Here is a 112,002-nt window from a genome sequence, read left to right on the forward strand (position 1 = left end):
CGAGGCTAGGTTCAGGTGGTGCCGCGTGCGACGAGTTCGACGGGGAGCCGCTGCGACCCGACCTCGCGCCCCGCGATGAGGTCCAGCAGCCCTCGGACCGCGGCCTCGCCGATCTCCCTGGCGGGGGAGTGGACGGTGGACAGCGGGACCGGCAATTGTGCGGCGATCGGGATGTCGTTGTAGCCGATGAGCGCCACGTCCTCGGGCACGCGCAGGCCGAGGTCCCGGGCCACACCCAGGACGCCGACGGCGATGGTGTCGGACACGGCGAAGATCGCCCGCGGGCGGTCGGGTGAATCGAGCAGCGTACGTCCGGCCTCCGTGCCGCCGCGCACCTCGAAACTCGACGCGACGATCCGGTCGTCGGGCAGGGCGAGGCCCGCCTTCTCGGTCTCGGCGCGGAAGCCGGCGAGGCGATCGGTTGCCGTCGTCGCATGAGACGGACCCGCGATGACCGCCAGGTCGGTGTATCCGCGGTCGATGAGGTGCCGTGCGGCGAGCGCCCCGCCGCGCACGTCGTCGCCGCCGACGAACGGCAGACCGGCATCGGCGTGCCTGGTCAGTGTCAGCATCGGCACGTCGCCGACCCGCAGCGACGCGATGAAGTCCTTCCCGGGGCGGTGCAGCCCGCTGAGCAGCAGTCCGTCGACCTGGCGTCCCACCAGGAGTTCGATGGCCGCACGTTGCGCCTCGGGCTCGTCGGGCGGACTGGACAGGAGCACCGAATAGCCGGCGCGGGTCGCCTCCTGCTCGATGCCCTGATAGGTCGTGGCGACCACGCCGTCGGTGAGGCGGGTCATCACCACTCCCAGGGTGGTGGTCTTGCGCGTCCGCAGGCTCGCGGCCCACTGGTTGCGCTGGTAACCGAGCTCCTCGGCGACCTGTCGTACCCGCAGCGCGGATTCCGACCACCCGTCGGTCGGTTCGGACTGTCGCAGCACGCGTGACGCCGTCGAGACGTGAACACCTGCGCGCCGGGCGATCTCCTTGAGAGTCGGTGTCGGTCGACCACCGCCCACGTGAGTCCTCCGTCTGCTGTCCGGCTCGCCTGTTGACCTGGGGTCAGGGACCACCTACGTTAGTCGATGCAAACGTTCTCGCAAACGTTCTCATGATGCTCGTCACCGACCGCTCGTGAAGTCTCCGGAGGTTCCGATGTCCAGTCCCAGCACCCTGTCGCAGCTGTTCGCGCTCGACTCGCTGCTCGAACCCGAGGAGATCGCGATCCGCGACACCGTGCGCGACTTCGCGAACGCGAGACTGCGCCCGCACATCGCGGACTGGTTCGAGGACGCGAAGCTCCCGGTCCGTGAGATCGCCCGCGAGCTCGGCGGGATCGGCGCTCTCGGAATGCACCTCGAGGGCTACGGCTGCCCCGGGACCAGTGCGACCGCCTACGGCCTGGCCTGCCTGGAGCTCGAGGCCGTCGACTCCGGCATCCGCAGTCTCGTCTCGGTGCAGGGCTCGCTGGCGATGTTCTCGATCCACCACTGGGGCAGCGAGGAGCAGAAGAACGAGTGGCTGCCGCGCATGGCGGCCGGCGAGGCCATCGGCTGCTTCGGCCTGACCGAGCCCGACTTCGGTTCGAATCCGAGCGGCATGCGCACCAACGCCCGGCGCGACGGTGAGGACTGGATTCTCAACGGCACCAAGATGTGGATCACGAACGGCTCCGTCGCCGACGTCGCAGTGGTGTGGGCGAAGACCGACCTCGAGGAGGGCGCCCGCGGCATCCGCGGGTTCGTGGTGCCCACCGACACCCCGGGCTTCTCCGCCCCGGAGATCGGCAAGAAGATGTCGCTGCGCGCCTCGGTGACCGCCGAACTGGTCCTCGACGACGTGCGCCTGCCGGCCTCGGCGATGTTGCCGAAGGCACAGGGCCTGCGCGGGCCGCTGAGCGCTCTCAACGAGGCGCGCTACGGCATCGTGTTCGGTGCGATCGGCGCGGCCCGCGACTGCCTGGAGGCGGCCATCGCCTACTCGCAGTCCCGCGAGGTCTTCGACAAGCCGCTCGCCGGTTACCAGCTCACCCAGGCGAAGCTCGCCGACATGGCCCTCGAGGTCGGCAAGGGACATCTGCTGGCCTACCACCTGGGCCGGCTGAAGGATCGCGGCGAGGTCCGTCCCGAGCAGATCAGCACCGGCAAGCTGAACAACACGCGTGAGGCCATCAAGATCGCCCGGGAATGCCGAACGATCTTGGGCGCCAACGGCATCACGCTCGAGTACCCGGTCATCCGGCATGCGAACAACCTCGAGTCCGTCCTCACCTACGAGGGCACGTCGGAGGTCCACCAGCTGACCATCGGGCGTGCCCTCACCGGCCAGGACGCGTTCCGCTGACAGACGAGACCCACCCTCGACCTGTGAGTCGAACTCCACGAAGGAGTTCACCGCATTGAACGGGGTCGGGATCGACACCAGGAAGCGGGATTCGGGAAGCAGGACGCCGGTCCGCCGGGCCTCGACGAACCGCTGGTAGGACGCGGCGGCGACGGAATGGTAGTCCACGTCGCCGAACTCGACGGCCACGCCGGGCCTGACCCGGGCCCGGTCGCCGACGACGTCGAGTGTCGGATTGTCCAGGAAGAGATCCCGTTGTGTCAGAACCCAGTTCGCGCGATCTCCGGGTTCGCCGTCCGGAACGCGGAGCACGTTCGGCTGCAGGTTCTCGCCGACGAGGGCGAAGGCCGCGTCGACGTCGGGCACGTTGATGCTGCCGGTCAGATAGAAATTCGTCATGGGTGATCCTCGGGGTGACGGTGGAGACAGAGGTGATGTCGGGCGAGCGAACGGTTCACAGGAGCACGCCGAGCCGCGGAGGCCGGGTGCCGTGCAGGGTGTGGTTGCCGATGTGGACGTACTTCCATCGGGCGGGATCGTGCAGCGAGTGCACGCGCACGTTCCGCCAGTGCCGGTCCAGTCCGTACTTGCCGTCGGTTGACGACGTGCCGGCGAGTTCCAGAACGCCCGAGGCGATCTCGATCGCGAATTCCTGGGCGAGGGCCTTCGCCGACGCGATGGTCAGTGACGCCGCGGCAGCCGAGTCCCGGGTCAGCTCGGGCTCGGCCCGCGCCGCGTCGATGAGCCGGGAACCCTTCTCCAGCAACGCCTCGAGTGCCCACAGTCGGGCGGTGAGTTCGCCGAAGCGGCGGATCACGTGGGGCTCGTCGGCCGCCCGGTCGACGTTCGCCTCGAACCACGGTCGCGACTTCGTCCGGACGAACTCGGCGCCGTCCTCCAGCGCCGCCCGGGCGATCCCCACGTCGATGGCGGTGTGCAGGGCCTGGTCGAAGGCGCCGAGCACCGACGGTGCCGCGGTGACCGGATCGGGGTCGGGCCCCTCGTCGATCACGAGGCGGTCGTCGACGATCACGTGATCGAGGATCACCGTCCCGCTCGCGGTTCCCCGCTGGCCGAAGGCCGACCAGTTCTGGAGGTCGAGGGTCACCCCCGAGTCGGTCGGACGGACGAAGACGGTCGCACCGTGGTCGGTGCCCTCGACGCGCGCGCCCACACCGATCCAGCTCGCGCCGAGTGAACCGGTCGCGTAGTACTTGGTGCCGTGCAGTTCCCAGCGGCCGTCGTCGAGACGGCGCACCGTGGTCTTGCGCTCGGCGGCGGTGCGTGTGCCGCGCTCGGCGGAGGCGTTGCCCAGCTGCGCGCCCGCCAGGATGTCGCCGTAGATCGTCGGTGCGGGCTCGGTGCGTCCGAGTCCGCGGATGCCTGCGCTGAGGACATAGTGCGACAGCAGCAGCTGGCCGACCGCGGAATCGGCCCGTGCCAGACGCCGGATCACCTCGACCGCCACCGACTGCGGCAGGTCGGGTCCGCCGTGTTCGGCGGGTACGAGGATGCCGAGGAGACCGGAGGCGGCCACGGTCTGCAATGCCTCGGTGGGGAGTTCGCCGTCGAGTTCGCGCCGCAGCGACCCTGCGGCGACGACTGCGGCGACGGAATCGGCAGCGGCGAGTGCGGCGTGCTCGTCGGACAGCACCGGTACGGCCGGGGCGTCGGTGGTGGTCGTCGGTGTCAACGTCGAAATCCTTTCGTGGACGTCACTGTTCGCGCTCACGCTAGGGTTTCGGCATCGCCTGTGGGTGGTGGTTCAAGCAACACTTACAGGTCGTGCAGGAACGGTGTAGGCCCGACGCCCGCCGGCCCGTTCGCGGTGTGTCCCGACCGCGCGGGCCACGGCCACCAGCGCGGCGACAGCCCCATTGGCCTCGGGTTCTTCGGTGGTGGCCAGCGAGATCCGGCGGGACGGCGGACGACCGGCAACCGGTCGGACCGCCACGTCGTGCCGGGCACTGCGGAGGGCGAGCGAGGGAACCAGTGAGACACCGAGTTCTGCGGCGACGAGACCCTGGACGGTCGGGTAATCCTCGGCCCGGAACGACACCGACGGGGTGAAACCGGCCCGTCGGCAGGAGTTCAGGAAGACCCGCGCATCCGGGCAGGTCCCGGTCGCCGAACTCACGACCCATTTCTCGCCGGAGAGCGCATCGAGCGGCACCGCACGGACGTTTGCCAACCGGTGGCCGGGCGGCAGGACGACATGGAAATCGTCGTCGAACAGCGGTGTGAGACAGAGGTCCCCGTAGTCTCCGCGGGACTCGCCGGGCACCTCGGTGACGACGGAGACCTCGACGTCGCCGGCGCGCAGCAGTTCGACGGCCTCGTCGGGGTCGGCGGCGACCAGTCGGACCTCGGTGCGCGGGAACGCTTCTCGAAATCGTGTTATCACTCGCGGGAGGATCTCCGACGCTGCGCTGGAGAAGGAGGCCACCCGTACGAGCCCGGGTTCGGGCGCCGAGGACCGGGACAGGTCGCGCTCGGCGTCCTCGACCGCAGCCAGGATCACCTCGGCGTGGCCGACGAGCCGTTGCCCCGCAGGGGTCGGATGCACCCCAGACGGCGTGCGTACGAGCAACTGGTGCCCCAGGTCGCGTTCCAGTGCGGTGATCTGTTGGGAGACCGCCGACGTCGTGTACTGCAGCGCGGCGGCGGCAGCGCTCATCGAGCCCCGACGGACCACCTCGGAGAACACCACCAGCTTGCGCACGTCGAACACGTCGAAACCATAGAGCGCGCGCGGTGCTTCGCAGACACTTCTGCTCAGGCGTACCGAAAAGCCCTGGCTCCGGCGCCGGCCGGCGAGCGGCCGGTCAGTAGGCGGAGGCGGGCTGGGTCGGGACGATCCCGTGGTGCAGGTGGGCCACGTCCGGGTGGGCGCGGGTCCGCGACTTCCACGCGTTCTCGCCGTAGGTGTTGAAGATCGGGTTGTTCGGATCGACCTCGACGCCCCGTGACAACGCGGCCAGCTCCGGCGGCAGCTCGATGATCGGGATGACGGCATCGAGCGCGGGGTTCAAGAAGAACGGGATGGACACGCGGTCGGTGCCCGGTCGCGGCGCGCGGACACGGTGCTGGGTCGCCCGCAGGTAGCCGCCCGTGGCGACCTCCAGCAGCTCACCGATGTTGACGACGAAGGCGCCGTCCACCGGGGGGACCTCGAGCCACTCGCCGGCGGACGTCTCGACCTCCAGTCCCTCGGAGCCGGGTTCGACCAGCAGCAGGGTGAGGACGCCGGAGTCCTTGTGCGCGCCGACCCCCTGCGTGCGATCGGGGCTCCCGGGATAGCGCACCACCTTGATCAGGGTGGCGGGCAGGTGCTCGAAGGCGGTGTCGAAGAACGATTCCGGAGCCCCGAGCGACACCGACCAGTGGCGCAGGAGCCGCAATCCGACCTGTGAGAGGGTCTCGCCCCAGGCCTCGAACGCCTCTCGGAAACCCTCGGGCCTCGACGGCCACAGGTTGGGCCCCTGGAGATGCCAGTAGCCCTCGGCATCCGGCACGACCTCGCGCCCGGGACCGATGTCGATCTGTTCGCGCCAGTCCACCTTGCCGTTGGTCAGCTCCCCGCCGAGACGTGAGTAGCCACGGAACTGAGGGCTCTGGAGCTGGCTGATCTCGTTCTTCACCTCGTCGGGCAGGGCGAAGAACTCCCGGGCCAGTCGCAGGACCTCGTCGAATGCCTCTTGGGGCACACCGTGGCCGGTCAGGTAGAAGAAGCCGTGGTCGTGCGCCGCTTCGCGGAGCGCCGCGCGGAAGGTCGCCGGATCGGTGTCGGCGTCGCGGAGATCGAGGATCGGGAGCATGCCGTCAGAGTGCCAGAATCCCGCGCTTCGACGGAAGGTCGTTCACAGACCGTGAAAGCGCCTTCACCACGCCTGCAGGCAGTACGTTGGAGTCTCGAGGGCCGAAGTGTCTGAGAACGTCTGAGAAGGCTACGCCCTGGGAAGGAATCCGTCGTGACCCATGAAGCCGACGACGTCGTACATCTGCGGATCGCGGAACTGGCGCGGGAACTGCACGCCGACACCGCCGACGACGAGCTGATCGCCAAGACCATCGTCGAGGGTGCGCTGGCCGAGATCCCGGGGGCGCAATATGCCGGACTCACGGTGGCCACGGATCGTCGCTCCATCGAGTCGCTCGGGTCCACCCACGAGTACGTGGAGATCCACGACCGGATTCAGGCCGAGACCGGCGAGGGCCCGTGCCTGTCCGCGGCGCTGCACGAGCGGATCGTGCGCGCCGACGACCTGGACGCCGACAACCGGTGGCCGAAGTACCGGCGTCGCGCGGTGGCGGAGATCCCGATCCGGTCCGTCCTGTCGTTCCAGCTCTTCGCCAACCACAACCGGATCGGGGCGCTCAACGTGTTCGCGGACGAACCGGGGATCTTCGACCTGCACGCCGAGGACATCGGCGTGGTGTACGCGACCCACGCGGCCCTGGCGTGGAACGCGATCCAGAAGGACCAGCAGTTCCACAGCGCTCTGGCGAACCGGGACGTCATCGGTCAGGCGAAGGGAATGCTGATGGAACGGTTCGGGGTAGACGCCCTGGCGGCCTTCGACCTGCTGAAGAGACTGTCGCAGGAGTCGAACACCAAGCTCTCGGAAGTGGCGCGCCAGGTCGTCGAGAAGCGGTGACTTCCCGCCCGGGGAAGGCGAATTACTCAGGCACGGCGAACTCGACCGTGCTCGGTCCGGTGCCGCCGTCGGCGAGCACTCGGCCGGCCTCCTCGAGGGTCTCGTAGATCCGGACCTTCGCGGTCAATCCGCTCACCTCGAGCGGTCGCGAGACGGTCCGCTCGCCGGCCACGACGACCGGGATCGACGCTCTGGTCGCGTCGTCGATGAAGGTGCCGAGCAGGACGAGGCCGACGGTGCCGAAGAAGTTGACGGCGGTGAGATCCAAGACGATTCCGTCGCACCTGCTGCGGACGACACGATCGAGGGCGATGGCGAAGTCGGCGCCGGTCTCGGCGTCGATGCTCCCGGAAAAGCCTTGTACACAATACGATTTCGAGGAATCGAAGCGGCGGGTAGAGGTTCTCGACGCGGATTCCGTTGCGGCATCGAATGCCGACCGGAATGTCGTCGATGTACTGAGGGGCATGAGGTTGCTCATCTCGGTTGGGTGTTGTGCTCGGTAGCGTCGCGTCATGAGACGAAAACCGTTGTCTTCCGGCCTCTTTGGCCGCATCCCAAGTTCACGATCATCCTTTTGCGAGGAGATAAGCCGTGATGCGTCGTGAGTGGCGGGCCCTGGTCGCCCGATCGCTCTTTGTCCCGGCTCTGCCCTGAACCGTATGTCTCACCCTACGGACGCTTAGCGGCCCGAACAAGACCTTTACCCTCTTGTTGCCGCGACCAGGGGGTCGTTATCGTTCCGTGACCTACCGGGCGGTCACTTCCGACTGGACGTGACGCGCGGAACATGGTTGTCTTGTAGTTGATGTGTGTCGAGTCGCGTGCGCACATCCGCTCCATGCTGGATTTCGGGCATTCAGCCCATCGATCTCTCATGATCAGAAATGTCTGGGTGGTGACTCCTATGGCGACACAAGCCGGGCACGACGATTATCGCGACGTCCTCCCCATGCTGCGGGACATCCGCAACGAGGCCGACGCTGTTCTCCGTGCCAAGAAACGCGACGAGGTGATCGAGCGGTGTCTTCCGCTCGCGGATCACGTCGCACGCCGGTTCTCCGATCGCGGTGAGCCGGTCGACGATCTCCGCCAGGTGGCGCGGATCGGTCTGATGCACGCGGTCGATCGTTTCGACATCGAACGCGGCAACAATTTCCTCGCCTTCGCGGTTCCGACCGTAATGGGTGAGGTCAAGCGGTATTTCCGGGACAGCACGTGGTCGATCAGGGTGCCACGTCGCGCGCAGGAAGCCTCGTTGAACATCGCGAAGGCCAGTGAGGAGCTGTTGCAGACCCTCGGCCGGTCGCCGCGCCCCAGCGAGATCGCCGAACATCTCGGATTACCCGTCGGTGAGGTCATCGAGGGGATGGTGGCTCGCTCGGCGTATACGGCGAGTTCCATCGACGCCGAGGCCGGCTCGTCCACGGACGGCTGGACCCTGGCCGACACTCTCGGCGACGACGACGATCGCCTCGGCATGGTCGAGGAGTTCGTGACTCTCCAACCCGCACTGGCCATGCTCACCGAGCGTGAGCGCAAGATCCTCACTCTGCGGTTCTTCAAATCGATGTCGCAGAGCGAGATCGCGCGCGAGGTCGGCATCTCGCAGATGCATGTGTCGAGGCTGCTCACCCGCATCCTCGAGACTTTGCGTGAGGCGGTTGCCGACGATGAGTATTACGAGGAGCCGTTGCGGGCTCACGCCTGATCGGGTGCTGGGGGTCCACGCCTCGTGCGCGGGCCCCCAGCTTCCGAACCAGTGCCCTGAGATCGATCAGGGCTTCAAGATCACCTTGACCATCCCGTCTGCCTTTTTCTGAAAGGTCTCGTAGGCCTGCGGGGCTTCCTCGAGCGGGATCTCGTGTGTCGCGAAGGTGTCCACTCCCAGCGGATCCTCGTCGGTCAGCAGGGGAAGGATGTCGTCGACCCAGCGCTTGACGTTCGCCTGGCCCATGTGCAGGCGGATCTGCTTGTCGAACATCGTCAGCATCGGCAGCGGATCGGCGGTCCCTCCGTAGACCCCCGACAACGAGATCGTTCCGCCACGCCGGACGACGTCGATCGCCGAGTAGAAGGCTCCCAGCCGGTCGACGCCGGCCTCCGACATCGCCTTGCGCGCAACGAAGTCCGGCAGCAAGCCAACGGCGTCCTGGACCAGCTTGTTGACCAGGGAGCCGTGCGCCTCCATGCCGACGGCGTCGATCACCGAGTCCGTGCCCAGACCGCCGGTGACGTCGCGGACCGCGTCACCGAGGTTGTCGACCGCATCGAGATCGATGGTCTCGATGCCGCGTTCCTGCGCCCGCGCCAGCCGTTCCGGGACCCGGTCGACGCCGATCACGCGCGCCCCCTGATGTGACGCGATGCGTGCGGCCATGTCGCCGATCGGACCGAGGCCCAGCACGGTGACCGTTCCGCCACGCGGGATCTCGGCGTAGGCCACGGCCTGCCAAGCGGTGGGCAAGACGTCCGACAGGTACACGTATCGTGAATCCGGTTTGTCGGCAGGGACTTTGATATGGGTGAACTGCGCCTGGGGAACCCGGAGGTACTCGGCCTGGCCGCCGGGGACCGAGCCGTACAGCTCGGAGTACCCGAACAGGGCGGCTCCCATGCCCTGGTCGCGGACCTGGGTGGTCTCGCACTGCGTCATCAGTCCCTGGTTGCAGAAAAGGCATGACCCGCACGAGATCTGGAACGGGATGACCACCCGGTCGCCCACCTTCAGATCGCCGGCCTCCGGACCCACCTCCTCGACGATCCCCATGGGTTCGTGACCCAGGACGTCGCCGGGGCGCATGAACGGTCCGAGAACCTCGTAGAGGTGCAGGTCGGAGCCGCAGATGTTCGTCGACGTCACCTTGATGACGGCGTCGGTGGGCTCCTCGATCTTCGGGTCCGGCACGCTCTCGACCGATACGTTCCGCTTGCCCTGCCAGGTGACTGCTCTCATGATCAGGCCTCTCGGTGATGTTCGGTTGCTCCGCGGGTTGTTTCGGCGTCCTCGCGGATGGTGTCGTCCGCGACCCGCTCACGGCGTCCGACCGCGCGCTTGCCCGCGTGATCTGTGGGGAAGTCGTGGAAACGCTCCTCGTACCGTTCGGCCTCCTCGGCGGTGGTCTCCGGCTGGATCGGGTCCTGGTGGGCCCGTTCGCCGTCCAGCCCGGCACGACGCCGAAGCCGGGTGCGGGCGCCGACGAGGAGGACGACTGCGAGGATCCCGGCGAGAACAGCGCCGAGCGCGAGCCAGGGTGTGAGGTCGTTGTCGCTCGCGCCAGCGGCGATCGCGGCGCCTCCGAGCACCAACATCAGTCCCAGGCAGAAGAATCCGAGAAGTCCCACCGCCTTGAGGTCACGGGATCTACGTTCTGGCCGTCGTGAGATCGCCTCCCGCGAGGCGATCTCACGCTCCGGTGTGGGATCGGGCATGTCGGTCCTTTCGTTGAGGTCGTCGACCCGAGTCGGTCGAGAGCTGTCGGCTGATCGGACGACGCCGAGTGGTGAACCGCGGCCGCGCCGGCGGTGATCGTGAAGCCTCGGGTACCGCAGCGGCCCCATGCTGAAACGCCACGACGTGTGATCGACTCCATCTCTGCGTGTCTGCGCAGGTCAGGCTCTGATAACGTTTCCTTACGGTGTAACGGGGAACACGACGACACGTGGATGTCCGTCGCCGCGTTTGGAGTAGAGCAGCGTGGGGCACTCATGAACCGACCGGTGAAGATTCACACCACTCGACGTGAGAAGAAGACTCATTTGATGACCGATCCTGATGCCACTTCCCAGCTGTCAGTAGACGGGGGGACGCCGACGGTCCTACGGGTCCCGGCGGCCACCGATCGCCTGGCGCTGGTGCGCGCGGTCGTCGAAACAGCCCTCTACATCGAGGACTGGGTACTCGACGACGTGATCGACGCCAAGGTCGCGGTCGATGAGATCTGCTCACAGATCATCGCCGCAGCCGTCGAGGGATCGTCGATCCAGATCACCCTCCAGATGACGGACAACGGTGTCGCCGGCGAGGTCCGCGGAGACCTCGTCGACGGCGTGACCCTCGACGAGTCGAGCTTCGGCTGGCGCATCGTGCAGACCGTGACCGACAGCCACACCATCACCTACGACGACGCGACCGGCACCGATTCGGGTCGTACGGTCACGATCCGGTTCTCGAAGGTCAGGGGCTGACCCGCCCGGTCGCTTTCCAGGCGTCGTCGGCCGCGTCGTAGGCGATGAGCCCCAGGTCGGCGAAGCCGTTCAACCAGCCCTCCATCGGCCGGAAACCCCAACGGCGGTAGAAAACCCGCGCGTTGCGCAGGATGTCCCGGAGATGTTCGACCGGGGGATCGGACACCGGGTGATGCTGATGGTAGGCGTGGGCGCCACCCACCCAGGCGATCCGACATCCCTTGCTTTGGGCGCACAGGGCGAAGTCGGTGTCCTCACCGCCGTAGCCCTCGTACCCGGTGTGGAAGCCGCCGATGTCCTCCCAGTCCGGGGCGACGACCGCGAACGAGAGCGACCAGAACAACGTCATCGCCGACGAGAACTCGACGCTGTCGTCGCGGGGTGCCGGACGGGCCGGATGCGGTGCCGCGAACCGGCGGAGTTCGCGGGCGTCGAATGTCGGCTGGCCCTCGGGTAGGTAGGTGACCGGCCCGCAGAACAGGAGTCGTGGTCCTGCGTCGGTGGCCGCACGGAGGTACCGCGCGAGAAGTGCCGAGTCGGGGATGCAATCGACATCCAGGAACACCAGCAATCCAGCTCCGCGTGAGATCGCCTCGGCTGCACCGGTATTGCGGGCCTCGGCGAGTGGCAGGGTGTCACCGCCGCCGCGCACGTGCACCAGGGAGACCGGATGACCGTGCGGGGCGCAGTCGTCCACCAGGCCGCCGATATGGGGATCGTCCATGGCCACCACGACGTGGACGAGCGGCGCGAGGGTGGAGTGCGCGAAGGCATCCAGTTGCCTCCGCAGATGAGCATGCCGGCCGGAGACGATCGTGATGACCGCCACGGCCGGGTCGGGTCCCTCGGTCATCGGTGGGCCACGGACTCGACGGCCCACGCCGCCCGCTCGGCCGCGCCGTGGGTGTGCCAGCGATCCCATTCGGGCGCACGATCGCCGATCGAGTCGACGATCGCCCTCCATCGTTCGGGCGTCGGCCATGTGGAGGCGACGAGCGCCAGTTCGGCACGGGCGAGGGTTGCCGCCGTGGTCCGCTGCTCGGCGAACGGGCGGTCCTCGGGGATGACCACGGCGGGCCGACCGGCGGTCGCGGCGTCGGCGACACTTCCCTGACCGGCACTGATGACGGTCAGCCGAGAGCTGCAGAGGAAGGGCCACGGGTCGTCGACCCACGTCCCGAAGGCCGGCCCGAGCGTCACGACGTTCAGATCCGGCAGGTCCTCGGCGAGCCGTGATGCGGGGTGCGGCGACCGCTGATCGCCTCCGGCGCCGGTGAGGACCAGGAGGTCGGCGGCGAAGCTCGGATGAGAGACCGGCGGACGTCCGTCGAACCTCGAGATGCCACCGGTGAAGGTGGTCTTGTGACGGTGCTCCTCGAGCCATGCCGGACGGTACAGATCCTCCGGCCACGGGGCGAGGATGGCGTCGGCCGCGCGATACGCGAGCTGGTGGGGCGGGTCGTCGCGGTCGCCGGGCATCGCCGTCACCACGACGGGCACGCCGAGGAGGCGCAGGAACAGGGTGACCTCCACCGATACGTCGACGACCACCGCCTTCGGCCTGCGCTCGGCGACGAAGGCCGCGAGTCGGGCCATCCGGTTGCGGAGTCCCGCATCGTGACGGGGCGCCCAGTGCAGCAGCCCGTGCACGTCGACATCGACCGGATGCGCGTCGGCGTCGTCGCGATCGAGACGGACGACCTCGGCGAACGCGGGGTCGTCCAGAGAGGCGCTGGTCAACGCCACGACGTCGGACCCGATGTGCGCGGCGACGGCCGCGGCCCGCGAGCAATGCCCCTGTCCCTGGTGGTGGACGTAGTAGCCGATCATGCCGGGACCTTCACGCTGGGCCGGTGCGCACGCCGCCTGCCGGCGACCATCTGTTCGTAGATCGCCCGGTACCGGCCGATCATCGCGGCGTCGGAGCAGTGCTGCTCCGCGCGGCGGCGCACGAGGCGTCGATCGAGGACGATCGCCTCCTCGGCCGCGGCGGCGAGAGCATGGACGTCGTCAGGCGCCACGAGGACCCCCGAGCCGGCGTCGACGACCTCGGGGATGCCGCCGCGGGCGAAGCCGGTCACCGGCGTTCCGCAGGCCAGCGATTCCGCGACCACCAGGCCGTACGGCTCGTCCCACACCGGGGTGACGAGCGTGGCGCCGCAGGACCCGACCAGTCGGGCCAGGTCGCGCTGACGAAGATGTCCTTCATAGGTGACGTGGTCGCCCAGGGCCGGGGCCACCCGATCTCGGAAGTATTGCTCGTCGCTGATCGGACCGGCCAGCCGAAGCCGGCGGCCGGTCAGGCGGGCGGCCTCGATCGCCAGGTGCGTGCCCTTCTCCGGGACGATCCGCCCGAACCACACCAGGTCGTCGCCGCCGGGTCCGCTCGTCCATCGGTCCAGTCGGACCCCGTTGTGCACGACCGGGACCGTTCCCAGCACGTGCGCCCAGGCCTGTGCGGTGTGTCGGCTGACCGCGACGCATCGCGTGCCCGGCGCGAGGGTCAGTGCGGACTCGAGCCAGGGGGTGGGCGGCGTGTGCAGGGTGGTCAGCATCGGGGTCTGCACCGACGGTCCCATCGCGACGGGCAGGTAGTGGAGGCTGTGGTTGTGGATGACGTCGAACTCGTCTGGGTTGCGCGCCAGCTCGAGCATCAGGGACAGGTAGGAATGGTGCTCGTGCAGGACCTCGGCCGGCGGCATGGACACATCCGCCCGGGCCGCGGCCGACGGCTCGAAGAGGCGGCCCCGCAACCGGTCCGAGTCGACGGGTAGATCGCTGCCGGCCCCGGCGAAGAGGGTGACCTCGTGTCCGGCAGTCGTGAGTGCGCGCGTCAGATGCCAGACATGAGACTCCAGGCCACCGGCGAAGGGTTGGGCGATCGGGTACCGGCTCGACGCGATGATCGCGATCCGCAGTGACTCACGCATGCAGCACCCTTGTGTAGAGGGCGGCATGCTGTTCGGCGATGGAGATCCGCTCGGTGCGCCGGTCCGGCCACAGCGCCGGCACCGGCCTGTTCTCGTAGGCGTCCGCGAGTGCTGCGACGAGGGAGTCGGGATCGAACCGGTCCTCGGTGAGCTCATAGGTGAAGCAGTCCCGTTGTTCGTGGTAGAAGCCACAGGACGGGGCGATCACCGCGGTGCCGAGATCGTGGCAGGCCTCGAGCCAGCCGGAATGGGTGCCGAAGCGGTAGGGCAGGACCGAGACCGACAATCCCTGGAGGTAGTCCCACAGCTGGTCGTCGTCGAAGTATTCGTGGACCCGCACGCTCGCGTACGGGTGCCTGGACAGCGCGAGTGCCGCAGTTCCGAAATCGGGGTTGTACCAGTGGTTTCCGGGAACGAATATCTCGTCGTGCAGATTGATCTGGATCGTCACGTCCGGATAGTCCGACGCGGCGTCGAGCAGCGTCAGGATGACCGGTAGCGGATCCATGTTCGCGCGGACGCTCTTCGCGTGGACGCCGACCACGAAGTCGTCGGTCGCAGGTTCGCGTGGGCCGAAACGGGCGGGAGGGATCACGTGGGGGTGCGGGATGACCGTGGCCGCGCGGTTCCAGCGCCTGGATATTGCGTCCGCGGCGCCGTGGGTCGGCGTGATCAGTTCGTCTGCCGCGGGCACGAGGATGTCGAGGACCTCTTCGTGGGCTCCGGGGTCCGGATGATGCGGGTTGCGCAGATCGTGCAGGGTGTAGACGAGCGGCTTGCCGTGCTTGCGGAGTTCGGCCACCACCGCCGACATCACCGAGGGTTCCACCGCGTCGAAGCCGAAGTGGATATGGAACACGTCGAAGTCGTTGTGGTGCTGTGCGATCCAACTGGGGTCGAGCATGAGCGGTGGCCACCATCCACCCGGGACCTTCGCCCCGTCCGCCGGTACGGGGTCGGCCAGGCGGGTCACCGAGACCTTGCCCGTGTCGAGCTCGCTCACCGTGCCGTTGACCGGCGAGAGGTGTCGGACATACACGTGCGACGCGGGGACGGAGGCGACGCGGATCGTAGTCGCGGCCGTTGCCGAGCCGGTCTCGTTCGCGGTGGGAATCTCACCGCCGGCGGGATCGATCGTCGCCGAACCGCTGGACCCGATGATCTGCCGTCCGTCCACAACTGCTCCTATGGGCATCCATCGCAAGGCCGTGAACGGCTGACTGCTCAACCGGGGAGGACCGCGTGATCACGGCGACTCGGCGCCGGGCGCCGACGACGCCGGCGCGCGAACAGCGTCTACCCGATGGATGAAGCGGTGAAACCCGTTGCGGGTGCAGGTGTGACGGAGTCCGGCTCAGTTCTCGGGTTCGTGGGCGTTGAGCAGGAGATGGTCGAACGAGCGGCGCGCGGGGTCGGGGAGCACCACGTACTTGTGCACGCGGGAGACGATGTTCTTCGCGAGTTCGTTGACCTTCACGTTCGCGGTCTGGGAGCGCCAGCGCATGACCTCGAAAGCGCGCTCGGGACTGACGCCGTAGGCCATGGAGATCATGCCCTTGGCCTGCTCGATCACGCCCTGGTTCTCCCGGAAGCGCGCCACATGCTCGTCGACCTGGTCCTTGACCGCCTCCTCGTCGTAGCCGGTGAGGTCGAGGTAGAAGCCCTCCGCGCCGACGGGCGAGCCCGACTCGTCGAGCATCTGCTGGGAGACGACGGCGACGTGGTGGACCTGACCGGAGGTGTCCAGGATCCGGTGCTTGCTGGAGAAGGGCGTGCGGCGCCGGATCATCTCCACCACCATCTCGTCGAAGGCGTGCCGGTCGTCGGGATGCTTGTGGCTGGCCAGCAGCTCGGTCGTCGGGGTGACCTCGCCGGGTTCGTACCCGTGCATCACCGCCACCTCGTCGGACCACTCCCACTTCTCGCTGTCGAACCAGAAGCGGAAGCTTCCCACGTGACGGATGCGGGAGATGTCTGCGGTGCGGTCGTTGGTCTCTGGCACGGTTACCCCTTGGACTCGAGGAAGCACGCCTATCGGGCAGGATCGGCACACGGATAGCACTAATTCAGCCGCGGTCTCGGGCGGAGACTGCATAGTACCGAACAACCGTTAGCAGAGAGAACCGGCCGATCGGACCCAATCCCGGTATGGGTCTTCGTGCAGCGGCCCTTCGCCAGCATGGATGCCTGCGCCGGTGTTTCGAGCTGTGACCTGCGGGTACACCTGTCGGCATGAGCGCAGACGACCAGGCGTCAGAGGCAGCGGCGGCCACCGAATGGGTGAACCCCGACCTGACGGTGACGGTGGGCGCCGAAGACGTCGACGCCGATCACCTGGACCGCGATCCCGTCGAGGACGGCGTGGACCCGCCCGAGGACTGGACCGCCGCCGACCGCACCGGTACCACCGCCCGCGAGCAGCGCGAGGGGGAGACCGTGTTCACGCGCTCCCGCTCGTCTTCGGGGCGATCGCGGCGTTCGGTGCCGCGAGGGACGTCACGATGACTCCGGCGGGTCCAGAAGAGTGAGACCGATTTCTCGAACCGTCTCATTCGAGCGTGATCGGCCGCTACTCTGAGGCGCATGCACTGCGTGGTCGTGGGTGGGGGACTCGCCGGATTGGCGTCAGCGGTTTGGCTTTCCGAGGCGGGGCAACGCGTCACCCTGCTCGAACGTCGCGGCTCGCTGGGCGGTCGCACCATCTCGATGCCGCTCGCCGCGGTCGACGACATCCCCGACAACGGCCAACACGTCTTCGCCAGCGGTTACACCGATCTCATGCGCTACCTGGAGAGCGTCGGCACGCGTGAGCACGTCGAGTTCCCCGGGCACATGACGTTCCGCATGCCGGGTGGGGGCACCCGCAGATCGGCGTTCGGCGGACTGACCGGCCTCCGTGCCGCACTCGGTGACCTTCCCGGCGTCACGGGTCTGGACAGGCTGCGGACCGCCCGGGCCCAGGCGACGTTGATCCGGCAGGCGTTCCGTCAGCCGGAGTGGCTGGACAAGGTCACCGCCGACGAGTGGTTCCGCCGTATCGGGATGCCACAATCGGCGCGAAAAGCGTTGTGGGACGGCATCGTCATCGGACTCACCGGCGACAAGACCGAGATCTCGTCGGCGAAGGTCCCGGCCGATCTCCTGGTCACCGGGGCGCGCCGGGCGCTCGCCTCGCGCACGCCGGTGTCCATCGGGTTCCCGACGGTCGACCTCGACACGCTGTTCATCGCGGGGGCGGAGAAGAGGTTCGCCGACGCGGGCGTCGACGTCCGGCATCGCGCCGTCGTGTCGTCGATCGACGTCGCCGACGGCAAGGTCACCGGTGTCACGCTGTCCGACGGGGCCAAGGTCGAGGCCGACGCGGTGATCTGCGCCGTCCCGGTCTGGAACGTCAAGGGCATGCTCGATCAGGTCCCCGGACACGAGAGGATCTACGAGGCCGCCGACACCCTCACCCCGGTGCCGATCGTGAGCGTGAACCTGTACCTCGACCGCTCGATCGGGATGGAGGACTGGGGCGAGATCCTCTACGGCGGGGAGGGCGTCCTCGAGCAGGTGTGGGATCGCCAGCGAATGCACGGTCGCGATCCGAAGGACAACTGGTTCTACTCGACGACCGTCTCGGCCGCCTACGATCTCATCGGCAAGACCAATGCCGAGATCACCGACATCCAGATGGACATGCTGCGCAGGTACTACCCGCAGGCCGCCGGCGCGCAGGTCGTCCACAGCCACGTGGTCCGGATGCCGAGATCGACCTTCGCGCAGCGGCCGGGGACGGCCGGCATCCGCCCCGACCAGCGGACCGCGGTCGAGGGCCTGGCTCTCGCCGGCGACTGGACCCGGACCGACTGGACCACCACGATGGAGGGCGCGTGCCAGAGCGCCGCTCGTGCGGTCGAGGTGATCCTGGAATACGCACGATCGCGCCACCACGCCTAGACGCGACACGCTAGGTTCGCCTCATGCCCACGACTTCTGCGTTCTACATCGGCGGCCCGGAGGTCATGCTGCGGATACGCGGCATGGAGATCACCGCCGAGCGGGGCACGGGCCGGATGCGGACCGGTCCGTGGCTCGCCGATCCCGACGCCGGCATCGCCCGCGGGGCGCTCGGCGTCGCCCTCGACGACGTGACCGGCTACCTCGTCGACTCCGGGAGCCCGGACGGGCAGTGGCCGGTGTCGCTCGGCATCCGGATGGATTTCATCGCCGATCCGCCGCTGGACGGATCTCCCCTCGATCTCTCGGGAGAGCTGGTAGCCCGCTACGACGGCGGCGCCATGAGCAGGGGCGTCGCCACCGATGCGTCGGGCGCCACGATCGCGACGATGATCCAGCGGTCACACCTCGTCTCGGCGCCCGGCACGCCGGGTGACCACGCCACACCAGAACTGCTGTCCGCCCCCGAGAGCCCGGTGCGTGAGCAACTGGGTCTGCGCACCTCGACGCCCGATCGGCTGACGATGGACCCGACGCCGTTGTCCGCCAACGGGATGGGCAGCGTTCACGGCGGAATCCTCGTCTGCTCCTCCGAACTCGCCGCGATGACGGCGATCGAGGCGGGTGGCAGGTTCCGGACGGCGAGTGTCGACATCGTGTACGTCAGACCCTGCATCGCTTCCGAAACAACGACTTTCACGTCCGAGATCGTCCATCGTGGTCGCTCGCTGTCAGTGGTCCGGGTGGTCTCGTCGAACTCTCCGGGACGGGCGTCGTCGATCGCGACGTCGTGCTGCAGCGGATCTGACGCCCCCAAAGAGCGGCTCTCACCTGCATGGTTGCGCGGGACCGTCCGCGGCTGGCAGGGTGCACTCAGGCGGACCTCCTCGGCGCGTCACCCGACGCGCCGAGCGTGGCCGCATCTCGCGCGTCGGCGTGACAGAGGGTTGTGCCGACGCTTGTGCACAACACAATCATTTGCCTGCCGCTTCGTAATCACCTTTTCGCACAAGCGGCCTGCCGGATGAGGGAAAGGATCGCAAGATCGTGGTAACTCAAACAGCAAGCCAGAACACCGAGATCATCGACACCCGTTCCGATGTCCGCGAGACCGGAGTCGCCGCGGGCGTCGACGTCTACCGAACACGACTGCCGCATCGCGGTCAGATCGAGCCGCGGCCGCACAACACCGTGTGGGGCAGCATGAAGAATCCGGGGCCGCTGTCGCCGCCCGAGCTCCGCCGGTACGCCGAACGCGGATACCACACCGAGCCGAAGGTGCTGTCCCCCGAGGACATCGAGACCTGCCTCGGAGAGGTCACGGCGATCACCGAACGCCTGGGAGACGACGACAGGGTGATCCGCGAGCCCTCCAGTGGTGACGTGCGCTCGCTCTTCGCGGTGCACCGGCTCAGTGAAGCGATCGCCGAGATCGTGAACCGCGAGTCCATACGCGGTGTCGCAGAACAGATCCTGGACGACGAGGTCACGATCCACCAGAGCCGGGTCAACCTGAAGCCGGGGTTCGCGGGCGGACCCTTCTACTGGCACTCCGACTTCGAGACCTGGCATGCCGAGGACGGCATGCCGGCGCCGCGTGCGCTCAGCGTGTCACTGGCGCTCACGCCGAACCTCTCGACCAACGGTCCGTTGATGATCATCCCGGGTTCGCACCGGCGCTTCGTGAGCTGCGTCGGCGAGACGCCGGACGACTACCATCGCGAGTCGCTGACGTCCTACCGGCCGCCGTTCGGGACTCCCGAGGAGGAGGACGTGCGGGCGCTCGCCGACGAGCTCGGGATCGACACCATCACCGGTCCGGCCGGGTCGGCGCTGTACTTCGACTCCAATTGCCTGCACGCCTCGGGCGGCAACATCACGCCGTACCCGCGGAGCAACCTCTTCGTCGTGTTCAACGCGAAATCCAATGCGCTGCAAGCGCCGTTCGGAGGGACGCCGCCGCGACCGGATCACCTGGCCCACAGGTGAGCAGAAGCTAGAACCCCGTCGACGATCCCAGTTCCGGGGCGGGTCCGGTGAAGTAGTGCTCGCCGTCGAACGCCGCCGGCAGTCCGGCGACGAGGTACCGGCCGATGCCGGGCTGGTCGAGCTCGGTGAACAGCGGATTGCGTTCCAGCGCTCCGGATTCGACGACCTCGTCGAAGGTCCGGTACCGCGCGGACAGCACCGATCGCGCGGACAGCGCCTCCTCGACCTCGGCGGTGGTGTGCCGGGCGAACCATGCCGCGAACAGCGGGGTGACGACGCCGCGGTGCGTGTACCGGTCGGCTTCCCTCGTGAAGTCGGCGCCGAGTGCCTTCTCCACGGCCGCCACCGCATCGCCTGTCCCGGTCATGGCGACCAGGTCGCGCCAGTGCCGAGGGGTCAGGGCCACGATCATGAACCGTCCGCCGTCCGCGGTGACGAAATCGGTTCCGTAGGTTCCGTACACGTCGTTTCCGGTGGCGGGACGGGCGCCGTTGCCCAGTTGCGGTTCGGTGAGGTAGCCGAGGGTCCCGGCGATGGCCAGCGCGGTGTCCTCGAGCGGCAGCGTGATCTGGGCGCCCTGGCCGGTCCGGTCGCGTCGGCGGACCGCGGCGGTGACGGCCAACGCCGCGTACAGGCCGCAGGCCACGTCCCACGCCGGCAGGACGTGGTTCACCACGCCCGCGTAGTCGGTGGGTCCGGTGATCGCCGGGAAACCGAGTGCGGCGTTGACCGTGTAGTCGACGCCCGGGGTTCCGTCGGCACGCCCGAGCAGTTCCAGTGTGATGACGTCGGGACGTTTCGCCGAGAGGGTCGCGTGGCTCATCCACTCACGCCCGCCGGCGTTGGTGACGAGGATGCCGCCGCCGGGACCGCTCTCGGTGACGAGGTCCTGGATCAGCTTCTGGCCCTCGGGCGCACGGAAGTCCGCGGTCACCGATTTCTTGCCGCGATTGAGCCCGGTCCAGTAGATCGACCTCCCGTCGGCGGTCACCGGCCAGCGGTTGGTGTCGGCGGCGCCGCCGATCGGATCGACCCTGATCACCTCGGCCCCGAGCTGGGACAGGGTGAGGCCGCACAGGGGCGATGCCACGAAGCTCGACACCTCGACGATGCGGAGTCCGTCGAGCGGACGCGGGTTGGTGCTCATGGAAGACCTCTCGGGAGTCGCGGTTCTCGGTGTCAGGCCATCAGGACGTCGTAGCGCCAGTCGAGGACATCGCGATCCTCGCCGTCGCCGTGTGCGACGACCTTCGACCGGAGTTTCAGGACCCCGCCGCCGGAGGACAGCGGGGTGGCGGACTCCACCGTGATCTCCGAGCTGAGGGTGTCGCCCTCGCGGACCGGCCCGGTGTGGTCACAGGAGTCCCAGCCGAGCACGGTCACGAGGTTCGGCAGCGCCCGGTTCGCCTGTGACAGCGCGAGTCCGATCGTGTGCCCGCCGTAGACGAGGCGTCCGCCGGCGGCCTTGCCGGCCACGCGCTCGTCGTGATGGGTCGCGGCGATATTCAGCGTCAACCGTGCGAGTTCCGGGGCGCCCGACACGACATCCGCACTGGAGCGGAACACCGTGCCCTCCAGGTCGGTCGAGAAGTGCCGTCCGCGTACCGATTCGCGGAAGGCCGCGAGATCCCAGTCGGGCAGCGCGGGTGCGGTGTCGTCGGCGGTACCGATCGTGCTCAGGTCGTCGGCGTGAATCGTGCGGCCCGGATCGGCGCCGGGGCTCAAGGGGAGCATCGCGCACCGGTAGAAGTCGAGGACGGTGTCGCCGTCCTGATCGGTGGTGACCATGTGCAGTGCGGCGAGCCCGGTGGGCGCGCGTCCCGGCCTGGGCTTGTTCTCCCGCAGGCCGACGACCTCGGTCACCGTGGTCAAGGTGTCGCCGATCCTGGGGTGGCCGATGAACCGCAGGCCGCGGTAGAAGAGGTTCGCCTTCACGTGGTGGGTCGCCAGTGTCGACTGGCCGATGGCGACATCGGTGACCAGGCCGGGGTGGGCGAGCACGCCGTCGCCCAGTACGCGTCCGGACAGGTGGGCGTCGAGCGACAGTCGCAGCCGGTTGCCGAGGATCGCCTGGTGGGTTGCGGCCAGGCCTGCCGTCAGCGTGAGCGACGGCGCGTCGTCGAAGACCTGGCCGTGCGTCAGCTCGTCGAAGTACGGCCCGCCGACCTCGATCGCCTCACCCATCGAGTCCTGCCTTCGCGAGGGTCTTCCTGGCCGCGACGGCAAGCGCCTCGTCGAGCATCCGCCCGTCGAGCTCGGCGGCGCCGGCGCCTGCCGAGGCCGCCGCGTGGAGGGTCTCGAGCACACGTCGGGCGTCCTCGATGGCGGCCGCGTCCGGGGTGAATATCTCGATGGCCGTGGCCAATTGGGCCGGGTGGATGACCCATGTCCCGTCGAAGCCCAGGTCGCGCACCCAGCGCTTGGCGGCGCGGAAGGCCTCGTCGTCGGCGATGGTCAGGTGCGGCCCGTCGATCACGTCGACGCCGGCGGCCCGGGCTGCGAGCAGCACCTGATCCTGGATCACGTGCCAGGTCTGCATCGGCAGTCCCGGCGTGCGGCCGAGGGCTGCGCCGAGGTCGGCATAGCCGATCAGGACGGCGTCGAGCCGGTCTGTCGCAGCGCAGATCTCGGCGGCGTCGCGAATCCCGCGGGGCGTCTCGAGCAGTGCCTGCAGCCGCACCGCGGACCCGCCGAGGCGCCGGTCGGCCTCCTGGAGGTCGGTCGGGCTGTCGGCCTTGGGGAGCACCACCGACGTCAGCCCGGGCATCTGTGCGCAGGCCGCGAGATCGGCTGCCGCCCAGGGGGTGCCGATCGCGTTGATGCGCAGGGAGACCGCGCGGCCGGCACCGTGCTCGGCGACGAGCTCGCCCGCTGCCGCACGGGCGGAATCCTTGTTCTCCGGCGTCACCGCGTCCTCGAGGTCGAGGACCACCTCGTCGGCGTCGGATGCCAGTGCCTTGCGGGCCTTGCGGTCGTCGGAGGCAGGCGCCACCAGTACGCCTCGTCGTCTCTGCACCATTGCTCCCAGTGTCGTGGCGACCCGGTTCCCGAGTCGGACAAATGTGCGGCCAAAGTGAGGCCGTTCCGGTTCTATCAGAACCCGATAAGGCTTGTGAAGGGTTGACATCGATGCGGGCCGTCCGAAAAATGGCCGTACAAATCCTCCGTCTCCGACACCTTGGGACCAGTCCATGAGCACGCTGTCAGCCGAAGAAGCCTTCCTCGTCGAGACCGTCCGGTCGTTCATCGATCGAGAGGTCAAGCCGACGGTGCAAGAGGTGGAACACGCCAACACCTATCCCGAGAAGTGGATCGAGCAGATGAAGCAGATCGGGATCTACGGGCTGGCGGTGCCGGAGGAGTATGGCGGCTCGCCGGTCTCGATGCCCTGTTATGCGCAGGTCACGCAGGAGCTCGCACGTGGCTGGATGAGCCTGGCCGGTGCGATGGGCGGCCACACCGTCGTCGCCAAGTTGCTCACCCTGTTCGGCACCGAGGAGCAGAAGCAGGCCTACCTGCCACGGATGGCCACGGGCGAGCTGCGCGCGACGATGGCCCTCACCGAACCCGGCGGGGGCTCGGACCTGCAGGCGATGACGACGATCGCCAGGGAGGACGGCGACGACCTGGTCGTCAACGGCGCCAAGATGTGGATCAGCAACGCCCGGCGCTCCGGGCTGATCGCGTTGCTGTGCAAGACCGACCCGAACGCGCAGCCCCGCCACAAGGGCATCTCGATCGTTCTGGCCGAACACGGACCGGGCCTGACGGTGTCGCGCGACCTGCCGAAACTCGGGTACAAGGGCGTCGAGAGCTGCGAGCTGTCCTTCGACGGCTACCGGGTGCCCAAGACCGCGATCCTCGGTGGCGTCCCGGGCAAGGGATTCGGGCAGATGATGAAGGGCCTGGAGACCGGCCGTATCCAGGTCGCCTGCCGTGCACTCGGTGTCGCGACTGCGGCACTCGAGGATTCGCTGGCCTACGCCCAGCAACGCGAGTCCTTCGGGCAGCCGATCTGGAAGCATCAGTCGATCGGCAACTATCTGGCGGACATGGCCACCAAGCTCACCGCGGCCCGGCAGCTCACCTGGTATGCGGCCGAGCAGTACGACCGCGGCGAGCGGTGCGACATGGAGGCGGGCATGGCCAAGCTGTACGCCTCCGAGGTCGCCATGGAGATCGCTCTGAACGCGGTGCGAATCCACGGCGGCTACGGGTATTCCACCGAGTTCGACGTCGAGCGGTACTTCCGCGACGCCCCGTTGATGATCGTCGGCGAGGGCACCAACGAGATCCAGCGCAACGTCATCGCGTCGCAACTGGTTGCGCGCGGCGGCATCTGAGGACGCGGCGCGAAACGATGCGGGAGCACCGGTGATGAGTGAGGGTGGGCAGTCCGAGCCGGCGTACAAGGTGCTGGCCGCCGAACTGCGCTCGCACATCGCCGCCGGCCGCTACCGCGGCGGGGTCCGGCTGCCGACCGAGTCCGAGCTCTCCCGCGCCTACGGGCTGAGCCGGCAGACGGTCCGGCGCGCGTTCCTCGAACTCGTCACCGAGGGGTCGGTGTACCGCGTCCCCGGGCGGGGGACCTTCGCCACCGAGAACGTCGGACAGTACCTTCGTCAGCTCGGCTCGATCGAGGACCTGATGAACCTCTCGGCCGACACCGAGATGAAAGTCCTCGAAGCACCTTCGCGCCGTGTCGATCTCGCGGCCGCGGGCCGCCTGCGCCTCGACACCGACGTCGTCTACCGGATCGTCTTCCAGCGTTTCCACGACCAGGTGCCGTTCGTGGTGACCACGGTCTTCTGGCCGGAGTCCGTGGCGCGCCTGGTGCTCGACTCGCCCCAGGTGCGGCAGGGGGCCACGAGCGACCTCACGATGATCGGCCTCATCGAACCACATCTGCAACATCCGATCGACGAGTGCGCGCAGTCCATCACCGCCACGACCGCCGACGCCGAGACCGCCGGCCGGCTCGGCTGCGAGGTCGGGCATGCGGTGCTGCGCGTCGACCGGCTCTACTCGGACTCGCAGGGGCGCGCCGTCGAGCTCGCGGTCAGCCACTTCCTGCCCGAGCACTACACATATCGGGTGACGCTGCGGCGCAACAACCAGTGAGGGTCGCGCGCGAAACGTCGGCAGGGACAAGGCAAATGGCCCGGCAGTCGGGAGACCGCCGGGCCATTGCGCATCGGTAGGGGTCAGTGCCGGCGCGCCTCGACCGGCTCGTCGACGAGGTCGGACACCGCGCCCTTGGTGGGGATCAGCAGCGTGATCGCCACACCGACGAAGGCGGCGGCCGCCGCGACAACGAAGCACCAGGTGAACGTCGACTCGTCGGGGATCTGCGCGCCGCCCAGCGAGATGGTGGAGCTGGCCAGGATCGCGGCCATCACCGCCGAGGCGATCGTGGTGCCGAGCGAACGCATCAGGCCGTTGAGGCCGACGGCCGCTCCGGCCTCGGTGACCGGCACCGAACCCATGATGAGGGTGGGCATGGCGGCGTATCCGATGCCGACGCCGATCGCGCAGATGATGGAGGCCAGCATCAACTTCCAGGCCGCGTCCATGAGGAAGAAGGCGAACAGGTAGCCCAGGCCGAGGATCGTCGCGCCGATGGCGAGGGTGAACTTGGCGCCGATCTTGTTGATCAGCAGACCCGAGAGCGGGGCGAAGAACATCATCATGAGGCCGCCGGGCGCCAGCCACAGGCCGGCCGCCAGGATCGTCTGGCCGAGACCGTAACCCGTGGCCTCGGGCATGCGCAGGAGCATCGGCAGGATGATCGACTGCGCCATCATGCCGAAGCCGATGGCCGCGGCGGCGATGTTGGTCAGCAGGACGGCGGGGCGTGCGGTGGTGCGCAGGTCCACGAGCGGATCGTTCTGGCGCAGCTCGAAGAATCCGAAGACGACCAGCACCGCCAGGCCGGCGGCGCCGAGGCCGAGTGTGGTGCCGGAGGTCCAGCCCCAGTCGTTGGCCTTGGACACCGCGATGAGGAAGGCCGAGAGGCCGATGGCCAACAGGATGGCGCCGGGGACGTCGAGACGGCCGCCGGCAGCGGTGTTGATCCGCGGGAGGACCAGGCCCACGGCGGCGACGATGAAGATGCCGAGACCGGTGGCCACCCAGAACAGCGCGTGCCAGTCCCAGGTCTGGACGATCCACGCCGACAGCGGCAGGCCGATCGCGCCACCCACGCCGAGGGTCGCCGACATCGCGGCCACCGCCATCGAGGTGATGTTGGGCGGCGTGATCTCGCGGATGAGGCTCATGCCGACGGGGATGAAGCCCATCGCGAGGCCCTGGACGGCACGACCGATGATCAGCGGGACGAGCGTGTCGCCCAGCGCGCACAGCAGCGAGCCGAGGGTCAGCATGACCGCGCTGCCCAGCAGGACGCGCTGCTTGCCGAACATGTCGCCGAGGCGGCCGGCGATCGGCATGGCGACGGCGGCGGCGAGCAGGGTGGCAGTGATGATCCACGAGGCGTTGCCGATCGACGTGCCGAGAAGGCGGGGGAGATCGGGCTGGATCGGGATGATCAGCGTCTGCATCAGCGCTGCGACGAGACCGCCGAAGCACAGTGTCACGACGCTGAGAACGGCTCCGGCGGGGACCTTCGGGGCGGCGTCGGGCTGGTCGAGTGACGCTTCCGGCGTCGAACCGTGTCCATGGCTCATACGAATCTGAGACCTCCTTCGAGGTATGCAGCATACATATGTAACGTACACAGACAAACCTGACAGTAAATTGTCCTGGTCGAATGTGATGGAGGAGACAATGTCCGAGGACCACGCACCGTGGCAGTCGCCGGTGCACCGAGACCTGGCGGCCGAGTTGCTGCGCATGTCCCGGCGCAAGGGGCTGGTCCATCCGTCGGTGGGGCTGGAGAAGTCCGCGTTCGCGATCCTGTGGGTCCTGTCGGACGGACGGCCGCGCACCCTGCGCGAACTCACCGCGGAGCTCGAGCTCGAGCAGTCCACCGTCAACCGGCAGGTCAACGCGGCGATCAAACACGGCTACCTGGAACGGTTCGAGGTCGAGGGATCGCTGTCCAAGCTGATCCGTCCCACCGAGAAGGGGATCGAGGCCTTCCGGCACGACGGCCTGCTGCGGGCCGAGCGGCTCGAGCAGGTGTTCGCCGACCTCGCACCCGGCAGCCCCGAGGCGCTGCTGCACGAATTGCGGGCGTTCAACGACGCCTATGAACGGACGCAGACCCGGCACGGCGCCGGAGAGCGTGACGAGAACACCGAAGAGAGATTCAAGAGAGGACTGGGATGACCACTGGGGGCGGCACATACGCGGTGACCGGATCGGCGTCGGGAATGGGGGCGGCGGTGGCCGCATCCCTGCGGGACGCGGGGCACACGGTCATCGGCGTCGACCTGAGGGACGCCGACGTGGTCGCCGATCTCTCCACGGGCGACGGACGCAAGAAGGCCGCGGCCGAGGTGCTGGCGAAGACGGGCGGCAGGCTCGACGGCGCGGTCCTCGCCGCCGGCATGGGGCCGAGCAAGGGTCGCGAGCGGATGATCACCGAGGTCAACGTCCTCGGGGTCACCGAACTCCTCACCGCCTGGCGTCCGGCCCTCGCCGCCGCGGACAAGGCGAAAGTCGTCGTGTTCGGCTCCAATTCGACGACCGTCACGCCGATGGTCCCGCGCGGTGCGGTGCGACGCCTGATCAACGGCGACACCGCGCGCGCCACCAAGCAGATCCTGCGTCGTCGTGGCGTCACCGCGCCCGTCGCCTACGCGGCGTCGAAGATCGCGGTCACCCAGTGGTGCCGCTGGCAGGGCACCAAGCCCGAATGGGCGGGGCAGGGCATTCGGATCAACGTCATCGCGCCCGGCCCGGTGATGACGCCTCTGCTCGAGGCGCAGCTGAACAGCCCGCAGGCCAAGGCGGTCACGTCGTTCCCGGTTCCGGTGCGCGAGTTCGGGACCCCCGAACAACTCGCCGCATGGGTGATGACCATGCTGTCGCCGGCCGCCGACTTCATGGCCGGCAGCATCGTCACCGTCGACGGCGGGACCGAGGCCCTCATGCGGACCCGGGACTGGCCGGCCCCGCTGCCGCTGCGCGGCATCCCCAAGCTCGTCTGGAAGATGTACCGCGCGCCCAAGGAGGGGCAGGTCGCGAAGTACTGACGCCGTCAGGGTCCCCGGGGTGGACGGGGCACCCGGGCCGCGTGGGGCTCGGGAAACTCAGTCGTCCGCGCGAACGTTCAACGCCGCCAAGGCGACACCGATGACGACGCCGATGAGCGTGTCCCCGACGCGGGCGGCCGCGACATCGGCCCCGACCGGATTGCCGATCGCGGTCAGCAGCAGCGCGGTCCCGGTGACGAAGGTCGTCGCGGCGGCGTAGTTGCGGGTCACGGTGAGTTCGGCGCCGGTCTGGCAGGCGACGGCGGCGATCGCCAGCGGCCAGTAGCCGGGATCGACGGCCAGGAACGCCGCGGCGAGCACCGCGCCCGCCGCGTTGCCCAGTAGTCGCTGGATGCCGCGCTGCACGGTGTGGGAGTAGTTCACGCCCTGCAGCGTCGCGACCGCGCCGAGGATCGCCCACAGCGGATGGGACAGGCCGCACGCCGACGCCAGGCCGCACGCCGACGCCAGGCCGCCCGCGACGAGCGAGGCGACGCCCACGCGGGCCGCACCGGACCACAGGCGGCGATCTGTTGTGCGTCTGCGTGTTTCGCGGGCGCGTGACGCGGGGAGTCCGGCTGCCGCCGCGTCGACCCGTGGTGTGCGGATGTCGCTGCGCACCCTGCGGAGCTCTGCCTCCAGGCGGGCGAAGTCGTCGAGGGCCGCGGTGTCGGCTCGGCGGCCGTCGAGCGTGGCCTCCGCGGCGTCGACGAGCGCGAGGAGTTCGAGCACGTGACGGTCGACCCGCCGCGAGGGGGTGTCGGCCAACGCATCTCGCGCGCGATCGATGGCCGCCCGTGCGGCCGGAACCGCGTCGGCGCCCAGCTGCTCGACCTCGGCCACCGCGGCCAGCGCGCGGGCGACCGCGATCCGGGACGGGCTGTGCGGATGCGTGAGCATCGGCGCCATCGCGACGAGCCAGCCGACGAGTCCGCCCGCCGCGGCCGCTGCGACGGCGTGGCCGGCGGCGACCGCGGTGTCGGCATACCCGGCGGCGCCCGTCGCCGCGAAGATCATCACCACCGGTCCCGGTCCCGTGATGCCGGCGACCTGCACCAGCCAGTACACGAGGGCGGCGGCCGCCGACACGGCGACGACCTGCACCCAGATGCCGGCGCCCGTGACGCCGAGCATCGCCCCGAATGCCGTCGAGGCGACGATGAGCCCGGCCACCCCGGCGAGTCTGCGGGCCAGCCGCGGGTACGGCTCGTAGCGCAGGAACGCCGACGCCAGCGCGCCGAGGGCCGCGAAACCGGCGACCTCGGTCTGCCCGGACAGTCCGCCCGCGACCAGGACGATCAGGACCGCGAGCCCCACCCGCAGCGCGACGGCGGTGGTGGGATCCGCTCGTCGTACCTCCAGCGCTCCCCGCCAGGCGGCCGCCGACACCGAATGCGCCAGCGCGCCACGTGAGACGCGCAGTCGGGTGCGGAGGCGGTCGGGCGAGGGGACGATCATGCATCCCATATTAGTTTATTGGTAAATTATCTATAAAACAGTTGTCCGAGGAGGGGATCGCCGCATGTCAGAGCGCCACGAGGAGGCCGACGTCGTGGAGAAGGTCCGTGACGGGTGGGCGGTGCGCTACCCCGACCTCGACCTCAGGCCCGTCGACGTCATCGGGCGGACGGTCCGGATCGCCGCACTGGCACTGGCCCGCCTGGACCGCGACCTCGCGTCGAGCGGGATCACCCGCACCGAGTTCGACGTCCTCGGCGCCCTGGCGCGCAGCGACACCCCGCTGCGCGCCAGCGAGGTGACATCGGTGACCGGGATATCGGGGGCCTCGACGACCAAGAACGTCGAACGGCTGGTGGCGATGGGACTCGTCGAGCGCCATCGCCTCGAACGCGACGGTCGCGTCGTGCTCCTGTCGCTGACGGACGAGGGGAGGGCCCTCGTGGACGAACAGTTCCCGCGTCGCATCGAGGCCGAGCGACGGATGCTCGACGGACTCGACGACGCCGAGATCGCGACGCTGACCGAACTGCTCCGGCGGGTGACGCGCAACGTCGAGGGCCGTGGCTAGAGGCCGGCGCGCTCGAGCGCCTCGTCGAACTCCTCCGCCGCCTCCTTCTCGCTCTTGCCTGCGGCGAGCGCCTGCTGATAGACGGCGAACAGCTCGGCACTGTGCTCCGCATACGCCTGCGACCACCGCTCGCCGTCGCGCCGCCAGTAGCCGATGACGTCGTAACGGTCTCGGCCCCAACCCAACTCGTTACGCAGGTGCTTGCGGACGGCGCGGGACTCGGCGGCCTCGCCGGCGAACCAGCAATAGCCGCCGGCGGTCGGTAGGTCGAGTGCGCGGATCGCCTCCGCGAGCCCGCTCGGTGATCGTCCGTTGCCGCCGACGAGGGTGATCGTCTCGACCTCGCGCGTCACGTCGCGCGCGAGGTAGCCCAGGTCCGTCGGGGTCGGGACCTCGACGATCGTCGTGACACGAACGTCCGGGGTGCATTCCTCGACGATGCGGGCGAGTGCGGGCAGCCCGGCGAGGTCCGCGGCCAGCACCAGGCGGCGGGCATCCGGCGGCGGGGCGAACCAGCCACGTGCGTGGGTCATGACGACCTCGTGACCGGGCTCGGCGCGCTGCGCCCAGCTCGTCGCGGGACCGGCGTCGTGGACGACGAAGTCCACGGTGACCGTGCGCGCCGTGGCGTCGACGGCGCGGATCGAATAGTTGCGGCCCTCGGGAACCGGGTCGACGTCGTGGTAGGCCCAGATCCCGTCCCGGCACTCCATGTCCGGTGCGGAGGTATGCGGGGGCGCCGGGAAGTAGATGCCCACCGCCTCGTCGGCCACACCCGGCAGGCCGAGTCCGGGCAGGTCGGCGACGGCGAAGACGAGTCGTCGCAGGTTGGGCGTCAGGTCGGCGACGTGGGTGACGCGTGCTCTCGAGTAGCCCATCCGGCCACCGTAACGTCGGAGGCTGCGGACAAGGGCACTGGCTTCTATTACTAGGATATGCAACCATCTGTGGAGGCCTGTCGGTGTGGAGAGGAGTTCGCGCGTGTCGGAACAAACAGGGTCGGTTCTGGCGGAGGAGAACGGATCGGCGAGGTCGCTGATCCTCAACCGCCCGAAGTCGATCAACGCCATCGACCACGAGATGGTCACCGAGATGGCGAAGCTGCTCGACGGCTGGGCCACCGATGACGCGGTGGCGGCCGTGGTCCTCTACGGCGCCGGGGAGCGCGGCCTGTGCGCGGGCGGCGACATCGTCGCCATCCACCGCGACGCCGCGGCGTTGAGCGGCAACCCGGACGCCACCGACCTCGACGCGGAGAACTCGCCGTCGGCGAAGTTCTGGTTCGACGAGTACCGGCTCAACGCCGCGATCTCGCGGTTCCCCAAGAAGTACGTCGCGATCATGGACGGCATCGTCATGGGCGGCGGCGTCGGCGTGTCCGCGCACGGCAACACCCGTGTGGTCACCGACCGCACCCGCCTGGCCATGCCCGAGGTCGGCATCGGCTTCGTGCCCGATGTCGGCGGCACGCACCTGCTCTCGCGCGTCCCGGACGGCCTCGGCCTCTACGCCGGCCTGACCGCGGCGCACCTGAGCGGCGCCGACGCCATCGCGATGGGCCTCGCCGACCACTATGTCCCGTCGGAGTCGCTGCCCGAGTTCATCGAGGCCATCGGCTCCTCGGGCCTCGACGCCGCACTCGGGCGGTTCGCGACCGAGGCGCCCGAGTCCAAGCTCGCCGCGCAGCGCGGGTGGATCTCGGAAGCCTTTGCCGCCGAGACCGTCTCGGAGATCATCGAGCGTTGCCGAGCCGTCGGGACCGAGGAGGCGACCAAGACCGCCGACACCATCGCCGCGAAGTCGCCGACCGCGCTGGCGGTGACCCTGCGCTCGCTGCGCGAGGCCGCCGGTGACGCAACTCTCGAGGACACCCTGGTCCGCGAATACCGGGTCTCCCTGCGTTGCCTGCTGCACCCCGACATGGCCGAGGGAATCCGCGCGCAGGTCATCGACAAGGATCGGAACCCGAGTTGGGCAGAATTCTCCGAGGCGAGTGTCGAGAAGTTCTTCGCGCCGCTGCCGCACGACCTGACATTCGACGCCTGACCGGGCACTGCCCACCACCGCAGCTCACGAAACGGAAAGAAGGAAGACCGTGACCGAATACCAGACCATCGTCGTCGAACGCCGCGGCCGCGTCGGCATCATCACGCTGAACCGCCCGAAGGCGCTCAACGCGCTGAACTCGGAGCTGATGAACGAGGTCGTGGGCGTCGTCAAGGAGTTCGACGTCGACGAGGGCATCGGCGCCATCGTCATCACCGGTTCGGAGAAGGCCTTCGCCGCCGGCGCCGACATCAAGGAGATGTCCACCAAGACCTACGCCGAGGTCGCCAACCAGCAGTTCTTCGGAGCCTGGGACGAGCTGTCGCGCACCCGCACCCCGATCATCGCCGCGGTCACCGGCTACGCCCTCGGTGGCGGCTGTGAGCTCGCGATGCTCTGCGACACCATCATCGCCGGCGACAACGCCGTCTTCGGTCAGCCGGAGATCAACCTCGGCGTCATCCCGGGCATCGGCGGATCGCAGCGCCTGACCCGCGCCGTCGGCAAGGCCAAGGCGATGGACATGATCCTCACCGGTCGTCAGATGAAGGTGGACGAGGCCGAGCGCCTCGGTCTCGTGTCGCGCGTCGTTCCCAAGGAAGAGGCCCTCGCCAAGGCCATCGAGGTCGCCGAGGTCATCGCCTCGAAGTCGCTCATCGCGTCGGCGCTTGCCAAGGAGGCCGTCAACCGCGCGTTCGAGTCCGGCCTCACCGAGGGCGTCCGCGCCGAGCGTGCCCTGTTCTACTCGACCTTCGCCACCGACGACCAGACCGAGGGCATGGCCGCGTTCGTCGAGAAGCGGGATCCCGACTTCAAGCACCGCTGATCTGACTTCGTCACGAACCCACCCTTCTTCGGTATTTCTCCCGGTTCTCGGCCGGAGGATCTGGCAGAAGAAGGGTGGGTTCTTTTTGTCAGGGACTCGCCTGCAGCGTGAACATCGTGATCTCCGGCGGCGCGAGGACCCGGACCGGCGGGCCCCAGGCCCCTGCGCCGCGCGTCGTGTAGAGGGTCGTGTCCCTGAAGCGTTCCAGGCCGGTGACCGAGGGTTGTTGCAGCGGAACGAGATAGCGGATGGGCCATAGTTGCCCGCCGTGCGTGTGTCCGGAGAACTGCAGCCCGACGCCCAGCTCAGACGCCTCGACGACCTGTTTGGGCTGATGGGCGAGCAGGAGGACGAAATCGTCGGGGCCGGAGCCCTCGAGCGCTGCCGGGAGATCGGGTTCGTACGGTTCGGGCGCGGTGGCGTCGTGCACGCCGGCGAGCTGGATGGTGGCCCCGTCGACCGTCAGTGGGACCCGGTCGTTCCGCAGGGTGCGAACCCCGAGTTCCTCCCACACGTCGAGCCAGCGGCCGCCGTCGTCGGAGTAGTACTCGTGGTTGCCGCTCACCCCGAAGACGCCGAGCGGCGCGCTGAGGTCCGCGATGGGTTCGAGGGTGTCGCGGACGAGCGGGATCCTGCCGTCGGTCAGGTCGCCGACCAGCAGGATCAGGTCGGGCCGCCGGGCGTTCACCCGATCGACGACGCGCCGGGTGAACGACGCGCCGCGGGTCGGCCCCACGTGCAGGTCGGAGACCACGGCGATCCGTAGTCCGTCGAATTGCTCTGGCAGTCCGGGCAATTCGGCGCCGACCTCGGTCACCTGCGGCCTGGAGGCCTCGACGATGCCGTATGCGGTGGTGCCCAGCGCCACGACGACCACCGCGGCGGTCGCGATGCGCAGACGACGCAGACGGGCGGCTGCCGAGCTGTCCGGGGTCTCGCTGTCCGGGGTCTCGGTGTCTGGGGTCTCGGCGTCTGGGGTCTCGGAATCCGGGGGCTCGCCATCGGCTTCGGGGCCCTCGGTCCGGGACCGTCGTCGGAGCCGGCGAACCGTGCTCGCACCGAACGAGACCAGGCCCACCGCCGCGAGCCCCAGGAACAGGTAGAAGAAGGCGGCCAGCCAGACGAACCCCGCGAAGGCGAGCGGCCGCGCCCACCCCGGGTCGAACCACCGCCCGGTTGCGAAGCCGACCAGTGCGAGGGCCCAGAGCACGACCAGTGCTGCGTCGACGACGACCGACCAGGGCCGGGGGAGCGCGGTGGCCCGTACGAGGCGTCGGTGCAGCCAGAAGGTGAGCAGGCCGAACACGACCGCGGGGATGAGAGCCACCGGACCATTCTGCCCATCGGTAGGCTCGCGACATGCCCGACGTACTCATCACCCCGCTCGACCTGGCCGAACAGCTTCTCGGGACCCCGCCGGTGGTTCTCGACGTGCGCTGGCGGCTCGGCGATTTCGACGGACGCGCGCACTACCGCGAGGCGCACATCCCGGGCGCGGTGTACGTCGATCTCGACACCGAACTCGCGGCACCGCCGTCGGGCGCCGACGGCGGGCGGCACCCGCTGCCGGCGATCGGGGACCTGCAGGCCGCGGCCCGGCGCTGGGGTGTCAACGACGGCGTGCCCGTCGTCGTCTACGACGACTCCGGCAACCTCGCCGCGGCACGGGCATGGTGGCTGCTGCGCTGGGCGGGGATCGTCGACGTGAGACTCCTCGACGGCGGCCTGGCCGCCTGGACGGCCGAGGGCCTGCGGACCACGAGCGGTGACGGCGGACGGCCCAAACCCGGAAACGTGGCGCTCACGGCCGGGAACCTTCCGGTCGCCACGATCGACGAGGTCGCCGCGGGTGACTCCGTCCTGCTCGATGCGCGGGCCGGCGAGCGCTACCGCGGGGACGTCGAACCGGTGGACCCGCGCGCCGGCCACATCCCGGGTGCGATCAGCGCCCCCACCGTCGAGAACATCGACGACTCCGGCCGTTTCCTGCCCGCCGAGGACCTGCGCCGCCGGTTCTCCGGTCTCGGCGTCGGACCGGACGCCGAGCGCGTGGTGGTCTACTGCGGCTCCGGGATCAACGCCGCGCACGAGATCGCGGCGCTGGCGGTCGCGGGCGTCGACGCGACGTTGTTCCCCGGCTCGTTCTCGCAGTGGTCGTCGGACCCCGACCGCCCCGTCGTCACCGGAGACGAGCCCGAGCGCTGAGCCGGCACGCGATCCGCGGCCGCACCGGCTACTCGATGTGCGGACAGGGCGGGTTCTCGGCCAGACCGCACATGTTCTGGTGCAGATAGCTCGGCACATCCGCGGGTGCGACGTCGGCGTGCATGTTGACGAGGTTGAAGCCCAGGAAGAACACGGCGAGGATCACGTTCATCACCGCGCTGAAGGCGAGGACGCGCACGAATCCCACACCGCGGGTGATCTTCAGCCGCTCGATGCCGGCGTCGGTGATGAGTTGGTCGCCGTCGCGACGGAACAGGTAGAACGACATGGACACGACCATGATCACCGAGCCGAAGAAGATGCCCTCGTACAGCGGGAACTGGTTGACACTGCCGGTGAATATCGACCATGTCCCGTCGACCCGCAGGTACGACCACAGGCCCTGACGCTGCAGGACCTGTTCGGTGAAGGTGTCCAGGACGAAGAAGATCACGAGCAGCGCGACGATGATCCCGGCCTTGTTCAGCCGCGGCCAACGTGTGCGCGCGGCCCGCACCGCCTTGTCGATGCCCACCACCGCCAGCGGCAGGAACAGCATGTAGTCGGCCAGTTCGTAGAGGATCGGCGCCGGTGTCTCGGGGCCCTTGCTGACCCAGCCCGGCACGAACTCGCCCCAGGTGCCCATGTTGAGGAACGCCGAGTTGTAGGAGAACACCGGCCGCACCGCGTTGACCCCGACGTCCTGCCAGCAGGTGAGCAACCACCCGAACATGAAGACGCCGATGGTCGGGAACCGCCCGTCCTTGCGGGTGCGGTGCACGAGCCAGACAATCGACGCGATCACGCCGACGACGCAGATGACCTCCGACGTCCGGATGATGACCAGCGTGTGGGTGGGCACCGCGTCCGGTCCGGTCGGGATCGGGGTGAAGGAGTCGGGGAAGATCCAGCGGATGCGACCGACGAGTTCGTCGTGCAGGGATTCGTGGACGAGGACGCGGGTCATGAGCGCACATCCCTGGCCGGCGTGGGTGATGAAGCCCCCGAGCACGCTCTGCATCACCTTGTTGAGATCAGTGTCGTCGAGCAGGATGTTCGCCGACTTGCCGCCGAGTTCGAGGACCACCTTCTTCAGCGACTGCGCGCCCTGGCCGTAGACCTTGGCGCCCACGGTGTCGCTGCCGGTGAAGCTGACGATATCGACCCCCGGATGGGTGGTGAGCGCCTCGCCGGCGTCGGCGTCGCCGGTGATGACGTTGAGCACGCCCGGCGGCAGCCCCGCCGCCTCGGCGACCTCGGCGACGACGAGGGCCTCGAACGGCGTGTACGGCGAGCACTTGAGCACCACCGTGCAACCGGCGGCGAGGGCCGGTCCGACCTTGCAGAGGTTGAGGACAGCGGGAAGTTGAACGGCGTGATCAGGGCCGCGACGCCGTAGGGTTCGCGGACCACGACGCCCTGGCCGATGCCGTTGCCCACCATCTCACGTGGATTGGCTGGAATCATGGGCGTCGGGCTCTTGCTGGACATGGTCGAATCCGGGCTCGGTGATCGAATCGCTCTCGGTGGCCGCGAGTCCGGGCTCACCCATGCCGACGTCGTCGCCGCCGCTCGCGGCGGGGCGGCGGTCATCTCCGAGCGTGACCCGTCCGAGGTGATCTACCTGGGCCGGAACGGCCCGGGCTACCCGCAGGTGTTCTTCGCCTCGGTCTGTGCGGGCGTCCCGTTCGCGCCGGTCAACTACCGGCTCGGCGACGAGGTGCTCGCGGAGTTGATCGCCGACTTCCGACGCCCGCTGGTCGTCGTGGAGGAGCGCTACCGCGACAAGGTCGCCGGCCGTGATCAGGTCCTCGGTCTCGACGACTTCCTGGCCATGGCGCGGTCGTCGGAGCCGTTGCCTCCCCTCGATGTCCCGGACGACGCGCCCGCGGTCCTCCTCCACACCAGCGGGACCACGTCGAAGCCGAAGATCGTCCCGCTGCGGCATGAGAACCTGCAGGCCTATGTCTTCGCCACCGTGGACTTCGCGGGCGCGGCCCCCGACGAGGCGGCGTTGATCACCGTGCCGCCGTACCACGTGGCCGCCGTGGGTGCGACACTCACCAACTTCTACGGAGGCCGCCGCGTCGTGCACCTGCCCGACTTCGACGCCGAGGAGTGGCTGGAACTGGTTGCCCGGGAATCGATCTCATCGGCGACCGTCGTTCCCACCATGCTCGCGCGCATCGTCGACGCGCTCGACGGGCGGGTCGCGAAGGCCGGCAACCCCGTCGGGCCGGGCGAGATCGGGTTGCTCTTCGTGCGCGGCGCACAGGTCTCGGGCACCTACCTGGGCAAGGGCTCGGTCCTCGACGAGGACGGCTGGTTCCCCACCAACGACCGGGCGTGGGTCGACGCCGACGGCTATCTGTTCATCGCGGGCCGCGCCGACGACACGATCATCCGGGGCGGGGAGAACATCGCGCCTGCGGAGATCGAGGACGTGCTGCTCACTCACCCGGGCGTGCGCGAGACCGCGGTCATCGGGCTTCCCGACGAGGAATGGGGCCAGCGGCTCGTCGCGGTGGTCGTGCGCGATCCGAGGGCCGACATCACCGAGGACGAGGTGCGTTCCCACGTGCGTGCCCGGTTGCGCGGGTCTCGCACGCCCGACGAGGTGGTCTGGGGGGACGAGCTGCCGCAGACCGCCACCGGCAAGGTCCTGCGCCGCCGGTTGGTGGCGCAATTCGAACGAGCACAGGAGAGGTCATGACCCTGAAGCCAGGTACCAGACTCTGCAGCCAGACCTGCGACACGGAGGTCGTGGTGGTGACCGCACCCGACTCCGATGTCGAACTCACCTGCGGCGGTGCGCCTCTCGTGCCGAAGGGCGAGCCGGTCGCGAGGGTGGACATCTCGGCCGGACTCGATACCGGCACCCAGTTGGGCAAACGCTACACCTCCGAGGACGCACCGGGACTCGAGGTGCTGGTCACCAAGGCGGGAGCGGGCACACTGGCGATCGGGACAACACCCCTGGAGATCAAGGCCGCCAAGCCCCTTCCGGCCAGCGACTAGGAGAGCGCGTCGGCATCATGGGCCGCGGCGAGAACCCCGGTATGCGCGACGCGGTGCGCGTCGAGGTGGTCCGCACACCACACCTCGACGGGTGGGAGAGTGCCGCCCGACCGGGCGCGCGGTGTGGAGGTCCGCCGGCACCCTGGGCATCCTCGGTGGCAGTCGGGAGACGGCCTCAGCCGAGCGCTCCACGCTCTTTCAATTCGGCGATCCGCTGCGCGTCGAGTCCCGCCTCGCGCAGGATCTCCTCGGTGTGTTCACCGAGCGCGGGGGGGTGTCCCTATGGTTTGGTCAAGCGGGGGCAGCAGCGGGGGTGCGGTAGAAGGTCTTGTTCTTGAGCATGGCGTAGAGGACGTCGCAGCGACGGCGTGCTAGACAGATCAACGCGGCATTGTGCTTCTTGCCCTCAGCGCGTTTGCGGTCGTAGTAGGCGCGACTGGTCGGGTCGTGTAACGCGGCGAAAGCGGACAGGAACAACACCCGTTTGAGTTTGCGGTTACCCGACCGGGCGGGGTGCTCACCACGGATCGACGAGCCGGAACGGTGGGTCACCGGGGCGATACCGGCGTAGGCCGCCAGATGCGCCGCAGAGGCGAACGCCGAGCCGTCACCGACCTCGAGCAGGATCCGCTCGGCCGACAGATGGCCCCGCCGGTACTCGGCACGGCGGTTGACGACCCACTGACCGATCGCGAACCCGTCGATCGTCGCGCCGCGGGGAGGCGAGCTGGAACCATGCATGGTGGCGTAGCGGTGCAGGTGGGCGATCCCGGTGTCGAAGAGACGGTCGTAGGCATTACCACGGCTGGTCGAGCCAGCCTCATCCTCGTTCGACGATGCGGCACAGCCTGTTTCAGGCCGCTCTATGCGGGGGTCCACTCGAGTCCGAGGAGTGTCAGGGCGCGGGCCAGGTGTGGATCCGCGGCGTCGATGGGGGAGTGGTCGACCACGTTGATGTGGGGGCTGATGTCGGGGTCGGCGGCGCGTTCGTAGAGCGCCCACATGCGTAGCTGGTCGCCGTGGCGGGAGTCGAACTCGATGCCATCGACCGCGGCGTGTCCGTGGTCGGTGCGGGCGTAGAGCCAGCGGGAGATGGCCTGGGTGAGCCCGCGGGGCCGCCCGTCCCGCAGAGCGGCGGTGTCGAGGTCATCGAGACCGTAACGGATCGCGAGCGGCCGAAACACCGTCCGCAGGGTGGCGAGGCTGTCCGGGTCGGCGGGCACCGCGAACCGTCCGGTCAGGGTGGCATGGCCGAGCATCCGTGCCCCACACCACGATCGCGGGACGCGCCCGGGCGGCAGCGTGGGATAGTCCTGCTCGTCTTCGTCGTCGACGACGATGTCGTCGAGCTCGGCGATCAGTTGCGGGCTGGGTCGGGCGAACGCGAGAACTTCGAGGTAGCAGGCCAGGGGAGTGTCGGCGCAGTACAGGGTGCGCCACACCCCGTCGGGGTCATCCCAGCGCCCGGCGAAACGGCCGTCGGTGGCGTACTCCCACGGCGTCCACTCCCACGGACTCGGCGCGTACCCGACCCGATAGATCGGTGTGGCGGTCCGGATGCTGGTGGTGATCGGGCCGTGCAGGGTGCCGATCGTCGACGTACTCGGTTGGTTCATCCCACCGCGGCGAACTGGCGGGCAGCGTTGAGCACCTGGGGGCCGACGTCAGCGAGCTCGCCATCGCGCAACAGCAACGCCGGCGCCCGGTCGTCGAGGACCGGGTTGAGGCCCTGGAACCACGCTTGGGCGACGGCGGGGGTGTCACGTTCGGTGATCAGCCGGGCGGCGCGGTAGGCGATCCGAAGCCGTTCGACGTCCTCGGGGTTGGCGATGGTGCGGGTGCCCTCCGCCCACTGCCGCACCGCCCGGGTCTCGCTCACCCGACCCAGGTAGGCCACAAGCTTCGCGCCGAGCAGATCACGCAACGCAGCCACGAGTTCGGGCTGCGACATACGTGCCGCTTCGGCATAGGCGGCCAAATCCGGCCGCGGATGTGCTGCTGTCATCATGATCACCTCCCGATCCCAGTATAGATCCCGTAAGGTGTGACAGCTAGATACCAGCGCGGATGTCAGCGCCGACACGCGGGATCGGCGCGAGCGAGCTGAATCGGATCAGGAGCGGTGGACTGTCCAGTGTCAGTCCGGGAACTCGGTCGTGATGCGGCCGGATGATCCGCTCGGCCGACTGTCGGACTTTGCGGTAGTCGACCCGGGCCGCTGGCGACCCAGTGGCCGAGGTCGACACGGAATCCTTCGATCGCTCCGTCCGGGTGGGGCGAGCTGCACAACTATGCACGGCCAGTAACGGGGGTGAAGTCGGCGTCCCCGGGCAGGGTCGAGGTGATGCTGTTCGTGGATCAGTCGATCACCAACACCGCGAGTCCGGAACCCCGCGTCGACCGCAGCCGCGTCGTGATGACCATGGAGAAGGTCGACGGACGGTGGTTGGCGAGCAAGGTCGACCTGCCCTGACCCGCTGCCGGAGTCGCCGGCAACCGCGGCGACCGTCGGCGGTCAGCCGCCGTGCCGGTGTCGATCGGGTCGTGGCGGCCGGTCCGGGTTCTGTCCCGGGACCTGGCCGTCGGACTGCGGCCTCCGGGAGATCGGCGGGTCTCCTGCCGGTCGGAGAGCCCATCCGGGGACCCAATGGGTGACCTTCTCCTGGCGGTCCTTCGCGGTGATCGTGTAGGTGACCTTGCCGTACCAGGCACCCCACTCGTCCCGGCCCCACTCGGTGAGGACGCCGAGGTGGACCGACCGGATCTGCAGGCCGTCGGGGTGGTACTCGCCCACGAAGTGGGGCGCGTTCGGGAAGAGGGCACCCAGGTCGATGAGCACGGCCTTGTGCCCGACGCGCACGAACGACGGCCGGTGAGGCCTGCCGGTGTCGCCGCCGATCCACTTCATGCCCACCACCACAGTTTCGCACGTATGTTCGAGTCGCGGCAGGCTGGTGCCCGACGCCTGCGGACCGGCTCCACGATTCCGCCCGGTTGAGGCATATCCCTCAATCTGTTCCGTGGCGTGCGAGGGTCGCCGACGCATGTGAAACTGATGGCATCACTGAAGAAAGTGCAGGTGAAGGCGATGAAAGATCGTTTTGTTGGTTGCCTTCTGGGTGGTGCGGCCGGCGACGCCCTCGGGGGATCGGTCGAGTTCATGTCGCGCGACGCCATTCTCGAGCGGTTCGGCCCGGCGGGGATCTCCTCGTATGCCCCCGCCTACGGCGGGATCGGCACGATCACCGACGACACGCAGATGACGCTGTTCACCGCGGAGGGGGTCCTGCGGGCGTGGCTGCGGGACTGCGACGGCGGGATCTCGTGCTTCGCGGCGTCCACCGCGAGGGCGTATCTGCGCTGGTTGATCACGCAGGGGGAGCAACCGCGCCACGGCGTTCTCGCGATGTCGGAGCGATCGAGCTGGCTCTCGTCACACCGTGAACTTCACAGCCGGCGAGCTCCCGGCAACACCTGCGTCAGCGCCTTGCGCACGACCACCAGGCCCGGTACCGCCGCGACGAACAACAGCAAGGGCTGTGGGGGCGTGATGCGCGCCGCCCCGATCGGGTTGTTCGCCGCGCGAGCCGAATGGTCGGCCCCGGGCACGTTCGAGCTGGGCACCGCGATCGCCGCGCTCACCCACGGGCACCCGTCGGGATCGCTGCCCGGAGGTGTCCTCGCGGTGATGGTGCGCGAATGCGTCGAGGGTGCGACGCTCGACGCGGCGGTCGCCGCCGCCAAGGACCTGCTGCGCACCAAGCGCGAGCACGAAGAGACCCTCGCCGCGATCGAACTGGCCGAGAAACTCGCCTCCGACGGCATCGCCGCGGACGAGGCCATCTCGCGGATCGGCGGAGGCTGGGTCGGTGAGGAGGCGCTCGCGATCTCGATCTACTGCGCGCTCGTCGCCGACGACTTCGAACACGGCGTCGTGCTCGCGGTGAACCATGGCGGCGACTCCGACTCCACCGGCTCGATCACGGGCAACCTTCTCGGGGCGCGGGACGGGTCGGGTGTCATACCCGAACGGTGGCTCGAGCCGCTCGAACTGCGAGATGTCATCACCGAGGTCGCATCCGACCTCTACGACTTCGTCGACTGGGAACTCGACGCGCCGGTGGCGGCCCGCTACGCGGGATTCAAGTCGGCGGTCTGAGGCAGGTGACGGGCGGCGGCGGTCAGCCCGCCGCCGGCACCCTCACGCCCGCGTGGGCGAGGAACCGCTCGACGAGGCGGTCGCACCTGGCCTCGGCGTCGGCGGACGAGTTCTCGATGTCGGCGACAATGCCCTTCGTGTCGACCTTGCCGTCGTCGATGCCCGACCTCGGGCTCGTGAAACCCTCACGCCAGGCGCGGAAGACGTCGGGGGTGATCTCCGGGTGGAACTGGACCCCGAGGTGAGGGCCCGAGACATACGCCTGGACCCCGGCGTCGTTGCGCGCGACCACTTCTGCGACGCCTGACACAGAGACCGTGTCGTGGTGGTACTCCATCCACGGGCCGGCCTCGACCAGATCGGGTCGAGTGGTGTCGACCGTCGTGAATCCGTGCTCGGGCCGGGCGCTCGGCGCGACCGAACCGCCGAGCGCGCGCGCCAGGATCTGCGACCCGAAACACACGCCGAGGATCGGGACGCCCCTCGCGATCGCGTCCTCGAGGTAGGTCAGTTCCGGCCGGAGCCAGGGGAGCGATTCGTCGTATGCGGAGTCCGGCGAGCCGGTCACGCACACGACGTCGAAACCGGCGGGATCGGCGAGCGGTCCGTCCTCGACATCGCGGATCTCGACCGAGAACGCCCGGTTCCGGAACGCCGGGAGCAATGTGCCGAGTACGGCTTCGCGCCATTCCGGCCGGACACCGTGAACCAGAGCGAGAACCCTGCCGATCACCCGAACTCCTCTCTGTCAGTTGCGACCACAGGGTAGTCGTCTACGGTGGCCCGGCACCGGTTCGGAGACGACCGTCACCGGCGCGCTTCGTCCGGAGCTTTGAATCACGGCAGGTCAGCGCCATCCGCCGACGCGGACGAGTTGCGCAATCCACACGCCACGGTCAGGTTGCCGATCGGTCACAGACATCGGATTGGGTCCTTGCTGTGCGTCGATGGCGGCAACACCCTCCCGCCCGGGAGGCGTCGGCGGCACGGAAGGCAGGATTCATGACACCGACGGTCATGGCGGCCCCACCGCGAGGCGGGCGTCGCACATCCAACCCGACCGGGACCGGCCGTTCGGCGTTCCGCGAGGACGTTCATGTCCTCTGACTCCGGAACCCGTTTGCTCGCAGGGGCTTCGGGGGTCGGCTTCATCCTCGCGATCTGCGGATCGAATGCGATGACGCCGCTGCTGCCCGGGTACATGGACCGTCACGGATTCGGACCCGCCGCCGCCGCGGTGCTGTTCGCGATGTACTTCGTCGCGATCATCGTCATCCTGATCATCTCCGCCCGCGGGCCCCTGATCCGCCACTCCCGCAAGGTTCTGCCGATCGCGTTCCTGACCGCGATCGCCGGTGATCTCGTCGAGATCGCGGGCGCGTGGATCCCGTTGGTGCTCTTCCCCGGACGCCTGATGACCGGAGCCTCGGTGGCGCTGAGCACCGGGGCCGCGGCGGCGATGATGGTCGCCGCGAAGGGGGAGCAGGGACGCGCGTTCATCGCGAGAGGCTCGCTCATCGGCGCCGGCGCCGGACTGATGGCCGCGATCCTCATCGCCGTCTACCTGCCCTGGCGCCTGGTCACGGTGTACGCCATCCACGCCATCGTGATGGCGGTGTGCCTCGGGGTCCTGTTCGCCGGCCTGCGCGCCGCGCCCGACCTGCTGGCGCCGGGCAGCGACCCGATGCCGGTCGGCGACGAGGAACCCGCCGAGGTGCCGTCGGACCGGACCTGCGACATCGAGATCGCCGCCGATCGCTCGCGTTCGCGAGATCCGGGCGCATTCCTGATCGGGGCGCTCGCCTGGGCGATCGGCGCCCTCGCGGTCGGGGCGATGCCCAATGCGATCCTGGCCACCGGTGCCAGCGACTCGCTCCTCGTCGCACAATGCGTCGGGGGTGCGTGCCTGCTCGTGTCGATGATCGCGAACCTGGCCGGGATCGGGTTGCGGGTCCTGACCGCTCTTCCCTCCGTAGGCCTGCTTCTGATGGTGGGATGGTCGGTGGCGATCGCGGGTCTCGTGACCGGCCACCTCGGGATCATCGTGCTGGGCACGGTTATCGGCGGGATCGGCCAGGCCGGTGGGTACCGCGTTGCGCTGGCGTACAACACGGTGGGGCTCTCGGCGATCCAGCAGGGACGTGTGGCGTCGAGGTTCTCGGCGTTCGCCTACGCCGGGGCCGGGGTGATGGTGGTATTCGACGGTGTCGCCGGGCAACTCGGCGGCACCATCGGCGGTGCGGTCACGACGGCGGCGGTGTATGCCGTGATCGCCGTGATCGCCATCGGCCTGGTGATCCGGCGATCGAGGCGGAGCGCAGGGTCGACAAAGGCGGCGGGCACCGCCACGCTCAGCGGCAAGGGGGCGCCCACCCAGGTGGGCCAGTCGGCGAGCCCGAGTCAACGGTCTCCGTCACGATGAATGAAAACGCATGACAGACACCGTCTTCCGCCCTCGCCGACAAGAGTGGACCGCGGGACTACGCATCGGGATTCGAGAGCCGGGGCTCTTATCCGTTGCGGGTCGATACAGGTGATCCAGTCGGGTTGTCGACGAGCTGCTGCGTTCGCGCGACGACGATCGATACGATGCACACGGCTTCATCCCGATCGTCGTCGAAGACGCGGTGGGGGATCGCGACCGGGCGATCCCTCACGCCAACCTCTTTGACATGCAACTGAAGATGGCCGAGGTCTGGCCGCTCGCGCGCGCCCAGGAGTACCTCGGGCAGTTGACCGCGGCCGCCCGATGACGGCCGACACCTCAGGAGGACACCACTCATGACCACCACCGTCGTGGCCGGCAACCCGAAGCCCGGTTCGCGGACGCTCGACGCCGCCACCCGACTCGCCGAGGCGCTGACCGGCAGCGCACCCGATCACGTCGTCGACGTCATCGAATTGGGCGCAGGTCTCCTCGGTTGGGGCGACGAGAAGGTCACGGCGGCCGTCGACACCGTCGCCTCGTCGGACCTCGTCGTCTTCGCGAGCCCCACGTTCAAGGCGACCTACACCGGCGTGCTGAAGCTGTTCCTCGACCAGTTCGCCACCGGGGAAGGGCTCGAGGGCGTCACCGCGGTCCCGCTGATGCTCGGCGCGGGGCCGGCTCACGCGATGGCTCCGGACCTGCTGCTGAAGCCGGTCCTGGTCGAACTCGGTGCCACGTGCCCGCTGCCCGGCCTGTACCTGATCGACTCGACCTATACCGAGGACACCCGGATCACCGACTACGTCGAGCGGTGGATGCCGGTACTGGGCTGAACCGGTTGGCGGGGTCGTCTATCCCTTCTGGGTGCGACGGCTGCCGCCGTGCCAGTCCTCCTGCTCGCCGACCTCGGCGTCGGAGACGCCGAACGACCGTAGCTGCGGCTTCTCGCGCAGGCTGCGCTTGAGCTCGGCGAAGCCGGGAAAGCCCGCCAGGCCTATGACGTGATCCCACAGCCTGACCGCGTCCTCGTCGCTCGGCAGGCGACTGATCACGGGCCCGAAGAAGGCGACGCCGTTCGGTGGCTGGAAATGGATGATCGGGGTGCCCACATCGCGACCCGTGAGAGCCAGCGCCTCCTCGGTCTCGGCCTTGATCTCCTCGTCGAAACCGGTGTCGTCCAGCGCGGCCGCGTGGTGGGTGGGCAAGCCGAGGTCGTCGAGAACGGCGGTCACGTACTCCGCGGTGCCGCGGAAATCCGTGCCGTCCGCCGCATACGAACCGCCGGGGTGCTCGTCGAAGAAGCGTCGGCCCCATGCGGCGTAGAGCGGATCGATCGCGTCGGGTCCGTGCTCGCGGCGGACGCTCGCGGCCACCCGGAGCAGGCGCAGGCCCGCGGTGTGCCCGGCCTCGTACTCGGGCGGAAAGTGCTTCGCATAGTCGATGTGCGCGTTGAGGACCCGAAGCGAGATGAAGCGCCACTCGACGGCGTACTCCCGCTGGGCCCGGACCTTCCGCACCCATTTGCTCGTCATGTACGCGAACGGGCAGACGGGGTCGAAGTAGAAGTGGATATCGGCATCGGCCATGGCGTCGACGGTAGTCGAGTCGGCTGTGGAGTCACGCGGGGAACCACTTTCGAGCGCGTGCGGTTCGGGTGCTGCGCCCACGCGACGCCGGCCTTCGTGAATTGCTGGTCGCTGACCGAGGAGTTCGAACGCGAGCTCCTCGATCGGATCGGCGGCCGGTCCCGGCTGCGCTGCGTCCACTTCTGACGACCTCGTCCGGAGGTGCCGTGTTCGGAGATTCCTCCCGGAACGACGAAGCGCCCCGGGCGGAAAGCCCGAGGCGCTTCGGTGTCGGCGTGTGCCGGATCAGACCTCGACACCCACCGAGGCGAGTGCCTCGTTGAACGTCTTGCTCGGACGCATGACGGCGTCGGTCTTCTCGTTGTCGGGGTAGTAGTAGCCGCCGATGTCGACGTGCTTGCCCTGCACCGAGTTCAACTCGTCGACGATCTTGTCCTCGTTGTCGGCGAGGGTCTTCGCAAGCGGCTTGAACTTCTCGGCCAGCTCGGCATCCTCGGTCTGGTTGGCCAGCTCCTGGGCCCAGTAGAGGGCCAGGTAGAACTGGCTGCCGCGGTTGTCGAGCTCGCCGGTCTTGCGTGACGGGCTCTTGTCGTTCTCGAGCAGCTGGCCGGTGGCGGCGTCGAGTGCCTTGGCCAGGATCTTGGCCTGCGGCTGGTCGAACTTCTTGCCCACGTCCTCGAGGCTGACCGCGAGGGCGAGGAACTCACCCAGCGAGTCCCAGCGGAGGTGGTTCTCCTCGATGAGCTGCTTGACGTGCTTCGGCGCCGAACCGCCCGCACCGGTCTCGTACAGGCCGCCGCCGGCCATCAGCGGAACGATCGACAGCATCTTGGCGCTGGTGCCGAGCTCCAGGATCGGGAACAGGTCGGTCAGGTAGTCGCGCAGGATGTTGCCGGTGACCGAGATGGTGTCGAGGCCGCGCACGACGCGCTCGAGGGTGTACCGCATCGCGCGGACCTGCGACATGATCTGGATGTCGAGGCCCTCGGTGTCGTGCTCGGGAAGGTACTTGTGGACCTTCTTGATGAGCTCGTTCTCGTGCGGGCGGTACGGGTCGAGCCAGAAGACCGCGGGCATGCCCGAGTCGCGGCAGCGCTCCACGGCCAGCTTGATCCAGTCCTGGATCGGGGCGTCCTTGACGATGCACAGACGCCAGATGTCGCCCTCTTCGACGGTCTGCGTGAGCAGCACCTCGCCGGTCTCGAGGTCGGTGATGTTGGCGGTGCCGCCCTCGGGGATCTCGAAGGTCTTGTCGTGCGAGCCGTACTCCTCGGCCTTCTCCGCCATCAGGCCGACGTTCGGCACGGTGCCCATGGTCCGCGGGTCGAACTGGCCGTTGGTCTTACAGAAGTTGATGATCTCCTGGTAGATGCGGGCGAACGTCGACTCCGGCATGACGGCCTTGGTGTCCTTGAGACGCCCGTCGGCGCCGTACATCTTGCCGCCCGCGCGGATCATGGCCGGCATCGAGGCGTCGACGATGACGTCGCTGGGGGAGTGGAAGTTGGTGATGCCGCGGGCCGAGTCCACCATCGCCAGCTCGGGGCGATGCTCGTGGCACTTGTGCAGGTCGTCGATGATCTCTTCCTTCTGCGAAGCAGGAAGGGACTCGATCTTGGCGTACAGATCCGAGAGGCCGTTGTTGACGTTGACGCCGAGCTCGTCGAAGAGCTTGCCGTGCTTCTCGAAGGCATCCCGGTAGAAGACCTTGATGGCGTGGCCGAAGACGATCGGGTGCGAGACGCGCATCATCGTCGCCTTGACGTGGAGCGAGAACATGACGCCGGTCTTGTAGGCGTCGTCGATCTGCTCCTCGTAGAACTTGATGAGCGCCTTCTTGCTCATGAACATGCTGTCGATGACGTCACCGTCGGTGAGCTCGACCTCCGGCTTGAGCACCAGGGTCTTGCCGGAGTCGGTGATGAGCTCCATCTTGACCTTGCGGTCGCCCACGACGGTCATCGACTTCTCGTTGTGGTAGAAGTCGCCGCCGCGCATGTGCGCGACGTGGGTACGCGAGGCCATCGACCACTCGCCCATGCTGTGCGGGTGCTTGCGGGCGTACTCCTTGACGGCCTTCGGCGCGCGCCGGTCGGAGTTGCCCATGCGCAGAACCGGGTTCACCGCGCTGCCGAGCACCTTGCTGTAGCGCTCGCGGATGTCCTTCTCTTCGTCGGTCTTCGGGTTCTCCGGGAAGTCGGGGAGGTCGTAGCCCTTTTCCCGCAGCTCCTTGATCGCGGCCAGCAGCTGGGGGACCGAGGCGCTGATGTTGGGGAGCTTGATGATGTTGGTGTCCGGCTTCTGGGTGAGCTCACCCAGGCGTGCGAGGTTGTTGGGAACCCGCTGGTCTTCGGGCAGCAGATCGGAGAACTCGGCCAGGATTCGGGCCGCGACCGAGATGTCACTCGTTTCGACGTCGACGCCGGCCGCTCCGGCGAACGTACGCACCACCGGCAGGAAGGCGTGCGTGGCGAGCATGGGTGCTTCGTCGGTCAACGTGTAGATGATGGTCGGCTTCTGGGTGCTCATGCCTGATGATCTCGATTCTGTCTGTAATTTCCGGTGTCGCCGGCGACCTTGTGAGTCAGGCTTCACCGTTACCACGCTTGCGGTGTGCTCGTGTGACAACTACCCCCTGATTCTGCCCCCTGTGATGAGCCTCGCGTTCAGGGGCCTCGGGTCTGGCGTTCGGAGGGGTCGGCACGCTGGGTCTTCATCCCTCCACTCCATACCCGGTGGCAGCGCATGACCGTCACGCGGCCTCGCGCTCGACGTGACTGCGTGCGTGGGCGATCGCCTCGTCGAGGGTGTCGACGAGATGGTTCTCGTGGCGCAACTCGTCGATGACGCCGACCCCGTCGAGCAGCTTGAGGTGCTCGGGCTGAACGCCCTTGATGATGACGGTGATCCCCCGTTTCTCGAGGTCGGCGACGATCTCGGCGAGGGACCGGGCGCCGGTGGCGTCGAGCATGCCGAGGTGGGACATGCGGATGATCACGACCGAGACCGACTCGTTGCGCTCGGCGCCCTCGGAGATGGCCGAGGTGATGCGCTCGGCCGCGCCGAAGAACATCGCGCCGTCGAGGCGGAGCAGGGCGATGCGCTCGTCACCGGGCCGGGTGGGCCCGGGCAGCGGTTCGCGGGTGACGCTCGCGCGCTTGGCGACCTGACGCAGCGCGAAGAACGCCGCGACGACGATGCCGATCTCGACCGCCTCGATGAGGTCGAGGGTGATCGTGATGATCGCGGTGACGACGAAGATCAGGGCATCCGAGCGGGTGGAGCGCAGGATCGAGCGGACCGTGCCGACCGACACCATCCGAAACGACGTCACCATCAGCACGCCGGCGAGTGCGGCGAGCGGGATCTCCGACACCGGTCCGGTGGCGAGGTACACGACGCCGAGCAGCAGCAGCGAGTGGGTGATCGCGGCGACTCGGGTGCGGGCCCCGGACCGGACGTTGACCGCGGTGCGGGCGATCGCGCCGGTGGCGGGCATGCCGCCGAACAGGCCGGAGGCGATCGAGGCGAGACCCTGGCCGGACAGCTCGCGGTCGGGGTCGTAGGGGCCGGTCGGAGACATCGTCGCGGCGACGCGCGCGGACAGCAGCGACTCGATCGCGGCGAGGGCGGCGATCGCGACGGCCGCGCCGGACATGTCCTTGAGTGCCTCGGCGTCGACGTGCGGGATCGACGGGGCGGGCAGCGACGACGGCAGCTGGCCGATGGTCGCCACGTCGAAGACGTCGGTGAAGTAGACGATCAGCGTGACGACGATGACCGCGGTCAGCGACTCGGGGATGGCCTGGTGGACGCGGGGCAGGACCACCATGATCACCGCGACCATGGCGACGACGGCGAGGGTGGCCCACGCCTTGGACCAGTCGGCATGCGCGACGATGTCGATCGCCGCGTTGAGGGTGCGCTGGCCCGACGGCGCGGTGGTGTTGAACGCCGCGGGCACCTGCTGCAGGAAGATTATCGCCGCGATGCCGAGGGTGAAACCCTCGATCACCGGCCACGGGATGAAGGTGACCGCGCGCCCGAGCCCGAAGACGCCGGCGAGCAGGACCAGCAGGCCTGCCAGGACCGTGACCATCGCGATGCTGCCCAGGCCGTGCTGGGCGACGATCGGCGCGAGGATCACGGCCATCGCGCCCGTCGGCCCGGACACCTGGACGTGGGAGCCTCCGAAGATCGCGGCGACGAGGCCGGCCACCACCGCGGTGATGAGACCGGCGGCGGCCCCGACGCCGGAACTGATGCCGAAGGCGAGGGCGAGCGGAAGCGCGACGATGCCGACGGTCACGCCGGAGAGGATGTCGGTGCGCCAGCTGCGCCGTAGGCCCTTGTAGTCGCTGCGACGGGGGACGAAGCCCTTGAGGCGGGTGAGGGTGTCGGTCAGTGCTGATGATGTGCTCACGAGCGTGTCACCGGTGGGAGTGAGGAAATGGCGTCGAGCTGCTCGCGTTGGGCGTCGAGCGTGTCGACGAGGAACGTGCGGGCGATGACCAGGAGGTCGGAGATCTTGGGGTGCGCGAGTTCGTAATAGACCGCGTTCCCGACACGGTTGGCGGTCACGACGCGGTGGCGTTTGAGGACGCCGAGGTGTTGCGACAGCAGTGTCGGTTCGAGATCCGTCGCCGCCAGCAGTTCGCTGACCGGTGTCGGATCGCCGTTCGCGCTCAGCACCTCGAGGGCCCGGATCCGGGCCGGATGCGCGAGCGCCTTGAAGAGGTTGGCCTTGATCTCATACAGCGGCGCGTCTGGGCCGGGATCGGGCACGGCTCGCTCCTGGTGCGATCGGCGTCACGAGTTGACGGATTGATGGATTGCGAAAATGCTCAATCCACTGTAGCGCACACGGCAGCGCACCCCGCGGACGGTGCCCGCGGGGTGCGCTGAGGTGCCGGGTATCGGCGTCGGGGGGACTACCGGTGGAGGTCGAACCGATCGTTCTCGGAGACCTTCACCCACGCGTCGACGAAGTCCTTGACGAACTTCTCGGCGTTGTCGTCCTGGGCGTAGACCTCGGAGAGTGCGCGCAGCTGCGAATGCGAGCCGAACACCAGGTCGGCGGCCGTCGCCGTCCACTTGGTCTCACCGGTCGCGCGGTCGACGACCTCGTAGACGTTCTCCTCGGTGCCCGACTTCCACTCGTACTTCATGTCGGTGACGGTGCGGAAGAAGTCGGTGCTCAGCACGCCGGGACGCTCGGTGAACACGCCGTGCTTGGAGCCGGCGTAGTTCACGTCGAGCACGCGCAGGCCGCCCAGGAGGACAGTGAGCTCGGGAGCCGTGAGCTTGAGGAAGTAGGCGCGCTCGAGGAGATGATCCTCGGGACGGCCCTTGTCGCCGGCCTTCTGGTAGTTGCGGAAACCGTCGGCCGGCGGTTCCAGGACCTCGAAGGACTCGACGTCGGTGCTCTCCTGCGAGGCGTCGGTGCGGCCCGGGTGGAACGGCACGGTGACCGGGTGTCCCGCGGCCTCGGCGGCCTTCTCGATCGCGGCCGCGCCGCCCAGGATGATCAGATCGGCGACCGACACCTTCTTGCCGCCGGTGGCCGAGTCGTTGAAGTCCTTCTGGATCTGCTCGTAGACCGGCAGGACCTTCGCCAGCTCGCCCGGCTCGTTGACCTCCCAGTTCTTCTGCGGTTCCAGGCGGATGCGCGCGCCGTTGGCGCCGCCGCGCTTGTCGGTGCCGCGGAAACTCGCCAACGACGCCCAGGCCGTCTTGATCAGCTGCTGCTGCGAGAGCGACTCGAGGAGTGTGCCCTTCAGCGACGCGATGTCGGCGTCGTCGATGAGCTCGTGGTCGACCTTCGGCACCGGGTCCTGCCAGATCTGGGGCTCCGGGACCCACGGTCCCAGGTAGCGCTCGATCGGGCCCATGTCGCGGTGGAGCAGCTTGTACCAGGCCTTCGCGAAGGCCTCTTCCAGCTCCTCCGGGTGGTCGAGCCAGCGCCGGGTGATGTCGCGGTAGATCGGCGACTCACGCATCGAGATGTCGGTGACGAGCATGGTGGGCGCACGACCCGGGCCGCCGAACGGATCGGGGATCGTCCCGGCGCCGGCGCCGTCCTTGGCGACGTACTGCCAGGCGCCGGCCGGGCTCTTGGTCAGCTCCCACTCGTAGCCGTACAGGGTCTCGAGGAAGCTGTTGTCCCACCGGGTTGGCGTCGGGGTCCAGACGACCTCGAGGCCGCTGGTGATGGTGTCCTCGGCCTTGCCCTTGCCGTAGCTGGACTTCCAGCCCAGGCCCTGCTGCTCGATCGGGGCCGCCTCGGGCTCGGGGCCGACCAGGTCGGCGTCGCCGGCGCCGTGGGTCTTGCCGAAGCTGTGACCGCCGACGATGAGGGCGGCGGTCTCCTCGTCGTTCATCGCCATCCGTGCGAAGGTCTCGCGGATGTCGTAGGCCGCGGCGATCGGATCCGGCTTGCCCTCGGGGCCTTCGGGGTTGACGTAGATGAGACCCATGGTGGTGGCGCCGAACGGCTTGGCGAGTTCGCGCTCACCCTCGCCCGAGTAGCGCTTGTCGGTGCCGAGCCACTCGTCCTCCTGGCCCCAGAACACCTCCTCCGGCTCCCAGATGTCTTCGCGGCCGAAGCCGAAGCCGAAGGTCTTGAAGCCCATCGACTCCAGGGCGACGTTCCCGGCGAGGACCAGCAGGTCGGCCCAGGAGATCTTGTTGCCGTACTTCTGCTTGATCGGCCACAGCAGGCGGCGGGCCTTGTCGAGGTTGGCGTTGTCCGGCCAGCTGTTGAGCGGCGCAAAGCGTTGCGCGCCTTGGCCGCCACCGCCACGGCCGTCGAAGATGCGGTAGGTGCCGGCCGAATGCCAGCTCATGCGGATGAACAGGCCGCCATAGTGGCCGTAATCGGCCGGCCACCAGTCCTGCGACTGGGTCATCAGCGAGACCAGATCCGCCTTGAGGGCGTCGACGTCGAGCTTCGCGAACTCCTTCGCGTAGTCGAAATCCGGTCCCAGCGGGTTGGACAGCGGTGAATGCACGTGCAGCCTCGACAGGTCGATCTGCTCGGGCCACCAGTCCTTGTTGGTCAGCGGCGCATGTGCTTTCGGCTTCGGCGACGGGATCGCCGGGTTCTCGCTCTCACTGGTGCTGTCGGTGCCGGCGTCGGAATGGGGTGGGCGGCTGTCGGATGTCACGAGATTCCTTTCGATGGTGAACTCGATCGGGCTGCGATCACAGGCGTGATCAGGTCGGGGCTGAACTGACACACTCCGGGCAGAGTCCCCAGAAGATGACCTCGGCTTCGTCGAGCAGGAAGCCGTGGTCCTCCGAAGCGGCCAGGCATGGGGCCTCGCCCACCGCGCAGTCGACGTCCTCGATGGCGCCGCAGGAGCGGCACACGAGGTGATGGTGATTGTCTCCGGTGCGGCATTCGTAGCGCGACAACGACCCTGACGGTTGAAAACGGCGGAGGAGTCCGGCGTCGGTGAGCGCCCGCAGGACGTCGTAGACGGCCTGGCGGGACACATTCGGCAGGGTCTGGCGGACCACGCCGAAAACGGTGTCGGTGTCGGCATGTGGGTGATCGGCGACCGCACGCATGACCGCGACCCGGGGCTGCGTGACCCTGAGGTCCGCGGCCCGGAGTTGCTGGGCATAGTCCGGTGTCGATGCCACGGAACCCACCATAGGAGCGCGTCTGGGGCTGTGCGTCGTTTTTCTGGATCTGATCAAAACTCGTCCCCGAATTCGCGGTGCCGTTGCGTGATCGCGACGGCTCACCGACGATCCGGGTCGACTTCCGCTGTGCTGATGTGTCTGTTCGGGGAAACCGGTATCCTGCGCGCTCCGCATGCAGATATGCCCCGCCGACCCGGGTGGATGATCCCAGTTTTCCGTTGCGGCGCTTCGGGGTTCGCGTCAGCCGCCGATCGGGAGCGTGACCCTGTCGGGGCGCAGGTAGTCTTCGGGGTCGCGCAGGTAGCGGACCTCGGGGGCGGCGTCGACCGACGACAGCGCGTCGAGGAAGGCGCGTTCGCGGCTGACGGCCGGCGTGGCGATTACCGGGAACCAGTCGTCGTGGTGGTTGGGCACGAAGATCCTCGGTTGCAGTGCGTCGATGTAGCCCACCGCGTCCCCGAGGCCGTTGGTGATCTCGTTGAAGCCCTGGATGGATCCGACATGGAGATCCACCGGCCGAAGGCGGCGAAGCGCGGCGACGATGTCGGGGCCGGCGGGGTCCTGGCCGAGCGGCCCGACGGAGTCGTTCCACACGACCGTGCGCCCGCCGACCTCGAAGGCGTAGAGGACCGCGCCGCCCTCGGGGTCGTTCAGATGGCCGGCCAGTCGGCGGAGTTCCTCGGGACGCGGCGGCTGGACGAGGAGTCGACCACTCGGCGGGATCGGAAGAAGCGGGGCATGTTCGCCCGTGGGGGCCTTCATCGTCGAATGCAGGTGCGGCAGGGCCCGCACCGTGATCCCGGGTAGTCCCTGGTAGATGTGCAGGCTGCCGGGGCGTGCGCCGGAGGGAACCGCGGCATCGCAGGACACACCGGGCGCGGCCGTCGTGCGGAAGTGGGCGCAGTGCGCGGCCGAGCCGACGATCCGTGCTCCGGACGCCCGCGCGATCTCGGCGGCATCGGCGGCGTGGTCGAAGTGGCCGTGTCCGATGAAGATGTGGGAGGGCTTGATCGCCGCGATCTGGGCCCTGCTCGTGGGGACGTGTCCGGTGTAGACGTTCGGCACCCACGCGTCGGTGAGGAAGACGTGGCCGGCCATGGCGACCGCGAAGCCCGACACCCCGAACCACGAGAAGACGATGCGGTCGGCGCGCAGGGCGCCGGTCGTCTGGTCGACGTTGTGTTTTCCGAACACCGCTGACCGCGCCGCGACCAGGGTGGCGTCGGGGTGCGCGGTCGCGGCCTGCGGAACGGCGAGCCCGGCGAGGGTCAGCAGAATCGACAGGACCACGACGAGGCGACGGCGCATGTCGAGAAGTGTAGGTCCCGGGAGACCACGATCGGTCGGGTTCGCTTCGGCACCTCGCGTACACGACGGCAGTCGCGTCGGTGATGTGCCTCATCAGGGCGTGGCGCGCCCGACCTGGGGCGACGGGCCGACCCGGAGGCCCCTCGACGGCGTACTCGAGAGGACCGAGCACGGCGGAGTCGATGACGTGTCCCGCGGCGACCGCGGGCGGGGGTCGCCGGTGCGCAGCCCTAGGCGCAGGCCGGGGCGGGAGAGTCCTCGGACAGCGGCTTGCCGAACGGCGTCACGTACACGACATCGAGGATGACCGGAACCTTCCCGAGGTTGGTGCCCTCGTGGACGTTGGACTTGCCGCCCGGTTCGACGATGATGTCACCGGTCTTGTAGACGACCGGCTTGCAGTTCGCATACGGGTGGGTGAGAGTGCCTTGACGGACCAGGGCGTAGATGTCGGCGTCGTGGTAGTGCCAGCCGGTGGTCCCGCCCGGCTCGATCTTGATCTGGCGGACCTCGACATGCGCCCCCTTGGGGACGAACGGCAGGAGGCCGGCCGGGATGTCGGTGTGTGCCAGTGTGACCGCCGAGACCCCGGACGAGGGGGTCGCGTCGGCGGCCGTGGTGCCGATGAACATGGGGGTGAGTGCGGCGGCCGCGGCGATCGCGGCAGCCGCCGAGGTGCGGAGGATGCGGGGCATGCTGAGAAGATACGGCGCTGCGGCAGCCGTGACCTGCGGTTGTGGTGAAGAGGTCTCGATCTTCGTCTGCTCAGGTCAACGGTCGGCCGAATCGGCATCGCACTCGCACATCCCAGAGGAGAAGGCGAAAACCGAGCTGTTGTCGCCCGTGCAGATCGGTGCGGCGGGCGTCAACAGATGGGGCGCGACGAGCGGACGGCGGCCGCCACCGGGTGGTGACGACCGCCGTCGTGTGCGTGATGTGTCAGCTGTCGATGCCGACCAGTTCCTTGGCCAGATCGGCGAAGCGGATCTCGATGGCCGAGACGACCCGCTGCCGGTTCTTGTGGGTCTCTTCGTAGGCGAGGGTGACGCGAAGGTCCTGCGGGGTGTCGAGCTCCTTCACCGCCGCGATCGCATCGTTGACGTTGAGATCCGCGTAGCCCTCGACCGGGAGATCCTCGGCGTCGACGGTGCCGGTGAACTCGCGGAGCTGATGCAGCGCATCGGCCGCTCCGTCGGCGCCGTTCTCGCGTGCGCTCTCCTCGACGGCCTCGAGGGCGGCGTCACGTCCGGCGGCGACGGTCTTGGAGACCGCGGTGCCGGCGTTGCCGAGCGCGTCACCGGCGCGCGACGCGGCCTCGGTGGCCTCGTCGACGGCGGTGGCAAAACGATTGCGCACCAAGGTGATCGGGTCCGGAATCTGACGGGCGATCTCGGCCGTGCGGTCGAGCGCCCACGAGGCGCCCACTGCGGGTGCGGTGAGTGCCCGCGCGGCCAGTCCGCTGACCCACTGGCTCGGACCGCGTCGCAAGGCGGTCGGACCTCCCAGCGCTTCTTCGGCGAGCACGGTGGTCAGCCATTCCACGGTCGCGGTGTGGGCGGTGACGAGACCGTCGGCCAGCTCGACGAGGTGGGCATCCTCCTGGCCGGTGGCCAGCGCCTTCAGGTAGGTCGCCCGGGCGAGGAGTCGCTGCTCGAGGGCGAGGTCGTCGAGAAGTGCCTCGTCGAGCGGCTGTGCCTGTTCGAGGAGGGTCTTGGTGACGGCGCCGACGCGTCCGAGCACGGGGCGGATGACGTCGACGAGGCCGCCGCGTTCACGGAGGGCGCCCTCGATGAGGTCGGCCCGCTTGCGGGCGTTCTCGGCGTTCTGTGCCAGTTCCTTGCGGATGGCGTCGGTCCTGGCCTGGGCGTGCCGGGTCTCGGCGACCTGGATCTCGGTGTGGGTGAGCGCGAGGATCGCGCGAAGCTGCTGCTGGACGGTGGTGGTGGAAACAGTCATGCTCGCTCCCTTTCTCTTGGGTGGGGACGCGTACACCTCGAGGGTTGCCACGATGCGCCGTCTTGTAACGCGCGTTTTCGGATTCGCAGCATTGCGTCACCGAGAGATGCTGTGGCGCAACGTGTTCAGGAGATCATGAAGTGAGTCACAGCAGGATGGCAGGGAAAGACAAAGCGCCCCAACCCGACATCGTGTCGGGTTGGGGCGCTATGCCCGCTTTCGGTCAGCTGTAAGTGTAGAAGCCGCGCCCGGACTTCTTGCCGAGGTGTCCGGCGTCGACCATGCGGCGCAGCAGGGCCGGCGGCGCGAAGTGCGGCTCGGCGAACTCGGCGTAGAGCGACTCCGCGGCGGCGAGGGTGATGTCGAGGCCGATGGTGTCGATCAGCGTCAGCGGACCCATCGGGTAGCCGCAGCCACCCTTCATCGCGGTGTCGATGTCCTCGGCCGAGGCGTAGCCGGAGTCGTACATCCGGATGGCCTGGCACAGGTACGGGATCAGCAGGGCGTTGACGATGAAGCCCGACCGGTCGCCCGCGCGGACCGGGTTCTTGCCCAGGGTGTCCTTGACGTAGCCGGCGACGGCGTCGGCGACCTGTGGGTCGGTGACCAGGGTCGAGATGATCTCGACCAGCGGCATCACCGGAACCGGGTTGAAGAAGTGGACGCCCACCACACGCTCGGGACGCTTGGTGGCGGTCGCAACCTTGATGATCGGGATCGACGAGGTGTTGGTGGCGAGGATGGTGTTCTCGCCGACGGCCTCGTCCAGGCGGGCGAAGATGTCGCGCTTGAGCTGCTCGTTCTCGGGTGCCGCCTCGATGACCAGGTCGCGGTCGGCGAGGTCGGCGTAGTCCAGGCTGACACGCAGACGGCCGAGCGCGGCGTCGGCGTCTTCCTGGCTCAGCTTGTTCTTGGAGACGGCGCGGCCGAGGGACTTCTCGATACGCGCACGCGCCGCGTCGGCGAACTCCTGCTTGACCTCGATGACGACGACGTCGCTGCCGGACTTCGCGCACACCTCCGCGATGCCCGCACCCATGGTGCCGCCGCCGATGACGCCGATCTTCTGCACAGTTAAACCTCCGAGTCGAGTTACAGGACAAACGGTAGTACGTCGGTCGGGCTCGGCTCAGGTGAGGTCGGGTGAACGCGCAGGTGAATCCGATGTCAGGTCGTCGAACGGCCTTCGAGGTACGCGATGCGCTCATAAAGGGCGCGAAGGGTGGCCTCCACGTCGTCGAGGAACGCGTCGACCTGGTCCTCGTTGTAACCGCGGCGGCCGATCGGGGGTTTACCGAAGGCGACGTGATGGACGTCGTCAGGAGTCAGCATGGGGTGATCTTCGCACCCGGTGCCCATCGCGCGGGGTGGTTGTCCACAAGGTGTCCGATCACAGTCGGTGGTAGGCGCCCTCGTCGGTCTCGCCGACCTGGCCGTGCCGGATGAGACGGTCGAGGTGGAGTTCGGCGGTGCGGCGCTCGACGGCGTCGACGAAGGGCATCTGGACGTGAGGTCGATAGACCAGGCGGCGGTCGGCGATCTCCTCCAGCGTCCGGGGTCGCTCGAGGAAGTCGAGCAGCCGTTCTTCCCGCCGGTGGATGACGGCTTCGTATTCGGCCAGGCGCGAACGGAATTCGCCTACTCCCTCCACGACGCCCTTCTGATGGAAGGTCCCGTACCAGCGGGCCTCGATCTCGCGGACGCGGGCGATGGAGGCGAGATAGTCGTCGACGCTGCTGCCGAGGTCGCCGTACATCGGGCCGAAGGAGGTGAGGTCGATGTCGGCGATGTAGAAGAACCCGGTGGGCTCGACGAGGACCCCGCAGTGCCCGCGCGTGTGACCGGGGAGATGGATAACCGTCGCGGTGATGTCCCCGAGGTCGAAGACGTGGCCGTCCTCGACGTCCTTCGCATCCGGGAAACCGGGCGTGAGCGCGAAGGTGTCGCCGATCATCGCGTCCACGGCGTCGCGCTCGTCGGGTGAGAGCCCGTAGCCGTCGAGCAGGGCCTGGAGGGACCGCACGCCTGCGACGTCCTCCCGATGGGCCCACTTCGTCGCGTGGAAATGGCGGAGACCTGCGATGTGGTCCTCGTGGGCGTGACTGATCATGACCGCGTCGGCACCCACCGGGTCGTGGTCGACCTCGACGGACGGATCGACCACGAGGGTTCCCTCCGATCCGCGGGCGACGACGGTGTTGCCGTAGGGGAACGCGCCGCCGTTTCCGGAGGCGAGGACGGTCACTTCGTCGTAGCGGGTCTCGGTGAAGCTCCGGGCGGTCGTCATCTGGTCTGAGTACCTGCCGTCGGAGGTCGGTGTCAACGGCCTGACGTCCGCACGGGTCTGGCGTGCATCGGCAGACAAGAGGACCATCGGCTCATGGCCCTGTCACTGGAACAAGCCTCGCTCGCGCAGCTCTCCCAGTTGCGGTGGACGCCCATGTACCGGCGGGTGCGGGCGTTCGTCGACGGGCGGGTGATCGTCGATTCGACCAACGCGATCCAGGTGTGGGAACCGCACCGCGTCGTCGGGAGCTATGCGGTTCCGGCTGCGGATGTCGCGGTGCCGCTGGACCACCCCACTCCGGTGAGCCCCGTCGACGATCACCCGCCGATCCTGACGCCGGAGCATCCGTTCTCGATGCACACCGCCGCCGGTTCGAGCTGCGACGTGTCCGCCGGGCCCCGGGTGCTCGCGGGTGCCGCGTTCCGGCCAGACGATCCCGACCTCGCCGGGTACGTCCTGCTGGACTGGAATGCCTTCGACGAGTGGCGTGAGGAGGAGCAGATCGTGATGGGGCATCCCCACGATCCGTTCAAGCGGATCGACTGCCTCCCGACCAGCCGACACGTGGCCGTGCGGATCGGGGACACCGTGCTCGCCGAAAGCGACCGTCCGACACTGCTGTTGGAGACGCACCTCCCGCCACGCCACTACATCCCGCGCGCGGACGTGCGGATGGATGTGCTGCAGCGGTCCGACACCGTGACCGTGTGCGCCTACAAGGGGCAGGCCACCTACTGGTCGACTTGGCCTGGACCTACACCGACCCGTTGACCGAGGCCGAACCCGTGCGCGACCTGATCTGTTTCTACGACGAGCGGGTCGAGGTCACGGTCGGCTGAGCGCGTCGGCGGCCGGGGAAACCGGTCACGAGAAGACCGGATGCCCGTCTGCGGGGCGCCTCAGCTGTGCGAACGCCGGGATGCGTGCGAGCGTGACGAGCGACGAGAACAGGGCATCGGCCTCGTCGCCGACCGGGATGGCGGACAGGACCGGCCCGAAGAAGTGCCGGCCGTCGATGCCGATGATCGGACTGCCGCCGGTCTCACCGAGCGCGTCCTGGCTGCGTCGATGGTGCTCGCCCAGCGCGCCGTCGAAGGACTCGTCGTCCATCGCAGCGGCCAGTTCCGCGGGAAGCCCGGCGTTGCTCAGCGCCTGCGCGACGACCACGTGGGTCATGACCGCGCCGTCGTGGTGCAACCGCCGACCGACCGCGTCATACAGCGGTCCGATCGATCCGTCACCGGTTTCGGCAACGGCGGCCATGAAGACCCGGCCGAGACGGCGGGAGCGCTCGATCTGGCGTCTCTGCTTGTCGGAAGAGAGTTCTCGGCCCTCGTTCAGCACGGCGAGGCTCATCACGTGCCAGTCGACCCGGACGTCGTTCCTGGCGGCCTGGTCGGTGAGCCAGCGCGACGCGGCCCAGGCGAACGGGCAGACGGGGTCGAAGTAGTAGTCGATCTCGGTCATGACTGCGACAGCTTCTCGATGGCGGCGCGCAGCTTCGCCGCGGCCTCGCGGGCGACCGGTTCGAGATCGGGCTCGCCCGTGACCTGGACCATGAGGTCCGGATTCATCGCCTCGACGAGGGTCCGTGACGGACTTGCGGGATCGGTTCGGACGACGACGTTGCACGGCAGCAGCAGTCCGATCATCCGCTGGACGCCCAGTGCGCGATGGGCGAGCGGCGGGTTGCAGGCGCCGAGGATCAGGTAGTCCTCCATCTCCTCGCCGAGCTTGGCCTTCATCGTCGCCTGGACGTCGATCTCGGTGAGGACGCCGAAGCCCTGCTCGGCCAGAGCGGCGCGGGTGCGTGCGACGGCTTCGGTGAACGGGATGGACAGAGAGGTGGAGATGGCGAGTGACATGGTGATTCCTTTCGTGTGCATGCGATCTAGGTGTCAGTGGCCGAAGCTGATCGAGGGGAGGACGCGTCGGAGCCACGCCGGCGCCCACCAGGCCGCACGCCCGGTGATCCGGAGCAGTGCGGGCAGCAGCGTGAGCCGGATCAGGACGGCGTCGAGGAGAACGGCGACGCCCAGGATGATTCCCATCTCCTTCGGCGGAAGCGGTTCTGCCAGAGCGAAGGTGAAGAACACCGCCACCATGACCGCGGCCGCGGCGAAGATGATGCGTCCGGAATGGGCCATGCCGTCGACCTGCGCGGTCGCGGGGTCGCCCGACCGCTCGAAATGCTCCTTGGCGGTCGCCAGCAGGAAGACGGTGTAGTCCATTGCGATCGCGAAGATCATCGCGAAGAAGAACACCGGACCCCAGCCGTCGAGAAAGCCCTGCGGTGTGAAGCCCAGCAGGTCGGCGAGGTGACCGTCTTGGAAGACGAGCTTCGCGACCCCGAAGGCGGCGGCCGTCGACAACAGGCTGACCACCGTGCCGATCAGGGCGATGAGCGGTGCCTGCAGCGAGACGAGCAACAGGAGGAAGCCCAGCACCAGGATGACCGCGACCACGAGCGGGAAGTAGTCGTTCAGTGCCTGTTGGAGGTCGAGGTTCTCGGCCGGTGCGCCGCCCACCAGAGCCCCGTCCGGCAGGTGTGCGCGCAGATCGCCGACGATCGTCGTCATCCGCTCGTCCGACGGGTCGACAGACGGAAGCGCCTGCAGCAGAACGTGGTCCGACCCATCGGCTGCGGGCATCGGGGGCGTGACCATCTCGATGCCCGGGGTCTTCCCGGCGGCCACGACGATGGCATCCGCCTCGGCGGCGGGGGCGATGATCTGCAGCATGCCCGGCGCGCCCTCGCCCATCTGGGACCGGACGAGTTCGTAGCCCTGGCGAACCGGGGCGTCGGAGGGCACGACGTTGATAGACGGCATCGCGACCTTCAGGCCGAAGACCGGGATCGCCAAGGCGATCAGGACCGCGAGGGACCCGGCCGCCACCGACCAAGGGTGCCGGTGCAGGTACTCGCCCCACCGGGCGAACACCGGCGAACGATGCTGTTGGCGGCGGGCATGCGGCAGCGCCAGCGCGTTCACCTTGGCGCCGATCCTGCCCAGTGACGCCGGCAGGAGCGAGAGCGTCGCGGCGAGGACGAACACGACGGCCAGCATGATGCCCACCGCCATCGTGCGCACCGCGGGCGCGGGGACCAACAACACGGCCGAAAGGCTCACCAGCACGGTCAGCCCCGACAGCAACACGGCCTTTCCGGCGGTGTCCATGGTCTGTGCGACCGCCGCCCGCAGGTCGTCGGCGTTCTCCCGGATGGCATCGCGGAAGCGCGAGACGATGAACAGCGCGTAGTCGATGCCCAGTGCCAGCGCGAACATCATCGCGAAGTTGATGGCCCACACCGAGATCGGCGTGACCTGGTTGAGCAGGACCAGTCCGCCCGCAGATGCGACGAGGCCCGCGATGGTGAGCAGCAGCGGGAGTCCGGCGGCGACGAGCGACCCGAACGCGAGCACCATGATCGTCAGCGTGACCGGCCAGGAGAACAGTTCGGCCTTGATCATCGCGTCGTGGTTGGCCTCGTTGAAGTCGCTCCACAGCGCGGAGGCGCCGGTCGGGTAGACCTCGACGCCGTCGCCGGCGAGGTCCGTCAGCGCATCCTTGTGCTCATCGACGGCGCGGACCATGTCGTCGGTGTCGGCTGCCGCGCCGATGAGGACGATCCCGGTGTGGCCGTCGGGGCTGATCGACATGCCGGGCTGAGGCGGGACGACCTCGGCGAAACGGTCGTCGGAGGCGACGAGATCGCTGATCCGACGCACGACCTCCTGCACGGCCGGGCTCTGGACGTCGTTGCGGTCGGAGTGGACGACGACCTGGACGGCGGCCGAGGAGTTGCCGCCGAAGTGCTCTTGCGTGAGCTCTCGGACGCGCACCGACTCGGACCCGTCGGCCTGCCAGCCCGCACCGGCGAGCGAGGAGAACACCGTGGGTGCCGCCGCACCCAAGACGAGCAGGAGCAGCACCCAGACGCCGAAGACCCAGCGTGCCCGGCCGACCATCGCCTCTCCCCAGCGGCCGAGGAGTCCGGCCCTGGGGCGGGTCGTCGCACCTGTCTGTTCGTCCGTGGACAGTGCCGATGTCGGCGCCATCGTCGATCCTCTCGTAGATCCAGATATACCCCCGGGGGTATTCTCGCTGGTGCCGAACATACCCAGGGGGGTATCTTGGCGTCAAGCGGCAGCGATCGCCCGAAGGCGGGCGTCGCGGCGCAACGACACAAGGAGAGTGCAGATGGCGGCAGGTGACGGGACCCGGGCACCGATCGACGACGAGACGTGCGCCGCAGTGCTGAACCGGTTGAAGCGTGCTCAGGGGCAGCTGGCCGGCGTGATCGCGATGATCGAGGACGGCCGGGGCTGCAAAGACGTCGTGCCCCAGCTCGCCGCGGTGTCCCGCGCCCTCGACCGTGCGGGCTTCAAGATCGTCGCCTCCGGGATGCGGCAGTGCATCGAGGCCCGCGACGGCGAGGACGCCCCGCCGCTCACCGAGGACGAGCTCGAGAGGCTGTTCCTCGCGCTGGCCTGATCCGTCCGGCGCGAAATCCTTTTCAGCGCAGCGAGTACCGGATCGGCAGGTGCTTGAGCCCGCCGACGAAGGTGGTCGCGGCCAACACGGGCGGGCCGGCGAGTTCGATGGATTCCAGTCGCGGGATCAGCTCGCTGAACAGGCTTCTCATCTCCATGCGGGCGAGGGCTGCCCCGAGACAGAAGTGGATGCCGTAGCCGAAGGCCAGATGTTGGTTGGGGAACCGGCCGACGTCGAAGGTGTGCGGGTCGTCGAAGACCTCTTCGTCGCGGTTGCCGGAGGTGTAGGCGAGATAGACGGATTCGCCTGCGGCGATCGGGACACCGCGCACCTCGGTGTCCTCGCCGGCGGTGCGCATGAACTCCTTGACCGGCGTGGACCAACGGATCATCTCCTCGACTGCGGTGCCGATGAGTTCGGGGTCCCGGCGGAGGCGGTCGAGCTGGTCGGGATTCTCGACGAGGGCGCGCAGGCCACCGGAGATCGCGTCCTTGGTGGTGTCGTGGCCGGCGGTCGCGACGATGACGTAGTACGACGCGGTGTCGACGTCGGAGAGCGGCTCGCCGTCGACGCGGCCGTTGGCGATCGCCGAGGCGAGGTCGTCGGTGGGGTTCGCCCGGCGTGACGCGGTCAGTTCGCTGAAGTAGTCGAAGAAGTCGAGGAGCGTGGACATGTGCTCCTCGAGGGTGGTGCCGCGGCGGTACTCCTCGTCGTCGGCGCCGAAGAGTTCCTGGGTGAGCTGGTGCATCCGCGGGAAGTCCTCTTCGGGCAGGCCGAGCAGCGAGAGGATCACATAGAGCGGGAAGTGGACCGCGATGTCCTCGACGAAATCGCATTCGGGGCCGATCTCGGCCATCCGGTCGACGTAGCGCCGGGCCAGCTCGTCGACGCGGACCTCGAGGTCGCGCAATGCCTTCGGGCGGAACCAGTCTTGGCCGATCGCACGCACCTTCTTGTGGTGCGGGTCGTCCATGTGGATCAGGGTGCGCAGCCCGCCGCCTGCTTCGAGCTGGGCCCTCGCCGCGTCGTCGGCCGCCGCCGTGGTCAACACCGGGCGCGGCTCGCTCAGCCACAGGGCGTTGTTGCGCTCGATCTCCATGATGTCGGCGTGCTTGGTGACCGCGTAGAACGGGCGGTACGGCTTCCGGTCGACGTAGGCCACCGGCTTGTTCGCCCGCAGATACGTCATCGCGGCGTGCAGGCGGGCTTCGTCGGCGTATGCGGTCGGGTCGGCGAAGACTGCGGCGGCATCGTCCATCGTGCTGGTCACGCGACACGTCCTTCCATCCGGGATCGTGGTTCGAGTGTCCGATACGTGTGGCTGCCGGGACGGTGGATTGGCGAACTCGACGGGCCCCGGGACACCACGTGTCATGGTTTGTCGCCCGTGGGTGGGATCGCCGTGTCGCTCAGCCGCGCCCGGGCGGCAATGCGCGACGAGGGGTCAACTGGGGGAGCATCCATTCGTAGACCGCATCGTTGTTCAGCAGGGCCATGTGACCGACGCCGCCGACGTGGAAACCGTCGTCGAGCTCGAATCCGAGATGCTGCTTCCGGCTTCGGCCCCCGCCGCTGCTGGTCATCACCAAACCGTCGCCGACGATGCGGCCGAACGGATGGTCGGGTCGCCGGGTGACCGTCGCCGTCACATAGAGGTGTCGCACCCCCTGCATGAGAGGCGGGTAGTCGACGGCGGGCTGCCAGAAGGCCTCCGGGTCGGTGTCGCGCCAATGCTCGTCGATGACCGCGCCGCGGAACAGGTCTCGTACCCCGGCGCTGCGGCGACCGAGGAGCGTGGCGATCGGCCGGGTCGTCCGCCAAAGGCGCAGGGCGGCCGACGCCCGGTGGACTCCTCGCGCCAACGGCGCTCCGAGGTGAGGGGTGCCGAGGTAGACCGTGTGTCGAACGAGCTCGGGCCAGAACGCGTCCTCGGCGACGGCCTGGTGGCACGCGCTGCGGATCACCAGGCCTCCCATCGAATGGCCGATGAGCGTGAGGCCGGTGACGGGGACCGGCCACAAGAGTGTGAGTTCGGTGAGCAGTCGTGCGAGGTCACGACCGTTGTCGCTGATGTGCCGGCCCGTGTTGTAGCGGACCAGGACCTCGGTGCTGCCCAGGTCGTCGGCGAGCCGCGAACCGTAGGTGGGTCGGCCTCCGAGGCTCCACGTGTATTCGGACCCCATCAGTCCGTGCACGAACACCGTCAGGTGCCCGGAGGCCGCGGGGAACGCGGTCGCCAGGCCATCGGGCGTGATCGGCACGGCAGCGCCGTCGACGCGAACCGAGATGTCCGGGGCCAGCGGCGAACCCTCGGCGGTCAGTTGGTCCCCGATCAACCCGTCGAGAAAGCCGAGGGTCTCCGCGCCTCGCCTGGTCTCGGAGGGGACGGTGTCACTGAATGCCGCCAGCGACTCGGCCAGGTCGCCGGCCACATCGACGGTCGACGCGACTGCCGTGTAGATGGATGTCCTGATGACGTCGTGCGTCTTCTGCGCCGTGCGGACACGTGAGCCCCCGACTGCTCGTAGACCGGCGAAGACGGTATCGGTCGCGGACGCGTGGACGGTGGCGATGCCCCCCCACCGCTTTGGTCAGCTCCTCGCGGGCCAGGGCGGCGAGCGCCGGTAGTTGGCGATGGGATGCGGGTTCAGGGGGCATCGGTTCAGTGTACGTATGTCCACTGAGTCCTCGGGTGTATTTCCTGCACGGATGCGTGTTCTTGGCAGTGAGATGGTGGTCGGCGGTGAACAGTCGTGCGTTTGGTCACGTGCTGCAGGGTGTGGCCGTGAGGTCTTCTCGCGCAAAGGCCTGTCGCGTGGGCGGGCCCGGGTCGGGCTGCCGTCGCGACGGCCGGAGGCCTCGTGCTCGGGGAAGGGGTCGGAGGGGCCACGCCGACTCGGGTTCGGCGCGGGACCGCAGAGCGGTCATCGGGTGCCGGTGTCGCGCACGTTCCGGCACGCGATCGTGCCGCGTACCCGCGATCCCACGCGCGGGCAGGCGCATCGGAGCACCATGGGGGGTGATGCAGATCACACAATTGATAGACCTGAGTGGAATGGACTCAACTTTGGTGGCGTTACATCTGCCGAATGGCTCATACTTGAGCCTGTTGGACTAAAGAGAAAGGTGCACGCTAGTGGACAGCTTCACCCCCACCACGAAGACGCAGCAGGCACTCAGCGCTGCTGTGCAGGCGGCGGCCGGCGCTGGCAACCCTGACGTGCGGCCCGCCCACATCCTCGTGGCATTGCTCGATCAGTCCGACGGCATTGCGTCCCCGCTGCTCAAGGCGGTGGGCGTCGACCCGTCGAACGTTCGCGCACAGGCACAGGCGCTGGTCGACCGCATGCCGACGGTTGCCCAGGCCAGCTCGACCCCTCAGCTTTCCCGCGAGTCGATCGCGGCGATCACCGCTGCCCAGCAGCTGGCGGTCGAACTCGGTGACGAGTACGTCTCGACCGAGCACGTCATGGTCGGTCTGGCGACCGGCGATTCCGACGTCGCCAAGCTACTGCACAACGCAGGTGCCACCCCGCAGGCGCTGCGGGAGGCGTTCGTCGCCGTTCGAGGCACCCGCAAGGTGACCTCGGAGGACCCGGAGTCGACCTACCAGGCGCTCGAGAAGTACTCGACCGACCTCACCAAGGCCGCACGAGAAGGCAAGCTCGACCCGGTCATCGGTCGCGACACCGAGATCCGTCGCGTCGTGCAGGTGCTCAGCCGCCGGACCAAGAACAACCCGGTCCTCATCGGCGAGCCCGGCGTCGGCAAGACGGCGATCGTCGAGGGCCTGGCCCAGCGCATCGTCGCCGGCGACGTGCCGGAATCGTTGCGCGACAAGACCGTCATCTCCCTCGACATGGGTTCGATGGTCGCCGGTGCGAAGTACCGCGGTGAATTCGAGGAACGCCTCAAGGCGGTGCTCGACGAGATCAAGGCCTCCGAAGGCCAGATCATCACGTTCATCGACGAGCTGCACACCATCGTCGGCGCCGGTGCCACCGGTGACTCGGCGATGGACGCGGGCAACATGATCAAGCCGATGCTGGCCCGCGGCGAGCTGCGGCTGGTCGGCGCCACCACGCTCGAGGAGTACCGCAAGTACATCGAGAAGGACGCCGCACTCGAGCGTCGCTTCCAGCAGGTGTACGTCGGCGAGCCGTCGGTCGAGGACGCCATCGGCATCCTCCGCGGCCTCAAGGACCGGTACGAGGTGCACCACGGCGTGCGCATCACCGACTCCGCATTGGTCGCCGCCGCAACGCTTTCCGATCGCTACATCACCTCCCGGTTCCTGCCGGACAAGGCCATCGACCTCGTCGACGAGGCCGCGTCGCGGCTCCGGATGGAGATCGACTCGCGCCCCGTCGAGATCGACGAGGTCGAGCGTGTTGTCCGCCGGCTCGAGGTCGAGGAGCTCGCCCTGGAGAAGGAGACCGACGAGGCGTCGAAGGAGCGGCTGGAGAAGCTCCGCGCCGAACTGGCCGACCAGAAGGAGAAGCTCAGCGAGCTCTCGGCGCGCTGGCAGCAGGAGAAGACCGCCATCGACGCGGTCCGAGACCTCAAGGAGCAGTTGGAGAATCTGCGCGGCGAGGCCGATCGTGCCGAGCGCGACGGTGACCTCGGACGGGCCGCAGAACTGCGGTACGGCCGGATCCCGGCTCTGGAGAAGGAACTCGAGGCCGCCCAGGAGCGGACCGGTGCCGACGCCGGACAGCAGGTGATGCTCAAGGAGGAGGTCGGGCCGGACGACGTGGCCGAGGTCGTGTCGTCGTGGACCGGTATCCCCGCGGGCCGCATGCTCGAGGGCGAGACCGCCAAGCTGCTGCGCATGGAGGACGAACTCGGCAAGCGGGTCGTCGGCCAGAAGGCCGCGGTCGAGGCGGTGTCGGACGCGGTGCGTCGTGCACGGGCCGGCGTCGCCGACCCGAACCGGCCGTTGGGCTCGTTCATGTTCCTCGGCCCGACCGGCGTCGGCAAGACCGAGCTCGCCAAGGCGCTCGCCGAGTTCCTGTTCGACGACGAGCACGCGATGGTCCGCATCGACATGAGCGAGTACGGTGAGAAGCACAGCGTCGCACGGCTCGTCGGTGCTCCGCCCGGGTATGTCGGGTACGAGGCCGGCGGCCAGCTGACCGAGGCGGTGCGGCGTCGGCCGTACACGGTGGTCCTGTTCGACGAGATCGAGAAGGCCCACCCGGACGTGTTCGACGTGCTGCTGCAGGTGCTCGACGAGGGTCGTCTCACCGACGGCCAGGGCCGGACGGTGGACTTCCGCAACACCATCCTGATCCTCACCTCGAACCTCGGCGCCGGCGGCGACCGCGAACAGGTCATGGCCGCGGTGCGCTCGGCGTTCAAGCCGGAGTTCATCAACCGCCTGGACGACGTGGTCATCTTCGACGCCCTGTCGGAGGAGGAACTGGTCCGGATCGTCGACATCCAGCTGGGCCAGCTGGAGAAGCGGTTGGCACAGCGCCGCCTCGACCTCGAGGTGTCGCCGAAGGCCAAGGAATGGCTGGCCCACCGGGGCTTCGACCCGGTGTACGGCGCCCGTCCGCTGCGCCGCCTGGTGCAGAAGGCGATCGGCGACCAGCTGGCCAAGCTGCTGCTCAAGGGCGAGGTCCGCGACGGGGACGTCGTGCCGGTCAACGTCAGCCCCGACGGCGAATCGCTCGTGCTCGGCTGATGCGCTGACGACCAGCCACGAAGGCCCCACTCTCGATCGAGGGTGGGGCCTTCATCGTGCCGGGGGCGCGTCGAGCGTGGGACGGAACCGCCGTCGCGCGCGAGTCGGACCCGCGAGCCGGGCCCGGCCCTGGCATCATCGCGGTCATGAGCAGGATGGATGCCGTCGAGCTGCCGGTGACCGCGCTCGACGAGTTCCTCGAGTCGGCGGCCTTCGCCGAGATGCTCGACGTCGACGCGGAACGGTCGGCGCCGCGCGGCCCGGCGACCCGGCGAGCGGAGATCGTCGACGTCCTGCGCGCCGTCGATGCGCACGCCGGGCGGCGTTTCGTCGACCGGGAACGTGCCGGGGAGGCCATCATCGGCGGGCTGCGGGGCGGCGGATTCGGGGTCCGGCCGACCGTCGTCGACGCGGTGCTCGATCTCTTGCGGCCCGTGGGGGTCCCGGTTCCGGGACCCCCGAAACCCGTTCCGTTGGAGGTGCAGACGGTACTCGGCGTCTACGTCTACGCGCTCGTCGATCCCCGCGATTCGTCGGTGTTCTACGTCGGCGCCGGACGCGGAAACCGGATTCGCCATCAGACCGGCGCGGCGCTCGCCGGCGCCGTCCCGGACCCGAGTGAGGTGATCGGGCAGGGGGATTCTCCGGAGGTGTTGGAGGCGACGCTGGACCGGATCGGCGACATCGACGCCGACGGGTTCGGGGTGGAGCACTGGGTGCTGCGCTACGGCGCCGCCGGTGTCGAATCCGTCGAGGAGACGGCGGATTTCGCGGCCCGGTTCGCCGGCGACCTCGCCGGGTTGTCCGGGCTGGAGCTGATCAACGCCCCCGATCTCGCGGGAACGGTGGACGATGTCCCGATCCCGCTGGACGAGCTCATCCTGCGTCACGCCGCGCCGCTCGCCCCGGCGCTACCAGAGCTCTGCGTTCTCGTGAAGGTCGACGATGCGGCCCGGCCGGGTGCGAGTGCTGACCAGATCTACGAGTGGTCACGCGGCGGATGGCGGGCGGGGCCGCATCGGACCGTGCCCGACCTGCCGGTCCTGGTGTTCGCCGAGGACATCGTCCGTGCCGTGCACCGGGTCGACTTCTGGGAGACCTACCGCGACGAGGACGGCAATCTCGACCCGAAACGATGGGTGTACACCGGCAGACCCGATCCCGAACTCGAGGAACGCTTCGTGGGAACGAGCCTGCGCGAGGTGCGTGAGCGCCGCGGCGGCAAGTGGAATCCCACCGGGTGGCATCCGTACGGGCAGGTCTGAGGCCCCCTGTCGGTGACGACTCAGGCGGAGACCGCGAAACCCGGCACGGTCTGCCGCAGGCGGATCAGACCGTCGCGGATGCGCGACTTGATCGTCGGCAGCGCGACACCGAGGTGCTCGGCAACCTCGCGATAGGTCAGACCGTGGAAGTAGGCCAGTTCGATGGCCTGACGCTGCAGCGGAGTCAGGGTCTCGAGGCCGGTGTGGATCAGGCGGGCGATCTCGCGGCGCTCCACGGATTCGCTGACCTCGTCGATCTCGCGGCCGGTGTCGGCGATGCCGTAGGCGACGGTGCGACGGGTCGCGGCGGTCTCCGAGCGCACGCGATCGACCGCGCGACGGTGGGCGAGGGTCAGGACCCACGAGAGCGCGGTGCCCGATGCCGGATCGAAACCGGCGGCGCCTCGCCACACGGCGAGGAAGGTCTCCTGGGTCGCCTCTTCGCTGTAACCCTGGTCGCGCAGGACCCGCAGGATCATCCCGTACACCCGGTCACAGGTGGCGTCGTAGAACTGGGCGAAGGCATCCATGTCACCGGCCGCCACGCGGGAAAGGAGTGTGTTCAGATCGGTTTCACGCATGACGAACTCCTTGGGGCAGTGGATTTTTCGCTTCCGGAGCGGGATCTTGCGTCGGGTGACGGGGTGCTCTTCGGTGCGATGTCTCCAACGCTATGGGCCGGGGGCCGAAAAGCCACTGCCGGCACGGACAACGGGATGGATTCGCAATCTTTGGTAACGGAACGATAACGGCGCCGTTCTGTCGTGGCCGTGGCGTAACCTGCTCGCACCGGAGTGGAGGAGGATGCCCATGTCCGAGAACACGGTGAGGGCCGCCGGCGGTTGGTTGCGCTGCTTCTGGGCAGGTCAGGAGCCCGAGACGACGTACCACGACACCGAGTGGGGATTCCCGGTCACCGATGACGCCGCCCTGTTCGAGCGGGTCTGCCTGGAGGGGTTCCAGTCGGGGTTGTCCTGGCGGACCATTCTGCTCAAGCGCGAGAACTTCAGGAGTGTATTCGCGGGATTCGAGGTCGAGAAGGTGGCGCGGTACACCGAAGCCGACGTCGAACGCCTGCTGCAGGATGCGGGGATCGTCCGCCACCGCGGCAAGATCGAGGCCGCGGTGAACAACGCCCGCCGGGCCGTGGAACTGATCGACGAGCAGGGCTCGCTGGCGTCGTACTTCTGGCGATACGCACCCGACCGTGACCACGAACCGAACTCGATGACGACCTCGCCGGAGTCGATCGCGATGTCGAAGGACCTCAAGAAGAGGGGATGGCGGTTCGTCGGCCCGACGACCATGTTCGCGCTGATGCAGGCGACCGGGATCGTCAACGACCACGCCTACGACTGCGTGATCCGCGATGCGGTGGAGGACGCCCGTCGGCAACGATTGTAGACAATCCGACAATGTGCCATCATCCCTGCATGACACCGCAGATCGGCATCGGGATGGTGGTCCCGTTCGACATGGCGCTGGACCGCGAACTGTGGCGGTGGATGCCCGACTCGGTGTCGCTCCACTTCACGCGGACCGGTTTCATCGACGCGCCGGTCGACGTCGAACTGTGCCGTGACCTGAACAACCACGCGGAGATCGCCGCCGCGGTCCGTGCCGTCTCGTCGATCGGTCCCAAGGCCTTCGGCTATGCCTGCGCGTCGGGCAGTTTCGTGTACGGCCTGGCCGGGGCGGTGGAGATCTCGAAGTGCATGCTCGCCAACGGCGCCCAGCATGCCGTGACGACCTCCGAGGCGCTGATCCGAGCGCTCGATCTGATGAACGTCGGCACCCTCTCGGTGGCGACTCCGTACACCGCCGCGCTCACCGGGCTGCTGTGCGACTTCCTCGCCGAGTCCGGCCGGACCGTCGCCGCCCAGGCGGGGCTCGGCCGTGACCACGAGATCTGGACCATCCCGTACGCCGTGACGGCAGACCTCATCCGTGCGGCCGACCACCCCGACGCCGAGGCGATCTTCGTGTCCTGCACCAACCTCTGGACCTACGACATCCTCGGCGACCTCGAGGCCGAGCTCGGCAAGCCGATCCTGTCCGCCAACCAGGTGACCGCCTGGGCGACGCTGTGGGACGCGGGTGTGCTCGGCGCCGGCCCCGCCGAGTGGGCGCCGTGCCATGCCCAGTCGTTGTTCGCCCAATCCCTGTTCGCCCGTAGCATTGCGGCATGACCCCTGCGAACTCGACGCCATTCGGTGAGGCGGGCACCGCGAAGTATGTGCAACTGACGACCTACCGCAAGGACGGCACGCCCGTCTCCTCGCCGGTGTGGGCGGTTCTGGACGGAGATCGGTTGCTCGTGTGGACCGAGACCGAGTCGTGGAAGGTCAAGCGGATCAAGCGGAATCCGCAGGTCGTCGTCCAGGCGTGCGACGTGCGCGGCGGCAACCTCTCCGGCGAGCCCGTGTCCGGTACGGCCGCCGTCCTCGACTCGGCGGGTACCGAGCACGTCCGCAAGAAGCTCATCGAGAAGTACGGAATCCAGGCCCGCGTCCTGACCTTTCTCAGCAGGATTCGGCGCGGCTCCGACGGCACGATCGGCATCGCGATCACGGCCGGGGAGTAGCGGATGCGGTGGTCGCGGTCGGCGGGGCCTGCCCAGCGCATCGGCCGATGATCACCCATTCCGACATCCCGCCGGGGCTGGCGTCGCAGGTCTCGCTCGGCCCGGCCTGGTCGGACTGGCTGCGACGGTTGCCCTCCACCGCGTCGGCGCTCCTCGACGAGTGGGATCTCCGCCGCGACGGGGATGAACTCTGGCACGGCTTCGAGTCGCTGGTGGTGCCGGTCGTCGGCGGTGACGGACGTGCCGCGGTCCTCAAGGTCGCCTTCGACGGCGACGACGACGGTGCGCAGGAAGCCCTTGCGCTGCAGCACTGGGCCGGCCGGGGTGCGGTGCGGATGCTGCGCGCCGACCCTCGACGGCGCGCCCTGCTGCTCGAGCGCCTCGAACGCCGAGACCTCACCGCCGTCGACGACGACACGGCGTGCTCGACGGTCGCGGATCTGTACCGGACCCTGCACATCCCGGCGCCCGGACGGATGACGACGCTCAGCACGCGTCTCGGGCGTTGGCTCGACGGGCTCTCGCGCATGCCGCGCGACGCGCCGGTGCCGAGACGCTTTGTCGAGCAGGCGCTCTCGCTCGGGCGGGACCTCGTCACCGACGAGGGGAGCGTGGGGGTGATCGTGCACGGCGACCTGCACCACGAGAACGTCCTCGTCGACCGGTCCGGAGGCGAGAGGGCCTGGGCGGTCATCGATCCGAGCCCGGTGTCGGGGGATCCGCACTATGAGCCGGCGCCCATGCTCTGGAATCGGCTGGATCCCCCGCCGGGCGGAGGCAGGGATCTCCGTGCCGTGATCCGTCGTCGGTTTCACCTCATCGTCGATGCGGCCGGGCTCGATCCCGACCGTGCCCGCGACTGGGTCGTGGTGCGGATGATCCTCAACGCGCACTGGTCGATCATGGACGCGCAGAACGCATCTCGTGGACTGACCATGGGCGACCGGGAGTGGATCACCACGTGCATCACGGTCGCGAAGGCGGTCCTGGACTGAACGTTGCGCGGAACGCTTACCGGTTCGTCGAAGAGCGTCGCTGCCGGAACAGCACCCCCAGGTCGGGTGTCGTCGGTGACAGACCCGCCAGCCGCAGGCCCTGCCAGGCGGTGACCTGGTTGGCGGTGAGGACGGGTTTGCCGACCTCCTGTTCCAGGCCGGTGATCCAGGTGGCGGTGTGCAGCGCGGTGTCGGGGACCAGGATCGCCTGTGCGTCGGGGTGATCGGCCGCATGGATCATCCCGAACAGTCCGTCGCCGTCGAGGGCGCCGGCCTCGGTGGCGGTCTCGATGTCGTTGGCGCGCAACGAGACCACGTGGACGCCACCGTCGGCGAGAAACCCGATGAACCGGGATGCCAGGGGTTCGGGGTAGGTGGCCGCGATTGCGACGCGCGTGACACCCAGGCTCAGGCACGCGTCGACGAAGGCCAGCGACGTCGACGAGGTGGGGACCCCGGACAGGGCGGCCACTCCGTCTGCCTGCCGGCGGGCGCCGTCGTACCCGTAGACGAAACTCCCGCTGGTGCAGGCCCACATGACGGCGGCGGGATCGTGGTGCCCGGCCCTGCGCACGCCGCCGGCGAGACGGTCCGGTTCACCGACCGCCGCCATGGCCTCCACGGTGTGGTCGTCGGAGTCGACATCGGTGATCACCACCGGCAAGCGGATGCCGGCCGCGGAGGTCGAGACCGCGGACTCGATGAGCGAGTAGTCGTCTTCGGCGGCGTGGCCCGGGTAGAGCATCGCGACGGTGGTTGTCACCCGAACACCTCCAAGGTAGATTGTCAACAATCTACCAACCCGATCGAGGGGGTACATGTCCGACACGGCCCGCCGGCTCAGTGCGACGGAGTTGGCCGACGCCTACCGAAGCGGTGAGCTCACGCCGGAGACGGTGGCCGCCGAGCTGCTCGACGCCATCGACGAGGTCGACCCGTCGATCAACGCGTTCTGCCTGCTGGACCGGGACACCACGATCGCACAGGCGCGGGAGTCGGGGGAGCGATTCCGAGCGGGTGCGCCCCTCGGGCCACTCGACGGGGTGCCGGTCAGCATCAAGGATCTGCTGCTCACCAAGGGGTGGCCGACGCTGCGCGGTTCGCTGATGATCCGACCCGAACAGATGGAGTGGGACACCGACGCGCCGGCCGTCGCGCGACTGCGCGAGGCCGGGGCGGTGCTGCTCGGCAAGGTCACCACCCCCGAGTTCGGCTGGAAGGGCGTCACAGACAGCCCGCGGACCGGCGTGACCCGCAATCCCTGGAACACCGAGCGGACGTCGGGCGGGTCGAGCGGGGGCAGCGCGGCGGCCGTCGCGGCGGGGCTCGGGCCCCTGTCGGTCGGCACCGACGGCGGCGGTTCCATCCGGATACCCGCGGCCTACTGCGGCATCGTCGGGCTCAAGCCGACACTCGGTCGTGTCCCGATGTATCCGCCGAGTCCGTTCGCCCCGGTCGCGCACGTGGGGCCGATGACCCGCACCGTCGCCGACTGCGCCGTGCTCCTCGACGTGCTGAGCGGCCCTGATCCCCGTGACTGGTCGGCGCTGCCGCCGCCCGCGCAGACCGCGGTCGAGGCCATCGCGGACGTCCATGACCTGTCCGGTCTGCGTATCGGGTACAGCACGGATCTCGGCTTCGGGACCAACGACGCCGGCGTGCAGGCGAACACCGACCGCGCGGTCTCGGTGCTCGAGCAACTCGGCGCCACCGTCGAGAAGGTCGATCTCGGCTGGGACGATCCGGTGTGGGCCTATCACGTGATCTGGTTCGCCGGCGCCGACGTCGTGGTGCGTGCACTCGGCGACGGCGCCGAGGACAGGGTGGACCCGCTGCTGCTGGAGGCGCTGGAACGCCACCGGGACTTCACGGCGAGCGACTTCGTCGGCGCCACCGCGTTGCGGATGGAGATGGGCACCCAGATGGGCCTGTTCCACCGGGAGTTCGACATCCTGGTGACCCCGGCGATGCCCACCGTCGCGTTCGAGGCCGGCCGTACCGTGCCCGAGGGCTCGGCGTCGCCGGACTGGACGTCGTGGACGCCCTACACCTACCCGTTCAACCTCACCGGACAACCGGCGATCACCGTGCCCAGCGGACTCGTCGACGGCCTGCCGACGGGTGTGCAGTTCGTCGGCGCGCGGCACCGGGACGCCGTCGTCCTCCGGGTGGCCGCGGCCTATGAGGCCGCCGCCGGATTCGCCACGTTGGGAGACAGGGCATGACCGAGGGTCGCTTCATCACCGTGACGCTGGAGAAGCGAGGCGTGACCGCGGTCGCGCGCCTGCTCGACGCCGAGGCCCCGCGCACCGCGCAGGCGGTGTGGGACGCCCTCCCGCTCGGCGGGCAGGTGTTCCACGGCAAGTTCGCCCGCAACGAGGTCTACACCCTGCTCCCGGCGTTCGCGCCCGCCGAACCGGGGCCGGAGAACACCACGATCACCCCGATCCCCGGCGACCTCTGCTATTTCACGTTCGACGGGGTTTTGGACAACCCGGCATATGGGTATGACCCTTCCGCCGCACCGGCCGAGCATCGCCTGCTCGTCGATCTGGCAGTGTTCTACGGAAGGAACAATCTGCTGGTCAACGGCGACGTAGGGTGGGTTCCGGGCAACGTGTTCGCGACCATCACCGATGGTCTGGAAGACTTTGCTGCTGCCTGCAACGACGTCTGGATGGGCGGCGCGAGGGGCGAGACGCTCACCTACGCGCGCCTTCAGCGGTGAGAAAGAGGTAGACGGTGACGACGAAGGTGGATGGGCAGACCCCGGGCGCAGAGGAACCGGGACGTCGCCGCAACGCGTCCGGCCAGCGGAAACGCGCCGGTACCACACGTCATCGCGTCCTCACGCCGCTGGTGCAGGAGTCGACACCGGCGATCATCGCGCGTAAGTTGCACGATGCAATCGCGAACGGAGACTTCCCGCCCGGGTCGCAGTTGACCGAGTCCGGCCTCGCCGCGGACCTGGGGGTGAGTCGCGGGCCTCTGCGTGAGGCCATGCAACGACTCACGGCAGAGGGCCTGCTGGTGAGTCATCGCAACCGCGGTCTGTTCGTGGTGTCGATGGAGGAGGACGACATCCGCGACATGTACGTCGCACGCACGGCGGTCGAACGCGCCGCCGTCGAGCAGGTGATCGCGCACGGCGATCCCGCCGCCGTCGACGCCCTCGGAGAGGCCGTGGAGGCCATGCGCGAGTTCATCGACGAGCCGAACAGCGTGGGAATGGCCGAAGCCGACATGAGGTTCCATCAAACCCTGGTGGAACATGCCGAAAGCCAACGGCTTTCGCGCCTGCACGAGACCATACTCGTGGAGACGCGAATGTGCCTGCGAGCCATGCGGGGAACTTATTCCTCGGGAAAGGAACGAATCGACGAACACCAGGCGTTGGTGGACGCCATCGCTGCGGGGGACGCCGGCAGGGCGGACGAGCTGATGATCGCGCACATGGCCGATGGGCTGCGCAGATTGATCGGTGACGGGCCCGAAGCCGGAGACCTCGCAGCCGCCGGGAGCTGAAACAGCCTCGAGCGCTTCATGTTCGCGGTGGTGAAGGAGCCGCCACCGTGAGCGGGGTCCGCCGTCGCACGCATTGTCCAGGGTCGCGTCGACCTCTCGGGCCCGCTGGCGGCCCGACGAACCCAGGAAGCGCAGATGAGCGATACGAAACCGGTAGACACGTTTGACGAGCTCGCACCAGATCCAGAATCGCCGGAAGGCAGAAAGCTCCTCCACAAGGCCATCGGGGCCTCGGCCATCGGTAACGCCACCGAATGGTTCGACTACGGCGTCTACGCCGCCGCGTCGGTCTATCTGACCCAGGCGTTCTTCCCCGGAGACTACGGAACCATCGGCACCATGCTCGGTTTCGCCGTCTCCTTCGTCCTCCGGCCCCTCGGCGGCATGGTGTGGGGCCCGATCGGCGACCGCATCGGCCGCAAGTCCGTGTTGGCGATGACGATCCTGCTGATCTCCGGGGCCACCGCACTCATCGGCCTCCTGCCGACGCACGCGTCGATCGGCATCTGGGCGCCGATCCTGCTGATCCTGCTCCGCGTCGTCCAGGGCTTCTCCACCGGCGGCGAATACGGCGGCGCCGCAACATTCATGGCCGAGTACGCACCCGACAACAAGCGCGGCAAGTACGGCTCCTTCCTCGAGTTCGGAACCCTCGGCGGCTTCTGCGCCGGCACCGCGTTCGTGCTGTTCCTCCAACTCGGACTGTCGGATTCGCAGATGGACCAGTGGGGTTGGCGAATCCCGTTCCTGTTCGCCCTGCCGCTCGGCCTCATCGGCCTGTACCTGCGGTCGCAGATGGACGACACGCCGGTGTTCCAGGAACTCGAGCAGGAAGACGAGATCACCGGCACCCCGTGGACGCGCTTCAAGGACCTGATGCTGCACTACTGGCAGCCGATCCTGATCATGTTCGGCATGGTGATCGCGCTCAACGTCGCGAACTACACGCTGCTGGCGTATCAGCCGACCTACCTGCAGAACACGATCGGGCTCACCGAGTCGTCGGCCAGCGTGGTGAACCTGATCGGGCAGCTCGCGATGATGGCTCTGATCCCGTTCTTCGGGTGGTGGTCGGATTCGACCGGGCGCAAGCCGATGTGGTGGGCTTCGCTCGTCGGACTCTTCGTGCTCGCGATCCCGCTCTACTGGTTGATGGGACAAGGATTCGCCTGGGCCATCGTCGCCTTCGTGATCCTCGGGGCGTTGTACATCCCGCAGCTGGCCACCATCTCGGCGACCTTCCCGGCGATGTTCCCGACCCAGGTCCGCTACGCAGGCTTCGCGATCTCCTACAACGTCGCGACCGCGGCCTTCGGCGGCACCGCCCCGCTGGTCAACGACGCCGTGGTGGAGGGAACCGGCTGGAGCCTCTTCCCGGCCGCCTACATGATGGGCGCCTGTGCGATCGGCATGGTCGCCCTGCTGTTCCTGAAGGAGACCGCGGGATGCTCGATCCGGGGCACCGAGATCCCCAGCAAGGAGAACGACTTCCGCGAGCTGCAGAAGCGGCTGGCGGAGGCGAAGGCCTAGGGTCGAACGGCTAGGGCCGGCCCAGCATCCTCAGCCCGGCGAGCGCGTACGCCTTTGCCGCCGTGACCAGATCGGCGACGGCGACCGACTCGTCGGGCTGATGGGCCTCGGTGTTGATGTTGCCCGGCCCCAGCACGATCGACGGGATGCCGAGGTCGCGGCTGACGAAACCGCCGTCGCACGCAGCACTCCAGCCGCCGACCGAGGTGGCGGCACCGGCATCGGTGACCGCGCCGACCGCGGTGGTGACGAGCGGATGGTCGGCGGCGGTGGCGAAGCCGGGCATCTCCATCGTCACGCGGACGTCGACGGTGATCCCGTCGGTGTCGATCTGCCTGTCCCGGATCGTCTTCCGCAACTGTTCGGCGATGGCGTGCGGGTCCTCGTCGGGCATGAGACGGCGGTCGATCCCGAGGGAGCAGTTCGGGGCGACCACCGAGATCCCCTGGCCGCCGGCGATGGTCCCGACGTTCCAGGTGCCGTACCCGAGCAGGTCGTCGGCGGACCCGGCGAGGCGCTCCTGATCGGCGCGGATGATCTCGACGATCGCCGCGGCCGCGTTGATGGCCGACCGGCCGTCGGCGGGACGGCCGGAGTGCGCGGCCCGGCCGGTCACGTCGATCTCGATGTACGACGCCCCGCGGCAGCCGCGCACCACCTGCATGTTCGTCGGCTCCGCCACCACACAGCCCAGGAACTCGTGATCGGCGGGCCGGGACACGTGATCGCGCACCCCGATGCCGTGTTCCTCCTCGTCGACCGTGCAGACCAGGCGAACCGGCCCGGACAGCTCGACGCCGAAGTCACCGGCCCGCGAGAGAGCGCTCATCGCGACGACGACCGAGGCGAGTCCGCCCTTCATGTCGGTGGTGCCGCGCCCGATGAGCAGGCCGTCGTGGTTGCGGACCCGATACGGATCGCCGGTCCAGTTGGGGCCCGCGGGCACGACGTCGGAATGCCCGAGGAACATCAGCCCGGGGCCGCCACCTGCGGGCAGGGTCGCGACCAGGTTGGGCCGCGCGGGCGCGACCTCGTGGGTTTCGACGGCCAGACCGAGGGACAGACATGCCTTCTCGAGCACATCGACGGCGGCTGCCTCGGTGCCGCCGGGATTCTCGCTCGGCGCCTCGACCAGCGCCGTCGTCAACGCGACGATCGCGGTCTCGTCGATCAGATCGAGAACGCCCCGCTCGGCTCGGCTCAGATCGGGTTCCGATGCATCGCTCACCGTGCCATCTTCTCAAGACTCGAGGTGAGGCGTCGAACGCCTTCGTCGATCCGGTCCGGGGTGCTCGAGGCGAAGCACAGGCGCATCGAGTTGCGGAAGCGGCCGCCCGGTGAGAGTGCCGGCCCGGGGATGAACGCGACGCCGTCGGCGAGCGCGACCTCGAAGAGCTCGCGGGTGTCGATCTCGGCGAACTCCTCCTGCAGCGTCACCCACAGGAAGAAGCCGCCCTCGGGATCGGTGGTGGTGACCCGGTCGCCGAGATGGCGTGCGATGGCGTCGAGCATCGCGTCCTTGCGCTCGCGGTAGAGCGTGCGGATGCCGGCGAGGTGGTCCTCCAGGCCGCCGCGGGCGATGTACTCGGCGACGATGTGTTGGTTGGGGACGTTGGTGCAGGTGTCCATGGCCTGCTTGCCGTTGATGAGCAGCTGCCGAAGGGAGGGATCGGCGTCGACCCAGCCCACGCGCCAGCCCGGCGCCAGGATCTTGGAGAACGTCCGCACCGAGAAGACGAGCGGATCGCCCGGGCTGAGGGTCTGGAACGTGGGGATGTCGGTGCCGGCGAACCGCAGCAGCCCGTAGGGATCGTCGTCGACGACCACCGCGCCCCAGGTGTGCGCGAGGCGCAGCAGTTCGCGGCGTCGCTCCTCCGACAGCGTCACGCCGGAAGGGTTCTGGAAGGTCGGGATGGTGTAGATCGCCTTCGGCGTCTGGCGGGTGCGCGCGACGAGGTCCTCGAGCTGATCGACCTGCATGCCCTCGTCGTCGACGGGGACCTCGAGGAGCTGTGCGCCGTAGGAGAGCGCGGTCGCGCTGCCGTTGGTGTAGGTGGGGGATTCGACGACGACGAGGTCGCCGGGGTCGACGAAGAGCTTGCACGCCAGGTCGAGACCCTGCATCCCGCCGGTGGTGATGACCAGCCGATCGTGCGACGAGGGGTCCGGGGTGGTGGCCAGGTAGTCGACCAGAAGCTGGAGCAGGCGCGGTTCGCCCTCGGTGGCGCCGTAGGTGAAGGAGGTGTTGTCGAGGATCTCGCCGGCGATCTGGCGGAACTCGTCGGCGGGAACCGCCTCGTCGGCCGGGGAGCCCATCGCGAAGCGCACGATGTCGTGGGACTGGGCGGCCAGCAGCGAGGTCGACGAGTCGATCATCGAGCCGACCAGGTCTTTGGCACGACCCGCGAGCGGAAGAGTCGGGGCACTGTTGCGCACGTCGCGTGCGGTCTCGGCTGCAGTCGTCATGTCGTGCACCTCATCTCTCCAGGCCCGGGGCGCGTCGCCGGTGCTCCGTGCAACTCGGGCCGTCGTCGGATCACTCGGTTCGGGTGATGGTCATTTCTGGATCAGTTCCCTCGGGAAGGAGGTGAAGCACTCGACGCCGGTGGGGCTCACCCGCACCGACTCCGAGAGTTCGAATCCGTAGTTGTCCATCCACATCCCGCAGACGATGTGGAAGGTCATGTTGGTCTCGAGGACGGTCTCGTCCTCGCTGCGGATGCTGATGGTGCGCTCGCCCCAGTCCGGCGGATAGCCGATTCCGATGGAATATCCCAGGCGCGAGGGCTTTTCGAGACCGTACTTGGCCAGTGTCCAGTTCCACGTGGAGGCTAGTTCCCGGGTGGCCACCCCGGGGCGGATCGCCTCGAGGACGTTCTCGAGGCCCTCGGCCGTCGCCTTGGCCACGTAGTCGAGGTCCTTGTGCGGGGTACCCAGCGACACGGTGCGTGCGAGCGGACAGTGATAACGGTTGTGAGCGCCGGTGAGCTCGATGACGACCGCCTCGTCCTCGACGAAAGTGCCCTGGTGCCAGGTCAGATGAGGGGTGTCGGCGGCCGCGCCCGTCGGCATCATCGGCACGATCGCCGGATAGTCGCCGCCGTAGTCCGGCGTACCGGTGATCTGCGCCTGCGAGATCGCTGCGGCCGCATCACATTGGCGCACACCGACGTCGATGGTGTCGATCGCCGCGCGCATGGCCTCGGTGCACACCTCGCCGGCGTGACGCATCAGCTCGACCTCGGCGTCGGACTTCACCGACCGCACCCAGTTGACCAGTTCGAAGCAGTCGACGAGCTTCCACTCCGGGATCGCGTTGAACAGCGCGCGATAGGCCTTGGGCGAGAAGAAGTGCGAGTCCATCTCGAGTCCGACGGAGCCGTTGCGCGACGCCGGTGCGATGAGGTGGCGCTGCCGAAGGGACCAGGCCACCCAGTCGAAGGGATGGACGTGCGGGCGGTGCACGTAGCTCTCGGGATATCCGACGATCTGCTCGTCGGGCAACCAGGTGGTGCGATGGGCGCCATGGGCGTCCATCTCGCGGGCGTAGAAGACCATCTCGCCCTCGATGGGCACGAACAGCAGCTGCGGGGTGTAGAACGACCAGGCGTTGTAGCCGATGAGGTAGAAGATGTTCGCCGGGTCGGTGACGACGATCGCGGACAACCCCTGACGGTCCATGCGCTCACGGACCCGCGTCAGGCGCTGTTCGTACTCGCTGTCGGTGAACAGCTGGGTACCGAGATACATGGGCTGCTCCTCACCGGGATCAGGGGTCGTCGGCGTCGGTGTTCTGATGGGCTGCGGTTCGAGGTCGCGGTGTCTTCACGACGGTGCTCGACGCCTGGGCTCGCCGGCCCGGGCCTCAGCGTCGGATCGGGGTCGCCGTGTACTTCATGTCGAGGAACTCCTCGATGCCCACACGGCCGCCCTCACGGCCGAGGCCGGACTCCTTGACCCCGCCGAACGGAGCTGCCGGGTTCGACACTATCCCGGTGTTGACCCCGACCATACCGGCTTCGAGCGCGGCCGACAGGCGAGCGCAGCGATCGACGTCCTGGCTGAACAGGTATGCGACCAGGCCCCACCGGGTGTCGTTGGCGAGGGCGATGACCTCGTCGTCGGCGGCGGGGTCGTCGGGGCGCCCGGCGTCGCCGAAGGGGATGATCGCCGCGACCGGGCCGAAGATCTCGGTGCGCACCAGATCGGCGTCGAGGCCGACCCCGGTGAGCACGGTGGGCGGATAGAAGTATCCCGGTCCGTCGAGCGCCCGTCCGCCGCAGGAGACCCTCGCGCCCTTCGCCACGGCGTCGTCGACGAGTGAGGCGACCTTCTCGACCGCCTTCGGTTCGACGAGCGGGCCGACCTGGGTGCCCTCGGCGGCACCGTCGCCGACCTTCAGCGCCGCCATCTTCGCGGTGAACGCCTCGGTGAACTCGTCGATCACGCTGCGGTGCACGAAGACCCGGTTGGCCGCGGTGCAGGCCTGGCCGATGTTGCGCATCTTCGCGAGCATGAGACCGTCGACGGCGCGGGGGATGTCGGCGTCGGCGCACACGATGAACGGGGCATTCCCGCCGAGTTCCATCGAGGTCCGCATGACGGTGCCGGCGGCCTGGCGCAGCAGAATCTTCCCGACCTCGGTCGACCCGGTGAAGCTGATCTTGCGGGCCAGTCCGCTCTCCATCCACTCGGTGACCACCGCGGACGGGTTCGAGGTGGTGACGACGTTGAGGACGCCGGCGGGCAGCCCCGCCTCGACGAGGATGTCGGCGAGCAGCAGGGTGGTGAGCGGCGTCAGCTCGGCGGGCTTGAGCACCATCGTGCAACCCGCCGCGATCGCGGGACCGATCTTGCGGGTGCCCATCGCCAGCGGGAAGTTCCACGGGGTGATGAGGATGCACGGACCGACCGGCTGACGGCTCACCACGATGCGATGCCCGCCGTCACCGGTGGTGGTGTGGTCGCCGCCGATGCGGACGGCCTCCTCGGCGAACCAGCGGAAGAACTCGGCGCCGTAGGCGACCTCGCCCCTGGCCTCTGCCAGCGGCTTGCCCATCTCCGCGGTCATCACCGCGGCGATCTCGTCGGTGCGTTCGACGATGAGCTGGTACGCGCGATAGAGGATCTCGCGTCGGCTGCGCGGCGAGGTCGCCGCCCACTCCGCCTGGTGCGCCGCCGCGACCTCGATGGCGCGCCGTGCGTCGGAGGCGTCGGCGTCGGCGACACGCGCCAGCACCTCCTCGGTGGCCGGGTTGACGACCTCGAACCGGTCGCCGGAGGCGGCGGGGACCCACCGGCCGTCGACGAAGAGATCGGTGTGGACCGACGAGAGGGTCTCGCGGACGGGGGAATCGGCGACTGAGGTCATGATCGGGCGCTCCTCGATGGGGGTGTGGGGTTCTTCGGTGTCGGGTTGTCGGCGGTTGCCCGGGTGAGAAGTTCGGCCAGATGGACGCCACGCACGTCACGTGCGCCGGCGAGGTCGTCGTCGACGGCGGCGACATGCTCGACCGCCATCGCGCAGCTGAACCCGTCGGTGACGATCGGGCGTCGGGGGTCGTCGCGGAGGGCGGGGGCGAGGGCGTTCTCGGCCACCGCGATGCTCACCTCGTAGTGACCCTTCTCGAAGCCGAAATTGCCTGCCACACCGCAGCATCCCTCGGCGGCGTGGACCTCGACGCCGAGACGTTCGAGCGCGGCGACGCCGCTGCGCGCGCCGAACACCGCGTACTCGTGGCAGTGCGTCTGCAGCGTCACCGAGTCGGGCAGCGCCGGCGGCCGCCAACCGGCGTCGAGCAGGGTCGGCAGGTACGACGCGAAGCTGCGGACCCGGGCGGCGACGCGACGAGCGGCGTCGGTGGCCACCAGTTCGGGGAGATCGTTCGCGAGCGCGGCCGCGCAACTGGGTTCGGGCAGCACGATGGGCCGGTCGGTGCCGTCGTCGAGGTTCTCGGCGGTTCGTCGCAGGGTGCGTTCGGCCTTGCCCAACTGGCCGGTGGAGATCCAGGTGAGGCCGCAGCAGTTGTCCGCGGTGCAACCCACCCGGTCGCCGGTCGCGCCGAGGACCTCGGCAGCAGCCGAGGCGACGTGCGGCCGGAACGCCTTGGTGAACGAGTCGACGAACAGGATGACCTGCGAGTCCGCCGACACCTCCGGCAACGCGTCGAGGTGGGTTCGGCGGGCGCGGCGGGTCGCGAAGGCCGGCATCGTGCGGCGCGGATCGAGGCCGCCGGCCCGTGCCGCGAGGCGGCCGAGCCCGGACGACAAGGCACGGTTGATCAGCGGCGCGGCCGCGCCCGCGGCCGACAGCCACGCGGGCATCCAGCCCAGCGAGTAGTGCGACAACGGGCGCACGCGCCGCCGGTAATGGTGATGGAAGAACTCCGATTTGTAGGTCGCCATGTCGACGCCGGTCGGGCAGTCGGTGGAGCACGCCTTGCAGGACAGGCAGAGTTCGAGGGCCTCGCGGACCTCGGGCGAGCGCCAACCCTCGTCGACCGACGGGGCCGTGCGCACCATGTCCTGCAGGACGCGGGCACGCCCGCGCGTGGAGTCCTTCTCGTCGCGCGTCGCCCGGTAGCTGGGGCACATCACGCCGGTCGTGTCGGCGCGGCAACGCCCGACGCCGATGCAGCCCTGCACAGCATGGACGAAGGGGTCGAGGAGGGACAACTCGGAAGCGCCCCCGGAATCCGCTCCCGGTGGCGTGGCGGATGACGTGGTGTCGCCGGCCCCGCTGCCGAGGGCGGTTTCCGGGGGAGCCTCTCGGTGGGGCCGGCCGAGGCCGAAGGCGGTCGGCCAGGTGCGCTGCGGCACGTCGGCCAGCGCGAGGTCGGCGGTGATCGACGGCGGATCGACGATGCTGCCCGGGTTGAGCGCGCCGGCCGGGTCCCAGATCTCCTTGAACCGGGCGAACGCGCCCATCATCGCGGGGGAGTACATGAGCGGCAGCAGCGACGACCGGGCGCGGCCGTCACCGTGCTCGCCGGACAATGAACCGCCATGCCGGACAACGAGTTCCGCGGCGTCCGAGCAGAACCGCTCCATGACTGCGCGGCCCTCGGGGGTGCGCAGGTCGAAGGTGATGCGGACATGCATGCACCCGGCGCCGAAATGGCCGTACATGACGCCGGTCAGGCCGTGATGTTCCAGGAGTCCGGCGAACTCGTCGAGATAGTCCGCCAGACGTTCGGGGGCGACGGCCGCGTCCTCCCACCCCGGCCAGGACTCGTATCCGCTGCCTGCGTTCTCGTCGTCGGGATCGGCGAGACGCGAGGAGAGTCCGGCGCCGTCCTCACGGACCCGCCACAGCGCCTTGCGGCGTGCCGGGTCGTCGACGACGGTCGCGTCGATCATGCGCCCCTGTGCGCGCAGATGGTCGAGGAGCCGCTTGGCCGTGGCCGGGACATCTGATTCGCCCTGCGCCTGAGCGCTTTCGGAGTCGACGTCGATGAACAGCCACGCCTGCCCCGCGGGAAGTCCCGCGACGGTGTCGCGTCCGCGCCGGGCGGCCATGGTGGCGACGATCTTCTCGTCGATGCCCTCGATCGCCGACGGCGCGAACGGCAGGATCGCCGGCACATCGCGCGCGGCGTCGGAGGGGGAGCGGTACCCGACGCACAGCAGCAGCTGGGAGGTCGCGACGGGGACGAGCCGCACCTTCGCCGACACCACGATGGCGCAGGTGCCCTCGCTGCCGACGAGCGCGCGGGCGACGTCGAAGCCGTTCTCCGGCAGCAGGTGTGCGAGGTGGTACCCCGACACCTGGCGGGGGATCGTCTCGAGTTCGGTGCGCAGGATCGCCAGGTTCTCCGCGGCGAGGTCCTTCAGCGCGTCGGCGATCTCGGCGGCGCGTGCCGCGGCGGCGCGATCGTCCGGGTCGGTGGCGTACAGGCCGTCGCGGGTGGCGGTGAGCAGCAGGCCGTCGGAGGTGACCAGGTGCACCTCGACGACGTGATCGCTGGTGCGTCCGTAGCGCACCGAGTGGTTGCCGCAGGCGTCGTTGCCGATCGCCCCGCCGAGCGTCGCACGCGATGCCGACGACGGATCCGGGGCGAATGTGAGCCGTCCGTCCGTGGCCTTCCTGGCCTCGGCGGCGAGGGTGGTGAGCACGATGCCCGACCCGGCGACCGCGGTGGCCGTCTCGGCGTCGACCGAGATGACGCGGTTCATGTGACGGGACAGGTCGATGACGACGCCACGGCCGATCGCGTTGCCCGCCATGGACGTTCCGCCGCCTCGGGCGACGATCGGGATGCCTGCCCGGCGGCACGTCCGCACGATCGCGGCGACATCCTGCGCCGATCGCGGAAAGGTCACCGCCACGGGCGGAATGCGGTAGTTGGAGGCGTCGTAGGAGTATTCGGCGATCCGGCGCGGTGATGCGTCGGCATCGATGCCGAGTACGACGAGTTCGGTCGCGATGTCCACCGGCCTAACCTAGTGCGGCGTCGAGCGCCGCACCGAACCGGGCGACGCCGAGATCGATCTCCTCGGCGGTGACGACCAGGGCCGGGATGAGGCGCACCACGTTCGCCGCCGGGCCGCAGGTCAGGGTCAGCAGGCCCTGCTCGGTGGTCGCCTGCTGGACCGCGAGGGCCGCGGCGGCGTCGGGGACACGGGCGCCCGAGGCGTCCGTGGTGACGAACTCGATGCCCGCCATCAGGCCCAGGACGCGGACGTCGCCGATTCCGGCGTGCCGTGCGCACACCTCGCGGAGGCCGTCGAGGAGCTGTTCCCCGCGGACGCGGGCGTTCTCCACCAGGTTCTCGTTCTCGATGACCTCGAGGGTGGCGATGGCGGCGGCCGCGGCCACGGCGTTGCCGCCATAGGTTCCGCCCTGCGAGCCGGGCCAGGCCTTGCTCATCAGCTCGGTCGGGGCCGCGATCGCCGAGATCGGGAAGCCGGACGCGAGACCCTTTGCGGTGACGAGGATGTCGGGAATGAGTCCCTCGGCGTGCTGGTGGCCCCAGAACCTCCCGGTGCGACCGAAGCCGGCCTGCACCTCGTCGAGGACGAGCAGGATGCCGTGCCGGTCGGAGCGTTCGCGGAGGCCCTGCAGGAATCGGGGCGGCGTGGGCAGGTAACCGCCGTCGCCGAGCACCGGCTCGATGAGGAAGGCGGCGGTGTCGTTCGGCGCCACGCGCGACTGCAGCAGATAGTCCAGTTCGCGCAGCGCGAAGTCGACGGCGGCGTCGGTGTCCCAGCCGTAGCGGAATGCGTAGGGGAACGGGGCCATGTGCACGCCGCTCATGAGCGGGGAGAACCCGGCCGAGAACCGGGTGCCCGCGGTGGTCAGGCTCGCGGCGGCCACCGTGCGGCCGTGGAAACCGCCCTGGAAGACGATGATGTTCGGCTTGCCCGTGGCCATGCGCGCCAGCCGGATCGCGGCCTCGACGGCCTCTGAACCGGAGTTGGCGTAGAAGACCGAGTCCAGGCCCTGCGGCAGGACGCCGCCGAGACGCCGGGTGAGTTCGAGCAGCGGCGGATGCATGACCGTCGTGTACTGCGCGTGGATCACCTTGGCGCACTGTGCCTGTGCGGCGGCGACCACGTGCGGGTGGCAGTGGCCGGTGCTGGTGACGCCGATCCCGGTGGTGAAGTCCAGATAGTCGCGGCCGTCGGTGCCGTGGATCCAGGAGCCCTGGGCGTGTTCGACGACCACCGGCGTCGCCTGTTTCAGGGCGGGGCTCAGCGACGCGGTCTGGTCGGTGCGGAACGGGGAGTCAACGCTCGCGGTCATGGGTACACCGTGACGGCCAATCGTCCGATTGTCAACAATTTGACAGCATCGGCGACCGTGCGGCGATCGGCGGTTGTACGGTGGCCCCATGAGCACCCGACGCCCGGTCCTCGCGCTCCTCGGTGCACCTGGTGTGCCGGGACCTCCCAATCTCGGGCAGATCGCCGAGCTGGCCGACGTGAGGCATTGCGTCGCAGACGATCTCGACCGTGCGCTACCCGGCGCCGACATTCTGGTGCTGTGGGACTTCTTCTCCCGGGCGCTCGCCGACAACTGGGGTGAGGCGACCGCGTCGCTGCGGTGGGTGCATGTGTGCGCCGCCGGCGTCGACTCGCTGCTCTTCGACGAGCTGAAGGCGTCGGATGTCGTGGTGACCAATGCGCACGGGGTCTTCGACCGGCCCATCGCCGAGTTCGTCCTCGCATCGATCCTCGCTCGCGACAAGCGATTACACGAGTCGATGGCGTTGCAGCGCGACCACCTCTGGAAGCACCGCGAAACCGTCGGCACGTCACGGACCTCGGCGCTGGTCATCGGGACGGGCGGCATCGGGCGGGCCACCGCGCGGCTGCTGCGCGCCGTGGGGATGGAGGTCGTCGGAGCGGGCCGCACGGCCCGGGACGCCGATTCCGACTTCGGGCGGGTGATCGCGACCGCCGATCTCGCCGACCACGTCGGGAGGTTCGACAACGTGGTGGCGATCGCGCCTCTCACCCCGCAGACGCGACGGATGATCGACGCCCGTGTGCTCGCCGCCATGAAGCCGGGGGCGCACCTGATCAACGTGGGACGAGGAGAGCTCGTCGACGAACGGGCACTCGTCGAGTCCCTGCGGTCGGGGCGCCTGGGCGCGGCCTCCCTCGACGTCTTCGAGACCGAACCGCTCCCGGCCGACAGTCCGCTGTGGGATCTGCCCGGCGTGGCGATCTCGGCGCACATGAGCGGGGACGCCGTCGGCTGGCGGGAGGCGCTCGCCGATCAGGTGCTGGAGAACCTGCGCCGATACGTGGCCGCGGGGCCGGGTGACCTCGCCGAATCGCTGGTGAACGTCATCGACAAGGAACGCGGATACCGATCCGGAGGCGGATGACTCCCTCGCGAGCCTGCCGATAGTAGGCTGTAGCGCGATGACCACCGTCTATTTCCTCATCGCCGCCTTGGCTCTCGCCGGTGCGGGCCTGCTTCTGTGGCTCGACCGGAGACGCTCCAGTGTTGCGCGGCACCAGCGTGCGATCTGGGGGGATGAGCACGAGTTCAAGTTCCGCGAGACGGACACCAAGCTGCGCAAGGTGTTTCGCCGGGCGACGATGAACGTCCCCGACCACGTCGAGGTCCGCGACGTCGCCTACGGGCGCTACGCGGGCGCCGAGGCCGTGGTCTTCGACCTCGCCGAGACCGCGACCGTCATCGCGGTCCGGCGCTCGACGCCGTCGCCGGTCGTCGTCGACCTCCGCCACGAGGACGTCCTGGCGCCCGCCGAGGAGGACGTCGAACTGCTCGGCGCGATGGGTCCGCGCGTCATGTTCTCCAACAACCTCGACGTAGCGCGCCGGGTCTGCGACCGCCGGATGGTCGCGCTCGCGAACAAGGCGCCCGCGTTCGTCGAGGTGCTGTGGAACGAGGGCAACTGGGCACTCGGCTCGATGCCGCTCACCAACGATCCGGCCCGGCTCAACACCGGCCTGGAGGTGGTGCGCCGGTTCGCCGACCTGCTGCGCGTGCTGCCGCCGGTTCGCGACCCCGAGGACACACCCGATCCCCGCGACCCGCACGGCCCGACCAGCGCCGAGCTCGCCGACGAGAAGACCGAGTCGATGCGCGACAAGGAGCGGCGTCGCCGACAGGCCGCGGCGGCATCGGCGGGCGAGCCCGCACCCGCCGCACGGTCCGCGGTGCCCCCGACCTCGGTGCGCAAGCCCCCGCCGGCCCCGGGTAGGCCCGCCGAGTCGAACCCGGGTTCGTCGACCGCCGGACGCGGCATGACGCCGATGCCGGTTCGGGGATCGGCGTCGCGCAAGCCCGTCGACCCCGACGAGGTCGCGCCGCGTCGCGCACCCGAGGGCGGCGAGCGTCCCGACCGCCCCCGCGGCTGACCGACGGCCGTCGTAGGGTGTTGAGTCGTCCACAACCGCAGGCCGTGAGCCGCAGAGTCCGAGAGTGAGTCCCATGTCCTCGTCATCCCCGGTTTCCGACGCCACGCCGCCCGAGGTCGACGCAGACGCCCGGGCCCGGCTCGCCGAGCTCGTCCGCGAACTGGCCGTGGTGCACGGTCGGGTGACGCTGTCGTCGGGCAAGGAGGCGGACTACTACGTCGACCTGCGCCGGGCGACCCTGCATCACGAGGCCTCCCCGCTGATCGGGCGCCTGATGCGCGAGCTGACCGCGGACTGGGAGTACGACGCGGTGGGCGGCCTGACCCTCGGCGCCGACCCGGTCGCGACGTCGATCATGCACGCCGACGGCCGCGCCATCGACGCGTTCGTGGTGCGCAAGGCGGCCAAGACCCACGGCATGCAGCGCCGGATCGAGGGCCCCGACATCGCCGGCCGCAATGTGCTCGTCGTCGAGGACACCAGCACCACCGGCGCCTCGCCGTCGACCGCGGTGGAGGCGGCGCGCGAGGCCGGCGCCAACGTCATCGGCGTCGCCACCGTGGTCGACCGGGCGACCGGTGCCGACGCGGTGATCACCGGGCTCGGCGTGCCCTATCGACACCTTCTCGGGCTCTCCGACCTCGGCCTTGCCTGATCCGGCAGACGCTCCCGACTCGCCCGACACCGCCGAGGCGAATGTTCCCGGCCCCACCGAATGGGTGATCGGACCGCCCGTGGGCGTCGGACCGTGGATCGTCGAGCACCCCGGTGAACCGGTCCCGGACGACGACCGGTTGGACCCGGAGCTCCTCGCCGAGGGCGACACCCGCAACGTCGTCGACGCCTACCGCTACTGGAAGCGGGAGGCCATCGTCGCCGACATCGACGCGCGGCGGCATCCGCTGCACGTCGCCATCGAGAACTTCGCCCACGACGCCAACATCGGGACCGTCGTGCGCACCGCCAACGCGTTCGCGGTCGCGGCCGTCCACATCGTCGGCCGCCGCCGCTGGAACCGGCGCGGGGCGATGGTCACCGACCGCTACCAGCACCTCATGCACCACGGCACGGTCGCCGAGCTGTTCGACTGGGCGCGCGAGCGGGGACTGGCGGTCGTGGCGGTCGACAACACGCCGGGATCGGTTCCGCTCGAGACCGTCGAGCTCCCGCGCGAGTGCGTCCTCCTGTTCGGACAGGAGGGGCCGGGGGTGAGCGATGACGCGCAGCGGCGGGCGGACCTGACGGTCTCCATCGCGCAGTTCGGGTCGACCCGCAGCATCAACGCCGGGGTCGCCGCCGGCATCGCCATGCACACGTGGATACGGCAGCACGCCGACCTCGACCGGGCCTGGTGACCGCTGCCGGAACGACTCCGGACCGGTCCGGTCCGGAGTGATCCGGGTCCGGACCGGAGACTGCGATCAGCGTCGTGAACTGGCGGTTCGGGCTCGTGAACCCGGGGAGCGTTGTACTCGGCGGCACCGGGTGGTCAGGTGATCGGGCGATGTCGGTGGCCCTCCGGTCCCGGCACGCCATCGCCACGTTCTCCGGGGGAAGGAACCTCTGTGCTCGCGAATCGAACCGACCGCCGACCGACCGCCGATACGAATCGGCTCGTGTGGTCGGCCACTCTGCTCGCCGCTGTGATCGTCGCCCTCGTGGTGGTGATCGCCGGTGCGGGACCAGCGGCTTCGGCCACCCACTCCACCCGTGACGGTCACACGATCGTGCTGAACGCCGCCGGCCACCGGGTTCGCTCGGTCGCGCCGCTCGACGGCTCGCCGCTGTCCCGGGAGGCCTTCGTGTCCTCGGACGTCCACGCAGCGGTGCTCGGCATCGAGAAGGGCGAGTCGGTGCGCGCCACGCTCGAGGTCGGGTATCAGATCGGCTACCCGGTCTCCATCGCACCCGACGGGGTCACGGTCACCGCGCACACGCCGCAGCTGAAGCTGACCAGCGGGGTGAATGCGAAGCTCGCCCCGAACGTCACGATCTCCGGAACCGGCGGCGGCTCGATCGGCGAGGTCGGCGGCAAACTCGAGGCCGAGGCCACGATCATCCCGTCCGCCGACGTCGAGTTCAAGGTCGGTGCGGGCAAGATCGCCGGCGTGAAGCTCGCCGAGATCGCACTGACCCGTCCCACCGCCGACATCGTCCTCTCGGGCATCGAGCTCTCGGTCTCAAACGCGCTCGGCGCGGTCAACGTGCGCCCGTACGCCAAGATCTCGGTCACCACCGACACCGGCGTGTACGTCTACTCCACGTACGGCACCATCAAGAAGCTGTGACCGAGGATCTTCGCGGCGACGGGCTTCGGTGATGAATCGGGATCGATCTCGATCGAGTGCGTAGATCTGGGTCCGGCTCGAGGACGGTTCAGAGTGTGTCGGTGGCCTCGGCGGCAGCGGCGGCCTCGGCCTTCGCGTTGCGACGACGGCGGTACCACTCGAGGAACATCGGCAGCACCGAGACCAGGACGATCGCGATGAAGATCGGCTCGATGAGCTTCTGGACGAACTCGAATCGTCCCAGCCAGTAACCCAGCAGCGTGATGCCGGCGCCCCAGACGACGGCGCCGATGACGTTGTAGAGGACGAAGATCGGGTACTTCATCCGCGCCGCGCCCGCCACGATCGGGGCGAGGGTGCGGACGATCGGCACGAAGCGGGCGAGCAGGATCGTGATCGGACCGCGCTGCTCGAAGAACTCATGCGCCTCGAGGAGGTATCGCTCCTTGAGGAACCGCGCGTCGGGCTTGAACATGCTGGTCCCGATGTAGCGGCCGATCCAGTAGCCGATCTGGCCGCCGATGATCGCCGCGATCGGGATGAAGATCACCAACTGCCACAGGGAGGCGAACTTCTCGATGCCGTCCTTGCCGCCGGCGGCGACGACCATGCCGGCGACGAACAGCAGGGAGTCACCCGGCAGGACGGGGAACAGGACTCCGGACTCGATGAGGATCACCAGGAGCAGCCCCCAGAAAGCCCAGGCACCGAAGTAGCCGAGGAGTGTCACCGGGTCGAGGAAACCCGGCATGAGGGCGACGTTCGTCGTGGTCTGGGCGAGCGCGGAGTCGATCACGGAAATCCAGAGTACCCACGGATGTGACCAGGGCAGAATCTCGCGAACCCGCGTGAACGTCCCCCGTCGCCGGTGGCATCGCGCTCCGGCAGTGGTGAGCGACCTGTTCGCCGCGACCGGAGTCGCTCCACGCGCCACCGGGAATCCGGCGGATGCGGTGACCGGGATCACCCGCTGCCCGCCACGTGGCGCCCACCTACACTCCTCCCATGATGTCCGATTCGGCGAACGTCGACCTCCAGAAACCGACCTCCCCGGACGACCGCGACACCGCTGACGTGATCGTCGTCGGCAGTGGGTTCGGTGGTGCGGTCTCGGCCCTGCGACTGGCCGAGCAGGGTCGGCGCGTCCTGGTCCTCGAACAGGGCCGCCGGCACACGCCCGAGGACCTCATGGCCGCCCGTAAGGACCCGCGCAAGTACCTGTGGATGCCGGAGCTGGGGCTGAAGGGCTTCTTCTGGCAGCGGGTGCTGCGGCACGTCGGCATCATCGGCGGCGCCGGCGTGGGCGGCGGCAGCATCGTGTGGGCCGGCGTGCTGCTGGAGCCCAAGGACGAGTTCTTCACCGACCCGGCCTGGCCCGAGGTGGCCGGCGGGTGGCGAGCACAGCTGGCCGAGCACTACCGCACCGCCGCCCGGATGCTCGGGCGCGAGACGACCCGGTTCGTCGGCGAGATGGACCGTCACCTCCAGGCCACGGCCGAGGCGATGGGCGCGGGGGAGACCTACGGGCCCACCCCCATGGCGATCTGGTTCGGCGAGGAAGGCGTCACCGTGCCCGACCCGTTCTTCGGCGGCGAGGGCCCGGACCGCACCGGGTGCCGACTCTGCGGCGCGTGCCTCGTCGGCTGTCCCTACGGCAGCAAGAACACCCTGGACCTGAATTACCTCTGGCTGGCCGAGCGTCGAGGAGCACGGATCGTCCCGGACACCCGGGTCGAGATCGTGGCGGCGGTGCCCGGCGGATACGAGGTCCGGACCGCCGACGGCCAGATCCTGCGTGCGGCCGAGGTGGTGCTGGCAGCGGGAGTGCTCGGGACGGTCGAGCTCCTCTTCCGATCCCGTGAGCAGGGCCTGCTGCCGAACGTCTCGCCGATGCTGGGTCACCAGGTGCGCACCAACTCCGAGGCCATCACCGCGGTCCTCGCCGACGACCCGGACGCCGACCTCACCCGTGGACCGACCATCTCCAGCGAGTTCTATCCGGATGAGGCCACGCACGTCACCCAGAACCGCTACGTCGGCGGGTGGCACATGCGGCTGCAGCTCGGCCCGCTGGTCGACGGCGACGACCCCGCCCGGCGGCGGCGCGCGGCGCTGGCGGAGCTGGGGCGCCACCCGCTCCGACAGCTCCGGCTGATGACCGCGCGCAACTTCGTCGAACGGCTGAGCGCGTTCACGGTGATGCAGAACGTGGAGAACGAGATCCGCCTGGTGATGGACCGATCCCCGGTCAGGCCGTGGCGCCGGGTCCTGCGGTCCCGCACCGGTGAGGGAGTGCCCGCCGCGCCGAGCTACCTGCCGCAGGCCAACGAGGTGGCCCGGAGGTTCGCGGATTCGGTCGGCGGCCGGCCACTCAACCTGCTGCTGGAGAGCGTGGGCGGCAAGTCCATCACCGCCCACGTCCTCGGCGGCGCCGCGATGGGTGCCGACGCCTCCGACGGTGTGATCGACACCGATCATCAGGTGTTCGGCCATCCCGGCCTGTACGTGGTGGACGGGTCGGCGATCCCGGCGAACGTGGGCGTCAACCCCAGCCTGACGATCACGGCCATGGCCGAGCGGTTCGCCGCCCGCTACCGTGCCCGCCGGGCCGCGCAGCCCGACCAGACCTCGACGATCGGGGCATCGTGACCACTGAACTTCCGACGTCCCTGGCACGTCTGCGCACCCTGTTCTCCGAGGCGACGCCCCCGACCGCACCGCCCGTCGCGGGCGACTACCTCATCACCTTCGTCGGCCCGGCCCCGCTGCGGGTGGTGGCGCCGCGCGCGATCGCCGTCGGCGGTATGCGGCGCTGGCGCGGGAAGCGATTCGACGGCGCCGGCAGTGCGGTCAACCTGGTCGACGACGCCGACGGCAGTCGTCGCGAGATCATTCCCATGCGGGTGACGGTGGAGCCCTCGTGGCGCGACGGCCGGCCGGCCCTCGTGTGCTCGTACGGGCCGGACGGGCCGGTGCCCTGGCGGTGGGTACGAGACGAGTTCCGTGCGTTGGACGAGAGTCGGCTGATCGGCCTGACCTTCGTCGGCGGCCGGTGGTCCGCCCCGCTGGCCGCGCCGTTGCTGCTGACCCGCGCCTGAGCAGGGGACGCCGCAGGTCCGGGCCCCAATGGCGGGCGCACCGGCCGGTGTGCCACCTGCCATACTGAGGGGAGTCCGGCCGCGGGAAGTCCGGCTGCTCGCCACTGAACATCACCAGAGGGTGAGCGAACCCGAACACCAGAGCACATCAACACCCTGGAGGATTCGTCGAATGCCCATTGCAACCCCGGAGCAGTACGCCGAGATGTTCGACAAGGCGAAGAAGGGTGGTTACGCGTTCCCCGCGATCAACTGCACCTCGTCGTCGACCATCAACGCGGCCATCAAGGGTTTCGCCGACGCCGGTAGCGACGGCATCATCCAGTTCTCGACCGGCGGCGCCGAGTTCGGCTCCGGCCAGGGTGTCAAGGACATGGTGACCGGTGCGGTCGCCCTCGCCGAGTTCGCGCACGTCGTCGCCGAGAAGTACGACGTCCTGATCGGCCTGCACACCGACCACTGCCCGAAGGACAAGCTGGACACCTACGTCCGCCCGCTGATCGAGATCTCGCAGGCGCGCGTCGACGCGGGCCGCAACCCGCTGTTCCAGTCGCACATGTGGGACGGCAGCGCCGTGCCGATCGACGAGAACCTCGAGATCGCCAAGGAGCTCCTGGCCAAGGCCGCCGCCGCGAACATCATCCTGGAGATCGAGATCGGCGTCGTCGGCGGTGAAGAGGACGGCGTCGAGAACGAGATCAACGAGAAGCTGTTCACCAGCGTCGAGGACTTCGAGAAGACCATCGAGGCCCTGGGTGCCAGCGACTCGGGCAGCCGCTACCTGCTGGCCGCCACCTTCGGCAACGTCCACGGCGTCTACAAGCCGGGCAACGTCAAGCTGCGTCCGTCCGTGCTGAAGGAGGGCCAGGAGGCCGCCGCCAAGAAGCTGGGCCTCCCCGAGGGGACCAAGCCGTTCGACTTCGTCTTCCACGGCGGCTCGGGCTCGCTGAAGAGCGAGATCGACGAGGCCCTGAGCTACGGCGTCGTCAAGATGAACGTCGACACCGACACCCAGTACGCCTACACCCGTCCGGTCGCCGGCCACATGTTCACCAACTACGACGGTGTGCTGAAGGTCGACGGCGAGGTCGGCAACAAGAAGGTCTACGACCCGCGCAGCTGGACCAAGAAGGCCGAGGCCAGCATGTCCGAGCGCGTCGTCGAGGCGTGCAACGACCTCAAGTCGGCCGGTAAGTCGCTGAAGGCCTGACCTGCTGATCGCCTGATTCTGCCCGCACCCGAAAAGGGTGCGGGCAGAATTGTTTTCGCAGGTGGGCGGACACCCTGCAGGGCCTGGCCGGCGCTGTCCGCCGAGCGGCCGCAGTCAGTCTCCGGAGGTCCGCCAGTCTCCGGAGATCCGCGTGGCCTTGCGCTCCCCGCGAGTCAGGGGAGGTAGGTGCTCGACGGCTCCGGCGACGGCCGCGAGGAGCCCGCTCGTCCGGCGGGCCGGAGCAGACCAGCGTCCTTCGGTGCGTGCCGCCGCGTCGAGCAGGTCTCGCGACCGGTCGAGGACGGTGAGGGGGAGTGCGGACAGCGCGTTGCCGGGCGGGCGGCGGGCGACGACCGGGTGCGGACGTGTCGGGGCGGTGGATCGCACCGCCTGCCAGTAGGTCCCGAGCCGGATGAGATCCTCACGGGTACACGCTTGCTGCAGCCGCGGGAGGAGGACGTCCTCCTCGTCGCGGACGTCCTCGCGCAGCAGGCGGACGATCTCGTCGAACAGCCGATGGGGTTCGGGGGAGTCGACGCCGAGCTTCTCCAGCGACGTGAACAGCTCGTTGATCGCCTGGTGTTCCTTCTCGACCTCGAGAGTCAGTTGCTCTCCGTCGGCCAGGCGCCGCCGCAGAGCGGGCCACAGCACCACTTCCTCGGCGAAGGCGTGCGGGAAGACCAGCCGGCAGAGGTCGTTGAGCACCGCCGAACCGGGGTCAGTTGGTGAGCAGACCCACGATCACCGCGACGGCCAGCCCGATCATCACGAGTGCGGAGATCACGACGGCAGGGTCCATGCGGTTGCCGCGGTCGCTTCCGTTGCCTGCGGTCGCCGATCGCAGGTGTGCGTCGGCGATCCGACGCGGTGGCGCCGGAAGGCGACGAGACGCCGGCTCCACCGGTGGGATCGCCGGAGGCGGGGGAGCGAAGTACGCAGGTGTTCTCGGTTCGCGGTGGCCCGGTCCCGGTACGGGAGCAGCGGTGGCCTGCCGGCGCGGGCCGACGATCGCCTCGTGCCCGTGACCGGAGGTCACGTGGGGTTGCACACCTTCCAGGTGTCGCCCTCGCGCTGCAGGTTCAGTGTCACCGTCTCGGGCTGGTCCGGCGTGCTGGTGTGCACCGCCACCACCTCGACCACGGCCTGATCGCCGCCCTCGACCACGCGCACGGCGTTGATGGACTGGGTCTGGACCAACTCGTTGCGTGCCTTCTGCGCCTCGTAGGTCTTCTGGTAGGCCGCGTCGTCGAAGTCGGTGTAGAAGGCGTTGAGCTCCCCGCAGGTCACCGATCGCAGCGTCGAGAGGTCTCCCTCGTAGAGCGCGGTGGTGTAGTCGAGCGCCACCTCGGCGGCCTCGTCGGCCGGCGCGGGCGTGCGCATGGTGTAGGCGAGGATGATGCCGACCACGACTGCGGCGACCACGACGAGGGCGGCCACCGCGACGAGCAGGCCCTTGCCACGTTTCTTCGTCGGCTTGGACGCCGGCTTGTCGCCCGGGATGACCTGCGGCTGGTGCGCGACGGTCGTCCACTCGCCGGTCGAGGGATCGTCGACCGCGGGCGCGGGGAGGGTGTCGGCGCGGTCGGCGGAGGCGGCATCACCCGCGGTGGCAGTGCCTGCCCCGGCGGCCGGGATGACCTTGGTGGCGGCATCGTCGGATGCCTTTTCGAGATCGACCGGGATGGCCTCGGTGGCCGGCTCTGTGGACTCGTCGGTGTCGGTGTCGGTGGCCTCGGATGCCGCGGCCTCCGGAGAGTCGGTCCCGGTGGACTCGTCCTGGTCTGCGTCGGCCTCGTCGGCGACCGTCTGGCCGGCCTCGTCGGGCTCTCCTTCTTGCGGGCTCTCCGGCTCCTCGCCGGCCTCGGCGTGCTCGTCGCCGTCGGCCTGCGCCTGGTCGGCTTCTTCGGGGTCGGCTTCTTCGGGGTCGGCTTCTTCGGTGGCCTCGGCCTCCTCGGCGACGGCTGACTCGGCAGCGGACTCCTCCGCAGCGGCCTCGTCAGTGTCCTCGGCGTCGCCCCCGGTGCCGTCCGTCTCGGCCGATTCGTCATCGGCCGCTGCGGTCTCCGGTCCGTCGTCAACGGCGGCAACCACCGCTGCGGCGGCTGCACCGGCTCCGGCGGCAGCCGCCACCGCCGCGCCGTCGGAGTCGTCGCGTTCCTCGGCGTCAGCGGGGTCGGCGTCCGCATCGGTCGCGGTGTCGCCCGAGTCGGCCACCTCGGCGTCGGCGTCTTCCGACGCCTCGGCATCCGCGGCCGCACTCTCGATCGGCTCGGTCTCGGCGGCAGCGGACTGCGAGTCGCCTTCCGCGGCGGGCTCGACCGCCTCGGCGTCGGAACCCTCGGAGTCGGAGCCCTCGGCGTCGGCCTGGGCGGTCACGGCCCCGTCGGTCTCGCCGGCATCGCTCTCATCCGAGGTCGGGTCGATCGAGTCGAGATCCTCGAGCTCGCTCGCATCCGGGAGGTCCTCCCGGCGGATCACCGTGGTCTTGGAATCGCTCGGGCCCAGGCGCTTCGGCGGCGCCGTAGCGGCTGCGTCGGCGTCCTCGGACGAGGCGACCGCGTCGTCGGAGGTCTCGTCGTCTGCGGCGAGAGGGTCGATGGAGTCGAGGTCCTCGAGGTCCTCCGGCGAGGGCAGGTTGTCGCGACTGATCACCTGCGTGGCGCCGTCGATGCCGCGTCCGCCCTTGGGCTTCGGACCCTTCCGCTCGGGGACATCGGGAGTCTCGGGGAAATCGGGAGTCTCGGGGGCATCGGAGGTCTCGGCGGCAGAGGCGTCGGTGCCGGCGTCGACGGGATCAGTCGCCCGGTCCTCTGGGGTCTCGTTGCGGGTGCGATCGTCCACAGCTGGCTCGTGGCCCTCTCTGCTGGTGCTCTCGGTCACGGCGTCGGCGCCGGTCGGAACAGTATCCGTGGTCTTGTCTGCGATGTCCTGGCGTGGTCGAGCCCCCAGGTCGGCATCAGTCGTCGGCCCGGCAGTGCCCCGGGGGTCGGTGCCCCGGGTGGCGGCGCGTCGAACGCGACGTTCGTCACGGACCTGGCGCAGCGACGTGAGCGCCCTGGTGACCGCTGTCCTCGGCCCGTCTGATCGAGCCATCGACGATCACCCCGCATTCCGCCCATCGCATGGTTTCGGTCCGGACACCGGAAGCTCCGACGACCGGACCGATTGCGCCATTCACCCTAGCGAATCCACCGCAGGTCCAGCACTACGGCATTCGATGGATACGACGGCGGTCTCGGCGTCGGTGCTTGAATATGTGCATGACGTCTTTCGGAGATCTCCTCGGACCGCAGCCGGTACTCCTCACCGGTGACGACGAAGCGGAGTCGGACCTGCTCAACGGTGCCGCCCCGGCCGAGGTCGCGGCGGCGCATCCCACCGCGTCGATCGCCTGGGCGTACCTCGCCGAGGCCGCCCTCGATGCGGCGACCGCCGGCGACGCCCCCGACCCCGCGGGTGTCGTGACCGCCTACGCGTTCGCCCGCACCGGTTACCACCGCGGACTGGACCAGCTGCGCCGCCACGGGTGGAAGGGCTTCGGCCCGGTGCCGTGGAGCCACGAACCCAACCGCGGGTTCCTGCGGTGCGTCGGCGCGCTGGCACGTGCCGCCGAGATCATCGGCGAGGAGGACGAGCACGTGCGCTGCCTCGACCTGCTCAACGACTCCGATCCGCAGGCCGCGGCCGAACTCGGCCTCGTCTAGCGGGCTGTCCCACCTCGGATGGCATCTGCGATCGGCACCCTTCCGCGTCGCGTGTTCGACTCGTTGCCCGACGGGCTGAAGCGACGGCTTCGCAGACTGAAGATCTCGCTGGTCCCGATCGTCCAGTGCGCGTTGGCGGCCGGGATCGCGTGGTGGATCGCGACGCATGTCTTCGCCCACCCCGATCCGTTCTTCGCGCCGATCGCGGCCGTCATCTCCCTCGGGCTCGGTCTCGGACGCCGCTGGCGCCGGTCGGTCGAACTCGTCGGCGGCGTCGCCATCGGCATCTTCGTCGGCGACCTGTTCATCGGCGCGGTCGGCAAGGGCGCGTGGCAGATCATGGTCGTGGTCATCCTCGCGATGTCCCTGGCCGTGATCCTCGACGACGGCCTGCTCATCCCGATGCAGGCGGCGTCCTCGGCCGTGCTGGTCGCGACCCTGCTCCCGCCGGGAGGCGTCGCAGGTTTCCACCGCGCGCTCGACGCGCTCATCGGCGGGGTCGTGGGCATACTCGTCGCCGCGCTGTTCCCGGTCAATCCGGCCAATCGGGCGCGAGAGGACGCGGCCGCCGTGCTCACCACGGTCCGCGACGCGGCACGCACGGTCGCCGAGGGTCTGCGGGCCGCCGACACCGAGCCGATCGCCGCCGCCCTGGAGAAGGCGCGCGGAACCCAGGCCGCGATCAACAAGATGCGGACCGACATGACCGGAGGCCGGGAGGTCACCCGGATATCGCCGCTCTACTGGAGTTCCCGCGACCGTCTCGACCGGCTGATGCGCACCGCGGATCCCATCGACAACGCGGTCCGCAACTTCCGGATCATCGCCCGCCGGTCGCTGGCCATCACGCAGCGCGGTGAACGGGTCCGGCCAGAGCTGATCGAGATCATCGACGACATCGGCGGCGCCTTCGAGGTGCTGCGCCACATGATGCTCGCCGACCCCGGGGAGGACCCCGACCCGGTGGAGGCCGCGCGGGTGATCCGGTCGATCGTGCGCAAGGCGCGCAAGGACCTGGCCGAGAACAGCGAGCTGTCCGAGGCCGCGCTCCTGGCCGAGATCAGGTCGCTCCTCGTCGACCTGTTGATGGTTGCCGGCCTCCGGCGCTCGTCCGCACTCGCGACCCTGCGAGGCTGACCCGGGGCGACCGGCGAGACCGGGAGGAGGGCGGTTGCCATATATGCGTAACTACGCATATATTGGCCCGACCATGGGGCACTCTCATTCGCACGCGCACTCCCACACCCCCGTCGCCGGGGAAGCGGGACGGCGACGCCTGTGGCCGATGACCCTCGCGGTGTTCCTCATCGGCAGCTTCTTCGTCGTCGAACTCGTCACCGGCATCCTGGTCGACTCGCTGGCGCTGATCGCCGACGCCGGCCACATGCTCACCGACGTCGTCGCGCTGATGATGGGCCTGACCGCGCTGCTCCTCGGACGACACGGGCGCATCACCGACTCCCGCAGCTTCGGCTGGTACCGGGCCGAGGTGTTCACCGCGGTGGCCAACGCGCTCCTGCTGATCGGCGTCGCGGTCTTCGTGTTCGTCGAGGCGATCGAGAGGATCGGGAAGGACCCCGAGGTCCCGGGCCTGACGCTGATCGTCGTCGCGACCCTGGGCCTGGCGGTGAACCTCGCCGTGATGCTGTTGCTGCGCGCGGACTCACGCGAGTCCATCGCGGTGCGGGGCGCCTACCTGGAGGTGCTCGCGGACGCGGTCGGCAGTGTCGGAGTGCTGGTGGCGGGCATCGTCGCGCTGACCACCGGCTGGGGCTACGCGGACGTGGTGGCCGCGGTCCTGATCGCACTCTGGGTGGTCCCGCGGGCGCTGCGGCTGGCCATCGACGCGCTGCGCATCCTCAACCAGCAGGCGCCGGCCCACATCGACGTCGAGGCGCTGCGGACCGACCTCGCGGAGATCCCCGCCGTCGACGACGTCCACGACCTGCACGTGTGGACCCTGACCACCGGCATGGACGTCGCCACGGTGCACCTCGGCAGCCGGCACCCGAACTCCGAGGTGCTGCCCGCCGCGCAGGCGATCCTGGCGAAACACGGACTCGACCACGCCACCGTGCAGGTGGACCCCGAGGGCGAGGACAGACGATGCCGGGACGAACTCACCTGGTGAACGGTGGTCCATCTCGCCGGTGATGTCGGTTATGTCTTAGATTTTCGGCATGGATCGACGCGAATTCCTCGCGGTGCTGGCCGCGGGAACCGTAGGCGCCCTGACCGCGGCCTCGGTGGCCGGATGTGCTTCGGAGGTCCCGGCCGCCGAGGTCGCCTCCGCCCCGCCCACCCCCTCCACGCCGCCGACGCCGAGCACCCCGGCCTCACTCTCGACCACGCCGGCAGGTCTGTTGCCGCCCGCGGTCGGTGCCAAGCACCCGCTCCCGGACGAACCGATCACGGCGCTGCCGGGCAAAGGGCGGCACATCGCGCTGACCGTCGACGACGGCGCGAGTTCCGAGGTCGTCGGCGCCTACGTGAAGTTCGCGCAGGACACCGGCGCGCGGTTCACGTTCTTCGTGACCGGGTCGTTCGACGGCTGGACCGATCATCGTGACGAACTGCGGCCGCTCGTCGAGTCGGGGCAGATCCAGCTCGGCAACCACACCTGGACGCATCCCGCGCTCACCGAGTTGTCGGGCAAGCAGATCGCCGACGAACTGGGCCGGACCAAGCGCTTCCTGAAGAACACCTACGGCGTCGACGGCACCCCGTACTACCGTCCGCCGTTCGGCTACCACAACGCCGCGGTGGACGCGGTGGCCGCCGACCTCGGCTACACGATGCCGACGCTCTGGTACGGCTCGCTGTCGGACTCCGGCCTGATCACCGAGAAGTATCTGGTGCAGTGCGCCCGCAAGTACTTCCAGCCGCAGTCGGTCGTGATCGGCCACGCCAACCACGATCCGGTGACGAAGGTCTATCCGAAGCTGGTGGACATCATCAAACGGCGCAACCTCCGCATGGTGACGCTCGACGACTACTTCCAGAGCACCTAGGAACCGGAGCCCGGCGGCCTCCCGCGCGCAACCGCGCGGGGTTTTCGCTCACGCTGATTCCATTCGCGCGACGAACGGCGTGACGCCGATACCGTGTGCCGGTCATGGCCAGCACCCTGCAGACTCCCGCGTCCCCTGTCCGCCCTGCGACCGTCGGCGAGACCGACGCCGAGCGCCGCAAGCGACTCCGCACGGTCGTGGCCGCGAGCCTCCTCGGCACCACGGTCGAGTGGTATGACTTCTTCCTCTACGCAACGGCCGCGAGTCTCGTGTTCAACACGCTGTTCTTCCCGGACCAGAGCTCGTTCGTGGGCACGCTGCTGTCGTTCGCGACGTTCGCCGTCGGATTCGTGGTCCGCCCCATCGGCGGGGTGATCTTCGGGCACATCGGCGACCGGATCGGCCGCAAGCGCACCCTCGCGATCACGATGGTGATGATGGGCGTCGCCACCGCCTTGATGGGCGTGCTGCCGAACGCCGCGTCGGTCGGCGTCGTCGCACCGATCCTCCTGCTCCTGCTGCGCATCGTGCAGGGCTTCGCGCTCGGCGGCGAATGGGCGGGCGCGGTGCCGCTGTCGGTCGAGCACAGCCCCGAGCGCCGCCGCGGTCTCTTCGGCTCGATCCCGCAGATCGGACTCGCGCTCGGCCTCGCTCTGGGCACCGGCGTGTTCGCGTTGCTGCAGGTGGCCCTCGACGACGATGCGTTCCTCACCTACGGCTGGCGCATCGCGTTCCTGGTCAGCATCGTGCTCGTGGTCATCGGCTTCGTCGTCCGCCTGAAGGTCGACGAGACGCCGGCCTTCGCCGAGGTGACCGAACTCGCGCAGCAGTCGTCGGCGCCGATCCGCGAGGTCGTGACGCCGCCCAACACCCGCAACACCGTCCTCGGCCTGCTCGCCCGCTGGGGCGAGGGTTCGGCCTTCAACACCTGGGGCGTGTTCGCGATCGCCTACGCCACCAGCGAACTCGACATGGAGAAGGTCCCGGTCCTGGTGGCGGTGACGATCGCCTCGGTCGTGATGGCCGCACTGCTCCCGGTGTCGGGGCTGCTCACCGACCGGTTCGGCGCGAAGCCCGTCTACCTCGCCGGCATGGCCGCCTACGGGGTGTCGGTGTACCCGGTGTTCGCCCTGTTCGGGACCGAGAACCTCGTCTGGTTCACGGTTGCGCTGGTGATCGTGTTCGGCGTGGTCCACGCGCTGTTCTACGGCGCGCAGGGGACGCTGTTCGCGAGTCTGTACCCGACGCGCGTGCGGTACACGGGGCTGTCGGTCGTCTACCAGTTCTCCGGCATCTACGCCTCGGGCCTGACGCCGCTCATCCTCACCGCGCTCATCGGGGCGGCGTCGGGCTCGCCGTGGCTCGCTGCCGGATACCTCGCGCTCACCGCGGTGATCAGCGTGGTCGCGACCACGCTGATCCGACGCGACGACCTGCACCTGGCGACCGGCGTCAGCGCCGTCGAGGCCGAGCACGAACCGCGGGCGTCGGCTCCGGTGACGGAGACAGAACCGGTGCCCGTCGGCTGACGGGCACCGGCGCTGGAACCAGCGGATTCAGGGGCGGACCAGCAGCAGATCGGCGACGTGGCGGTAGAACGTCGAGCGCTTGAGCACGCGCTCGTTCACCACGCCCTCCCGCTCGACCACGATGTTGGTGCCCCCGGTCTGGACCGCCCGGCCGTGGATCCATTTGCCCGGCAGCAGCCACCGCTCGACCTGCGCCCGCAGCCCGGGGGCTTCCAGCGTCGGCTCGATGAGGACCGAGCGGACATCCCCGTCGAAGAGGCGCTCGTTGTCGACATAGCACTCGCCGTGCAACTTCTCGCCGTTCGCGCCCAGGTGCCGGGCGCTGCCGAAGACGACCGTCGCGGCGTCGTCGCGGATCAGCGGCACGGGTGTCGCGGTGCCGGTCTCGGCCAACTGGCGTGCTTGCGGGCCGTGCGGCAGGCGGTACCGGCGGGTCGCGGCGGTCGGCTCGGGCGAGACATACGCCACTTCGACGTCGAGGCGCTCGGCGGCCATCAGGGCGGCCACGACCGCGTCCAGGAAGGTGTCGTTCTCCTCGGCGATCGTCGGCGCGAACCGTTCGGAGACACGGGGTTCGACGATGATCCGGGTGACCTCGGAATCGGACAGCGCGTCGGCGACCGCCGCGCGTGCGGCTTGTTTGTCGTCGGAGCGACTTGACTGGGTGATCAGGGCGAAAGACACGGGGATAGGGTATCCGGGCGCTCGACACAGTAGTGTTGGTGAGGTTTGTTCTGATCAGTTCAAGCGCGCCACACGAAGGAGTACCCGAATCATGGCCGCGATCGTGCTTATCGGAGCCCAGTGGGGCGACGAGGGCAAAGGGAAGGCCACCGACCTGCTCGGCGGCCAGATCAACTGGGTTGTCCGATACCAGGGCGGTAACAACGCCGGCCACACGGTCGTACTCCCGAACGGCGACATGTTCGCCCTGCACCTCATCCCGTCGGGCATCCTCACCCCCGGTGTGAAGAACGTGATCGGCAACGGCGTCGTCGTCGACCCGGGCGTGCTGCTCACCGAACTCGGCGGCCTCGAGGAGCGCGGTGTCGACACCAGCGGACTGCTGATCTCGGCCGACGCGCACCTGCTGATGCCCTACCACGTGGCGATCGACAAGGTCACCGAGCGCTTCCTGGGCAACAAGAAGATCGGCACCACCGGTCGCGGCATCGGCCCCTGCTATCAGGACAAGATCGCCCGCGTGGGTGTGCGCGTCGCCGACGTCCTCGACGAGAAGATCCTCGCGCAGAAGGTCGAGGCGGCTCTCGAGCTGAAGAACCAGATCCTGGTCAAGATCTACAACCGCAAGGCCCTCGACCCGGCGCAGGTCGTCGACGAGGTGCTCGGCCAGGCCGAAGGCTTCAAGCACCGCATCGCCGACACCCGGCTGCTGCTCAACCAGGCTCTCGAGCGCGGCGAGACCGTGCTCCTCGAGGGCTCGCAGGGCACCCTTCTCGACGTCGACCACGGCACCTACCCGTACGTGACCTCGTCGAACCCGACCGCCGGCGGCGCGGCGGTGGGCGCGGGCATCGGCCCGAACAAGATCACCACGGTCCTGGGCATCCTGAAGGCCTACACCACCCGCGTCGGCTCGGGTCCGTTCCCGACCGAGCTGTTCGACGAGTGGGGGGCCTACCTGGCCAAGACCGGCGGCGAGGTCGGTGTCACCACCGGCCGTGCGCGTCGCTGCGGCTGGTTCGACGCCGTGATCGCCCGCTACGCCACCCGCGTCAACGGCATCACCGACTACTTCCTCACCAAGCTCGACGTGCTGTCCAGCATCGACACGATCCCGATCTGCGTGGCCTACGAGGTCGACGGCGAGCGCTTCGAGGACATGCCGATGACCCAGACCGGGTTCCACCACGCCAAGCCCATCTACGAGGAGATGCCCGGCTGGTGGGAGGACATCTCCCAGTGCAAGACCTTCGAGGAACTGCCGCAGAACGCGCAGAACTACATCCTGCGGCTCGAAGAGCTCTCCGGCGCACACATCTCGTGCATCGGCGTCGGCCCGGGACGCGATCAGACGATCGTGCGTCGCGCGATCGTCTGACGACTCGGCTCTCGGGGCGCTGCTCGCTCAGGGTTCTGCGGGCAGCCAGGCCCCGTGCAGCCCGGCGGGCACCCGGATCGGCAGATCCACCGTCGCGATCGGCCCGTCGGCGGGGGCGTCCGCGTCGAGCAGGTAGAACCGCGACCGCAGGTCGGCGGGATCGGTCCCGATGGTCCCCCAGTAGTCGTGCCCCGCGCCGGGGATGAAGATCGGCTCGCCGACCGCCACCCCCGGTGTCCAGACGGTCTCGGTTCCGGCTGCGAGGTCGTGGAACCACAGGCTCTCGCGCTGACCGGTGTCCCCCGCGGCCCGGGCGACGGACGCGATGCGACGGTGGTCGCGGGTGAGCAGCCGGTCGTCGACGCGCGGGAACTCCATGTCGACGACGGCGTCGCTCACCACCGTCTTGCCGATCCCGGCGTCGGGATCGACGACCGCGCGGACCAGTTCCGACGACGCGGGCCGCGGCTGATCGGCGAAGCCGCCCGGATATGTCCACTCGACGTAGTCGACGGTGACGGTGCCGTCCGGGTTGTCGAAGGCGTTGGCGACATGCCACACCCAGAACGGGTCGGTGTCGACCCAGCGCACCGGATCGCCGTTGCGCGGGATGAGCGCGATCCGGGTGCCGCGGTCCGGCTGCCATGCCAGCAGCGACCCGCCGCGGAGCATCGCGGCGATGTCGAACACCAGGGGGCACACGAACAGCACGATGAACCGCGAGGTCAACGCCATGTCGTGGACCATGATCGGCGCGTCGAGACCGTCGACGGGCGTGGGTTTGCGCGTGGTGTGGCCGTCGGGCCCGACCACCGCCCACGTCAGATACGGCGCCTCGAGCGCGTAGTTGAACAGCACCATCTCCCCGGTCGCCGGGTCGATCTTGGGGTGCGCGGTGCTGCCGACCAGCATGGCGCCGTCGCAGTCGGTCTTGGCGACGGTCGCGAGGTCGGCAGGGGAGATCTCGTACGGGCGGTCGGCCTCGGCCATCGCGAGCAGACGCCCGCCGTGCCGGACGATGTTGATGTCCGGCAGGTCGCGCATGGTGCCGGCCAGCTCGTCGCCGACCTCTGACGCCGGTGGGGTGTACCCGTCGGTGATGCCCGACCAGATCGCATGTCCGGCAGCCTCTTCGGCGACCACCATCGGGGTGCGGACGAAACGGTTGGAGTACGACACCCGGCCGTCCTCGACGCGGATGAGGTGCACCATCGCGTCTCCGTCGAGCGGGTACACGTAGGAGCCGATCGGATCGAACCGGGGATTGGGCCCGTTGCGCAGGTAGCTGCCGGCGAGGTCGTCGGGGATCTCGCCGGCAACGGAGAGGTCGGCGACGTCGACCTCCTCGCGCTGGGGTGCGAACACGCCGGTCAGGAACGGGTGGGTGTGCATGTCCACCGGCGCGGGCCGGGCCGGGCGCTCGGAAGCGGTCATGATGGGCCTTCGGTGTCGGATGGGTTCGACTGCGGGATCGTGACGCGAGCCTGCCCACAGCGTAGGACGAACACGCAGGTCATGAATGCCGTTTCGGTGTCGGCCGGTCGGGGGCGCGTCGGCGGGGTGCGGTGCTTCCGGTCCCGGGCGTGATTGGATTGGGCATGCTTGCGAGACGGGGGAGCCGCGACTACGGCTCGATCCTGCTCGGCTCCGCCGGGGAGAGTTCACTCAAGCAGCGCGTGCGGATCCAGACGCTGCTGACCGCCTCGATCGTCGCCGCGAACGTCTTCGGTGCCCTGGTGGCCGCCGCTCTCGCCGCCGTCGGCATCCCGGAGCCCACGGTGTTCACCGCGGAACTCTGGTGGGTCAACTTCATCGCCGTGCCGGTGTACATCGTCGCGGCGTTCGTGATCGGCATCGGGTGGGGGACGCTCGTCGGCGTCCGCGTGCTGCGCTGGGCCATCCGCGACGAGACACCGTCGAAACGCGATGCGCGACGGACGATGCGACTCCCGTGGCGGCTGTCGCTGGTGCAGGGCCTGCTCTGGGCGGGCGCCACCGTGATGCTGACGATCATGTACGGCGTCCTCGACCCGCAACTCATCCCCAAGACCCTCTTCGTGGTGGGCCTCAGTGGCGTTGTGGTGGTGGCGATCTCGTATCTGTTCATCGAGTTCACGCTGCGACCCGTTGTCGCCGAGCTGATCTCGGCCGGGTTCCACCGCCGGAAACGATCCGGTGTGATGTCGCGGTCGGTGGTGTCCTGGATCGCCGGCTCGGCGATACCGGTCATCGGCATCCTGCTGGTGGTGGCGTTCGGGGTGGCGCGCGACGAGACGTCGAAACTCGATCTCTTCGTGGGGGTCACGGTGCTCGCACTCACCGCGTTGTTCACCGGACTGCTGCTGACCCTGTTGTCGTCGATGAGCATCACCGGGCCGATCAGGTCGGTGCGCGAGGGGATGAACCGCGTGCAGGCGGGGCGTCTCGACGCCGACCTCGTCGTCTACGACGGCACCGAGCTCGGCGATCTGCAGGTGGGGTTCAACGCGATGGTCTCGGGTCTGCGCGAGCGGGAACGGATGCGGGATCTCTTCGGCCGCCACGTGGGCCGGGAGGTCGCCGAGGCGGCGTTGGCTTCGAACCCCGAACTCGGCGGCAGCGAACGGGTCGCCGCGGCGCTGTTCGTCGACGTGATCGGGTCGACCACGCTCGCCGCCGAGCGGCGCCCGACCGAGGTGGTCGAGATCCTCAACAAGTTCTTCGCCGTCATCGTGCGGGAGGTCGAGGCGCAGGACGGACTGGTCAACAAGTTCGAGGGCGATGCGGTGCTGGCGATCTTCGGAGCACCGATCGAACTCGCCGATGCCGCCGGGGCCGCGCTCGCCGCGGCACGGCGGATCGTCGCCGGCCTGGCCGACGAGGTGCCGGAGCTGAACGCCGGCGTGGGGGTGGGCTTCGGCTCGGTGGTCGCCGGGAACGTCGGTGCCATCGAGCGCTTCGAGTACACCGTGATCGGCGACCCGGTCAACGAGAGCGCCCGGCTGTCGGAGCTGGCGAAGCGGGACCCGTCCCGTCCGCTCGCCGCGGGCCGCGCGGTCGACGCCGCGGCGGCCGGCGAGGCGAGACACTGGGAACGGATGGAGACGCTGACCCTCCGCGGTCGCACGGCCGAGACCGTGGTCTACGCCGCGATGCCTGCCGGCGCTGCGGGTTCTGCCGACCGCGCGCAGCCGACTCGCTAGCCTCGATCTTTCGTGAGGTGGCGGTCGTCTGTTGGGTGGCCCGGGTGGGTGGTCTGAGGACCGGATCTCCGGGCGTAGGCCGTGAGAGGTGCCCGACGCGTCGGTGGGCGTCGGGGTTCACGGCCCCGAGGTGGAACGTCCTTTCTGGATCAGAGGTCAGGTCGGCTTGATGTCAGGCAGGTGCGGGAAGTGCTGCGAGTCTTGAGATCCCGTCGAGCAGCAGTCCAACATGTGGTGCGTGGGCGGCAAGCTTCAACCGGGTTCGGCGGGCGTGGCGGCTGATCTTGA

Annotated in this window: 104 protein-coding genes and 4 pseudogenes; 50 read left to right on the forward strand and 58 right to left on the reverse strand. The window is 69.0% G+C overall.

The annotated features are described in order from the left end of the window. Window positions 1-11: 11 nt before the first annotated feature. Entirely contained in the window at window positions 12-1,019 is a 1,008-nt protein-coding gene (locus GP2_RS09615) for a LacI family DNA-binding transcriptional regulator (RefSeq protein ID WP_040526713.1), read from the reverse strand. Window positions 1,020-1,155: 136 nt separating this feature from the next. Between GP2_RS09615 and GP2_RS09620 the strand changes: the two genes are divergently transcribed. Beyond that, on the forward strand, window positions 1,156-2,343 hold the full coding sequence (locus tag GP2_RS09620; protein ID WP_006900313.1) for an acyl-CoA dehydrogenase family protein: 1,188 nt from the start codon (window positions 1,156-1,158) through the stop codon (window positions 2,341-2,343). Window positions 2,344-2,358: 15 nt separating this feature from the next. Here GP2_RS09620 and GP2_RS22115 read toward each other — a convergent pair. The 4 genes and pseudogenes from GP2_RS22115 to GP2_RS09640 form a co-directional block, all read right to left on the reverse strand. Beyond that, window positions 2,359-2,742 (reverse strand): annotated as a pseudogene (locus GP2_RS22115) (hypothetical protein); the annotation flags it as partial. A 55-nt stretch (window positions 2,743-2,797) separates the two neighbouring features. Then, entirely contained in the window at window positions 2,798-4,036 is a 1,239-nt protein-coding gene (locus GP2_RS09630; RefSeq protein ID WP_006900315.1) for an acyl-CoA dehydrogenase family protein, read from the reverse strand. 72 nt (window positions 4,037-4,108) lie between these two features. Further along, entirely contained in the window at window positions 4,109-5,074 is a 966-nt protein-coding gene (locus GP2_RS09635; RefSeq protein ID WP_006900316.1) for a LysR family transcriptional regulator, read from the reverse strand. A gap of 94 nt (window positions 5,075-5,168) precedes the next feature. Beyond that, the gene (locus GP2_RS09640; protein ID WP_006900317.1) at window positions 5,169-6,161 is read right to left on the reverse strand and encodes an isopenicillin N synthase family dioxygenase; all 993 of its coding nucleotides are present in this window, start codon (window positions 6,159-6,161) and stop codon (window positions 5,169-5,171) included. A 153-nt stretch (window positions 6,162-6,314) separates the two neighbouring features. Here GP2_RS09640 and GP2_RS09645 point away from each other — a divergent pair, with 153 nt between their 5' ends. Next, entirely contained in the window at window positions 6,315-7,001 is a 687-nt protein-coding gene (locus tag GP2_RS09645) for a GAF and ANTAR domain-containing protein (protein WP_006900318.1), read from the forward strand. 22 nt (window positions 7,002-7,023) lie between these two features. Here the strand turns inward: GP2_RS09645 and GP2_RS09650 are convergent, their stop codons facing one another. Then, window positions 7,024-7,557: an STAS domain-containing protein gene (locus GP2_RS09650; RefSeq protein WP_006900319.1), complete on the reverse strand. Its 534-nt coding sequence runs from the start codon at window positions 7,555-7,557 to the stop codon at window positions 7,024-7,026. 351 nt (window positions 7,558-7,908) lie between these two features. Here GP2_RS09650 and GP2_RS09655 point away from each other — a divergent pair, with 351 nt between their 5' ends. Beyond that, a complete protein-coding gene (locus tag GP2_RS09655; protein ID WP_006900320.1) occupies window positions 7,909-8,712 on the forward strand; it encodes an RNA polymerase sigma factor SigF in 804 nt (267 codons plus the stop codon). Between the two features lie 66 nt (window positions 8,713-8,778). On the opposite strand, the gene GP2_RS09660 is transcribed toward GP2_RS09655, so the two are convergent. Together GP2_RS09660 and GP2_RS09665 are read right to left on the reverse strand one after the other, a co-directional pair. After that, window positions 8,779-9,957, reverse strand: coding sequence for a zinc-dependent alcohol dehydrogenase (locus GP2_RS09660; RefSeq protein ID WP_006900321.1), 1,179 nt, complete (start codon window positions 9,955-9,957; stop codon window positions 8,779-8,781). A 2-nt stretch (window positions 9,958-9,959) separates the two neighbouring features. Beyond that, complete coding sequence (locus GP2_RS09665; protein ID WP_006900322.1) at window positions 9,960-10,433, reverse strand: hypothetical protein; 474 nt, start codon at window positions 10,431-10,433, stop codon at window positions 9,960-9,962. Between the two features lie 330 nt (window positions 10,434-10,763). On the opposite strand from GP2_RS09665, the gene GP2_RS09670 reads away from it, so the two are divergent. Beyond that, a complete protein-coding gene (locus GP2_RS09670) occupies window positions 10,764-11,189 on the forward strand; it encodes an ATP-binding protein (RefSeq protein WP_006900323.1) in 426 nt (141 codons plus the stop codon). Here GP2_RS09670 and GP2_RS09675 read toward each other — a convergent pair. The 5 genes from GP2_RS09675 to GP2_RS09695 form a co-directional block, all read right to left on the reverse strand. Continuing rightward, a complete protein-coding gene (locus GP2_RS09675; protein WP_006900324.1) occupies window positions 11,179-12,042 on the reverse strand; it encodes a glycosyltransferase family 2 protein in 864 nt (287 codons plus the stop codon). The genes GP2_RS09670 and GP2_RS09675 overlap by 11 nt on opposite strands. Next, the gene (locus GP2_RS09680) at window positions 12,039-13,019 is read right to left on the reverse strand and encodes a hypothetical protein (RefSeq protein WP_006900325.1); all 981 of its coding nucleotides are present in this window, start codon (window positions 13,017-13,019) and stop codon (window positions 12,039-12,041) included. Before GP2_RS09680 ends, GP2_RS09675 begins: the two co-directional genes overlap by 4 nt. Continuing rightward, the gene (locus GP2_RS09685) at window positions 13,016-14,119 is read right to left on the reverse strand and encodes a glycosyltransferase (RefSeq protein WP_006900326.1); all 1,104 of its coding nucleotides are present in this window, start codon (window positions 14,117-14,119) and stop codon (window positions 13,016-13,018) included. The genes GP2_RS09680 and GP2_RS09685 overlap by 4 nt, the downstream gene beginning before the upstream one ends. Beyond that, complete coding sequence (locus tag GP2_RS09690) at window positions 14,112-15,233, reverse strand: glycosyltransferase (protein ID WP_051997201.1); 1,122 nt, start codon at window positions 15,231-15,233, stop codon at window positions 14,112-14,114. Before GP2_RS09690 ends, GP2_RS09685 begins: the two co-directional genes overlap by 8 nt. A gap of 240 nt (window positions 15,234-15,473) precedes the next feature. After that, on the reverse strand, window positions 15,474-16,121 hold the full coding sequence (locus GP2_RS09695) for a PAS and ANTAR domain-containing protein (RefSeq protein WP_006900328.1): 648 nt from the start codon (window positions 16,119-16,121) through the stop codon (window positions 15,474-15,476). A 230-nt stretch (window positions 16,122-16,351) separates the two neighbouring features. Here GP2_RS09695 and GP2_RS09700 point away from each other — a divergent pair, with 230 nt between their 5' ends. The 4 genes from GP2_RS09700 to GP2_RS09715 all read left to right on the forward strand — a co-directional run bounded on the left by GP2_RS09700 (window position 16,352) and on the right by GP2_RS09715 (window position 20,050). Next, window positions 16,352-16,624 carry a hypothetical protein gene (locus GP2_RS09700; RefSeq protein ID WP_006900329.1) on the forward strand — a complete coding sequence of 91 codons (273 nt, stop codon included), beginning with the start codon at window positions 16,352-16,354 and terminating at the stop codon, window positions 16,622-16,624. A gap of 78 nt (window positions 16,625-16,702) precedes the next feature. Next, entirely contained in the window at window positions 16,703-18,061 is a 1,359-nt protein-coding gene (gene hpnE / locus GP2_RS09705; protein WP_006900330.1) for a hydroxysqualene dehydroxylase HpnE, read from the forward strand. Between the two features lie 23 nt (window positions 18,062-18,084). Continuing rightward, window positions 18,085-19,089 carry a PaaI family thioesterase gene (locus GP2_RS09710; protein WP_006900331.1) on the forward strand — a complete coding sequence of 335 codons (1,005 nt, stop codon included), beginning with the start codon at window positions 18,085-18,087 and terminating at the stop codon, window positions 19,087-19,089. A gap of 19 nt (window positions 19,090-19,108) precedes the next feature. Beyond that, window positions 19,109-20,050, forward strand: coding sequence for a phytanoyl-CoA dioxygenase family protein (locus GP2_RS09715; protein WP_006900332.1), 942 nt, complete (start codon window positions 19,109-19,111; stop codon window positions 20,048-20,050). 7 nt (window positions 20,051-20,057) lie between these two features. On the opposite strand, the gene GP2_RS09720 is transcribed toward GP2_RS09715, so the two are convergent. The 3 genes from GP2_RS09720 to GP2_RS09730 are packed head-to-tail and all read right to left on the reverse strand — an operon-like array spanning window position 20,058 to window position 23,042. Continuing rightward, window positions 20,058-21,197 (reverse strand): CoA transferase, encoded by a 1,140-nt coding sequence (locus GP2_RS09720; RefSeq protein ID WP_006900333.1) that lies wholly within the window; start codon window positions 21,195-21,197, stop codon window positions 20,058-20,060. A gap of 32 nt (window positions 21,198-21,229) precedes the next feature. Continuing rightward, window positions 21,230-22,234, reverse strand: a complete 1,005-nt coding sequence (locus GP2_RS09725) for a MaoC family dehydratase (protein ID WP_006900334.1) — start codon at window positions 22,232-22,234, stop codon at window positions 21,230-21,232. Then, window positions 22,227-23,042: an HpcH/HpaI aldolase/citrate lyase family protein gene (locus GP2_RS09730; RefSeq protein WP_006900335.1), complete on the reverse strand. Its 816-nt coding sequence runs from the start codon at window positions 23,040-23,042 to the stop codon at window positions 22,227-22,229. Before GP2_RS09730 ends, GP2_RS09725 begins: the two co-directional genes overlap by 8 nt. Window positions 23,043-23,241: 199 nt before the next feature. On the opposite strand from GP2_RS09730, the gene GP2_RS09735 reads away from it, so the two are divergent. Together GP2_RS09735 and GP2_RS09740 are read left to right on the forward strand one after the other, a co-directional pair. Further along, window positions 23,242-24,393: an acyl-CoA dehydrogenase family protein gene (locus tag GP2_RS09735; RefSeq protein WP_006900336.1), complete on the forward strand. Its 1,152-nt coding sequence runs from the start codon at window positions 23,242-23,244 to the stop codon at window positions 24,391-24,393. A gap of 34 nt (window positions 24,394-24,427) precedes the next feature. Beyond that, window positions 24,428-25,171, forward strand: coding sequence for a GntR family transcriptional regulator (locus GP2_RS09740; RefSeq protein ID WP_040526714.1), 744 nt, complete (start codon window positions 24,428-24,430; stop codon window positions 25,169-25,171). A gap of 83 nt (window positions 25,172-25,254) precedes the next feature. Here the strand turns inward: GP2_RS09740 and GP2_RS09745 are convergent, their stop codons facing one another. After that, window positions 25,255-26,736, reverse strand: coding sequence for an MFS transporter (locus GP2_RS09745; protein ID WP_006900338.1), 1,482 nt, complete (start codon window positions 26,734-26,736; stop codon window positions 25,255-25,257). A gap of 100 nt (window positions 26,737-26,836) precedes the next feature. Between GP2_RS09745 and GP2_RS09750 the strand changes: the two genes are divergently transcribed. Beyond that, window positions 26,837-27,340: a MarR family winged helix-turn-helix transcriptional regulator gene (locus GP2_RS09750; protein ID WP_006900339.1), complete on the forward strand. Its 504-nt coding sequence runs from the start codon at window positions 26,837-26,839 to the stop codon at window positions 27,338-27,340. Next, complete coding sequence (locus tag GP2_RS09755; RefSeq protein WP_006900340.1) at window positions 27,337-28,209, forward strand: SDR family oxidoreductase; 873 nt, start codon at window positions 27,337-27,339, stop codon at window positions 28,207-28,209. Before GP2_RS09750 ends, GP2_RS09755 begins: the two co-directional genes overlap by 4 nt. 57 nt (window positions 28,210-28,266) lie before the next feature. Here the strand turns inward: GP2_RS09755 and GP2_RS09760 are convergent, their stop codons facing one another. Next, the gene (locus tag GP2_RS09760) at window positions 28,267-29,667 is read right to left on the reverse strand and encodes an FUSC family protein (protein WP_006900341.1); all 1,401 of its coding nucleotides are present in this window, start codon (window positions 29,665-29,667) and stop codon (window positions 28,267-28,269) included. Window positions 29,668-29,731: 64 nt separating this feature from the next. Here GP2_RS09760 and GP2_RS09765 point away from each other — a divergent pair, with 64 nt between their 5' ends. Beyond that, on the forward strand, window positions 29,732-30,238 hold the full coding sequence (locus GP2_RS09765) for a MarR family winged helix-turn-helix transcriptional regulator (protein WP_006900342.1): 507 nt from the start codon (window positions 29,732-29,734) through the stop codon (window positions 30,236-30,238). On the opposite strand, the gene GP2_RS09770 is transcribed toward GP2_RS09765, so the two are convergent. Further along, window positions 30,235-31,116 carry a siderophore-interacting protein gene (locus GP2_RS09770; protein ID WP_006900343.1) on the reverse strand — a complete coding sequence of 294 codons (882 nt, stop codon included), beginning with the start codon at window positions 31,114-31,116 and terminating at the stop codon, window positions 30,235-30,237. The two genes, GP2_RS09765 and GP2_RS09770, sit on opposite strands and share 4 nt — an antisense overlap. Before the next feature lie 103 nt (window positions 31,117-31,219). Between GP2_RS09770 and GP2_RS09775 the strand changes: the two genes are divergently transcribed. After that, complete coding sequence (locus GP2_RS09775) at window positions 31,220-32,284, forward strand: enoyl-CoA hydratase/isomerase family protein (protein ID WP_006900344.1); 1,065 nt, start codon at window positions 31,220-31,222, stop codon at window positions 32,282-32,284. 49 nt (window positions 32,285-32,333) lie between these two features. Further along, window positions 32,334-33,110, forward strand: a complete 777-nt coding sequence (locus GP2_RS09780; RefSeq protein ID WP_006900345.1) for an enoyl-CoA hydratase — start codon at window positions 32,334-32,336, stop codon at window positions 33,108-33,110. Between the two features lie 88 nt (window positions 33,111-33,198). Here GP2_RS09780 and GP2_RS09785 read toward each other — a convergent pair whose 3' ends face one another. Continuing rightward, complete coding sequence (locus GP2_RS09785) at window positions 33,199-34,437, reverse strand: metallophosphoesterase (RefSeq protein ID WP_006900346.1); 1,239 nt, start codon at window positions 34,435-34,437, stop codon at window positions 33,199-33,201. Window positions 34,438-34,469: 32 nt separating this feature from the next. Between GP2_RS09785 and GP2_RS09790 the strand changes: the two genes are divergently transcribed. Further along, the gene (locus GP2_RS09790; protein ID WP_006900347.1) at window positions 34,470-35,315 is read left to right on the forward strand and encodes a sulfurtransferase; all 846 of its coding nucleotides are present in this window, start codon (window positions 34,470-34,472) and stop codon (window positions 35,313-35,315) included. A 28-nt stretch (window positions 35,316-35,343) separates the two neighbouring features. On the opposite strand, the gene GP2_RS09795 is transcribed toward GP2_RS09790, so the two are convergent. Further along, a complete protein-coding gene (locus GP2_RS09795) occupies window positions 35,344-36,177 on the reverse strand; it encodes a spirocyclase AveC family protein (protein WP_373278931.1) in 834 nt (277 codons plus the stop codon). A gap of 51 nt (window positions 36,178-36,228) precedes the next feature. Next, window positions 36,229-36,752: pseudogene (locus GP2_RS22120) on the reverse strand (aldehyde dehydrogenase family protein); the annotation flags it as partial. A gap of 28 nt (window positions 36,753-36,780) precedes the next feature. Here GP2_RS22120 and GP2_RS09805 point away from each other — a divergent pair. Continuing rightward, window positions 36,781-38,028 carry a class I adenylate-forming enzyme family protein gene (locus GP2_RS09805; protein WP_006900349.1) on the forward strand — a complete coding sequence of 416 codons (1,248 nt, stop codon included), beginning with the start codon at window positions 36,781-36,783 and terminating at the stop codon, window positions 38,026-38,028. Further along, window positions 38,025-38,333, forward strand: coding sequence for a hypothetical protein (locus GP2_RS09810; protein WP_006900350.1), 309 nt, complete (start codon window positions 38,025-38,027; stop codon window positions 38,331-38,333). Before GP2_RS09805 ends, GP2_RS09810 begins: the two co-directional genes overlap by 4 nt. Before the next feature lie 291 nt (window positions 38,334-38,624). Here the strand turns inward: GP2_RS09810 and GP2_RS22125 are convergent, their stop codons facing one another. The 3 genes from GP2_RS22125 to GP2_RS09830 are packed head-to-tail and all read right to left on the reverse strand — an operon-like array spanning window position 38,625 to window position 40,338. Continuing rightward, window positions 38,625-39,212, reverse strand: a complete 588-nt coding sequence (locus tag GP2_RS22125) for an IS110 family transposase (RefSeq protein WP_006900351.1) — start codon at window positions 39,210-39,212, stop codon at window positions 38,625-38,627. Continuing rightward, window positions 39,197-39,949 (reverse strand): RES domain-containing protein, encoded by a 753-nt coding sequence (locus GP2_RS09825; RefSeq protein ID WP_006900352.1) that lies wholly within the window; start codon window positions 39,947-39,949, stop codon window positions 39,197-39,199. The genes GP2_RS22125 and GP2_RS09825 overlap by 16 nt, the downstream gene beginning before the upstream one ends. Then, the gene (locus tag GP2_RS09830; protein ID WP_040526729.1) at window positions 39,946-40,338 is read right to left on the reverse strand and encodes a hypothetical protein; all 393 of its coding nucleotides are present in this window, start codon (window positions 40,336-40,338) and stop codon (window positions 39,946-39,948) included. Before GP2_RS09830 ends, GP2_RS09825 begins: the two co-directional genes overlap by 4 nt. Window positions 40,339-40,677: 339 nt before the next feature. Here GP2_RS09830 and GP2_RS22130 point away from each other — a divergent pair, with 339 nt between their 5' ends. Beyond that, window positions 40,678-40,806: a hypothetical protein gene (locus tag GP2_RS22130; RefSeq protein ID WP_255218608.1), complete on the forward strand. Its 129-nt coding sequence runs from the start codon at window positions 40,678-40,680 to the stop codon at window positions 40,804-40,806. 42 nt (window positions 40,807-40,848) lie between these two features. On the opposite strand, the gene GP2_RS09835 is transcribed toward GP2_RS22130, so the two are convergent. Continuing rightward, window positions 40,849-41,241: a hypothetical protein gene (locus GP2_RS09835; protein WP_006900355.1), complete on the reverse strand. Its 393-nt coding sequence runs from the start codon at window positions 41,239-41,241 to the stop codon at window positions 40,849-40,851. A 180-nt stretch (window positions 41,242-41,421) separates the two neighbouring features. Between GP2_RS09835 and GP2_RS09840 the strand changes: the two genes are divergently transcribed. Continuing rightward, window positions 41,422-42,492 (forward strand): ADP-ribosylglycohydrolase family protein, encoded by a 1,071-nt coding sequence (locus tag GP2_RS09840; RefSeq protein WP_040526732.1) that lies wholly within the window; start codon window positions 41,422-41,424, stop codon window positions 42,490-42,492. A 22-nt stretch (window positions 42,493-42,514) separates the two neighbouring features. Here GP2_RS09840 and GP2_RS09845 read toward each other — a convergent pair whose 3' ends face one another. Further along, window positions 42,515-43,225: a type 1 glutamine amidotransferase gene (locus GP2_RS09845; RefSeq protein ID WP_006900357.1), complete on the reverse strand. Its 711-nt coding sequence runs from the start codon at window positions 43,223-43,225 to the stop codon at window positions 42,515-42,517. 363 nt (window positions 43,226-43,588) lie between these two features. Here GP2_RS09845 and GP2_RS09850 point away from each other — a divergent pair, with 363 nt between their 5' ends. Together GP2_RS09850 and GP2_RS09860 are read left to right on the forward strand one after the other, a co-directional pair. Next, window positions 43,589-44,914 (forward strand): MFS transporter, encoded by a 1,326-nt coding sequence (locus GP2_RS09850; protein ID WP_006900358.1) that lies wholly within the window; start codon window positions 43,589-43,591, stop codon window positions 44,912-44,914. 359 nt (window positions 44,915-45,273) lie between these two features. Further along, a complete protein-coding gene (locus GP2_RS09860) occupies window positions 45,274-45,753 on the forward strand; it encodes an NADPH-dependent FMN reductase (protein WP_006900359.1) in 480 nt (159 codons plus the stop codon). A gap of 18 nt (window positions 45,754-45,771) precedes the next feature. On the opposite strand, the gene GP2_RS09865 is transcribed toward GP2_RS09860, so the two are convergent. After that, window positions 45,772-46,506, reverse strand: coding sequence for a mycothiol-dependent nitroreductase Rv2466c family protein (locus GP2_RS09865; protein WP_006900360.1), 735 nt, complete (start codon window positions 46,504-46,506; stop codon window positions 45,772-45,774). Between the two features lie 57 nt (window positions 46,507-46,563). Here GP2_RS09865 and GP2_RS22140 point away from each other — a divergent pair, with 57 nt between their 5' ends. Next, the gene (locus tag GP2_RS22140) at window positions 46,564-46,692 is read left to right on the forward strand and encodes a hypothetical protein (protein ID WP_255218609.1); all 129 of its coding nucleotides are present in this window, start codon (window positions 46,564-46,566) and stop codon (window positions 46,690-46,692) included. 99 nt (window positions 46,693-46,791) lie between these two features. On the opposite strand, the gene GP2_RS09870 is transcribed toward GP2_RS22140, so the two are convergent. The 11 genes and pseudogenes from GP2_RS09870 to GP2_RS09920 all read right to left on the reverse strand — a co-directional run bounded on the left by GP2_RS09870 (window position 46,792) and on the right by GP2_RS09920 (window position 59,707). Beyond that, a complete protein-coding gene (locus GP2_RS09870) occupies window positions 46,792-49,035 on the reverse strand; it encodes an NADP-dependent isocitrate dehydrogenase (RefSeq protein WP_006900361.1) in 2,244 nt (747 codons plus the stop codon). A gap of 223 nt (window positions 49,036-49,258) precedes the next feature. Then, window positions 49,259-50,929 carry a SulP family inorganic anion transporter gene (locus GP2_RS09875; RefSeq protein ID WP_006900362.1) on the reverse strand — a complete coding sequence of 557 codons (1,671 nt, stop codon included), beginning with the start codon at window positions 50,927-50,929 and terminating at the stop codon, window positions 49,259-49,261. Further along, entirely contained in the window at window positions 50,926-51,291 is a 366-nt protein-coding gene (locus tag GP2_RS09880; RefSeq protein ID WP_006900363.1) for an ArsR/SmtB family transcription factor, read from the reverse strand. The genes GP2_RS09875 and GP2_RS09880 overlap by 4 nt, the downstream gene beginning before the upstream one ends. Window positions 51,292-51,437: 146 nt before the next feature. Further along, the gene (katG, locus tag GP2_RS09885) at window positions 51,438-53,672 is read right to left on the reverse strand and encodes a catalase/peroxidase HPI (RefSeq protein ID WP_006900364.1); all 2,235 of its coding nucleotides are present in this window, start codon (window positions 53,670-53,672) and stop codon (window positions 51,438-51,440) included. A gap of 49 nt (window positions 53,673-53,721) precedes the next feature. Then, window positions 53,722-54,153: a Fur family transcriptional regulator gene (locus GP2_RS09890; protein WP_157211671.1), complete on the reverse strand. Its 432-nt coding sequence runs from the start codon at window positions 54,151-54,153 to the stop codon at window positions 53,722-53,724. Between the two features lie 243 nt (window positions 54,154-54,396). Further along, entirely contained in the window at window positions 54,397-55,464 is a 1,068-nt protein-coding gene (locus GP2_RS09895) for an MBL fold metallo-hydrolase (RefSeq protein WP_006900366.1), read from the reverse strand. Window positions 55,465-55,694: 230 nt separating this feature from the next. Next, window positions 55,695-56,159, reverse strand: a complete 465-nt coding sequence (locus tag GP2_RS09900; protein WP_006900367.1) for a cupin domain-containing protein — start codon at window positions 56,157-56,159, stop codon at window positions 55,695-55,697. A 244-nt stretch (window positions 56,160-56,403) separates the two neighbouring features. Beyond that, window positions 56,404-57,420 carry a hypothetical protein gene (locus GP2_RS09905; protein ID WP_006900368.1) on the reverse strand — a complete coding sequence of 339 codons (1,017 nt, stop codon included), beginning with the start codon at window positions 57,418-57,420 and terminating at the stop codon, window positions 56,404-56,406. 223 nt (window positions 57,421-57,643) lie between these two features. Continuing rightward, window positions 57,644-58,492 carry a 3-hydroxybutyryl-CoA dehydrogenase gene (locus GP2_RS09910; RefSeq protein ID WP_006900369.1) on the reverse strand — a complete coding sequence of 283 codons (849 nt, stop codon included), beginning with the start codon at window positions 58,490-58,492 and terminating at the stop codon, window positions 57,644-57,646. Between the two features lie 107 nt (window positions 58,493-58,599). Beyond that, a pseudogene (locus tag GP2_RS09915) lies at window positions 58,600-58,752 on the reverse strand (DivIVA domain-containing protein); the annotation flags it as partial. A gap of 58 nt (window positions 58,753-58,810) precedes the next feature. Continuing rightward, window positions 58,811-59,707, reverse strand: coding sequence for an MBL fold metallo-hydrolase (locus GP2_RS09920; RefSeq protein WP_006900371.1), 897 nt, complete (start codon window positions 59,705-59,707; stop codon window positions 58,811-58,813). 507 nt (window positions 59,708-60,214) lie between these two features. On the opposite strand from GP2_RS09920, the pseudogene GP2_RS22145 reads away from it, so the two are divergent. Continuing rightward, window positions 60,215-60,546, forward strand: a pseudogene (locus GP2_RS22145) (DUF427 domain-containing protein). A gap of 25 nt (window positions 60,547-60,571) precedes the next feature. Here the strand turns inward: GP2_RS22145 and GP2_RS09930 are convergent. The 3 genes from GP2_RS09930 to GP2_RS09940 are packed head-to-tail and all read right to left on the reverse strand — an operon-like array spanning window position 60,572 to window position 63,768. Further along, entirely contained in the window at window positions 60,572-61,174 is a 603-nt protein-coding gene (locus GP2_RS09930) for a mycothiol-dependent nitroreductase Rv2466c family protein (RefSeq protein ID WP_006900373.1), read from the reverse strand. Beyond that, entirely contained in the window at window positions 61,171-61,572 is a 402-nt protein-coding gene (locus GP2_RS09935) for a DUF302 domain-containing protein (RefSeq protein WP_006900374.1), read from the reverse strand. Before GP2_RS09935 ends, GP2_RS09930 begins: the two co-directional genes overlap by 4 nt. Window positions 61,573-61,605: 33 nt before the next feature. Next, on the reverse strand, window positions 61,606-63,768 hold the full coding sequence (locus tag GP2_RS09940; protein ID WP_006900375.1) for an MMPL family transporter: 2,163 nt from the start codon (window positions 63,766-63,768) through the stop codon (window positions 61,606-61,608). 142 nt (window positions 63,769-63,910) lie between these two features. On the opposite strand from GP2_RS09940, the gene GP2_RS09945 reads away from it, so the two are divergent. Next, complete coding sequence (locus GP2_RS09945) at window positions 63,911-64,204, forward strand: metal-sensitive transcriptional regulator (RefSeq protein WP_006900376.1); 294 nt, start codon at window positions 63,911-63,913, stop codon at window positions 64,202-64,204. A 22-nt stretch (window positions 64,205-64,226) separates the two neighbouring features. Here the strand turns inward: GP2_RS09945 and GP2_RS09950 are convergent, their stop codons facing one another. Beyond that, window positions 64,227-65,462 carry a cytochrome P450 gene (locus tag GP2_RS09950; protein WP_040526717.1) on the reverse strand — a complete coding sequence of 412 codons (1,236 nt, stop codon included), beginning with the start codon at window positions 65,460-65,462 and terminating at the stop codon, window positions 64,227-64,229. 151 nt (window positions 65,463-65,613) lie between these two features. Continuing rightward, the gene (locus tag GP2_RS09955) at window positions 65,614-66,636 is read right to left on the reverse strand and encodes an esterase/lipase family protein (RefSeq protein ID WP_006900378.1); all 1,023 of its coding nucleotides are present in this window, start codon (window positions 66,634-66,636) and stop codon (window positions 65,614-65,616) included. Window positions 66,637-67,340: 704 nt separating this feature from the next. Here GP2_RS09955 and clpB point away from each other — a divergent pair. Both clpB and GP2_RS09965 read left to right on the forward strand, forming a co-directional pair. Further along, window positions 67,341-69,893, forward strand: a complete 2,553-nt coding sequence (gene clpB, locus GP2_RS09960) for an ATP-dependent chaperone ClpB (protein WP_006900379.1) — start codon at window positions 67,341-67,343, stop codon at window positions 69,891-69,893. A 155-nt stretch (window positions 69,894-70,048) separates the two neighbouring features. Then, the gene (locus GP2_RS09965) at window positions 70,049-71,158 is read left to right on the forward strand and encodes a hypothetical protein (RefSeq protein WP_006900380.1); all 1,110 of its coding nucleotides are present in this window, start codon (window positions 70,049-70,051) and stop codon (window positions 71,156-71,158) included. A 20-nt stretch (window positions 71,159-71,178) separates the two neighbouring features. Here the strand turns inward: GP2_RS09965 and sigK are convergent, their stop codons facing one another. Then, on the reverse strand, window positions 71,179-71,739 hold the full coding sequence (gene sigK, locus GP2_RS09970) for an ECF RNA polymerase sigma factor SigK (RefSeq protein WP_006900381.1): 561 nt from the start codon (window positions 71,737-71,739) through the stop codon (window positions 71,179-71,181). Window positions 71,740-71,968: 229 nt separating this feature from the next. Here sigK and GP2_RS09975 point away from each other — a divergent pair, with 229 nt between their 5' ends. From GP2_RS09975 to GP2_RS09990, 4 genes are read left to right on the forward strand one after another with little or no spacing between them, the layout of a single operon-like run. After that, window positions 71,969-72,562 (forward strand): DNA-3-methyladenine glycosylase I, encoded by a 594-nt coding sequence (locus tag GP2_RS09975; RefSeq protein WP_006900382.1) that lies wholly within the window; start codon window positions 71,969-71,971, stop codon window positions 72,560-72,562. Between the two features lie 29 nt (window positions 72,563-72,591). Next, window positions 72,592-73,347 carry a maleate cis-trans isomerase family protein gene (locus GP2_RS09980; RefSeq protein ID WP_040526718.1) on the forward strand — a complete coding sequence of 252 codons (756 nt, stop codon included), beginning with the start codon at window positions 72,592-72,594 and terminating at the stop codon, window positions 73,345-73,347. Then, window positions 73,344-73,742 carry a PPOX class F420-dependent oxidoreductase gene (locus GP2_RS09985; RefSeq protein ID WP_006900384.1) on the forward strand — a complete coding sequence of 133 codons (399 nt, stop codon included), beginning with the start codon at window positions 73,344-73,346 and terminating at the stop codon, window positions 73,740-73,742. The genes GP2_RS09980 and GP2_RS09985 overlap by 4 nt, the downstream gene beginning before the upstream one ends. A gap of 47 nt (window positions 73,743-73,789) precedes the next feature. After that, window positions 73,790-74,737 (forward strand): aminoglycoside phosphotransferase family protein, encoded by a 948-nt coding sequence (locus GP2_RS09990; protein WP_040526719.1) that lies wholly within the window; start codon window positions 73,790-73,792, stop codon window positions 74,735-74,737. 16 nt (window positions 74,738-74,753) lie between these two features. Here the strand turns inward: GP2_RS09990 and GP2_RS09995 are convergent, their stop codons facing one another. Beyond that, window positions 74,754-75,500 (reverse strand): maleate cis-trans isomerase family protein, encoded by a 747-nt coding sequence (locus GP2_RS09995; RefSeq protein ID WP_006900386.1) that lies wholly within the window; start codon window positions 75,498-75,500, stop codon window positions 74,754-74,756. 55 nt (window positions 75,501-75,555) lie between these two features. On the opposite strand from GP2_RS09995, the gene GP2_RS10000 reads away from it, so the two are divergent. From GP2_RS10000 to GP2_RS10015, 4 genes are all read left to right on the forward strand, one after another. After that, window positions 75,556-76,962: an amidase gene (locus GP2_RS10000; RefSeq protein WP_006900387.1), complete on the forward strand. Its 1,407-nt coding sequence runs from the start codon at window positions 75,556-75,558 to the stop codon at window positions 76,960-76,962. Further along, entirely contained in the window at window positions 76,959-77,465 is a 507-nt protein-coding gene (locus tag GP2_RS10005; protein ID WP_006900388.1) for a DUF3830 family protein, read from the forward strand. The genes GP2_RS10000 and GP2_RS10005 overlap by 4 nt, the downstream gene beginning before the upstream one ends. Window positions 77,466-77,479: 14 nt before the next feature. Continuing rightward, window positions 77,480-78,262 carry a GntR family transcriptional regulator gene (locus GP2_RS10010; RefSeq protein ID WP_006900389.1) on the forward strand — a complete coding sequence of 261 codons (783 nt, stop codon included), beginning with the start codon at window positions 77,480-77,482 and terminating at the stop codon, window positions 78,260-78,262. A 135-nt stretch (window positions 78,263-78,397) separates the two neighbouring features. Further along, window positions 78,398-79,792, forward strand: a complete 1,395-nt coding sequence (locus GP2_RS10015; RefSeq protein ID WP_006900390.1) for an MFS transporter — start codon at window positions 78,398-78,400, stop codon at window positions 79,790-79,792. A 10-nt stretch (window positions 79,793-79,802) separates the two neighbouring features. Here the strand turns inward: GP2_RS10015 and GP2_RS10020 are convergent, their stop codons facing one another. From GP2_RS10020 to GP2_RS10045, 6 genes are all read right to left on the reverse strand, one after another. Then, the gene (locus GP2_RS10020) at window positions 79,803-81,020 is read right to left on the reverse strand and encodes a M20 family metallopeptidase (protein ID WP_006900391.1); all 1,218 of its coding nucleotides are present in this window, start codon (window positions 81,018-81,020) and stop codon (window positions 79,803-79,805) included. Then, on the reverse strand, window positions 81,017-82,258 hold the full coding sequence (locus GP2_RS10025) for an aminotransferase-like domain-containing protein (protein ID WP_040526720.1): 1,242 nt from the start codon (window positions 82,256-82,258) through the stop codon (window positions 81,017-81,019). Before GP2_RS10025 ends, GP2_RS10020 begins: the two co-directional genes overlap by 4 nt. 90 nt (window positions 82,259-82,348) lie before the next feature. Continuing rightward, window positions 82,349-83,542: a M24 family metallopeptidase gene (locus GP2_RS10030; protein ID WP_006900393.1), complete on the reverse strand. Its 1,194-nt coding sequence runs from the start codon at window positions 83,540-83,542 to the stop codon at window positions 82,349-82,351. A 115-nt stretch (window positions 83,543-83,657) separates the two neighbouring features. Next, window positions 83,658-85,163 (reverse strand): NAD-dependent succinate-semialdehyde dehydrogenase, encoded by a 1,506-nt coding sequence (locus tag GP2_RS10035; RefSeq protein WP_006900394.1) that lies wholly within the window; start codon window positions 85,161-85,163, stop codon window positions 83,658-83,660. Next, window positions 85,160-88,225 carry an FAD-binding and (Fe-S)-binding domain-containing protein gene (locus tag GP2_RS10040; RefSeq protein WP_006900395.1) on the reverse strand — a complete coding sequence of 1,022 codons (3,066 nt, stop codon included), beginning with the start codon at window positions 88,223-88,225 and terminating at the stop codon, window positions 85,160-85,162. The genes GP2_RS10035 and GP2_RS10040 overlap by 4 nt, the downstream gene beginning before the upstream one ends. Window positions 88,226-88,229: 4 nt before the next feature. Next, entirely contained in the window at window positions 88,230-89,537 is a 1,308-nt protein-coding gene (locus GP2_RS10045) for an aspartate aminotransferase family protein (protein ID WP_006900396.1), read from the reverse strand. 88 nt (window positions 89,538-89,625) lie between these two features. Here GP2_RS10045 and GP2_RS10050 point away from each other — a divergent pair, with 88 nt between their 5' ends. From GP2_RS10050 to GP2_RS10070, 5 genes are all read left to right on the forward strand, one after another. Then, window positions 89,626-90,627 carry a D-2-hydroxyacid dehydrogenase gene (locus tag GP2_RS10050; protein ID WP_006900397.1) on the forward strand — a complete coding sequence of 334 codons (1,002 nt, stop codon included), beginning with the start codon at window positions 89,626-89,628 and terminating at the stop codon, window positions 90,625-90,627. A gap of 37 nt (window positions 90,628-90,664) precedes the next feature. Next, window positions 90,665-91,630, forward strand: coding sequence for a TtfA family protein (locus GP2_RS10055; RefSeq protein WP_006900398.1), 966 nt, complete (start codon window positions 90,665-90,667; stop codon window positions 91,628-91,630). Window positions 91,631-91,703: 73 nt separating this feature from the next. Continuing rightward, window positions 91,704-92,285, forward strand: a complete 582-nt coding sequence (locus tag GP2_RS10060; protein ID WP_006900399.1) for an orotate phosphoribosyltransferase — start codon at window positions 91,704-91,706, stop codon at window positions 92,283-92,285. Then, a complete protein-coding gene (locus tag GP2_RS10065; protein WP_006900400.1) occupies window positions 92,278-92,985 on the forward strand; it encodes a TrmH family RNA methyltransferase in 708 nt (235 codons plus the stop codon). Before GP2_RS10060 ends, GP2_RS10065 begins: the two co-directional genes overlap by 8 nt. A gap of 261 nt (window positions 92,986-93,246) precedes the next feature. Continuing rightward, window positions 93,247-93,918, forward strand: coding sequence for an MspA family porin (locus GP2_RS10070; RefSeq protein WP_006900401.1), 672 nt, complete (start codon window positions 93,247-93,249; stop codon window positions 93,916-93,918). Window positions 93,919-94,006: 88 nt separating this feature from the next. Here the strand turns inward: GP2_RS10070 and GP2_RS10075 are convergent, their stop codons facing one another. Beyond that, window positions 94,007-94,714, reverse strand: a complete 708-nt coding sequence (locus tag GP2_RS10075; protein ID WP_006900402.1) for a DedA family protein — start codon at window positions 94,712-94,714, stop codon at window positions 94,007-94,009. Between the two features lie 209 nt (window positions 94,715-94,923). Here GP2_RS10075 and GP2_RS10080 point away from each other — a divergent pair, with 209 nt between their 5' ends. The 3 genes from GP2_RS10080 to fbaA all read left to right on the forward strand — a co-directional run bounded on the left by GP2_RS10080 (window position 94,924) and on the right by fbaA (window position 98,226). After that, window positions 94,924-96,567 (forward strand): GMC oxidoreductase, encoded by a 1,644-nt coding sequence (locus GP2_RS10080; RefSeq protein ID WP_247601616.1) that lies wholly within the window; start codon window positions 94,924-94,926, stop codon window positions 96,565-96,567. Continuing rightward, on the forward strand, window positions 96,564-97,016 hold the full coding sequence (locus GP2_RS10085) for a hypothetical protein (protein ID WP_006900404.1): 453 nt from the start codon (window positions 96,564-96,566) through the stop codon (window positions 97,014-97,016). The genes GP2_RS10080 and GP2_RS10085 overlap by 4 nt, the downstream gene beginning before the upstream one ends. A gap of 172 nt (window positions 97,017-97,188) precedes the next feature. Then, on the forward strand, window positions 97,189-98,226 hold the full coding sequence (gene fbaA, locus GP2_RS10090; protein ID WP_006900405.1) for a class II fructose-bisphosphate aldolase: 1,038 nt from the start codon (window positions 97,189-97,191) through the stop codon (window positions 98,224-98,226). Between the two features lie 114 nt (window positions 98,227-98,340). On the opposite strand, the gene GP2_RS10095 is transcribed toward fbaA, so the two are convergent. From GP2_RS10095 to GP2_RS10105, 3 genes are read right to left on the reverse strand one after another with little or no spacing between them, the layout of a single operon-like run. Beyond that, a complete protein-coding gene (locus GP2_RS10095; RefSeq protein ID WP_006900406.1) occupies window positions 98,341-98,931 on the reverse strand; it encodes a hemerythrin domain-containing protein in 591 nt (196 codons plus the stop codon). Between the two features lie 13 nt (window positions 98,932-98,944). Next, a complete protein-coding gene (locus tag GP2_RS21640; RefSeq protein WP_006900407.1) occupies window positions 98,945-99,262 on the reverse strand; it encodes a hypothetical protein in 318 nt (105 codons plus the stop codon). Continuing rightward, window positions 99,259-101,067 carry an Rv0361 family membrane protein gene (locus GP2_RS10105; RefSeq protein WP_157211672.1) on the reverse strand — a complete coding sequence of 603 codons (1,809 nt, stop codon included), beginning with the start codon at window positions 101,065-101,067 and terminating at the stop codon, window positions 99,259-99,261. Before GP2_RS10105 ends, GP2_RS21640 begins: the two co-directional genes overlap by 4 nt. A gap of 419 nt (window positions 101,068-101,486) precedes the next feature. On the opposite strand from GP2_RS10105, the gene GP2_RS10110 reads away from it, so the two are divergent. From GP2_RS10110 to GP2_RS10130, 5 genes are all read left to right on the forward strand, one after another. After that, window positions 101,487-101,930, forward strand: a complete 444-nt coding sequence (locus GP2_RS10110) for a DUF3151 domain-containing protein (protein ID WP_006900409.1) — start codon at window positions 101,487-101,489, stop codon at window positions 101,928-101,930. An 18-nt stretch (window positions 101,931-101,948) separates the two neighbouring features. Further along, window positions 101,949-103,067, forward strand: a complete 1,119-nt coding sequence (locus tag GP2_RS10115) for an FUSC family protein (RefSeq protein WP_006900410.1) — start codon at window positions 101,949-101,951, stop codon at window positions 103,065-103,067. A gap of 73 nt (window positions 103,068-103,140) precedes the next feature. Next, window positions 103,141-104,061, forward strand: a complete 921-nt coding sequence (locus GP2_RS10120) for a cation diffusion facilitator family transporter (RefSeq protein ID WP_006900411.1) — start codon at window positions 103,141-103,143, stop codon at window positions 104,059-104,061. Between the two features lie 49 nt (window positions 104,062-104,110). Beyond that, window positions 104,111-104,941 carry a polysaccharide deacetylase family protein gene (locus tag GP2_RS10125; RefSeq protein WP_006900412.1) on the forward strand — a complete coding sequence of 277 codons (831 nt, stop codon included), beginning with the start codon at window positions 104,111-104,113 and terminating at the stop codon, window positions 104,939-104,941. A gap of 104 nt (window positions 104,942-105,045) precedes the next feature. Further along, complete coding sequence (locus tag GP2_RS10130; protein WP_051997203.1) at window positions 105,046-106,470, forward strand: MFS transporter; 1,425 nt, start codon at window positions 105,046-105,048, stop codon at window positions 106,468-106,470. Window positions 106,471-106,497: 27 nt separating this feature from the next. On the opposite strand, the gene GP2_RS10135 is transcribed toward GP2_RS10130, so the two are convergent. After that, entirely contained in the window at window positions 106,498-107,154 is a 657-nt protein-coding gene (locus GP2_RS10135) for a hypothetical protein (RefSeq protein ID WP_006900414.1), read from the reverse strand. A gap of 91 nt (window positions 107,155-107,245) precedes the next feature. Here GP2_RS10135 and GP2_RS10140 point away from each other — a divergent pair, with 91 nt between their 5' ends. Then, entirely contained in the window at window positions 107,246-108,532 is a 1,287-nt protein-coding gene (locus GP2_RS10140; protein WP_006900415.1) for an adenylosuccinate synthase, read from the forward strand. Between the two features lie 27 nt (window positions 108,533-108,559). Here GP2_RS10140 and GP2_RS10145 read toward each other — a convergent pair whose 3' ends face one another. After that, entirely contained in the window at window positions 108,560-109,966 is a 1,407-nt protein-coding gene (locus GP2_RS10145; RefSeq protein WP_006900416.1) for a carotenoid oxygenase family protein, read from the reverse strand. 164 nt (window positions 109,967-110,130) lie between these two features. Between GP2_RS10145 and GP2_RS10150 the strand changes: the two genes are divergently transcribed. Next, a complete protein-coding gene (locus GP2_RS10150; RefSeq protein ID WP_006900417.1) occupies window positions 110,131-111,714 on the forward strand; it encodes an adenylate/guanylate cyclase domain-containing protein in 1,584 nt (527 codons plus the stop codon). The last annotated feature ends 288 nt before the right edge of the window (window positions 111,715-112,002 follow it).

The sequence above is a fragment of the Gordonia paraffinivorans NBRC 108238 genome (assembly GCF_000344155.1).
In the GTDB taxonomy this organism is placed as follows: Bacteria; Actinomycetota; Actinomycetes; order Mycobacteriales; family Mycobacteriaceae; genus Gordonia; species Gordonia paraffinivorans.

What these genes read in the sequence shown, in the direction of transcription:
- GP2_RS09620 (WP_006900313.1), top strand. Translation starts at nt 1,156, where the DNA reads ATGTCCAGTCCCAGCACCCTGTCGCAGCTGTTCGCGCTCGACTCGCTG.
- GP2_RS09640 (WP_006900317.1), bottom strand. Translation starts at nt 6,161, where the DNA reads ATGCTCCCGATCCTCGATCTCCGCGACGCCGACACCGATCCGGCGACC.
- GP2_RS09650 (WP_006900319.1), bottom strand. Translation starts at nt 7,557, where the DNA reads ATGCGGCCAAAGAGGCCGGAAGACAACGGTTTTCGTCTCATGACGCGA.
- GP2_RS09655 (WP_006900320.1), top strand. Translation starts at nt 7,909, where the DNA reads ATGGCGACACAAGCCGGGCACGACGATTATCGCGACGTCCTCCCCATG.
- GP2_RS09660 (WP_006900321.1), bottom strand. Translation starts at nt 9,957, where the DNA reads ATGAGAGCAGTCACCTGGCAGGGCAAGCGGAACGTATCGGTCGAGAGC.
- GP2_RS09665 (WP_006900322.1), bottom strand. Translation starts at nt 10,433, where the DNA reads ATGCCCGATCCCACACCGGAGCGTGAGATCGCCTCGCGGGAGGCGATC.
- GP2_RS09670 (WP_006900323.1), top strand. Translation starts at nt 10,764, where the DNA reads ATGACCGATCCTGATGCCACTTCCCAGCTGTCAGTAGACGGGGGGACG.
- GP2_RS09675 (WP_006900324.1), bottom strand. Translation starts at nt 12,042, where the DNA reads ATGACCGAGGGACCCGACCCGGCCGTGGCGGTCATCACGATCGTCTCC.
- GP2_RS09680 (WP_006900325.1), bottom strand. Translation starts at nt 13,019, where the DNA reads ATGATCGGCTACTACGTCCACCACCAGGGACAGGGGCATTGCTCGCGG.
- GP2_RS09685 (WP_006900326.1), bottom strand. Translation starts at nt 14,119, where the DNA reads ATGCGTGAGTCACTGCGGATCGCGATCATCGCGTCGAGCCGGTACCCG.
- GP2_RS09700 (WP_006900329.1), top strand. Translation starts at nt 16,352, where the DNA reads ATGAGCGCAGACGACCAGGCGTCAGAGGCAGCGGCGGCCACCGAATGG.
- hpnE (WP_006900330.1), top strand. Translation starts at nt 16,703, where the DNA reads ATGCACTGCGTGGTCGTGGGTGGGGGACTCGCCGGATTGGCGTCAGCG.
- GP2_RS09710 (WP_006900331.1), top strand. Translation starts at nt 18,085, where the DNA reads ATGCCCACGACTTCTGCGTTCTACATCGGCGGCCCGGAGGTCATGCTG.
- GP2_RS09720 (WP_006900333.1), bottom strand. Translation starts at nt 21,197, where the DNA reads ATGAGCACCAACCCGCGTCCGCTCGACGGACTCCGCATCGTCGAGGTG.
- GP2_RS09725 (WP_006900334.1), bottom strand. Translation starts at nt 22,234, where the DNA reads ATGGGTGAGGCGATCGAGGTCGGCGGGCCGTACTTCGACGAGCTGACG.
- GP2_RS09735 (WP_006900336.1), top strand. Translation starts at nt 23,242, where the DNA reads ATGAGCACGCTGTCAGCCGAAGAAGCCTTCCTCGTCGAGACCGTCCGG.
- GP2_RS09740 (WP_040526714.1), top strand. Translation starts at nt 24,428, where the DNA reads ATGAGTGAGGGTGGGCAGTCCGAGCCGGCGTACAAGGTGCTGGCCGCC.
- GP2_RS09745 (WP_006900338.1), bottom strand. Translation starts at nt 26,736, where the DNA reads ATGAGCCATGGACACGGTTCGACGCCGGAAGCGTCACTCGACCAGCCC.
- GP2_RS09750 (WP_006900339.1), top strand. Translation starts at nt 26,837, where the DNA reads ATGTCCGAGGACCACGCACCGTGGCAGTCGCCGGTGCACCGAGACCTG.
- GP2_RS09755 (WP_006900340.1), top strand. Translation starts at nt 27,337, where the DNA reads ATGACCACTGGGGGCGGCACATACGCGGTGACCGGATCGGCGTCGGGA.
- GP2_RS09760 (WP_006900341.1), bottom strand. Translation starts at nt 29,667, where the DNA reads ATGATCGTCCCCTCGCCCGACCGCCTCCGCACCCGACTGCGCGTCTCA.
- GP2_RS09765 (WP_006900342.1), top strand. Translation starts at nt 29,732, where the DNA reads ATGTCAGAGCGCCACGAGGAGGCCGACGTCGTGGAGAAGGTCCGTGAC.
- GP2_RS09770 (WP_006900343.1), bottom strand. Translation starts at nt 31,116, where the DNA reads ATGGGCTACTCGAGAGCACGCGTCACCCACGTCGCCGACCTGACGCCC.
- GP2_RS09790 (WP_006900347.1), top strand. Translation starts at nt 34,470, where the DNA reads ATGCCCGACGTACTCATCACCCCGCTCGACCTGGCCGAACAGCTTCTC.
- GP2_RS09805 (WP_006900349.1), top strand. Translation starts at nt 36,781, where the DNA reads ATGGGCGTCGGGCTCTTGCTGGACATGGTCGAATCCGGGCTCGGTGAT.
- GP2_RS09810 (WP_006900350.1), top strand. Translation starts at nt 38,025, where the DNA reads ATGACCCTGAAGCCAGGTACCAGACTCTGCAGCCAGACCTGCGACACG.
- GP2_RS09825 (WP_006900352.1), bottom strand. Translation starts at nt 39,949, where the DNA reads ATGAACCAACCGAGTACGTCGACGATCGGCACCCTGCACGGCCCGATC.
- GP2_RS09830 (WP_040526729.1), bottom strand. Translation starts at nt 40,338, where the DNA reads ATGACAGCAGCACATCCGCGGCCGGATTTGGCCGCCTATGCCGAAGCG.
- GP2_RS22130 (WP_255218608.1), top strand. Translation starts at nt 40,678, where the DNA reads ATGCTGTTCGTGGATCAGTCGATCACCAACACCGCGAGTCCGGAACCC.
- GP2_RS09835 (WP_006900355.1), bottom strand. Translation starts at nt 41,241, where the DNA reads ATGAAGTGGATCGGCGGCGACACCGGCAGGCCTCACCGGCCGTCGTTC.
- GP2_RS09840 (WP_040526732.1), top strand. Translation starts at nt 41,422, where the DNA reads ATGAAAGATCGTTTTGTTGGTTGCCTTCTGGGTGGTGCGGCCGGCGAC.
- GP2_RS09850 (WP_006900358.1), top strand. Translation starts at nt 43,589, where the DNA reads ATGTCCTCTGACTCCGGAACCCGTTTGCTCGCAGGGGCTTCGGGGGTC.
- GP2_RS09860 (WP_006900359.1), top strand. Translation starts at nt 45,274, where the DNA reads ATGACCACCACCGTCGTGGCCGGCAACCCGAAGCCCGGTTCGCGGACG.
- GP2_RS09865 (WP_006900360.1), bottom strand. Translation starts at nt 46,506, where the DNA reads ATGGCCGATGCCGATATCCACTTCTACTTCGACCCCGTCTGCCCGTTC.
- GP2_RS09870 (WP_006900361.1), bottom strand. Translation starts at nt 49,035, where the DNA reads ATGAGCACCCAGAAGCCGACCATCATCTACACGTTGACCGACGAAGCA.
- GP2_RS09895 (WP_006900366.1), bottom strand. Translation starts at nt 55,464, where the DNA reads ATGCGCCGTCGCCTCGTCGTGGTCCTGTCGATTCTGCTGACCCTCGCC.
- GP2_RS09900 (WP_006900367.1), bottom strand. Translation starts at nt 56,159, where the DNA reads ATGCCCCGCATCCTCCGCACCTCGGCGGCTGCCGCGATCGCCGCGGCC.
- GP2_RS09905 (WP_006900368.1), bottom strand. Translation starts at nt 57,420, where the DNA reads ATGACTGTTTCCACCACCACCGTCCAGCAGCAGCTTCGCGCGATCCTC.
- GP2_RS09920 (WP_006900371.1), bottom strand. Translation starts at nt 59,707, where the DNA reads ATGACGACCGCCCGGAGCTTCACCGAGACCCGCTACGACGAAGTGACC.
- GP2_RS09930 (WP_006900373.1), bottom strand. Translation starts at nt 61,174, where the DNA reads ATGACCGAGATCGACTACTACTTCGACCCCGTCTGCCCGTTCGCCTGG.
- GP2_RS09935 (WP_006900374.1), bottom strand. Translation starts at nt 61,572, where the DNA reads ATGTCACTCGCCATCTCCACCTCTCTGTCCATCCCGTTCACCGAAGCC.
- GP2_RS09940 (WP_006900375.1), bottom strand. Translation starts at nt 63,768, where the DNA reads ATGGCGCCGACATCGGCACTGTCCACGGACGAACAGACAGGTGCGACG.
- GP2_RS09945 (WP_006900376.1), top strand. Translation starts at nt 63,911, where the DNA reads ATGGCGGCAGGTGACGGGACCCGGGCACCGATCGACGACGAGACGTGC.
- GP2_RS09950 (WP_040526717.1), bottom strand. Translation starts at nt 65,462, where the DNA reads ATGGACGATGCCGCCGCAGTCTTCGCCGACCCGACCGCATACGCCGAC.
- GP2_RS09965 (WP_006900380.1), top strand. Translation starts at nt 70,049, where the DNA reads ATGGATGCCGTCGAGCTGCCGGTGACCGCGCTCGACGAGTTCCTCGAG.
- sigK (WP_006900381.1), bottom strand. Translation starts at nt 71,739, where the DNA reads ATGCGTGAAACCGATCTGAACACACTCCTTTCCCGCGTGGCGGCCGGT.
- GP2_RS09975 (WP_006900382.1), top strand. Translation starts at nt 71,969, where the DNA reads ATGTCCGAGAACACGGTGAGGGCCGCCGGCGGTTGGTTGCGCTGCTTC.
- GP2_RS09980 (WP_040526718.1), top strand. Translation starts at nt 72,592, where the DNA reads ATGACACCGCAGATCGGCATCGGGATGGTGGTCCCGTTCGACATGGCG.
- GP2_RS09985 (WP_006900384.1), top strand. Translation starts at nt 73,344, where the DNA reads ATGACCCCTGCGAACTCGACGCCATTCGGTGAGGCGGGCACCGCGAAG.
- GP2_RS09990 (WP_040526719.1), top strand. Translation starts at nt 73,790, where the DNA reads ATGATCACCCATTCCGACATCCCGCCGGGGCTGGCGTCGCAGGTCTCG.
- GP2_RS10000 (WP_006900387.1), top strand. Translation starts at nt 75,556, where the DNA reads ATGTCCGACACGGCCCGCCGGCTCAGTGCGACGGAGTTGGCCGACGCC.
- GP2_RS10005 (WP_006900388.1), top strand. Translation starts at nt 76,959, where the DNA reads ATGACCGAGGGTCGCTTCATCACCGTGACGCTGGAGAAGCGAGGCGTG.
- GP2_RS10015 (WP_006900390.1), top strand. Translation starts at nt 78,398, where the DNA reads ATGAGCGATACGAAACCGGTAGACACGTTTGACGAGCTCGCACCAGAT.
- GP2_RS10025 (WP_040526720.1), bottom strand. Translation starts at nt 82,258, where the DNA reads ATGACGACTGCAGCCGAGACCGCACGCGACGTGCGCAACAGTGCCCCG.
- GP2_RS10030 (WP_006900393.1), bottom strand. Translation starts at nt 83,542, where the DNA reads ATGTATCTCGGTACCCAGCTGTTCACCGACAGCGAGTACGAACAGCGC.
- GP2_RS10035 (WP_006900394.1), bottom strand. Translation starts at nt 85,163, where the DNA reads ATGACCTCAGTCGCCGATTCCCCCGTCCGCGAGACCCTCTCGTCGGTC.
- GP2_RS10045 (WP_006900396.1), bottom strand. Translation starts at nt 89,537, where the DNA reads ATGACCGCGAGCGTTGACTCCCCGTTCCGCACCGACCAGACCGCGTCG.
- GP2_RS10050 (WP_006900397.1), top strand. Translation starts at nt 89,626, where the DNA reads ATGAGCACCCGACGCCCGGTCCTCGCGCTCCTCGGTGCACCTGGTGTG.
- GP2_RS10055 (WP_006900398.1), top strand. Translation starts at nt 90,665, where the DNA reads ATGACCACCGTCTATTTCCTCATCGCCGCCTTGGCTCTCGCCGGTGCG.
- GP2_RS10060 (WP_006900399.1), top strand. Translation starts at nt 91,704, where the DNA reads ATGTCCTCGTCATCCCCGGTTTCCGACGCCACGCCGCCCGAGGTCGAC.
- GP2_RS10080 (WP_247601616.1), top strand. Translation starts at nt 94,924, where the DNA reads ATGATGTCCGATTCGGCGAACGTCGACCTCCAGAAACCGACCTCCCCG.
- fbaA (WP_006900405.1), top strand. Translation starts at nt 97,189, where the DNA reads ATGCCCATTGCAACCCCGGAGCAGTACGCCGAGATGTTCGACAAGGCG.
- GP2_RS10110 (WP_006900409.1), top strand. Translation starts at nt 101,487, where the DNA reads ATGACGTCTTTCGGAGATCTCCTCGGACCGCAGCCGGTACTCCTCACC.
- GP2_RS10115 (WP_006900410.1), top strand. Translation starts at nt 101,949, where the DNA reads ATGGCATCTGCGATCGGCACCCTTCCGCGTCGCGTGTTCGACTCGTTG.
- GP2_RS10120 (WP_006900411.1), top strand. Translation starts at nt 103,141, where the DNA reads ATGGGGCACTCTCATTCGCACGCGCACTCCCACACCCCCGTCGCCGGG.
- GP2_RS10125 (WP_006900412.1), top strand. Translation starts at nt 104,111, where the DNA reads ATGGATCGACGCGAATTCCTCGCGGTGCTGGCCGCGGGAACCGTAGGC.
- GP2_RS10130 (WP_051997203.1), top strand. Translation starts at nt 105,046, where the DNA reads ATGGCCAGCACCCTGCAGACTCCCGCGTCCCCTGTCCGCCCTGCGACC.
- GP2_RS10140 (WP_006900415.1), top strand. Translation starts at nt 107,246, where the DNA reads ATGGCCGCGATCGTGCTTATCGGAGCCCAGTGGGGCGACGAGGGCAAA.
- GP2_RS10145 (WP_006900416.1), bottom strand. Translation starts at nt 109,966, where the DNA reads ATGACCGCTTCCGAGCGCCCGGCCCGGCCCGCGCCGGTGGACATGCAC.
- GP2_RS10150 (WP_006900417.1), top strand. Translation starts at nt 110,131, where the DNA reads ATGCTTGCGAGACGGGGGAGCCGCGACTACGGCTCGATCCTGCTCGGC.